The following is a 113,113-nucleotide window of genomic DNA, read 5'->3' on the forward strand; positions in this document are numbered from 1 at the left end:
GGCCTGCTGCAGCCCCTCGATGTTCGCGATGCCCCGGCCCGCGATGTCGAATGCACTGCCGCTGGCCGACGTGGCCACCGGCACCGGCAGGCCGCCATGCAGGGTCACGCCCTGCTCGAAGCCCATGAGCTTCATCGCGATCTGGCCCTGGTCGTGGTACATCGACACCACCGCGTCGACGTCGCCGCGGCGCGCGCCGATGAACACCGTGTCGGGCGAGAACGGGCCGCGTGCGTCGAAGCCCTCGGCGCGCAGCCGCTCGACGGCGGGCGCGATGATCTCGATTTCCTCCATGCCGATGGAGCCGCCGTCGCCCGCGTGCGGGTTGAGCCCCGTCACCGCGATGCGCGGATGCGCCACGCCCGCGCGGCGCAGCGCCGAGGCGATGATCTTCACGGCGTCGCTCACGCCCTGCACGGTGATGTGGCTGGCCACGTCCTTCAGCGGAATGTGCGAGGTCACGCGTGAGGTCCACAGCGAACCGGTGAGGTTGAACTCGCAGACGAAGCCCGTCACCGCGAAGCGCTCCTGCATGTAGCGCAGCTCGTCCTCGTGCACGAGGCCGCCCAGGCGCAGCGAATGCTTGTTGAGCGGCGCAAAGAGAATCCCCTCGGCCTGCCCGCGGCGTACCGCCAGCGTGGCCAGTTCCAGCGCCTCGAACGAAGCCCGGCCGGACTGTTCGTTCGACTCGCCGGGCACCGGCTCCTGTCCCTGCATCCAGTCGCGTGCGAGCAGGCTGGGCCGGCCGTCCTCGAAATGCAGCTCGTCGAGGCTCTCGACCTGCAGCGGGGCCAGCTTCAGGCCTGCCACGCGCTCGCCGGCGGCCAGCACCACCGGATCGGCGATCAGCAGCACGCGCGCGGCGTCCAGGTTGCGCTGGCGCGCCAGCAGCTTCACGGCCATTTCGGGGCCGACGCCGCCGGGGTCGCCGAGCAGCACGGCGATGCGGGGTTTGGCGGAGATCACGCTCGGCGTCTTGGGTGGGGTGGGCATGGTGTCGGTTGGAGGCGGTTAAAGAAAAAGGGGAAACAAGGGGAGCAAGGGCCGGCTCATTCGGCCTTGATGTTGGCGTCGCGCACGAGCTGGCCGTAGTGGTCGAACTCCTGCCTGTTCATCGCCGCGAAGGGCTCGCCGGTCAGTGTGCCGGGTTCGCCGCCCAGCGCCTTGATGCGGGTCTGCACATCGGCCAGCTTCAGCGTGCGCACGAGTTCGGCGCTCAGCCGCTCGACCGCGGGGCGGGGCGTTCCGGCCGTCACGTAGAGGCCGTACCAGGTGGACACGTCGGCGCCCTTGATGCCCTGTTCGGCCAGCGTGGGCACGTCGGGCAGCTCGGGCGAGCGCTGCGGCGCGCTCACGGCCAGCGCGCGGAACTTGCCGGCCCTGATCTGGCCCATGGCCGAGGAGGTGCTGTCGAACATCATGTCGACCTCGCCCGAGATGATGTCGACGTGCGCCTGCGAGCTGCCCTTGTAGGGCACGTGGATCGACTTCATGCCGGTGGCCAGGTTGAAGGCCTCGCCGCCCACGTGCTGGGTGCTGCCGATGCCGGACGACGCGTACTTGAAACCGCCGGGTTTCGCCGCCATCGCCATCACCAGGTCTCTCACCGACCTGTACGGCGAGTTCACGGACACCACCAGCACGTTGGGCATCACGGCCACCAGGCCCACGGGCTGCAGGTCTTTCAGCGGGTCGTACTTGAGCTTGAGGATGTGCGGCGCCACCGCCTGCGCCGTGTTGGTGGCCAGCAGCAGCGTGGCGCCATCGGCCGGCGCGCGGGCCGTGAGTTCGCCGGCAATGGTGTTGGACGCGCCCGGCCGGTTCTCGACCACCACGGGCTGCTTGAGCGCTGGCGACAGCTTGTCGGCCAGCACGCGCGCGAGGATGTCGGTACCGCCGCCGGGCGAGGCGCCCACCATGATGCGCAGGGGCTTGTCGGGGTAGGCGGACTGGGCGCCGGCCGACGCCGCGACCAGCAGCGCGGCGGCCAGGCCTGCCGCGCGGGCCAGGGAGTAAAGCTTCATCGGGTCGTCTCCTGCTTGTTGTGGGGACAGAGCGTACGGAGCTTCGCCATCCCGATCCAATCGAAAAAGCCCGAAGCTCCATATACTTTTGTGCATGAACTCCGGCTCGACCGACGCCTCGCTGATGCTCCACGTGCGGCCGCGCCAGTTGCTGCTGCTGGCCCGGCTCGATGCCCACCGCCATCTCGGCCGCGCGGCCGAGGCCATGAACATCAGCCAGCCCGCGGCCACCAAGCTGCTGCAGCAGCTCGAAGACTCGCTCGGCGAAAAGCTCTTCGAGCGGCTGGCGCGCGGCATGGAGCCCACGCCCTACGGCGAGATCCTGATCCGCTATGCCCGCCGCGTGCTCAGCGACTTCGGCACCGCGCGCGAGGAGATGCTGGCCCTGCGCTCGGGCCTGAGCGGCGCCTTGCGCGTGGGCAGCGTGCCGGGCGCCGTGCCCGAACTGCTGGCGCCGGCGCTGGTGGAGTACCACCGCCGCCATCCGCAGGTGGCGGTGTCGGTGGTGGTCGAGACCAGCGACGTGATCCAGGCGCAGCTGGAGCAGGGCGATGTCGACCTCGTGCTGGGACGGCTCACCGACGGCCATGACGAGGCGAAGTACGCGAGCGTGCCGTTGCTGGGCGAGTCGCAGGTGGTGGTGGTGCGCATCGCGCACCCGGTGTTCGAGCGCCCCACAGTCACGCTGGCCGAGATGGCGAACTGGTCCTGGGTGCTGCAGCCGCCGGGCTCGCCGCAGCGCGGGCGCTTCGAGGCGGCGATGCGCGAGGCGGGCATCCAGACGCGGCTCGACATCATCGAAACGGCATCGCCCATTGCCATCACCGCCTTGCTGGAAAGCTCCGACATGGCGGCCGTGATGCCCGCCTCGCAGGCCAGCCATTACGCCCGGCTGGGCGTGCTTCGCACCGTGCCGGTGGAACTGCCGGTGCGCGTGCCGCCGATTTGCCTCATCACCCGCGAGGACCGCGCGCTGTCGCCGGCCGCCGCCCAGTTCCGGCGTCAGTTGCTGGGCGGCGGCTGAAGCCTTTGGGTTGCCGATTTACATGCTGTCTTGCGTTAACTAGGGAATTCACTAGCCGACTGGTGCATGAAAGTACTGGCATCAACTGCCCAAGTACCAAAACCGCAAGCGCGTTTCTCCAGAATCCGACCACGGCGACCCGACAAACAAGAGGGCGTCGCTCACCTCTAGGAGACAACATGAAGCGTTTTCTGAAAGCGGGCCTCGTCCTCGCACTCATCGGCACGGGCGCGCTGTCCCAGGCCGCCACTGAACTCGTGATCGCGACCGTCAACAACGGCCACATGATCGAGATGCAGAAGCTCACTCCCTTCTTCGAGAAAGCCAACCCCGACATCAAGCTCAAGTGGGTCACGCTGGAAGAAGGCACGCTGCGCCAGCGCGTGACCACCGACATCGCCACCAAGGGCGGCCAGTTCGACGTGATGACCATCGGCCTGTACGAAACCCCGATCTGGTCGAAGAAGGGCTGGCTCAAGCCCATCGCCACCGACGCGGCCTATGACGTGGACGATCTGCTGCCCGCCATCCGCAACGGCCTGTCGACCGACGGCAAGCTGTACGCCGCGCCGTTCTACGGCGAGAGCTCGATGCTCATGTACCGCAAGGACCTGGCCGACAAGGCGGGCATCAAGTTCCCCGAGCAGCCGACCTGGGCGCAGGTGAAGGAGTTCGCCGACAAAGTCAACGACCCGAAGGCCGGCGTGTACGGCATGTGCCTGCGCGGCAAGCCGGGCTGGGGCGACAACATGGCCTTCCTGACCACGCTGGTGAACACCAACGGCGGCCAGTGGTTCGACATGCAGTGGAAGCCGCAGATCGACACCAAGGCCTGGAAGGACGCCATCACCTTCTACGTCGACATGATGAAGAAGGACGGCCCCCCGGGCGCCTCGGCCAACAGCTTCAACGAGAACCTCGCGCTGTTCAACGAAGGCAAGTGCGCCGCGTGGGTCGACGCGACCATCGCGGCCTCGTTCATCAGCGACCCGAAGCAGTCGAAGGTGGCCGACAAGGTGGCCTTCGCGCAGGCGCCGACCGCCAGCACGCCGAAGGGCGCCAACTGGCTGTGGTCGTGGAACCTCGCCATTCCGGCCAGCTCGTCGAAGGACGAGGCGGCGCAGAAGTTCATCAAGTGGGCGACCTCCAAGGACTACGTCAACCTCGTGGCCAAGGAAACCGGCTGGGCCTCGGTGCCGACCGGCACGCGCAAGTCGACCTACGCGAACCCCGAGTTCCAGAAGGTGGCCAAGTTCGCCGAAGCGGAGAAGAAGGCCATCGACAGCGCGAACCTCACTGACAGCACGCTGCCCAAGTCGCCGTACGTCGGCGTGCAGTACGCGGCCATTCCCGAGTTCCAGGCCATCGGCGTGGCGGTGGGCCAGCAGATGAGCGCGGCGCTGTCGGGCAAGGTCACGGTGGACCAGGCGCTGAAGACCTCGCAGACGGCGGCGGAGCGGGAGATGAAGAAGGCTGGGTACTACAAGTAAGCCGCCTCCTTTCCCTCTCCCCCCGGGGAGAGGGTCAGGGTGAGGGGGCAGCAGCGCGTCCATGGCCGACGCCGCTTGCCCTCACCCCAACCCTCTCCCGCAAGCGGGAGAGGGGGCCACAGCCAGAGAGGAACCCACAATGAAACGACTCCTGCCCCGCGCCCTCATGGCGCCCGCCGTGCTCACGCTCTTCGCCTGGATGATCGTGCCGCTCGTGATGACGCTGTACTTCTCGCTGGTGAACTACAACCTCATGCAGCCCGGCGAACGCACCTTCGCGGGCATCGAAAACTTTCACTACTTCGTCACCGACCCCGACTTCTGGCCGGCCACGTGGAACACGCTGCTGCTGATCGGCAGCGTGATCGTCATCACGGTGGTGCTGGGCGTGCTGCTCGCGCTGCTGGTGAACGAGCCCTTCCCCGGGCGCGGCATCGTGCGGGTGCTGCTCATTTCCCCGTTCTTCGTCATGCCCACAGTCAATGCGCTGCTGTGGAAGCACATGATGATGAACCCGATCTACGGCGTGCTGGCCGACGTGTGGCGCGCCTTCGGCGCCCAGCCGGTCGACTGGCTCACCGACATGCCGCTGTTCTCGGTGATCGTCATGGTGGCGTGGCAGTGGCTGCCGTTCGCCTGCCTGATCTTCATCACCTCGCTGCAGTCGCTCGACCGCGAGCAGATGGAAGCCGCGCGCATGGACGGCGCGAGTTCGGTCCAGCGCTTCTTCTACCTGACCATCCCGCACCTCGGGCGCCCGATGGCGGTGGTGATCATGATCGAGATGATCTTCCTGCTCAGCGTGTTCGCCGAGATCGCCATCACCACCAACGGCGGCCCGGGCAACGAGAGCACGAACATGACCTACCTGATCTTCAAGCAGTCGCTGATGAACTTCGACGTGGGCGTGGCCTCGGCCGGTGCGTTGTTCGCGGTGGTGCTGGCGAACATCGTGGCCGTGTTCCTCATTCGCATCATCGGCAAGAACCTGGACTGAGGAGCGGCAAGCCATGCAACAACAACAACCCAGCAATTTCCTGCCGCTGGCCATCCGCACCGTGGGTGCCTGGGCCGTCACGCTCGTGCTGTTCTTCCCGCTCGGCTGGCTGTTCCTCACGGCCTTCAAGACCGAGCTGCAGGCGATCCACGTGCCGCCGCTCTTCGTCTTCGAGCCCACGCTCGACAACTTCGGCGAAGTGCAGCGACGCAGCGACTACCTGCTGTATGCGCGCAACTCGCTCATCACCAGCCTGGGCTCGACCATCCTCGGCCTGTTGATCGCGGCGCCGGCTGCGTACTCGATGGCCTTCTTCCGCACGAAGAAGACGCGCGACATCCTGATGTGGATGCTCTCCACCAAGATGATGCCGGCCGTCGGCGCGCTGGTGCCGATCTACGTGCTGGCGCAGACCGCGGGCATGCTGGATTCGCTCACCGCGCTGACCATCGTGTTCACGCTGTCGAACCTGCCGATCATGGTGTGGATGCTCTACAGCGCCTACAAGGACATTCCGAACGAGATCCTGGAGGCCGCGCGCATGGACGGCGCAAACCTGTGGACCGAGTTCCGCCATGTCGTGCTGCCGCTGTCGGTGGGCGGCCTCGCATCGACCGGCCTCCTGTGCCTGGTGCTGAGCTGGAACGAGGCCTTCTGGGCATTGAACCTCACCTCCGCCAAGGCCGGCACGCTGGCCACGCTCATCGCCTCGTACTCCAGCCCCGAGGGCCTGTTCTGGGCCAAGTTGTCGGCCGCCTCGCTGATGGCCATCGCGCCCATTGTCGTGTTCGGCTGGTTCAGCCAGAAGCAACTGGTGCAAGGCCTGACCTTCGGCGCCGTCAAGTAAAGAAAGGGAGACATCTCATGGCCTACCTGCAACTCAAAGACATCAAGAAGAGCTTTGGTGAAATCAACATCATCAAGGGCGTCGACCTCGAAATCCAGAAGGGCGAGTTCATCGTCTTCGTCGGGCCTTCGGGCTGCGGCAAGTCGACGCTGCTGCGGTTGATCGCCGGGCTCGAGCCCATCACCAGCGGCAACCTGCTGCTCGACGGCAAGGACATCACCTGGACACCCTCGGGCAAGCGCGACCTGGCGATGGTGTTCCAGAGCTATGCGCTCTATCCGCACATGAGCGTGTACGACAACATGTCGTTCGCGCTCAAGCTCGCGGGCGTGGGCAAGAGCGAGATCAGGACCAAGGTCGAATATGCGGCCAAGACGCTCAACCTCACGCAGTACCTCGACCGCACGCCGAAGGACCTGTCGGGCGGCCAGCGCCAGCGCGTGGCCATCGGCCGCGCCATCGTGCGCGCGCCCAAGGTGTTCCTGTTCGACGAGCCGCTGTCGAACCTCGATGCGGCGCTGCGCGGCAACACGCGCGTCGAGATCCACAAGCTGCACCGCGCGCTCGGCGCAACCACCATCTACGTGACGCACGACCAGGTCGAGGCGATGACGCTGGCCGACCGCGTGGTGGTGCTCAAGGACGGTCTCATCGAGCAGGTCGGCACGCCGCTGGAGCTGTACGACCACCCGGCCAACCAGTTCGTCGCGCAGTTCATCGGCATGCCGTCGATGAACATGGTGGCCGCGAATGCGATTCCCAGCTTCTCGGCCGCTACCGGCGGGAGGCTGCCCGCCGACGGCTTCCTCGGCGTGCGTCCCGAAGGCCTGCGCGTGCATCCGAAGCAGGGCGCGCCAGTGAGAGACGTGCAGGGCCGCGTCGAACTCATCGAGGCGCTGGGCGCCGACACGCTCATCCACGTCGACGTGGGCGGCGTGCCGCTGATCGCACGCCAGAACGAGCGCACGCCGCTGCAGGCCGGCGACGACGTGGCCGTGGAGCTCGATCCGTCGGTGCTGCACCTGTTCAACCGCGAAGGCCGTTCGGTCTCCGCGTGAACTTCATCCTCCCACCGTCTTTTCAACGGACATTCCCGTGACCATCGCGCACATTCCACCGGCTCCCACGGAGTTCACGGTGCTTCACCTGGGCCTGGGCTCGTTCCACCGCGCCCACCAGGCGGTCTACCTGCAGCGGCTGATCGACGCGGGCGACAACCGCTGGTCGCTCTCGGGCGCCAACATCCGGCCCGACATGGCCGAGGTCGTCGCCGCGCTGCAGGCGCAGGGCGGCCGCTACACGCTCGAAACCGTGTCGCCCGCGGGCGAGTACCGCTACGAAGAGATCGAGGCCATCCGCGAGGTGCTGCCATGGGAGCGTTCGCTGGCCGGCGTGATCGCGCGTGGCGCGGCGCCGTCGACCCGCATCGTGTCGTTCACCGTGACCGAGGCGGGCTACTACCTCGACAACAAGGGCAGGCTCGACCTGTCGTTCGGCGACCTCGCGGCCGATGTCGAGCGCGCACGCCGGGGTGAGGCGAGCGGCGACAGCGTGACCATCTACGGCGCGATCTGCGCCATCCTGCGCGCGCGCAAGGCCGCGAACGCGGGCCCGGTCACGCTGCTCAACTGCGACAACCTGCGCCACAACGGCGAGCGCTTTCGCGCCGGTCTGCTGGAGTTCATCGAACTGGCGGGCGATGCGGATCTGCTGGCCTGGGTGAACGCGAACACGCGCTGCCCGAACGCGATGGTCGACCGCATCACGCCGCGCCCGCCGCCCGAACTGCGCGCGCGCGTGAAGGCTGCAACGGGACGCGACGACGCGGCCGCCATCACCGGCGAGAGCTTCATCCAGTGGGTGATCGAAGACGACTTCGCGGCCGGCCGTCCCGACTGGGGCCGCGTGGGCGTGGAACTGGTCGCGTCGGTGCAGCCTTACGAAGAGGCCAAGATCCGCATCCTCAACGCCACGCACAGCTGCATTGCCTGGGCGGGAACGCTCGCGGGTCTCGACTTCATCCACGAAGGCACGCATGACGCGGCCATCCGCAAGATGGCGTTCGACTACGTCACCGACGACGTCATCCCCTGCCTGAGCCCGAGCCCGATCGACCTCGCGGCCTATCGCGACGTGGTGCTCGACCGTTTCGGCAATCCGTCCATCCGCGACACCAACCAGCGCGTGGCGGCGGACGGCTTCTCGAAGATTCCCGGCTTCATCGCGCCGACGGTGCGCGAGCGGCTCGCGGCGGGCCAGACCATCGAAAGCGTCGCGATGCTGCCCGCGCTGTTCCTTGCTTTTCTGCAGCGCTGGCATCGTGGGGCGTTGCCCTATGCGTACCAGGACCAGGGCATGGACGAGGCCGCGGCGCATGCGATCTGCAATGCCGCCGATCCGGTGCTCGCCCTGTGTTCGGACGCGGGTCTGTGGGGCGCCGCCTCAGGCGATGCACGCCTGGTCGATGCTGTTCGAGGTGCGAGCGGCCGAGTAGAAGATTTCCTGAACGCTGGAGCAACGAAATGAGCGAACGCCTGAAGAACCGCCACGTGCTGCTGACCGGTGCCGGCGGCGGCATCGGCCTGGCCGTTGCCGAGGCCTGCATCGCCGAGGGCGCGCGCTGCAGCGTGGTCGACCGTGCACCGGCTGCGCCCGAGGCGGTGCGGGCGCTGCAGCAGCGCCATCCCGACCACCTGGCCTACATTGCGGCCGACGTCACCGACACGCAGGCCATCGCGCACATGCTGGCCGAGGCGCAGGTCGCCTTCGGGCCGATTCACACGCTGTTCAACAACGCCGCGGTGTTCGACCTGGCGCCGCTGCTCGACAGCGACGAAGCCTCGTTCGACCGCCTCTTCGCGGTCAACGTGAAGGGCATGTTCTTCGTGATGCAGGCCGTGCTGCGCCACATGGTCGAGGCGGGCACGCAGGGCGCGTCGGTCATCAACATGGCCTCGCAGGCCGGGCGCCGCGGCGAGGCGCTGGTGTCGCACTACTGCGCGACCAAGGCGGCCGTCATCAGCTACACGCAGAGCGCCGCACTGGCCATGGCGCCGCACGGCATCCGCGTCAACGGCATTGCTCCCGGTGTGGTCGATACGCCGATGTGGGACCATGTCGACAGCCTGTTCGCCAAGGCCGAAGGGCTGGCGCCCGGAGAGAAGAAGCGGCGCGTCGGCCTTGAGGTGCCGCTTGGCCGCATGGGCATGCCGAGCGATATCGCGGGGGCGGCTGTGTTTCTGGCCAGCGACGAGGCGCGCTACATCACGGCGCAGACCTTGAATGTCGATGGTGGCAATGTCATGAGTTGAGATGAGAGATTTCTTTTCTGTTCGAGGCGGTGGGTTTCGTTCGGGGCGCGCTCACGCCGACGGGGGACATTCGCGGAGGGGAGTACCCGGTGGCCTGTGCACGCCCCCGAATGCAAGTTTCAAGTAGGCAACCCATGAATGAAGATTTCCACCTGTACCTAGACAGCGCCGACCTGGAAGAGCTCAAGGCCTGCCTGCCGCACCCGGTAGTACATGGCGTAACGACCAACCCGACGCTGCTCAAGCGTGCGGGTATCGGACGCGGCGAAGTGCCCGGCCTGCTGAAGCGCTGCATCGAGCTGGGTGCACGACAAGTGCAGGCACAGGTGTATTCCAGCGAAGTCGACGGCATGCTGGAAGACGCGCAGGCCCTGCTCTCGCACTTCGACCGAGGCCAACTCGTCGTGAAGATTCCCGCCACGCGCCAGGGCCTCGATGCCGGCGCGCGCCTCATTGCGCAGGGCGTGCCCGTCACCTGGACGGCGGTGTATGCGCCCGAGCAGGCGCACTTCGCCGCGCAACTGGGCGCGGCCTATGCGGCGCCGTATCTCGGACGGCTCGAAGACAGCGGCGTCGATGGCCTGGCGTTGATCGGGCAGATGCAGGCGCTGGTCGCGCTGCGTCCTTCGTCCGGCACGCGACTGCTGGTGGCCAGCATCCGCTCGCGCGAGGCCTACCTTGCCCTGCTGGGGCTCGGCGTGGGAGCCATCACCATCCCGCCGCGCCTCTTTGCCGAACTGCTCGACCATCCCGCCACCCTGGCCGCCGAACGCGGCTTTTTGGCGGATGCTCGCGCACTGCCCTGATCGAGAATGCAGACACCATGCGCATAGCACTCACGGGCGAAGCCCTCATCGATTTCACCGCCAGCGAGGCGGGCACCCTGGCGTTCCTGGGCCACGAGGGCGGTTCCCCGCTCAACACGGCCGTGGCCTGCGCGCGGCTCGGGCAGCCGACCGGTTTTCTCACGCAGCTGTCGACCGACCTGTTCGGCGAGCGGCTGATGGGTTTCCTGCAGCGCAACGGCGTGGACACCAGCCTCATCCTGCGCAGCAACGCGCCCTCGACGCTGGCCTTCGTCGAACGCACACCGCAGACCAACCGCTATGCCTTCTACACGCGCGGCAGTGCCGACGCCACCTGGGCGCCCGAGCCGCTGCCGCAGTTGCCGGCGAACTGCCGCTTCCTGCACTTCGGCTCGATCTCGCTGCTGCAGGAACCGGCTGCTACGCGCATCGCCGAGCTCGTCGCGGCAAACGCGGGGCACCGCGTGATCGTGTTCGACCCCAACGTGCGGCCCAGCCTGATCCCCGACATGGCGGCTTACCGTACCAGCGTCACGGGTTGGTTCGGCATGGCCGATCTGGTCAAGCTCAGCGACGAAGATGCTGCGCTGCTCTCGCCCGGCCAGCCGGTCGACGCGCTCGCGGCCGAGTGCCTGACGGCCGGCGCGCGCGCGGTGATCGTCACGCGCGGCGGCGACGGCGCGACGCTCTGGCGAACGGGCCACGAGCCACTGACCGTGGCCGCGCCGCGCGTCACGCTGGTCGACACCATCGGCGCGGGCGACACCTTCACGGCCGGGCTTTCGGTGTCGCTGCTTGCGCATGGCGTGGAGCACCCGGCCCAGCTCGGTGAACTGGGCGACGAAGCCTGGACCGAGGTGCTGCGTTTCGCCGCCACCGCCGCCGCCCTGAACTGCACCCGGGAAGGCGCAGATCCGCCCACGCTGCAGGCCGTTCACAACGCGCTTGCCGAGGCAGACAATGGGGCTGCTTCCCGGTCCTGACTCCATGCTCATGCTCATGCTGCAATGACGACGTCCACCCGCAAGCGTTCGATTCCTCGTCAGCGCCAACCCGAGCTGGAGCGCGACTTTGCACGCTCTCCATCGCTGGGCTACGAGGCCCCTGAAACCGGTTTGGTGCGCTGCCTCGCGCATGGCTTTCCGAGTCCGCTGGTGCGATGGCACTTCCATGAAGACTACGAGCTGCACCTGATCACCGAGACCTCGGGCAAAGCCTTCATCGGAGACTGGATCGGGCCGTTCCAGCCCGGACACCTCGTGCTGTGCGGGCCACGCCTGCCGCACAACTGGATCTCGCTCGACGTGCCCGAAGGCGGCGCCGCGGGGCGCGACAGGGTGATCCAGTTCCGCCACGAACCGATCGAGCATGCGGCCGAACAGATTCCCGAACTGCGCGAAGTAATGCAGCTGCTGGAGCGGGCGCGCCACGGCATCGAATTCTTCGGCATGTCGCAGAGCGCGCAGGCGCACTGGGACACCATCAAGGCCGCGCGCGGCGTGCGGCGCCTGGGCCTGTTCCTCGACTTCATGGCCGACCTCGCGCAATGCACCGACTACCGGCTGTTGTCGAGCGTGCAGATGCAGGGCGCGCAGGGCATCGAGGGCGATGCGCAGGTCGACCAGATCAACGACATCGTCAACCGCATCACCAGCAACATGGCGGAGTCGATCTCGATGTCAGACGTGGCGGCCGAACTGGGCATGAGCGAGAGCCGCTTCAGCCGCTTCTTCCGGCGCTCCACCGGCAACAGCTTCACCGACTTCGTCAACCGTGTGCGCATCAACAGCGCCTGCCACCTGCTGATGCAGACCGATCACTACGTGACCGACATCTGCTACCAGGTGGGCTTCAACAACGTGGCGAATTTCAATCGACGTTTTCTTGAAATCAAGGGAATGACGCCGAGCGAATTCCGAAAGCAGGCAGACACCCGCTTCGGCGGCGGCATCTCTTCCTAAACAACAGCCGGGGGTTCATCTTGTACCTGGGACTCGACCTCGGCACGTCCGAGCTCAAGGCGCTCCTGCTCGCCGACGATCACCGCATCGTCGGCGTGGCCCGCGCGCCGCTCACGGTCGAACGGCCGCGGCCGCTGTGGTCGGAGCAGGCGCCGCAGCAGTGGTGGCATGCGCTCGAGGAGGGGATGCGTGCGCTCGGCAAGTCGCATCCCGAGGAACTCGCGGCGGTGCGCGCCATCGGCCTGTCGGGGCAGATGCACGGCGCCACGCTGCTCGATGCGGCGGGCGAGGTGCTGCGCCCCGCGATCCTCTGGAACGACGGCCGCAGCGGCGCGCAGTGCGATGAACTCACGCGCGCCGTGCCGCGGCTTGGCGAGATCGCAGGCAACCTCGCGATGCCGGGGTTCACCGCGCCCAAGCTGCTGTGGGTGCGCGAGCACGAGCCCGAGATATTCAATCGCGTCGCGCGCGTGCTGCTGCCGAAGGATTGGCTGCGCTTCATGCTCAGCGGCGAGGCGGTCAGCGAGATGTCGGACGCGGCGGGCACGCTGTGGCTCGACGTCGGGGCGCGCGACTGGTCCGACGAACTGCTCGCGGCCACGGGCCTCACGCGCGCGCACATGCCGCGGCTGGTCGAAGGCAGCGAGGTGTCGGCGCGGCTCAAGCCCGAACTGGCGGCGCGCTGGGGCGTGGGCAGCGGCGGCGTGGTGATCGCGGGCGGTGCCGGCGACAACGCGGCCAGCGCCGTCGGCATGGGCCTCGTCGAGCCGGGGCAGGGATTCGTGTCACTCGGCACCTCGGGCGTGGTGTTCGTCTCGACCGACCGCTTCCTGCCGAACCCCGCGCAGGCGATGCACGCCTTCTGCCATGCGCTGCCGGGGCGGTGGCACCAGATGTCGGTGATGCTCTCGGCCGCGAGTGCGGTGAGCTGGGCGGCGAAGACTTTCAAGTTCGCGGACGAGGCCGCGCTGCTCGAAGCGGCGGCGTCTGTCCCGCTGGCACAGCGCGAGCGCTGTCCGCTGTTCCTGCCGTATCTCTCGGGCGAACGTTCGCCGCATAACAACCCCAATGCGCAGGGCGTGCTGTTCGGGCTGACGCACGCACACGGGCCAGCCGAAATCGCGTACGCCGTGATCGAGGGCGTGAGCCTCGGCCTGCGCGACGGCTTCGACACCCTGCGGCTGCCGGCCGGGATGCCGCTGCGCGAAGTGGCGCTGGTGGGCGGTGGTGCGCGCAGCGTGTGGTGGGGGCAACTGCTGGCCGACATCTTCGGCGTGACGCTCACGCTCTATGCGGGCAGCGAGACGGGCGGGGCGCTGGGTGCGGCGCGGCTGGCGTGGCTCGCCGATGGGGGCAGCGTCGCCGAGGTGTGCACGCTGCCGCCGGTGAAGCAGAAGCTGACGCCATCGACCGAAGGGGCCGACGGGCACAGGACGCGGCATGCGCGGTTCCAGGTACTGTACATGGCGTTGCGCGACCAGTTTCGATCAACCTAAACGTAGCGCGCAATAAAAAAGGGCCGCTTGCGCGGCCCTTCTTGTTTGGTGAGCAGGTGAGCTCAGCCGGGCAATTACATGCCCATGCCGCCCATACCACCCATGCCGCCCATGTCAGGCATGCCACCGCCGGCGCCGGACTCGTCCTTGGGTGCGTCAGCAACCATGGCTTCGGTCGTCAGCAGCAGCGAGGACACCGAAGCGGCGTTCTGCAGTGCGGTGCGCGTGACCTTCGTCGGGTCCAGGATGCCCAGCTCGAGCATGTCGCCGTACGTGTCGTTCGCAGCGTTGAAGCCGTAGTTGCCCTTGCCGGCCAACACAGCGTTCACCACCACCGAGGCTTCGCCGCCGGCGTTGTTCACGATTTCGCGCAGGGGCGCTTCGATGGCCTTCAGCACCAGCTTGATGCCGGCTTCCTGGTCCGCGTTCTCGCCCTTGACCGACTCGCCCACAGCTTGCTTGGCACGCAGCAGAGCCACGCCGCCGCCAGCCACAACGCCTTCTTCCACTGCAGCGCGGGTAGCGTGCAGGGCGTCTTCGACGCGAGCCTTCTTTTCCTTCATTTCGACTTCGGTGGCGGCGCCAACCTTGATCACTGCCACGCCGCCGGCCAGCTTGGCCACGCGCTCTTGCAGCTTTTCACGGTCGTAGTCGCTCGTGGCTTCTTCGATCTGCACGCGCACTTGCTTCACGCGGGCTTCGATGTCGCCAGCGGCGCCGGCGCCGTCGATGATGATCGTGTTTTCCTTGCCCACTTCGATGCGCTTGGCTTGACCCAGGTCGGCCAGCGTCACCTTTTCGAGCGTCAGGCCCACTTCTTCAGCGATGACCTTGCCGCCCGTCAGGATGGCGATGTCTTCCAGCATGGCCTTGCGGCGGTCGCCGAAGCCAGGCGCCTTGACGGCCACGACCTTCAGGATGCCGCGGATCGTGTTCACGACCAGCGTAGCCAGGGCTTCGCCCTCGACTTCTTCGGCAATGATCAGCAGCGGACGGCCGGCCTTGGCGACTTGTTCCAGCGTGGGGAGCAGGTCGCGGATGTTGCTGATCTTCTTGTCGAACAGCAGCACGAAGGGGTTGTCCAACAGCGCCGATTGCTTCTCGGGGTTGTTGATGAAGTAGGGCGACAGGTAGCCGCGGTCGAACTGCATGCCTTCGACGACGTCGAGTTCGCTGTCCAGCGACTTGCCGTCTTCCACGGTGATCACGCCTTCCTTGCCGACCTTGTCCATCGCGTCAGCGATGAGCTTGCCGATGGTTTCGTCGCTGTTGGCCGAGATCGAGCCGACTTGAGCGATTTCCTTCGACGTGGTGGTGGGCTTCGAAGCCTTCTTCAGCTCGGCGACCAGGGCCGTCACGGCCTTGTCGATGCCGCGCTTCAGGTCCATCGGGTTCATGCCGGCAGCCACCAGCTTGAAACCTTCGCGAACGATGGCTTGTGCCAGCACGGTCGCGGTGGTGGTGCCGTCACCGGCGTTGTCCGAAGTCTTGGAAGCCACTTCCTTCACGAGCTGGGCGCCCATGTTCTGGAGCTTGTCCTTGAGTTCGATTTCCTTGGCGACCGACACACCGTCCTTGGTGACGGTGGGGGCGCCGAACGAGCGCTCGAGCACCACGTTGCGGCCCTTGGGGCCCAGGGTCACCTTGACTGCGTTGGCCAGGATGTTGACACCCTCGACCATGCGTGCGCGGGCTTCACCGCCGAAGACTACGTCTTTTGCTGCCATGTTTGTTTACTCCGAATGGGATGTTTGAATTACTTCTCGACGACTGCGAACAGGTCGTCTTCCTTCATGACCAGCAGTTCGTCGCCATCGACCTTGACGGTCTGGCCGCTGTACTTGCCGAACAGGACGCGGTCGCCGACCTTGACGGTCAGCGCGGTCAGGTCGCCCTTGTCGGTGCGCTTGCCCGGGCCCACGGCCAGGACTTCACCCTGATCGGGCTTTTCAGCGGCTGCGTCGGGGATGACGATGCCGGAGGCGGTCTTGGTTTCGCTGTCAACACGCTTGACGATCACGCGATCGGCCAAAGGACGAAGTTTCATTGCATCTCCTGGATGTATGGATAAGAAACGGATTTGTGGTCGGGCGCCGGACCGGAGGCCGGCAGCCCATCGACTGGAAGCGAGGGCTGTTAGCACTCATCAGCAGCGAGTGCTAATCATAAGGGCAATCGATGGGCTTTCAAGGGGTGGGGGTTGCCGGCGGGTGCTGCTACAGCAGGTCCGTAGGCACAAACCACGAGAACAGCAGCAGCTGCAGCCGCGTCAGCATGCTCGAATCCGGTTCGCTGTCGAGCACCTCGTTGTGGACGTCGCCGGTGCCGATCCACTGCACGTTCTGGCCATCGGGCTTGAGCACCACGCGGTAGACGCCCTCGATGTCGTCGAGCTGGTAGGCGAAAAGCAGCGCCTGCGTCAGGTCGAAGCTGCGCACGCGTATGCCGAATTCGGTGTTCAGCCGGGCGGAACGCGGGTCGAGGTTCATGGAACCGAGCAGCACCCACTGGCGGTCGACCAGTGCCAGCTTGGCATGCAGGCGGCCGCGCGCCTTCTTGAGCAGGTCGCGGAACTGGCCGCTGCGCCGCAGCTGCCGGGTGCTGACTTCGTACAGGTTCACGCCCAGCTTGAGCATGTCGACGCGGTAGCGGTTGTAGTTGATGTTGACCAGCGGCTCGTCGCTGTCGGCCAGCGAGTTGGTGATGACGGTGATGTTCACGCCGTGCTCGCGCCCCATGCGGATGCGTTCCATGCCCTCGTCGCCCGGAATGAAATAGGGCGAAATCACGACCACGTTCGACTTGGCCGTGGCCAGCATCTCGTGGAAGCGCTGCGCCAGCGGCTGCGTGGGTTGCGCCATGACGCCCAGCGCCTTGTTGGGGCTGTCAGCGGAGGCGTGGGCCTCGGCGCGCATCCACTTGACCTCGTCGATGCTGGCGAGCTGCGCGCCCAGCGGCAGGTCGCCGAGCAGGTCGGTGGGAGGCAGCGGGTCGGGCAGCGGTGCGTGGGCCGGGGAGGTCGCTTCCTCGAAATCGGCTTTCAGCGCCTGCGGCGTGCTGCTGGTGCCGGCCACCCGCTGCAGGGGGTAGACCACGTCGCTGTTCCAGTAGGTGTCGAAGATGGCGGCCGACTCGGGGACCACCGGGCCGGCCAGCAGCAGCTCGAAATCGATGAAGTTCGCGCTCTCGCTGCGCAGGAAATACTCGTCGGCCAGGTTGCGGCCGCCCGCGATGGCCATGGCGCCGTCGGCCACGAACAGCTTGTTGTGCATGCGGTGGTTGAGCCGCCGGAAGTCGGAAAAGAACTCCAGCCACCGTCCGGACGAGTGGTCGCGCGCATTCACGAACGGGTTGAACAGCCGGATCTCGGCATTGGGCTCGGCGGCCAGGCCGAGCAGCAGGCGGTCCATGCCGGCCGTGTAGAAGTCGTCGAGCAGCAGCCGCACGCGCACGCCGCGCCGGGCGGCATTGCGCATTTCGCGCAGCAGCAGGCGGCCGGTCTTGTCGTTGCCGAGCTGATAGGTCTGGATGTCGAGCGACGACTTGGCGTGGCGCATCAGCTCCAGCCGGGCGTCGAGCGCAAAAGAGGCCTCGATCAGCGGCCGCATGCTGCTCAGGCCGTCGGGCGGGGAGTCGAGGCTGACGGCGGCGCGGCCGAGTTCGGTGGCAGGCGAGGCCGCAATGGCCAGCGTCGGCGGCTCGGGCGTGCGTGGCGGGAGGCCGGCGCAGCCGGTCAGTGCAACGACAGCCGCAAGCACCATCAGCCGCAGAGCCGGACCGCGCAGCGCGGGAAACAGAAAGCCAATGAGCTTGAGCATGGGGGCTGCCAACGCACGGGAAGCGTGCGGGCGGCATCGTAGCTGGTCCGCCCTAGACCCGCAGACGCAATTTCGCAACGCAACGCCCTTCATCGCAGCCGGTGATTGGGGGAGGCGCAAATAAGTCGCGCATTAAAATGCGAATCATTCTTGATAACATTTTGAACAAGACCGGAATGAAGAGGTTGGTGGCGCGGCGCCAAGCTGCATTGCGCTCAACATCAACAACGTGACCGACAAGGTCTGCTTCAACACCTGCCTGTCGCGCGCGATTGCCAACACAACATGAACAGCCGAAAAATCAAGACCTGGGCCTGGGTGCACAAGTGGAGCAGCCTCGTGTGCACGGTGTTCATGCTGCTGCTGTGCATCACGGGCCTGCCGCTGATCTTCCATCACGAGATCGGCCACCTGCTGGGCACCGAGGTCGAGGCGCCGAAGATGCCGGCCGGCACGCCGCGCGTGAGCCTCGACCGCGTGCTCGACATCGCGAAGTCGAAGCACCCCGGCCGCGTGGTGCAGTTCGTCTCGCAGCCCGAGGATGACGACGGCCTGTGGTTCGTCACGCTCACGCCCACGCCGCAAGCCACGGAGGACTTCAAATCGGTCGCGATCGACGCGCGCACCGGCAACGTGCTGGCGCAGCCGAAGTTCGACGAGGGATTCATCTACGTGATGTTCAAACTGCACGTCGACCTGTTCGCGGGATTGGCGGGCAAGCTCTTCCTCGGCTTCATGGGCCTGCTGCTGCTGGTGGCCATCGTCTCGGGCGTGGTGCTGTATTCGCCGTTCATGCGCAAGCTCGACTTCGGCACGGTGCGGCGCGAGAAGCGCCCGCGCCTGAAGTGGCTCGACCTGCACAACCTGCTTGGCATCGTCACGCTGGTGTGGCTGTTCGTCGTGGGCTCCACCGGCATGATCAACACCTGGGCCGACCTGCTCATCAAGTACTGGCAGTACGACCAGCTCAGCTCGCTGCTCGCGCCCTACAAGAACGAACCCATCGTGGCGGTGAACGAGCGTGCCTCGGTGCAGCGCTCCATGGACGCGGCGATGCAGCACACGCCCGGCATGAAGCTGTCGTTCATCGCCTTTCCCGGCACGTCGTTCTCGAGCCCGCACCACACGACCTTCTTCGTGCGCGGCAACGAGCCCTTCACGTCGAAGCTGTTCCAGCCGGTGCTGGTCGATGCCAAGACCGCCGGGGTGACCGCGGCGCCGAAGCTGCCCTGGTACCTCACGGCGCTGCTGGTGTCGCAGCCGCTGCACTTCGGAGACTACGGCGGCATGCCGATGCAGATCATCTGGGCGCTGCTCGACATCGCGACCATCATCGTGCTGGGCAGCGGGTTGTACCTGTGGCTCAAGCGGGGCAACCCCGTGCCCGTGTCCCCGAGGGCCGCGGCACATGAAGCGCGCGTCTCCGGCGGCACTGCGCAACCAGAGCCGGCACCGGCCATGAAGGTGCAGGCATGAAGCAGCATCAGAGCTTCTGGCGCATGTGGGGCTGGCCGACGGTGCTGGGCCTGCTGACGATTTTCGGTCTGATCTCGGCGCTCTTCAGCGACGGCGGGCTGGGCGACGTGCTGGCCTGGATCACGCTGGGCATCCCGGTCGTGGTGGGCGCCTGGCATGCCTGGCGCAAGGCGCCGGCCCGCTAGTTTTCCCTGAGAGTCGCGCCGCCGCGACATGCGCGGCCGGCGTGCCGAAGCAGAATCGGCGCGATGAAACTCGCGCCCGTCGCCGCCGCCTGCCTTCTCTTGCTGGGTGTTCCGCTGGCCGCGCAGGCCCAGCAGGAGCCGCCGGCCGATCCGGGCGCGCGCGGCGCGCGCCTGCGCGAGATCACCGTCTCCACGCCGCGCGGCGAGGTCGCGCCCTTCAACGTGCCCGGCTCGGTCGACCGCGTCGACGGCGACGAGATGCGCGAGGGCCGCCTTCAGGTCAACCTCTCCGAAAGCCTGGGCGCGGTGCCGGGGCTGCAGGTGCAGAACCGACTGAACTACGCGCAGGACCTGCAGCTGTCCATCCGCGGCTTCGGTGCGCGCTCGACCTTCGGCGTGCGCGGCGTGCGGCTGTACGTCGATGGCATTCCGGCGACCTTGCCCGACGGGCAGGGGCAGACCTCGAACATCGACATCGGCTCGCTGGACCGCGTCGAGCTCCTGCGCGGGCCGTTCTCCGCGCTGTACGGCAACTCCTCGGGTGGTGTGCTGCAGGCCTTCACCGCCTCGGGCGAAGGGCCGCCGCGGCTGTCGTACTCGCTCGCGGGCGGCAGCTTCGGCACCTGGCGGCAGTCGCTGCAGCTCAGTGGATCGCAGGGCGCGGTCGACTACCTGCTCGACGCCAGCCGCTTCCATACCGACGGGTGGCGCGAACACAGCGCCGCGCGGCGCGACATCGCCAACGGCAAGCTGGGCATCGCGCTGGACAACGGCGACAGGCTCACGCTGATCTTCAACAGCGTGCGCATCGACGCGCAGGACCCGCTGGGCCTCACGGCCGACCAGTACGCGCTGGCGCCGCGCAACGCACCGCTGGCCACGCAGTACGACACGCGCAAGACGGTCGAACAGACGCAGGCCGGCCTGCTGTACGAGCGGCGCATCAACGCAGAACAGGGGCTGCGCCTCATGGTCTACGGCGGCGAGCGCAAGACCACGCAGTACCAATCCATTCCGGTGTCGGCGCAGCAGAACCCGCTGCACGCGGGCGGCGTGATCAACCTGTCTCGGCAGTACGGTGGTGTCGACATCCGCTGGAATGCCGCGTTGACCTTGGCCGATCGGCCGTTCGACGTGGTGGCCGGCCTGGGCTACGACAGCCTGCGCGAAAAGCGCCGCGGCTACGAGAACTACCTGGGCCGCGTCGCGGCACCCGTGCTGGGCGTGCAGGGCCGTCTGCGGCGCAACGAGCTCAACGAGGTCTGGAACCTCGACCCCTACGCGCAGGCCACCTGGCGCTTCACCGAGCGCTGGACGCTCGAAGCCGGCGTGCGCCGCAGCAGCGTGCACTTCGACTCGCAGGACCGCTACATCGTCGGCACGAACCGCGACGACAGCGGCAGTGCGCGCTACAGCAAGACGCTACCGGTGGCCTCGCTGCGCTACCAGGCGACGCCGGACCTGGCCCTGTACGGCTCCATCGGCCGCGGCTTCGAGACGCCGACGCTGAACGAACTTTCCTATCGGGCAAACGGCGCGAGCGGGCTCAACTTCGCGCTGCGGCCCGCGGTGAACGACAGCATCGAGCTCGGCGCCAAGGCGCGGCTCGCAGGCGGCCTGCTGACGGCAGCGCTGTTCCAGACCCGAACGCGCGACGAGATCGTGACGGACACCAACGTCGGCGGCCGCGCCACCTTCCAGAACGCGGGGCGCACGAAGCGCAACGGCTTCGAGCTGGGCTGGCAGCACGAGACCGCGAACCACTGGCGCACGCAACTGGCCTACACGTGGCTGGACGCGACCTACCGCGACGCCTTCTGCTCGCCGTCACCGTGCGCGGCGGCCAACACCGTGGCCGCGGGCAACCGCATTCCCGGTATCGCGCGGCAGTCGCTGTTCGCATCGCTGGGCTGGGTGCCGCCCGAAGGCTGGCGCGCCGGCGTCGAGATGCGCGCGCTGGGGCGCATCCAGGCCAACGACGCCAACACCGCAGTGGCCTCGGGCTACGCGGTGGCCGCCGTCTATGCAGGCTATTTGCGGAAGTGGGAGCGCTGGGAGTTCAACGCCTTCGCGCGCGTCGACAACCTGTTCGACCGGCGGTACGTGGGCTCGGTGATCGTCAATGAAGGCAATGGGCGTTACTACGAGCCCGCGCCGGGGCGCAACTGGACGGTGGGGTTGAGTGGCGCTTATCGGTTTTGATCGATGTGCTTTCGGGTCAATTCGGGGCGCGATCACGCCGACGGGGGACATTCGCGCAGGGGAGTACCCGGTGGCCTGTGCACGCACCCCGAACAAAAAAACGGCGGGCAAATTGCCCGCCGTTTCGCTTCTCGTCCCAGCCGAATCGAACGATCAGAACGCAGCCGGCCGCCACTTCAACAGCCGCTTCTCCAGCGAGCTGAGCAGGAAGTCGGCCGCAAGTGCAACAACAGCCAGAACGATCATCGCCGCGAACACGCCGCTTGCATTGAACGCGCCTTGGGCGGTAGAGATCAGCAGGCCGATGCCTTCCTTGGCGCCGAGAAACTCGCCCACCACTGCGCCCACGAGCGCGAAGCCGAAGCTCACGTGCAGGCTCGCAAGAATCCACGACATGGCCGATGGAATGACCACCGACATCGTCACCTGCCGCGGCGAGGCGCCGAGGATCTGCGCGTTTGCGATCATGTACTTGTCGGCTTCGCGCACGCCCTGGAAGGCGTTGCCGAACACCACGAAGAACACCATCACCACGGCCAGCGCCACCTTCGATGCCATGCCCAGGCCCAGCGCGATCACGAAGATCGAACCCAGCACCACGCGGGGGATCGAGTTGGCGATCTGGATGTACAGGCTGAACACGTCCGACAGCAGCTTGTTGCGGCCCAGGATGATGCCGCACAGCACGCCGGCGATCGAGCCGATGAGGAAGCCGATCACCGTTTCCTCGAGCGTCACCGCGACCTGCATCCACAGCGAGCCTTGCGAGGTGCCGTCGCGCATCCACTCCACGAGCTGGTCGTAGATCATCGAAGGCATCGAGTAGAAGAACGGGTCGATCCACTTCAGGCGCGCCGCAATCTCCCAGCCGCCGAGCGCGACCACCAGCACGATCAGCCGCAGCGCGATGATCATGCGGCGCCGGCCGCGGATGGCCGCCTGCGCGACTTCGGATTCGCGCGCCAGCGCGGCGTCGCTGAGCGACGAAGGCAGCACGGCTGCCGTGGGGGTGGTGGTGGAAGGCGTCATGGTTCTTGTCGTCGTGTTCGTTGTGTTCACTGGATGACCACTTCTTCGCGCAGGTCGTCCCAGATGTGCTTCGAGAGCTCGATGAACTGCGGGTCGTACCGCACTTCGGACATGACGCGTGGGCGCGGCAGGTCGATCTCGTACACGCGCTTGAGCGTGGCGGGCCGCGCCGACAGCACGAACACGCGGTCGGCCAGCGCGATCGCTTCTTCCAGGTCGTGCGTGACGAACACCACGCTGCCGCCGTTGCCCGACCACAACTGCAGCAGCTCGTCCTGCATCAGCGTGCGGGTCTGCATGTCGAGCGCCGAGAAGGGCTCGTCCATCAGCAGGATCTCGGGGTTGTTGATGAAGGTCTGCGCCAGCGCCACGCGCTTGCGCATGCCGCCGGAGAGCTGGTGCGGGTAGTGCTTGCCGAATTTCGACAGGCCCACGCGGTGGATCCACTCCTGGGCCAGTTCCATCGCTTCCTTCTTCGGCTTGCCGCGGAACACCGGGCCGGCCGCCACGTTGTCTTCCACGCTGCGCCACGGGAACACCGCGTCCGCCTGGAACACGAAGCCGATGCGCGGGTCTACGCCGGTCACGGGCTGGCCCATCACCTTGACGTCGCCCACGGTGGGCTTGAGCAGGCCGGTGATCATGTTGAGCGTGGTCGACTTGCCGCAGCCCGTGGGCCCGACGATGGCGACAAACTCGCCGCGCGCCACCGACATGCTGAAGTTGCGCAGCGCCACGGTGGCGTTGCCGTCCTGCGAGATGAAGCGCAGCGACACGTCGTTGAAGTCGATGGCCGAGGTCACGGCGCTGTTGCCGCTGGGGGGCGTTCCGTTGCGCATGGTCACTTCGCCGCCGCTGCCAGGTAGGCGTTGCTGTAGGTCTTCGACAGGTCGATGTTCTTGCTCTTCACGAGCGGCTTGTAGGTGGAGAGAACCTTCAGCACGGTCTCGGGGCCGCCGGCGGGCATCTTCGCGTCGGTGGTGAACATCGGCAGCGACGCCTTCAACGCCGTCACGTACAACTCCTTGTCGTTGCCGTAGTAGTCGCGCGGCACCTTCTCGGCGATCTCTTCGGCGCTGTGGGTGTGGATGTATTCCATGGTGCGGGCGAAGGCGTGTGCCAGCTTGGTGGCCTCGGCCTTGTGCGACTCGGCCCAGGTGTTCTGCACGTAGAGGCTGGCCGCGGGGTACAGGCCGCCGAGCGCCTTGGTGGTGTCTGCCTCGGTGCGCAGATCGACCAGCACCTTGGCGTCGCCGGTCTTGAGCATCTGCGACACGGTGGGCTCGGTGGTCATGCCGGCCTGGATGCGGTCCTGCTTCATGGCGGCGATGAAGGTGTTGCCGGCGCCCACTGGCAGCAGCGAGTAGTCCTTCGAGGCCACGCCGGCGCGGTCGGCCAGGTAGCGCGTGAGGAAGTCGGTGGACGAGCCCAGGCCCGTCACGCCCAGCGTCTTGCCGCCCTTGGCGTCGGCCATGGTCTTGAAGCCCGCGACGGCGGCCTTGGCCGAGACCATTTCGACTTCGCCCGGCACCTTGCAGAACACGGCGATGGCCTGGATCTCCTTGCCCTTGCTCTGCAGGTCGATCGTGTGGTCGTAGAAGCCCACCACGCCCTGCACGGCGCCGGCGATCAGCTGGTTCTCGGCATCGACGCCGGCCGGCTGCGATTGCAGCTCGACGTTCAGGCCTTCTTCCTTGAAGTAGCCCAGCGCCTCGGTGAGCTTGGCCGGCAGGTAGATGATCTTGTTGATGCCGCCCACCATGATGGTGATCGGCGCATCGGCGGCCTGCGCGAGCGGGGGTGCGGCGGCGAATGCGGTGCACAGGGCGGCGGCCAGCAGGGTGCGGCGGGTAGCGGACATGGTGTCTCTCCGTGTTGGAAGTGAATACTGGAAGGTCCGCGCACATCTGATCTGCCGCATGACGAGGTCAGTCTAGGAAGCGGCATCCTTCGGGCAGCTTTCGGCGGCCCGCATGATTCGTCATGGTTATCCCTAGGGCTTGCCGATGCTTCCTAGAATCCACGGCACCACCTCGACCCCCATGAAGCTGCTGCTCATCGAAGACAACCCGCAACTCGCGCACTGGCTCTCCAGCCTGTTGCGCGAGCAGGACTTCGTGGTCGACCATGTCGAGAACGGCGATGCGGCGGACCGGTTGCTGATGCAGACAAGCTACGACGTGGTGCTGCTGGACCTCAACATCCCGCAGCTCTCCGGCAAGGCCGTGCTGCGTCGGCTGCGCGAGCGCGGCGACACGGTGCCGGTGATCATCCTCACGGCCACCGCGTCGCTCGACCAGAAGGTGCTGTGCCTGGAGATCGGCGCGGACGACTACCTCGTGAAGCCCTTCGAGATCCGCGAACTGGTGGCGCGCATCAAGGTGCTGGTGCGCCGCCAGATGCCCGGCAAGGCCAACGATATTGCCTGTGGCGACCTGCGCTACGACCTGCGCACGCGGCAGTTCACGCTGGCCGACGAAGAGCTGGCGCTGCCGCCGCGCGAACGCACGCTGCTCGAGACGCTGATGCTGAAGGTGGGCAGCACCGTGTCGAAGCAGGCGTTGATCGATGCGATCTTCGGGCTCGACGACGAGCCGAGCGCGGATGCCGTCGACATCTATATTCATCGGCTGCGCAAGAAGCTCGAGGCGAGCCAGGCGACGATCATCACGCTGCGCGGTGTGGGCTATCTCCTGCGTACGCGTCAGGAAGATTAGGGTGCGGGTTCTTTGCGCTGTGCTTTGTTGTTCAGGGCCCGCTCACGCCGACGGGGTGCCTTGCTCCGCGAATGTCCCCCGCTTCGCTCCTCCTTTATTTCGCTGCGCAAGGCACCCCGCCGTCGTGATCGTTCAGACAGCGAAATAAAGGAGGAGCGAAGCGGGGGACATTCGCGGAGGGGAGCACCCGGTGGCCTGTGCACACACCCCGGACAGAAGGCTCAGAAATGAAGCGCGCCAGCCTCCGTCTGCGCCTGGCCTTGTGGCTGCTGCTGCCGATGTCGGTGTTCGTCGCCATCTGCGGATACCTCAACTGGCGCAACGCCGCGGAAGTGGCCGACTACGTGCAGGACCACGACCTGCTGTCGTCCGCCAAGGTGCTGTCGGACCGCTTGATCTGGGAAGGCAATGACGTGCAGGCCAGCGTGCCGCCTTCGGCGCTGAGCCTGTTCGTCTCGCCCGAGCGCGACCGTGTGTTCCTCAGCGTGACGGGCATGAACGGCGAGGTGCTGGCCGGCTCGCCCGACTTCCCGCTGCCCGCCGTGCGCAAACCCGAAGGCGTCGACCGCGCGCAGTGGTACGACACGCACTTTGCCGGCGTGCCGCTGCGCGCCGTCGTCACCACGCGCGCGATGTACGAAGCCGGCGGCGCGCGCGACATCACCATTGCTGTCGGCAAGACCGAAGGCAGCCGCGACCATATGCTGCGAACGCTGTGGTGGCCGTCGATGGAGTACCTGCTCATCGCGCTCGCGCTGGCCATAGCGCTCGCCGTGGCGGCGCTGACGCTGGAGCTGCGCCCCATCGTGCGGCTGAGCCAGCAGCTCGCGCAGCGCGACCCGCTGCACCTCGACCTCGTGGTGGACCCGGCCGCGCTGCACAGCGAACTGCGGCCGGTGGCTGACACCATCAACCGCTTCGTGGGCCAGCTCAAGGCGCATTCCGAGGCGCAGCGCCGCTTCATTGCCGACGCGGCGCACCAGCTGCGCACGCCGCTGGCCATGCAGGCCTCGCAGATCGAGTTCGCACGCTACACGCGGCAGCACCGCGGCGAATGGGACACGCGCCGCGCCGACATGGACGCGATGTGGCTGGCCATGCAGACCAGCAACCGGCGGCTGGTCGATGTCACGAACAAGCTGCTGTTGCTGGCCCAGGCCGAACACGGCGACGCGCACACGCAGCTCGAACGGGTCGACTTGGCGGCAGTCGCCTTGCGCTGCGTCGAGCAGCTTGCCGCGCTGGCAGACCGGCGCCGCATCGATCTCGGGCTGGAGGCGCCCGATGCGGCCTTCGTGATGGCGCAGCCTGCCTTGCTCGACGCGTTGGCCGGCAACCTGCTCGACAACGCCCTTCGCTACACGCAGGAAGGCGGCCGCGTGACCGTCGGCGTGCGGCAGGTGCAAGGGGCGGTGGAACTGACGGTGGAAGACAACGGCCCAGGCATTGCGCCCGAGGTGCGCGAACGCGTGTTCGAGCGCTTCTACCGCGTGGCCCAGGACGCCGAGGGCACGGGGCTCGGCCTGGCGATCGTGCGCGAGATTGCACGGGCCTTCGATGCGAACGTGGACCTGGCAGCCAACCCGCGCGAGGCGCAGGGGCTGCTGGTCACGGTGCGCTTTCCGTCGGCCGCCTGAAGCGGCGGCCGGGGGTCAGCCGCGGAGGCCGGCGGCTGCGCGCAGCGCGGCGGCCTGCGTCGTCGCTTCCCAGGTGAACTCGGGCTCTTCGCGGCCGAAGTGGCCGTAGGCGGCGGTCTTCTGGTAGATCGGGCGCAGCAGGTCGAGCATCTGGATGATGCCCTTCGGACGCAGGTCGAAGTGCTCGCGCACGAGCTCGGCGAGCTTCTCGTCGGGGATCACGCCGGTGCCCTCGGTGTAGACCGTGATGTTCATCGGCTCGGCCACGCCGATCGCGTACGCCACCTGGATCTGGCACTGGCGCGCGAGGCCGGCGGCCACGATGTTCTTGGCCACGTAGCGCGCGGCGTAGGCGGCCGAGCGGTCGACCTTCGACGGGTCCTTGCCCGAGAACGCGCCGCCGCCGTGCGGGCAGGCGCCGCCGTAGGTGTCGACGATGATCTTGCGGCCGGTGAGGCCGCAGTCGCCCTGCGGGCCGCCGATGACGAAGCGGCCGGTCGGGTTGATCAGGTAGCGCGTTTCCTTGAGCCACTCCTTGGGCAGCACGGGCTTGATGATCTCCTCGATGATGGCTTCGTTGAACGAGGCCTTCATCTTGGTCGAGGTTTCGCTCTGGTCGGGGCTGTGCTGCGTGGAGAGCACCACGGTGTCGATGCTGTGCGGCTTGCCGTCCACGTAGCGCATCGTCACCTGGCTCTTGGCGTCGGGGCGCAGGAAGGGCAGGCGGCCGTCCTTGCGCAACTGGGCCTGGCGCTCGACGAGGCGGTGCGCGTAGTAGATGGGCGCGGGCATCAGTTCGGGCGTTTCGTCGCAGGCGTAGCCGAACATCAGGCCCTGGTCGCCGGCGCCGGTGTTCAGGTGGTCGTCGCTCGCGTGGTCCACGCCCTGGGCGATGTCGTTGGACTGCTTGTCGTAGCAGACCATCACCGCGCAACCCTTGTAGTCGATGCCGTACTCGGTGTTGTCGTAGCCGATGCGCTTGATGGTGTCGCGCGCGACCTGGATGTAGTCGACGTGCGCGTTGGTCGTGATCTCGCCGGCGAGCACCACGAGGCCGGTGTTGGTCAGCGTCTCGGCGGCCACGCGGCTGCGCGGGTCCTGCTCGAAGATGGCGTCCAGGATGGCGTCCGAGATCTGGTCGGCGACCTTGTCGGGGTGGCCTTCTGAAACCGATTCGGAAGTGAAGAGGAAGTCGTTCGCCATTTTTAAAACTCCTTGAAGTGAGATTGGCGCGTTGCCAACTCTGCGGAGCCCTGGCGAACGCTTTAGCAGATGTCGGTGAATCGACGGGGCACAATCGCTTTGCGCTTGTGTTTGTCGCCCTGCAAGTTGTTCCGTAACTCGGCGACAATTTGGATTCTATTCGAGCCGTGCATACCATGCGCGCGCGTCCGTTTTTTGACCCTCCCGCTTTCAATGATCACCCTGTTTCGCCTGCTCGCCCGCGTGCCGATGCCGTTGATGCATCGGCTCGGTGCCATGCTGGGCTGGCTGGTCTGGTGGAGCGCGCCGGACTACCGCCGCCGCTTCAAGGCCAACGCCGAGAGCGCGGGCTTCGCGCCCGGCCAGTACCGTCCCGCCATCGCCGCCGCCGGCAAGATGGCTTCCGAGCTGCCCTGGCTCTGGCTGCGCCCGCACGGCGAGACCGTGCTGCACCGCGTGGTGCGCTGGGAGGGCGTCGAGGCTTTCGAGGCCGCCATGCAGGCGAAGAAGGGCGTGATCCTGGTGGCGCCGCACCTCGGCAGCTGGGAGATGTGCGGCCAGGCCATCGGCGAGCGCTTCCTGGCGGCCTACGGGCCGATCACGGCGCTGTTCCGGCCGGCGCGCAAGAAGTGGATGGCCGACCTGATCGCCGCCGGCTCGCGCGACCGGCCCGGCCTGCAGACGCTGCCGACCAACAACAGCGGCGTGCGCGGCCTGATCCGCACGCTGCGCAGCGGCGGCTACACCGGCATCCTGCCCGACCAGGTGCCGCCGATGGGGCAGGGCGTCTGGGCGCCGTTCCTGGGCCGTCCCGCCTACACCATGACCCTGCTTCCCCGCCTTGCGCAACAGACCGGCGCGGCCTGCTTCCTGAGCGTCTGTGAGCGGCTGCCGAACGGCGCCGGCTACGTGGTCCGCTTCGAACCCATCGTCGGCACGGCGTTGACCGATCCGGCCGCCTCCATCGAGGACGCGGCCGCGGCCATGAACGACGCCATCGGCCGGCTGATTCACAGCCTGCCGGGGCAATACGTGTGGGACTACGCCCGCTACAAGGAGCCGCGCGCCGAGCGCGTGGCCGCCGCCACCGGGGAGGCCGCATGAGCCTCGGTTCCCGACTCGGCATCGGCTTCATGCGCGTGATCGCGCCGCTGCCACTGCCGCTCGTGCGCGGCTTCGGCGCGTTCCTCGGCCGCATCCTGCACACCGTCGCCGTGCCGCGGCGGCGCGTTGTCGACACCAACCTGGCGGTCTGCTTTCCAGAGAAATCGGAGGCCGAGCGCCGTGCCATCGCGCGCCAGACCTTCGTCTACGTGGCGCAGTCCTGGCTGGACCGCAGCTGGCTCTGGCATGCGCCCGAGAAGGTGGTGGCGAGGCGGCTCAAGGTGGTCGGGGCGGCGTCGGAGATCCGCGAGATCGCCGACGGCGAGGCGCCGATGATCTTGTTCGCGCCGCATTTCTACGGCTTGGACGCTGCGGCCACCGCGCTGACCATGCACACGGCGCGCCCCTCGGCCACCATCTACACGACCCAGCGCGATCCGATGGTCGATGCCTGGATCCGCGAGGGCCGCACGCGCTTCGGCGATGTGGCGGCGCTCAACCGGGTTGACGGCATCAAGCCCGTGCTGCAGGGCCTGCGCAAGGGCGGCCTGCTGTACCTGCTGCCCGACATGGACTTCGGCCGCGACCAGACCATCTTCGTGCCGTTCTACGGCGTGCAGGCGGCCACCGTGCCCTCGCTCTCGCGCTTTGCGCGGCTGGGCAAGGCCAAGGTGGTGCCGGTGGTATCGAAGCTCACGGCCGACGGCTACGAGATCGAGGTGCTGCCGCAATGGCAGAATTTCCCGACCGATGACGTGGAGGCCGACACCGCGCTCATGAACACGCGGCTGCAGGGCTACATCGACACGATGCCGGCGCAGTACTACTGGGTGCACCGCCGTTTCAAGACCCGCCCGGAAGGCGAGCCCCGAATCTATTGATTGCGCTGCAGGAAGCCCTCGATCTCGCGGGCCACCAGCTGCGGCTGCTCGTGCACGATCCAGTGGGTCGCGTTCGGCACCTTCTTGACCTCGAGCTTCGGCACGTACTCGTCGAGTCCTTCGAGCAGGCCGGGCAGCAGCGCCGCGTCGTCGAGTGCCCAGAACACGAAGGTCGGCACGTCCACCGTGAGCCGCTCGCGCGGCAGCACCGGGATGCCGTCGATGGTCTGGCCCGGCAGCGGCGGCTTCATCGGCGTCACGCGGTAGAGGTTGCAGGCGCCCGTGAGGCCTGCGCCCCAGACTTCGCGGTACTTCTGCTTCACTTCCTCGGTGAGCCAGCCGAAGCCATCCGCACCGGCCTTCATCAGCAGGAAGAAGGGCCACATGCGCTTGAAGTCGTCGGCTGCAAGCAGCGTCTCGGCGTCGGGGCGCGCGAGGAAGTTCATGTAGGCGCTGGCCTGCTGCTGCGCCGCGCTGTTGCGCAGTTCGCGCGTGAAGGTGCCAGGGTGCGGCGAGTTGATGATGACCAGCTTGCCGATCTGCTGCGGGAACGCGTTGGCATAGCCCCAGGCAAAGGCGCCGCCCCAGTCGTGGGCCACCAGCGCGGCCATGGTGCCGTCGGTGCTTTCGGTCGCCACGAGCTGCTGGATGTCCTGGATCAGCAGGTGCGCCTTGTAGGCCGCCACGTCGGTCGGCGCGCTCGACTTCTCGAAGCCGCGCAGGTTGGGTGCCACACAGCGGTAGCCGCCGTGGGCGGGATCCGAGAAGTACGCCAGCAGTTCGTCCCAAATGAACGCGGCTTCGGGGAAGCCGTGGAGGAACACCATCAGCGGCCGCCCCGGCTGGCCGGCAGCGCGGCAACTCAGGGTGGTGCCGTTGGGCAGGCTGCGTTGGAAGGTCTCGATCATGCTTCTTGTCTCCTTGGGTTGACTGTCGCTATTCTTTTGATAGTGAACTACGCACGCTGGACGGCCCATGCAGCCTGTTCTGGGGCTCAGGCTTCTGCTGGCGGCTCCGGTGGTTCGGCAGATGCCGCCGCGGTCTCTTCCGGATGCACCCAGCGCCACAGCAGCTCGGCCGCTTCACCGACGCCCTGCTTCTTCAGCGCGGAGAACAGTTTCACCTCGCCGCCGCCAGCATTCAGTCGCGTAATCGACAGCACCTTGGCGGCTTCGCTGCGTGTGAGCTTGTCGGACTTGGTCAGCAGCACGAGGAACTTGAGGCCCTGCTCCACGCGCGGGCGGATCACGTCGAGCAGGATCTCGTCGAGTTCGGTCAGGCCGTGGCGCGGATCGCACATCAGGACCACGCCGCGCAGGCTCTCACGCGTCATCAGGTAGTTGCCCATCACGCGCTGCCAGCGCAGCTTGGCTTCCTTCGGCACGGCCGCGTAGCCGTAGCCGGGCAGGTCGGCCAGCACCGCATCGTCGACCTTCTGCTTGCCGATGCCGAACAGGTTGATGTGCTGCGTGCGGCCCGGCGTCTTGGAGGCGAAGGCCAGCCGCGTCTGCTGCGTGAGGGTATTGATGGCGGTCGATTTGCCCGCATTGGAGCGGCCGACGAAGGCGATCTCGGGCAGGTCGACGGGCGGCAGGTGTTCCAGCTGGGGGGCGCTGGTCAGGAAGTGGGCGGTATGCAACCAGCCCAGTGCCACGCGTTCGCGTTCGGCGACCTGGGGGTCCGCGGCGGGAGCCGCGCGGGGAGGATAGGCAGCGGGCTTGGCGCGCGGGGAGGGCATCTACGGACTTTCGAAACAAGGCCCACATTGTAGAATCGTGAGGTTTTGCGCCATAAATTCGAAGCCCCCGATATGAAGTTGTTTGCCAATATTCTGCTTGCAGCCCTCGTGGGCATCGCATCCAGCGCGAGTTTTGCAGCCGATGAACACGCGGCTGCTCCGAGTGCAGCGGCGCCTGCCCAGCCCGCCAAGCCCGACCCCGCCAAGGGGGACACGCTGTTCAGCGCGAGCACCCCGACGATCCAGAGCTGCGCCTCATGCCACAACGCCGACGGCAATTCGACCATCGCGGCCAATCCCAAGCTGGCGCAACAACACCCCGAATACATCGTCAAGCAGTTGCAGGACTTCAAGTCCGGCAAGCGCAAGAACAGCGTCATGACCTCGATGGCCTCGCACCTCAGCGACCAGGACATGCGCGATATCGCCTGGTTCGTCGGCTCGAAGAAGGTCAAGCCGGGCTTCTCGAAGGACAAGGACACGATTGCCCTGGGCGAGAAGATCTATCGCGGCGGCATCGGCGAGCGCCAAGTCCCGGCCTGCGCCGGCTGCCACAGCCCGAACGGCGCCGGCATCCCCGCCCAGTACCCGCGCCTGGGCGGCCAGAACGCCGACTACACCGTGGCCCAGCTCACGGCCTTCCGCGACAACGTGCGCCTGAACAGCATTCCCATGACCGGCGTCGCCGCCAAGCTCAACGACAGGGAAATCAAGGCCGTCGCCGACTACATTGCCGGTTTGCGTTGATGATGGCGCTCCCTGGAGCGTGAACCAGCCGCCGAAAACAACCCCAAACAAAAGGCGGGCCGATCCAGCAGGATGGCCCGCCTTTTTGCTTTTTTCCTCTCTTTCCCTACTGTCGTCCGATGTCCGTCTCCACCCATGGCCTTCGCGTTCATCGCGGCCCGCAGATGCTTCGCGCTGCGGTGGAGCTGTTTTCGTCGATGCGCTTCGCGATCGCGCTGCTCACCATCATCTGCATCGCGTCGATCATCGGCACCGTGCTCAAGCAGCATGAGCCGATCAACAACTACATCAACCAGTTCGGGCCGTTCTGGGCCGAACTGTTCCGCGCGGCCAGGCTCGACTCGATCTACAGCGCCTGGTGGTTCCTGCTGATCCTGCTGTTCCTCGTGATCAGCACCACGCTGTGCATCGCGCGCAACACGCCGCGCATCATGGTCGACCTCAAGACCTTCAAGGAAGACATCCGCGCGCAGAGCCTGAAGGCTTTCGGCCAGCGCGCCGAGAACCGGCTCGGCGAAATGCCCGAAGCGGCGGCCAACCGCATCGGCCAGCTGCTGGTGAGCGGTGGCTGGAAGGTCAAGCTGCAACGGCGCGACGCCACCAGCGGCAGCCGGCCGACTGCTGCCGGCTGGATGGTCGCGGCGCGCGCCGGTGGCGCCCACAAGCTCGGCTACATCGCGGCCCACAGCGCGATCGTGCTGGTGTGCATCGGCGGCCTGCTCGACGGCGACCTCGTGGTGCGCGCGCAGACCTGGTTCAACGGCAAGAGCGTGTTCACCGGCGGCGGCATGATCGCCGACGTGGCGCCGGAGCACCGCCTGTCGGCCGCCAACCCGACCTTCCGCGGCAACATCCTCGTGCCCGAGGGCGGGCAGGGCAGCGTGGCCATCCTGAACCAGTCCGACGGCGTGCTGCTGCAGGAGCTGCCGTTCTCCATCGAGCTGAAGAAGTTCATCGTCGACTACTACTCGACCGGCATGCCCAAGCTCTTCGCGAGCGAGGTGGTGCTGCACGACCGCGAGACCGGCGCGCAGGTGCCGGCGCGCATCGAGGTCAACCATCCGGCCAGCTACAAGGGCGTGGAGATCTACCAGTCGAGCTTCGACGACGGCGGCTCCAGGGTGAAGCTCAAGGCGGTGCCGATGGCGGCCGCGGCCAAGCCCTTCGAGGTAGAGGGCATCATCGGCGGCCCGAGCACCGAAATCACCAACGGCCGCGACAAGCTCACGCTCGAGTTCGCCGCGCTGCGCGTGATCAACGTCGAGAACTTTGCCGATGGCGGCGCCATGGGCAGCGGCGCCGACGTGCGCAAGGTCGACCTGCGCCACGACATCGAGTCGCGCCTGGGCGCCGCCAACAAAACCAACAAACCGAAGGTGCTGCGCAACATCGGCCCGAGCATCGGCTACAAGCTGCGCGATGCCGCCGGCCAGGCGCGCGAGTACCAGAACTACATGGTGCCGGTCGACACCGGCGACGGCCAGCCGGTGTTCCTGCTGGGCATGCGCGAGAAGCCCGAGGACCCGTTCCGCTACCTGCGCGTGCCGGCCGACGAACAGGGCTCGATGGACGGTTTCGTGCGCATGCGCGCCGCGCTCGGCGATGCCGATACCCGCGCCCGTGCCATCGAGCGCTACATCGCGAAGGCGACCGACCCCAAGCGGCCCGAGATGGCCGAGCAGTTGCGCGTATCGGCCACACGCGCGTTGGCGCTGTTTGCGGGCACCGAGCGCGCCAAGGCCGACGCCACCACGGCGGGTGGCTGGCAGGCGATTGCCGAGTTCATGGAAGTCAACGTGCCCGAGGCCGAACGCGAGCGCGCCGGCAGCGTGCTGGTGCGCATCCTCAACGACGTGCTGTTCGAGGTGCTCAACCTGGGCCGCGAAGGCGCCGGCCTCGCCGCGCTGCCGAACGACCAGAAGTCGCAGGCCTACCTGACGCAGGCAGTGCTGGCCATCAGCGACGCGCATTTCTACCCGGCCCCGGTCGCGATGATGATGACCGACTTCACCCAGGTGCAGGCCAGCGTGTTCCAGGTGGCGCGTGCCCCTGGCAAGAACGTCGTCTATCTGGGTTGCCTGTTGCTGATCGTCGGGATTTTTGCCATGCTGTACGTGCGCGAGCGCCGCCTCTGGGTGTGGCTGACGCCCGACGGCACGGCTGCCGAAGGCGAGACATCCGGGACAGCGGCCACGATGGCGTTCTCGGTCAATCGCAAGACCATCGACAGCGACCGCGAATTCGAGCACCTCAAGCACAAGTTGCTCGCCCTGAGCAAGACAGAAGCACAGACACGATGAACACCACGACCCTCACGCTCAATGAAAGCTGGCTTTCGCGCCGCAACCTGTTCGATTGGGTGTTCGCGGCGCTGGTGCTGGCGGGCGGCCTGTTCGCGTTCACGCGCTACGCGGGATCGATGGACTACTACGAGAAGCCGATCCTTGCCGCCGCCGTGGCCGCGATGATCGCCATCGGCTGGTTCTGGCGGCCGCTGCGCGTGCTGGCCATTGTGGTCGCCGCGGCGTCGCTGCTGGCCATCAGCTCGTACCAGGGTGACCTGGCGCGGGCCGACACGGTGTTCTGGCTCAAGTACTTCCTGTCGAGCCAGTCGGCCATTCTCTGGATGAGCGTGCTGTTCTTCATGAGCACGCTGTTTTACTGGCTCGGCTTCTTCGGCGGCAAGCAGTCGGACACCTTCGACATGATCGGCTCGCGGCTGGCCTGGGCGGCCGTAACGATGGCGCTGATCGGCACCATGGTGCGCTGGTACGAAAGCCACCAGCTCGGCCCGGACATCGGCCACATCCCGGTCAGCAACCTGTACGAAGTGTTCGTGCTGTTCTGCTGGCTCACGGCCGCGTTCTATCTCTACTTCGAAGAGCGCTACAACACGCGCGCGCTCGGCGCCTTCGTGATGCTGGTGGTCAGCGCGGCGGTCGGCTTCCTGCTCTGGTACACGATCGTGCGCGAGGCGCACGAGATCCAGCCGCTGGTGCCGGCCCTGCAGAGCTGGTGGATGAAGCTGCACGTGCCCGCCAACTTCATCGGCTACGGCACCTTCTCGCTCGCGGCCATGGTGGCCTTCGCCTACCTCATCAAGGAGCAGGCCGACGAGAAGCGCTGGTACAAGCTCACGCCGATCTGGCTGCTGGGCGTGGCGCTGTGCTTCGTGCCGGTGGCGTTCCGCCAGCGCGTGCAGGAAGCCGGCGGCAGCTACTGGGTAATCTATGCGGGCATCTCCGCGCTGATCGCGGCGGGCATCTTGCTGGGGCGCAAGCGCATCGCGGCGCGGCTGCCGGCCAACGAGGTGCTCGACGACGTCATGTACAAGTCGATCACGGTCGGCTTTGCCTTCTTCACCATCGCCACCGTGCTCGGCGCCCTGTGGGCCGCCGACGCCTGGGGCGGCTACTGGAGCTGGGACCCGAAGGAAACCTGGGCGCTGATCGTCTGGCTCAACTACGCGGCCTGGCTGCACATGCGGCTCGTGAAGGGCCTGCGCGGCACCGTGGCGGCTTGGTGGGCGCTGGGCGGGCTGGCGGTCACGACATTCGCCTTCCTCGGCGTGAACATGTTCCTGAGCGGGCTGCACAGCTACGGCACCCTGTAGGCACGGGCCTGCGGTCTTTCGCGAAGAATTGAAACCGCGCGCCGCTGCGGCGCGTAACCAAATCGGGACTGCTCACGAACTACCCTGAGCACAACGATTCACGCGAAAGGCCTGCCATGTCGTTCCAATCCCGCCCGATCCACCGCAGCAACAGCGGCAACGGTTTCATCCACCCGCTGTCGAGCGAGATCACGCCGCGCGCTGCCTACGAAGGCCGGCGCGACCTGCTGAAGCTCATGGCCGGCGGCGCGGCGGGTGCGGCGCTGGCCGGCTTCGCCTCGCGCGAAGCCTGGGCCCAGGCCGAGCGGCCCAACAAGCTTGCGCCGCTGCCCGGCGCCAAGTCGGCCGTGCCGGGCGCCATGTCGATGGACAAGCTCACCGAATACAAGGACGTCACGAGCTACAACAATTTCTACGAGTTCGGCACCGACAAGGCCGACCCGGCCAAGAACGCCGGCACGCTGAAGACGCGGCCCTGGACCGTGGAGGTCGAAGGGCTGGTCAAGAAGCCGGGCAAGTACGGCATCGAGGACCTGCTGAAGCTCAGCGCGCAGGAAGAGCGCATCTACCGCCTGCGCTGCGTCGAGGGCTGGTCGATGGTGATTCCGTGGGTCGGCTACTCGTTGGCAGAGCTCATCAAGAAGGTCGAGCCGCAGGGCAACGCCAAATACGTCGAGTTCGTGACGCTGGCCGACCCGAAGACCATGCCCTTCGTCGGCTCGCGCGTGCTCGACTGGCCCTACACCGAAGGCCTGCGCATGGACGAGGCGATGCACCCGCTCGCGCTGCTGGCCTTCGGCATGTACGGCGAGGTGCTGCCCAACCAGAACGGCGCGCCGGTACGGCTCGTGGTGCCGTGGAAGTACGGCTTCAAGTCGGCCAAGTCGATCGTCAAGATCCGCTTCGTCGAGAAGGAGCCGAGCACCGCGTGGAACAAGGCGGCGGCCAACGAGTACGGTTTCTATTCGAACGTGAACCCGAACGTCGACCATCCGCGCTGGAGCCAGGCCACGGAGCGCCGCATCGGCGACGGCGGCGGCCTGTTCGCCAAGCGGCGCAAGACCGAGATGTTCAATGGCTACGAAGCCCAGGTCGGCCAGCTCTATGCAGGCATGGACCTGAAGAAGAACTACTAAGCTCGCTTCGGTAACCGGTCTTCGCCCCATGAACAAGCTGCTCATGCATCCGGCGACCAAGCCGGTCATCTTCCTGCTGTGCCTGCTGCCGTTCGCGCGGCTGGCCTACGGCGCCTTCACGGACGGGCTCGGCGCCAACCCGGCCGAGTTCCTGATCCGCGCCGCGGGCGACTGGACGCTGCGCTTCATCTGCATCGTGCTGGCGGTGACGCCGCTGCGCGTGATGACCAAGTGGAATGCACTCGCACGCCTGCGCCGCATGCTGGGCCTGTTCGCGTACTTCTACGTGGTGCTGCACCTGCTGTGCTACAGCTGGTTCGACATGGGCTTCGAGTGGGGCGACATCGCCAAGGACATCGCGAAACGACCGTTCATCCTGGTGGGCTTCTCTGCCTTCGTGCTGCTGACGCCGCTGGCGGCTACATCGTTCAACCGCGCGATCAAGGCCATGGGCGCGAAGCGCTGGCAGACGCTGCACAAGCTGGTCTATGTGATCGCGGGGCTCGGCCTGCTGCACTTCTTCTGGATGCGCGCGGGCAAGAACAACTTCGCCGAAGTGTTCGTCTACGCCGCGATCATCGGATTGCTGCTCGGGTGGCGCGTGTGGAATTTCGCGAGCAAGCAGCGCAAGGCGAAGCCGCCTGCGGTGGCGGCGCGCGGCAGCGAGAAGCCGCTGCGCACCGGCTGACCGCCGGCAATCAGCAATCAGCCGTCGATCTCGGCGCGCAGCTGGTCTTCCATCGTCTCGCGGCGGCGGATCAGCTTGGCGGTGGTGCCGCTCACCAGCACTTCGGCGGCACGGCCGCGCGTGTTGTAGTTGCTGGACATGCTCATGCAGTACGCGCCGGCCGACAGCACGGCCAACAGGTCGCCGGCCACCACGTTGAGCGCGCGGTCGCGGCCGATCCAGTCGCCGCTCTCGCAGACCGGGCCGACCACGTCGTAGATCGGCGCATCGCCGGCGCGCTCGCGCAGCGGCACGATGCGCTGGAAGGCTTGGTACATCGCGGGGCGCGGCAGGTCGTTCATGGCCGCGTCGACGATGCAGAAGTTCTTGTCCTCACCGGGCTTGGTGTAGAGCACTTCGGTCACGCAGACGCCGGCATTGCCGACCAGCGAGCGGCCCGGTTCGATCACCAGCTTGCGCTGGCCGAAGCCGCGCGCGTCGAGCTTGGCGAGCAACTGCTGCCAGAGCGCATCGGCCTTGGGCGGCACTTCGCCGTTGTAGTCGATGCCCAGGCCGCCGCCGAAGTCCAGGTGATGGATCGGCACGCCGGCCGCTTCGATCGCCTCGACCAGGTCCAGCACGCGGTCGCAGGCGTCCAGGTAGGGCGAGGCTTCGGTGATCTGCGAGCCGATGTGGCAGTCGATGCCCACCACCTCCAGTCCCGGCAGCCGCGCGGCGTGCCGGTAGGCCTCGACTGCTCGGTCGTGCGCGATGCCGAACTTGTTGCCCTTGAGGCCGGTGGAGATGTAGGGATGCGTCTTGGGATCGACGTTCGGATTGATGCGGATGCTGATGGGCGCGCGCTTGCCCTCGGCCAGCGCCACCTCGTTGAGCACGTCGAGCTCGGCCTCGCTCTCGACGTTGAAGCAGGCGATGCCGGCGGCAAGGGCCTCGCGCATTTCCGCGCGGGTCTTGCCCACGCCCGAGAAGATGATCTTCTTCGGATCGGCGCCCACGGCCAGCACGCGTGCCAGCTCACCGCCCGAGACGATGTCGAAGCCGCAGCCGGCCTCGGCGAACACGCGCAGCACGCCGAGCGACGAATTGGCCTTCATCGCATAGCAGATGAGTGCGTCGCGGCCCTCGAAGCCGCGCTGGTAGGCCGCGAGGGCGTCCAGCATCCATTGCTTCGAATAGACGAAAAGAGGCGTGCCGTGCTCGCGCGCCAGCGCTTCGAGCGCGACGCCTTCGACGTGCAGCGCGCCGTCGCGTTGCGCAACGTGAGGCTGGCCGGGCAGGGCGGCGGAGTTGATGCTGGCACTCATTTGCGCGGTTCCGTGCTGTTGCTGGCCGGTGCGCTGGCGGCAGCGGCCGGTGCGGGCGCCGCCTCGCTGGAGCTGGAGCTGGATGAAGAGGACCGCAAGCTCTCGGGCGTCATGAGCTGCGGCAGCGTGGCTCGTCCGGCGGCGGCAGGATCGGTCGGCAGGTACAGCGCACCGCGCTGTCCGCAGGCAACCAGGGCGGTGGTGCCTGCAACGAGGCAGACCATGAGCGCAGCGCGGGCGCGGGTGCTCACTAGAATTTGGCGAACGTTCAACATAGCGAAATTGTAATGACCGACACCGAGTACATGGACCGCGCCGAAGCCGCGCTCGCCGCCATCGAGCAGGGATGCGACCGCATCAACGATGCGACCGACGCCGACATCGACAACCAGAGGGTGGGCGGGATGATCACGATGTCATTCCGCAACGGCAGCCAGTTGATCGTAAATCTGCAGAAGCCGCTGCAGGAAATCTGGCTCGCCGCGCGTTCCGGCGGCTACCACTACCGCCACGATGGCCGGGCCTGGGTCGATACCAAGACCGGGGAAGAGTTCTTCGGCAACCTGTCGCGCGAAGCGACCCTGCAGGCAGGCCAGCCGCTGGCGTTCGCGGCCGCCTGATTCTTCTTCGTCGCCGTCAGTTGCGGAAAAGATCGAGGATGCGGTTGCGCTCCTCGGGCGGGGCCGGCGGACTCACCGGGGCGCCGGTCAGGGCTTCCACCGGCGCCGCAGCCGCGGACTCCACGCCCAGGCTTGCCACGCCGCGTCCCGGCGCATAGTCGTCGTAGTACCACTCGCCGCCTACGTTCACGATGCCGGAAGGCGGTGCGGTGGCGATATCGGTCACGGGGATGCCCTTGATCGCGGTCTCCATGTAGGCAATCCAGATCGGCAGGCTCAGGCCGCCGCCGGTTTCGCGGTCGCCCAGGTTGCGCGGCGTGTCGTAGCCGATCCACGAGATGGCCGTCATGGTGGGCTGGAAGCCTGCGAACCATGCGTCGAGCGAGTCGTTGGTGGTGCCGGTCTTGCCGTAGAGGTCGGGGCGCTTGAGCGTCGCCTGCGCCTTGGCGGCGGTGCCGGCGCGGGCCACCGACTGCAGCAGCGTGTCCATGATGAAGGCGTTGCGTTGGGGAATCGCGCGGTTCGCCTCGTTGAGCAGCGAGGGTTGCTTGTCGACCAGCACCTTGTCCTTGTGGTCGGTGATGCGCGTCACGAGGTAGGGATTGACGCGGTAACCGCCATTGGCGAACACCGAATAGCCCACCGCCATCTGCATCGGGGTGACGGAGCCCGCGCCGAGCGCCATCGGCAGGTAGGCGGGGTGCTTTTCCTTGTCGAAGCCGAAGTTGGTGATCCACTCCTGTGCGTAGCGCGTGCCGATGGACTGCAGGATGCGGATCGACACGAGGTTCTTCGACTTCATCAGCGCGGTGCGCATCGACATCGGGCCGTCGTAGCCGCCGCCGTAGTTCTTGGGCTCCCACGGCTGGCCGCCGGTGGTGCCGGCGTCGAAGAAGAGCGGGCCGTCGTTGATCACCGTGGCGGGGGTGAAGCCCTTCTCGAGCGCCGCCGAATAGATGAACGGCTTGAAGCTCGAACCCGGCTGGCGCCAGGCCTGCGTGACGTGGTTGAACTTGTTCTTGCCGAAATCGAAGCCGCCGACCAGGGCCTTGATGGCGCCGTCGCGCGGGTCCATGGCGACGAACGCGCCTTCCACTTCGGGCAACTGCGTGATCTCCCAGGTGTTCTTCGGCGTCTTCACCACGCGGATGACCGCGCCGCGGCGAATCTTGATGTTGGGCGGGGCCTTGTCGGAGAGGCCGGACTGCGCGGGCTTGAGGCCCTCGCCCGTGATCTGCACCGCGTCGCCGTTGCCGCGCACGGCATCGATCTGCTTGGGCGTGGCCTTGAGCACGACCGCGGCCATCACGTCGCCGTTGTCGGGGTGGTCGTTGAGTGCATCGTCCACGGCCTCGTCGAGATCCTTGGCGTCGCTGGGCAGGTCGACGAACTTCTCGGGGCCGCGATAGATCTGGCGGCGCTCGTAGTCCATGATGCCCTTGCGCAGCGCCTTGTAGGCCGCAGCCTGGTCGGCCGCCACCAGCGAGGTGTAGACCTTGAGGCCGCGCGTATAGGTGCTGTCGCCGTACTGCGCGTACATCAGCTGGCGCACCGTCTCGGCTACGTACTCGGCGTGCAGCCGGTTCGGGTCGGCGGCATCGCGCAGGTGCAGTTCTTCCTTCTTGGCTTCGGTCGCCTGTTCGGCGGTGATGAAGCCGGCTTCCTGCATGCGGTCGATCACGTAGAACTGGCGGCCGCGCGCGCGTTGCGGGTTGTTGACCGGGTTGTTCGCGCCCGGCGCCTTCGGCAGTCCGGCCAGCATGGCAGCCTGGGCGATCGAGAGATCCTGCAGCGGCTTGCCGAAATAAGCTTCGGAGGCAGCGGCAAACCCGTAGGCGCGGTTGCCGAGGTAGATCTGGTTCAGGTAGATCTCGAAGATCTGGTCCTTGGTGAGCAGGTGCTCCAGCTTGAAGGTCAGCAGCACCTCGTAGATCTTGCGGGTGAGAGTCTTCTCGGAACTCAGGTAGACATTGCGCGCCACCTGCATCGTGATGGTCGACGCGCCCTGGCTCTTCACGCGGTTCATGTTCGCCAGGCCCGCACGCACCATGCCCTTGTAGTCGACCCCGCCGTGATCGTAGAAGCGGGCATCTTCGGCAGCCAGCACCGCGTCCTTCACGACCTTCGGAATGGCCGAGATCGGGGTGAGATTGCGGCGCTCCTCGCCGAACTCGCCGATCAGGGTGCCTTCGGCCGAGAAAACCCGCAACGGCAGCTTGGGCCGGTAGTCGGAGAGTTCACTGATGTCGGGCAGGTTCGGGTACGCGACTGCCAGGGCCACCGCCACCACGCACAGCACTGCGAGCACACCGGCAGCGGCAATGCCGAACCCCCAGAAGAAAAAGCGCAACAGCCATTTCAGCCAGGTTGGGCGCTGGGGCTTGGGGGAGGGGGTCTTGGCTGGCCCTTTGGGGCTTGAGGTTTCTTGCATGGAGGGCCGGAGAGTCACCCAACATTATAAAAAGCCGGTCCCATTGCACGATCCGATCTTTGTTGCTGTTGCATCGCTCTAATTCAAAAGTTACAAAATGCAGATTTGACGTCAGGTTTTGACAACGCTTCAGGGTTTTGCCCCCCGGCGTTGCTTGGTGGCCGCCACGCCTGCTGCTAGCATGCAACCGAACGCACTTTTTTCTATTGGTTACAAATACAGGGGGAGAGGGACCTAACTTGGCTGCTCTTGGATCATTGTTTCGTCGTCAGAACGCTCCCCTGCTGGGGCTGGATGTCAGTTCGTCCAGCGTCAAGCTGGTCGAGCTCGGCCGTGAGGCCAGCGGCAAGCTGGTTCTGGAGCGCTGCGCCATCGAACCCCTGGAACGTGGCTGGATCACCGACGGCAACGTCGAAAAGTTCGATGAAGTGGCGGAAGCCGTCCGGCGCGTCATCCGCAAGAGCGGCACGCGCACCCGCAACGTGGCGCTTGCGCTGCCGCCTTCGGCCGTGATCACCAAGAAGATCATTCTTCCGGGTGGCATGAGCGAGCAGGAACTCGAGATTCAGGTCGAATCCGAAGCCAATCAGTACATCCCGTTCTCGCTGGACGAAGTCAGCCTCGACTTCTGCGTTACGGGGCCGAGCACCACCTCCGCCGGTGACGTGGAAGTGCTGATTGCCGCGTCCCGCAAGGAAAAGGTGCAGGACCGCGAAGGCTTGGCGGAAGCCGCCGGACTGAAGGCGATGATCCTCGACGTCGAGTCCTACGCCTCGCGCCTGGCGACCGCCCGCCTGATCGAACAGCTGCCCGGCAAGGGCGTGGACTCGATCGTGGCGCTTTTCGAAGTGGGCGCCTTCACCACCAGCATGCAGGTGCTGCGCAACCAGGAAGTGCTGTACGACCGCGATCAGGCGTTCGGCGGCGCCCAGCTCACGCAATTGATCGTGCGCCAGTACGGTTTTTCCGCAGAGGAAGCCGAAGCGAAGAAGCGCAGCGGCGACCTGCCCGACGACTACGGCTCCGGCGTGCTCAAGCCTTTCGTGGAGGGCATCGCGCAGGAAATCGCGCGCGCGCTCCAGTTCTTCTTCACGAGCACGCCGCACAACCGCGTCGACTACGTGCTGCTGGCTGGCGGCTCGGCGTCGCTGCCGGGCTTGACCAACGCAGTCACGCGGCAGACCTCGTTTGCCTGCTCGCTCCTGAATCCCTTCGACGGCATGGACTTCAGTTCGAACATCCGTGAAAAGAAGGTCCGTCGCGAAGCGCCGTCCTACCTGACCTCTTGCGGGTTGGCCATGCGGAGGTTCCTGCAGTGATCCTCATCAATCTGCTTCCGCACCGCGAAGCTGCACGCAAGCGGCGGCGCGAGGCCTTCTTTGGCACCTTGGGCGCTGCAGCGGTGCTCGGCCTGCTGATCGCCGGCCTGGGCTACCTCTGGTTCGAGGCCCAGATCTCGACGCAGCGATCGAAGAACGGCTTTCTCCAGGCCGAGATCAAGAAGCTCGAAGTCGAAATCAAGGAGATCTCGACGCTGCAGGAAGAAATTGCAGCGCTGCGTGCGCGCCAGCAGGCCGTCGAAGACCTGCAAGGCGACCGCAACCTGCCGGTGCACCTGCTCAACGAACTGGTTCGGCAGCTGCCCGACGGCGTCTACCTGACCAGCATGAAACAGGACAACCAGACGGTCACGCTGCAAGGCATGGCGCAGTCGAACGAACGGGTTTCGGAGCTGCTGCGCAACCTGGGCAACAACAGTCCGTGGCTGGTCAAGCCGGAGCTGGTCGAAATCACGTCGGCGAACGTGAACCTGACCCCGCGCGACCAGCGCCGCGTTGCGAACTTCACGATGCGCATTGGCCTGAAACGCCCCACCGATGCTCAAAAGGCCGCTGCCGACAAGGCCGTGGCTGCGGCGGCTCAATCCAAGGGGTAACGGAACATGGCAAGCAATCGCCCCTCCATGAAAATAGATGTCGGTGCTGTTCTGCAGCGTGTCGGCGGGCAGTTCCGCGGGCTCAATCCGAACGATCCGTCGATGTGGCCGGCAGTGCCCCGCTACGCGCTTTGCCTGGCGGTCACCGCCCTGGTACTGGTCGCGCTGTGGTTCGTCTGGCTGACCAACTCGAACGACGAACTCGAGAGCGAGCGTTCCAAGGAAGTCGCGCTGAAGGCCGACTACCAGAAGAAGGTGGCCCAGGCGGCCAACCTCGAACTGCTGAAGAAGCAGCGCGAACAGGTGCAGCAGTACGTGACACTGCTCGAGAAGCAGTTGCCCAGCAAGGCCGAAATGGACGCCCTGCTGTCGGACATCAACCAGGCGGGCCTCGGCCGCAGCCTTCAGTTCGAGCTGTTCCGTCCGGGGCAGGTGTCGGTCAAGGACTACTACGCCGAGCTTCCGATCGCCGTTCGCGTGACCGGGCGGTATCACGACATGGGCGCCTTCGCCGCCGACGTCGCGGGCCTCTCGCGCATCGTGACGTTGAACAACATCACCGTCACCCCGCAAAAGGACAAGGACGTGCTGACGATGGACGCCACCGCGCGCACCTTCCGCTACCTCGACGAAGACGAGCGGGCCGCGCAGAAGCGCGCCGCCGCACCGAAGGCGAAGAAATGAAGATCGCCGCCAAAGTACTGTGGCTGACACTGGCCGCGTCGGGCTTGAGTGCCTGCGATTCCGGCCAGGACGATCTGCAACGCTGGATGGCCGAGCAGCGCGCCCAGGTGAAGCCCTCGGTGCCGCCTATTTCAGAGCCCAAGAAGTTCACGCCGCAGACCTACACCGAGGCCTCGTCGTTCGAGCCCTTCAATATCCTGAAGCTGACGCAGGCGCTGCGCCGCGAGTCGAACCAGCCGAGCACTTCGGAGCTGATCGCGCCCGAGCTGGCACGCCGCAAGGAGGCGCTCGAAGCCTTCCCGCTCGACTCGATGGCAATGGTCGGCAGCATGAACCGCAACGGCCAGCCGGTGGCGCTGGTTCGTGTCGACAAGCTGCTCTACAAGGTTCGCGTCGGCGAATACCTGGGACTCAACTACGGGCGCATCACCCGTATCAACGAAACCGAAGTCGCCTTGCGTGAGATCGTGCAAGACGCCGCCGGTGAATGGATCGAACGCGTCGCGACGCTGCAGCTGCAAGAGAGTGCGAAATGAACCAAAAGAAATCAACGATGGCACAGTGGCTGCGCGCTGCCGGCCTGGGTCTGCTGGCCTTCGGTGCATTGGCCGTGGCCCATGCGCAAAACGCCATCGAGGCCGTGACCAGCTCGACCCAGTCCGGTGCGGAAGTGATCCGCATCGATCTCGCGCAACCGCTCACCGCGGTGCCTGCAGGGTTCGCCGTCCAGACGCCGGCCCGCATTGCGCTCGATTTTCCGGGCGTCACGAATGCCATCGGCCGTTCCGCGATTGAAGTGAACCAGGGCAACCTGCGTTCGGTGAACGTGGTCCAGGCCGGTGAACGCAGCCGCGTGGTGCTGAACCTGAAACAGGCCACTGCGTACAAGGCCGAGATCCAGGGCAAGTCGCTGCTGGTCATCCTCGAGCCGGTGGCAGGTTCGGCGCTTGTCGCGTCTGCCGGCGCGACCTTCGCGGAAAACCGCAACCGGGACATGCTGCCGCTGCGGGACGTCGATTTCCGCCTTGGCGCCGACAGCACCGGCCGGGTCATCGTCGATCTTCCGAACAACCAGGTAGGCGTCGACGTCAAGCAGCAGGGCAAGAACCTCGTCGTGGAGTTCACCAAGTCGACGCTGCCCGAGGGTCTGCGCCGGCGCCTCGACGTGGCCGACTTCGGAACGCCGGTCCAGCTGATAACTTCGCAGCAGTCGGGCGACCGCGTGCGCATGACGATCGAGGCCAAGGGCGACTGGGAACACAGTGCCTACCAGAGCGAGAACCAGTTCGTTGTCGAGGTCCGCGCCCGCAAGGTCGATCCGACCAAGCTGACGCAAGGCGTGGGCTACAACGGCGAAAAGCTGTCGCTCAACTTCCAGAACATCGAAATCCGTTCGCTGCTGCAGGTGATTGCCGACTTCACGAACTTCAACATCGTGACCTCGGATTCGGTGAACGGCGCGCTGACGCTGCGGCTGAAGGACGTGCCCTGGGACCAGGCCCTCGACATCATCATGCAGGCGAAGAACCTGGGCATGCGCAAGAACGGCAGCGTGCTGTGGATTGCGCCCAAGGATGAAATCAACGCCAAGGAAAAGCTCGAATTCGAGGCCAAGGCCGCGATCGAGAACCTGGAGCCGCTGCGCACCCAGTCGTTCCAGCTCAACTACACCAAGGCGATCGCGATTGCGCAGGGGCTGACCGGCACGGGTGCCTCGTCCGGCGGCGGCGGTGGCGGCGGTACCACGACGCGCATCCTGAGCCCTCGCGGCAGCGTCATCGCCGAGGCGCGCACCAACCAGCTCTTCGTGTCGGACGTTCCGTCGCGCCTGGCCCAGATCACCGAGCTGATCCAGAAGCTGGACATCCCGGTTCGCCAGGTGTTGATCGAGGCCCGCATCGTCGAGGCGTCCGATACCTTCGGCAAGTCGCTCGGCGTGCGGCTGGGCGGCGGCATCGCTGGCGAGCGCTTCGCATCGTCCGCCGGCAACCGCGCATTCGCCAACCTCGGCGCGATGCCCGTCGTCACGGCGGGCACCAATGGCGGAGCCAGCACGGCCACCTCCACGTTTACCAATTCCAACTTCATCAACCTCCCGGCGGGCGATGCGGGCGGCACGGGCAACGCGGCAGGCACCTTCGCGATCTCGCTGTTCAACTCCAGCTTCTCGCGCATGCTGAACCTCGAAATCTCGGCGCTCGAAGCCGACGGCAAGGGCAAGCTGGTGTCCAGCCCCCGCGTCATCACGGCCGACCAGACCAAGGCGCTGATCGAGCAGGGCGAAGAAATTCCGTACCAGCAGGCCACGTCCAGCGGCGCCACCTCGATCTCGTTCCGCAAGGCGGTGCTGAAGCTGGAAGTCACGCCGCAGATCACGCCGGAAGGCAACATCATCCTGACGCTGGACGTGAGCAAGGACGCCCGGGGCGTGAACACGTCGGCGGGTCCGGCCATCAACACCAAGCACGTGCAGACCGAAGTGCTGGTCGAGAACGGCGGCACGGTCGTCATCGGTGGTATCTTCGAGCTCACCGAAACCAATGACGAATCGCGCGTGCCGGTGCTGGGTGAAGTGCCCTATCTGGGGGCACTGTTCCGCAAGCGCGAACGCGTTGCCAACAAGACCGAAATGCTCGTCTTTATCACCCCGAAGATGATTACCGACCGCAACGCCGCGCGCTGACGCGCGGGCGTAGCAGCCACCGCGTGGCGGTCGCACTCGTCGGCTTGCCCGGCGCCGGAAAATCCGCAGTGGGCCGGCGCCTGGGGATGCGGCTGGACCTTCCTTTCGTCGACACCGATCACGTGATCGAGCAGCGCATCGGCTGCTCGATCCGCGATTACTTCGAGCGCGAAGGCGAGGTGGCCTTCCGGGATCTCGAACAAACCGTCATCGCCGAGCTGGCGGCCAATGCCCACGGCGTGCTGGCCACCGGCGGTGGTGCGGTGCTGCGGGAGGCCAACCGAACCCAGCTGCGCGATCACTTCCACGTGATCTACCTGCGCTCCTCTCCCGAAGACCTGTTCCGGCGCCTGCGCCACGACGTCAAGCGTCCGCTGCTGCAGGTGGCGGACCCGCTGGGCCGGCTGCGCGAACTGCACGATGCGCGCGACCCGTTCTACCGGGAAACCGCCCACGACGTGGTCGACACCGGCCGTCCGTCGATCGCGATGCTGGTGAACATCATCGTGATGCAGCTCGAGCTGGCGGGCATCGTCGAGCCGGGCGCCCATCCGGAAGAGCCCACTGGCTGAACCTGCGCCGGCTGCAGCGCCTAAACTCGCTGCCCATGTCCCTGCCCGTACTTTCCGCCCCGCCCGAACGCGTCGACATCCAGCTCGGCGACCGCAGCTACCCGATTCTGATCGGTGCCGGCCTGCTGGACGATCCCCGTAGCTTTGCCGCCACGCCCGCTGCGGCCACGGCCCTGATCGTCAGCAACACCACGGTGGCACCGCTTTATGCCAAGGCGCTGCAGACGGCTCTGGCGGGCCGTTTCCGCACGGTCCACCTGCTGGAGCTGCCCGACGGCGAGGTGCACAAGAACCTGCAGACGCTGAACCTGATCTTCGACGACCTGCTGGGCCACGGCAGCGACCGCAAGACCGTGCTGTTCGCCCTGGGCGGCGGCGTGGTGGGCGACATGACCGGCTTTGCCGCCGCGAGCTACATGCGCGGCGTGCCTTTCGTGCAGGTGCCGACCACGCTGCTGGCGCAGGTCGATTCCTCGGTCGGCGGCAAGACGGCCATCAACCATCCGCTCGGCAAGAACATGATCGGCGCGTTCTACCAGCCGCAACTGGTGGTCTGCGACCTGGCCACGCTGCAGACCCTGCCGCCGCGCGAACTCAGCGCCGGACTGGCCGAAGTCATCAAGTACGGCCCGATCCACGACATGGCGTTCCTCGACTGGATCGAAGCCAACATCGACGCCCTCGTCGCGCGGGAGCCGGCCGCGCTGGCCCACGCCGTCAAGCGCAGCTGCGAGATCAAGGCGCTGGTGGTCGGGCAGGACGAGCGCGAAACCGGCCTGCGCGCAATCCTCAATTTCGGCCACACCTTCGGCCACGCGATCGAATCGGGCCTCGGCTATGGCGAATGGCTGCACGGCGAGGCCGTCGGCTGCGGCATGGTCATGGCGGCACGGCTGTCGCAGCGGCTCGGCGGGGTCGATGCGGCCTTCGTCGAGCGGCTCACGCGCTTGATCGAACGCGCCGGCCTGCCGACCGTCGGCCCCGCGCTGGGCGCCGAGCGCTACCTGGAGCTGATGCGCGTCGACAAGAAATCGGAAGCCGGCGAGATCCGCTTCGTGGTGATTGACCGGCCCGGCTCCGCCGTGGTCCGCAGCGCGCCCGACGCGCTGGTGCGCGAAGTGCTCGCGCAGTGCTGCGCGGCGCAATGAGCCTCGCGGCCTATGCCTGCCTGCCCGCGCGGTCGCGCGGCCGCCGGCATGCCGAGCCGCCCGCGCCCACGCGCGACGCCTTCCAGCGCGACCGCGACCGCATCGTGCATTCCACGGCCTTTCGCCGGCTGGTCTACAAGACGCAGGTGTTCCTGAACCACGAGGGCGACCTGTTCCGCACCCGGCTCACGCACTCGCTGGAAGTCGCCCAGCTCGGCCGTTCGATCGCGCGCGCCCTGCGCATCAACGAAGACCTTGTCGAGGCGATTGCCCTGGCGCATGACCTGGGCCACACGCCCTTCGGCCACGCCGGCCAGGACGCGCTCAACGAGTGCATGAGCGCGCACGGCGGCTTCGAGCACAACCTGCAGAGCCTGCGCGTGGTCGATGCGCTGGAGCACCGCTATCCGCAGTACGACGGCCTGAACCTCAGCTTCGAGACCCGCGAGGGCATCCTCAAGCACTGCTCGCGCGCGAACGCCGAACGCCTGGAGGCGGCCGAACCGCACGGCGTGGCCCGGCGTTTCCTCGACCGCACGCAGCCGGGGCTGGAGGCGCAGCTGTGCAACCTTGCCGACGCCATCGCCTACAACGCCCATGACATCGACGATGGCGTGCGCTCGGGGCTCATCGGCGTCGAGCAGTTGTCCGAGGTCGAGTTGTTCGAGCGCTACCGCCGCGAGGCGCTCGCCGAGCACCCGCAGCTGCAGGGCCGCCGCGTGCTCTACGAGACCATCCGGCGCATGCTGAGCGCGCAGGTCTACGACGTGATCGACGCGACCCGCGCGGCGCTCGAAGTCCTCGCGCCGGCCGATGCCGACGCGGTACGCAAGGCGCCGCCGGTCGTCGCGTTCAGCGCAGCCATGCAGGCCCAGTCGGAAGACCTCAAGCGCTTTCTTTTCCGCAACCTCTACCGGCATCCCCAGGTCGCCCAGACCACCGACCAGGCGCGCGACGTGGTGCAGGAGCTGTTCGAGGCCTATCTCGAGCGCAGCGCCGAAATGCCTGCTTCCTATGCCGAGCGCCACGACCGGCACCGTGCCGTTGCCGACTACATCGCCGGCATGACCGATCGTTTCGCCATGCGCGAACACGAGCGGCTCACGGGGCGCCGGGGCATCGCGTGAGTCCCTTCGCAGCACGGCCGCGTGTTCCCGCTGCTGCCCTGGCCGTCCTGCTGGGCGGCGTCAGCGCGGCGTTGCACCTGGGCAAGCTGCCTCCGGCCGTGCCGGCGCTGCAGGCCTCGCTCGGCATCGGCCTGGTCGAGGCGGGCTTCCTGCTGTCGCTGGTGCAGGTCGCGAGCATGACCCTGGGGCTGCTGGCCGGGCTCGCGTCGGACGCCATCGGCCTGCGCCGCAGCATGCTGACGGGGCTGGCGGTGCTGACGGTCGCCAGCCTGCTGGGCGGCATGGTCGGCATCATCGGCGGAACGCACGCCGTGCAATGGCTGCTCCTGCTGCGTGCCGTCGAAGGCATCGGTTTCCTGCTGACGGTCATGCCGGGGCCGGGGCTGATCCGCGCCCTGACCCCGCCGGGTGCGGACAAGGCGGCGCTGGGCCTCTGGGGCGCCTACATGCCGCTCGGTGTGGCTCTTGCGCTGCTGCTGGGCCCTGCATTGATCGCCTGGGGCGGATGGGCGGATTGGTGGTGGGCACTGTCGATCGTGTCGGCCGGAGCCGCGCTCTGGCTGTGGCTGGCGGTGCCTGGCGACCGGCTTCGCCCGGCCGCGGTGGGCCAGGCCTCCGGCGGCTGGTCGTCGCGCCTGCGTGCCACGGTCGGCGCACGCGCGCCCTGGCTTATCGCGCTGACCTTCGCCGTGTACTCGTCGCAGTGGATGGCCGTGATCGGCTTCTTGCCCGCCATCTATGCCGGCGCGGGTGTACCGGCCGCCTGGAACGCGGTGCTCACCGCGCTCGCAGCCGCCATGAACATCGTCGGCAACATTGCAGGCGGCCGCTGGCTGCAGCGCGGCGTGGCGCCGGAGCGACTGCTGCAACTCGGTTTCCTGACGATGGCGCTCGGGGGCGTTGCCGCCTTCGCGCAGGCAGGGCAGGGTGCAGACGCCCTGGGCCTGCCGCCCGCGCTGCGCTACATCGCCGTGTGCGCGTTCTCGCTCGGCGGCGGCATGGTGCCGGCCACGCTGTTCCTGCTGGGCGTGCGGCTGGCGCCCGGGCCCACCACCGTTTCGACGACGGTCGGCCTCATGCAGCAGGCGTCCTCGCTCGGCCAGTTCCTGGCCCCGCCGGCCGTAGCGTGGATGGCTCACCGCGTTGGCGGCTGGCACTGGACCTGGACCGCCACGCTGGCCTGCTCGCTGGTCGGCATGGCGATCGCGCGGCGCCTGGGGCGGATTCGCCCTGCGGCGGAGATGGCATGACCCACCCGGCGACAATCGCATCTGCCCAGGCCGAAGCCGACACGCGGCGCTGGCTCGAACGCGCGGTGATCGGCCTCAACCTGTGCCCGTTCGCAAAGGCCGTGCACGTGAAGGCGCAGGTCCACTACGCCGTGTACGAGCCGGCCGAGGAGGCCGACCTGATGGACGCGCTTCTTGCCGAAGCGAAAGACCTCGCCGCACTCGACGCCGCCGTGCGCGACACCACCCTGCTCATTGCACCGAACACCTTGGCCGACTTTCTGGACTTCAACGACTTCACTGCGCGTGCCGAACGCCGGCTTGCGCGCGCCGGTTTCGACGGTGTGTTCCAGCTGGCGAGCTTTCATCCGCGCTTCCAGTTCGCCGGCACTGATGCCGACGACATCGGCAATGCCACCAACCGCGCGCCGTACCCCACGCTGCACCTGCTGCGCGAAGACAGCGTGAGCCGCGCGGTCAAGGCGTTCCCCGAGGCCGAGGCCATCTTCGAACGCAACATCGACACGCTCGAAGCGCTGGGCCCCGAAGGCTGGGCGGCGCTCGACATCGGCCCCGGAAGCGCCAAGCCATTAACACGAACAACGCGACAAGAACCGTGAAAACGAACAAGGCCGCCAAGGCCGATGCGGAGCTGGCCGACGCGCTGCGCCCCGGCCAATCCATCGAACTGCTCAAGGAACTGCACATCCTGACCCGCGAGGGCCGGCTCAACCAGGACTCGCGGCGCAAGCTCAAGCAGGTCTACCACCTGTTCCAGTTCATCGAGCAACTGCTGCGCGAGTTGCCCGAAGAGGGCGCGGGCGCCACGCTGGCCGACCATGGCGCGGGCAAGTCGTACCTCGGCTTCATCATCTACGACCTGTTCTTCCGGGCTCGGCAGGGCAGCGGCCACGTCTACGGCATCGAGACGCGCGGCGAACTGGTCGAGCGCTCGCGCGCGCTGGCGCAGCGCCTGGGCTTCGAGCGCATGTCCTTCCTGAACCTCACCGTGGCCGAATCGGCGCAGGCGAGCGAATTGCCGGCGCAGATCGACGTGGTCACCGCGCTGCATGCCTGCGACACCGCCACCGACGACGCCATCGCCTTCGGACTGGCCAAGAAAGCGCGCTGCATGGTGCTCGTGCCCTGCTGCCAGGCTGAAGTGGCCGCCTGCCTGCGCGAAACCAAGGCGCTGTCGCTGTCGCGCACGCCGCTGGCCGAGTTGTGGCGCCATCCGCTGCACACGCGCGAAATCGGCAGCCAGCTCACCAACGTGCTGCGCTGCCTGTATCTCGAAGCCAACGGCTACAGCGTCACGGTGACCGAGCTGGTCGGCTGGGAGCACAGCATGAAGAACGAGCTGATCCTGGCGCGCTACACCGGGCAGCGCAAGGCGAGCGCGGCCACGCGGTTGCGCGAGCTGCTAGGCCAGTTCGGGCTCGACGCGCTGGGCGATACGCGCTTTCGCCTCGCCTGAACGCCAGCGCTCACCCCATGGCCCGGCTTCCCCGCCTTACGCTGGCCGGCATGCCGCACCACGTGATCCAGCGCGGCAACAACCGCCAGCCGATCTTTATGGACCGCGCGGACCACGAGAAGCTGCTCGCACTGCTGGCCGAGAACGCCACGCGCTTCGGCATCGCACTGCACGCCTACGTGCTGATGGACAACCACTTCCACCTGTTGGCCACACCCGACAGCCCCACCGGCCTGCCCCAGTTCATGCAATCGGTGGGCCGAAGCTACGTGCGCTACTTCAACGACCGGCATGGCCGCAGCGGCACGCTGTGGGAGGGCCGCTACCGGTCCACTCTCATCCAGACCGACCGCTACCTGCTGACCTGCATGGCCTACATCGACCTCAACCCGGTTCGCGCGGGCATGGTGGCCGATGCGCGCGACTTCCCCTGGTCCAGCCATGGCCACTACGCCGGACTGCGGCACGACCGGCTGCTGACCCCGCATCCGCTGTATTGGGAACTTGGCAACACGCCTTTCGCGCGGGAGGCCGCGTACGTCGAGCTGGTGCGTGGCGGGGTGCGTGCGGCCGACCAGAGCGCACTGACCGAGGCCACATTGCGGGGCTGGGCCGCGGGCGACGACGACTTTCTCGACAGCCTGCAGAAGTCCACCGACCGCCGGGTGGTCAAAGCCAAGGCCGGCCGGCCGCCATCGAACTCTTCATCCTGAACTGAAAAAGCGGCACCGGCCGGCTGCCGAACTGGCTCTTTTGCTCCTTCTTTTAATATGTCCCTAATTTAATTCTGACAAGATAACTCAAGATTTAATAGGAATCTGACCCCCATTAAAGTGTTTGGCATTCTTTGTGCATCGCAATATGCTCCATTTCCCTGCGAAAACTGAAGGAGCGCGCCATGACGACGGCTGCCGAGATCAAACATCTCCAAGAACACGGTCTGTATTCCGGTGCCGACGAGCACGATGCCTGCGGCGTCGGCTTCGTGGCCCACATCAAGGGCGAGAAGAGCCACGCCATCGTGCTGCAGGGCCTGAAGATCCTCGAGAACCTCGACCATCGCGGCGCAGTGGGCGCTGACAAGCTGATGGGCGACGGCGCCGGCATCCTGATCCAGCTGCCCGACCACCTGTACCGCGAAGAAATGGCGAAGCAGGGCGTCACGCTGCCCCCGCCCGGCGAGTACGGCGTCGGCATGATCTTCCTGCCGAAGGAGCACGCCTCGCGCGAAGCCTGCGAGCAGGAAATGGAACGCGCTATCAAGGCCGAAGGCCAGGTGCTGCTGGGCTGGCGCGACGTGCCGGTCAACCGCGACATGCCCATGTCGCCCACCGTGCGCGAAAAGGAACCGCTGCTGCGCCAGGTCTTCATCGGCCGCGGCAACGACGTGATCGTGCAGGACGCGCTGGAACGCAAGCTCTACGTGATCCGCAAGACCGCCAGCGCCAACATCCAGCGCCTGAAGCTCAAGCACAGCAAGGAATACTACGTTCCCAGCATGTCGAGCCGCACCGTGGTCTACAAGGGCCTGCTGCTGGCAGATCAGGTGGGCACCTACTACCTCGACCTGCAGGACAAGCGCTGCATCTCGGCCCTGGGTCTGGTGCACCAGCGCTTTTCCACCAACACCTTCCCCGAGTGGCCGCTGGCCCACCCGTACCGCTACGTTGCCCACAACGGCGAAATCAACACGGTCAAGGGCAACTACAACTGGATGAAGGCGCGCGAAGGCGTGATGTCGTCGCCGGTGCTGGGCGCCGACCTGCAAAAGCTCTATCCGATCAGCTTCGCGAACCAGTCCGACACCGCCACCTTCGACAACTGCCTCGAACTGCTGACGATGGCCGGCTACCCCATCAGCCAGGCCGTGATGATGATGATTCCCGAGCCCTGGGAACAGCACGCCACCATGGACCCGCGCCGCCGCGCGTTCTATGAATACCACGCCGCCATGCTCGAGCCGTGGGACGGCCCTGCATCGATCGTGTTCACCGACGGCCGCCAGATCGGCGCCACGCTCGACCGCAACGGCCTGCGCCCCTCGCGCTACTGCGTGACCGACGACGACCTGGTCATCATGGCGTCCGAATCGGGCGTGCTGCCCGTGCCCGAGCAGAAGATCGTGCGCAAGTGGCGCCTGCAGCCCGGCAAGATGTTCCTGATCGACCTGGAGCAGGGCCGCATGATCGACGACGAGGAGGTCAAGGCCACCCTCGCCAACAGCAAGCCCTACAAGCAGTGGATCGAGAACCTGCGCATCAAGCTCGACAGCGTCAAGGCCGAGCCCGTCTCCGCTCCGCTGTCGCAAGTTGCATTGCTCGACCGCCAGCAGGCCTTCGGCTACACGCAGGAAGACATCAAGTTCCTGATGAGCCCGATGGCGCAGGCCGGCGAGGAAGGCATCGGCTCCATGGGCAACGACAGCCCGCTGGCCGTGCTCTCCAACAAAAACAAGCCGCTCTACAACTACTTCAAGCAGCTGTTCGCGCAGGTGACCAACCCGCCGATCGACCCGATCCGCGAAGCGATCGTGATGTCGCTGGTGTCCTTCATCGGCCCCAAGCCCAACCTGCTGGACATCAACCAGGTCAACCCGCCGATGCGGCTCGAAGTGAGCCAGCCGATCCTCGACTTCGCCGACATGGCGAAGCTGCGCGACATCGGCAAGTACACGCAGGGCAAGTTCAAGAGCTACGCGCTCGACATCACCTACCCGCTCGCCTGGGGCGATGAAGGTGTCGAGGCCAAGCTGGCCTCGCTGTGCGCAGAAGCCGTCGACGCCATCAAGGGCGGCCACAACATCCTGATCATCAGCGACCGCGGCGTGAGCCCGACGCAGGTGGCCATCCCCGCCGTGCTGGCCCTGTCGGCCGTGCACCAGTACCTCGTGCGCGAAGGCCTGCGCACCACGGCCGGCCTCGTGGTCGAGACCGGTTCGGCGCGCGAAGTGCACCACTTCGGCGTGCTGGCGGGCTACGGCGCTGAAGCCGTGCACCCGTACCTCGCCATGGAAACCCTGGCGGCCATGCACGCCGACATGCCGGGCGAGCTGAGCGCCGAGAAGGCGGTCTACAACTACGTCAAGGCCATCGGCAAGGGTCTGTCGAAGATCATGTCGAAGATGGGTGTCAGCACCTACATGAGCTACTGCGGCGCGCAGCTGTTCGAGGCCATCGGCCTGAACAGCGAGACGGTGAACAAGTACTTCACCGGCACCGCCAGCCGCGTGGAAGGCATCGGCGTGTTCGAGATCGCCGAGGAAGCCATTCGCATGCACAAGGCCGCCTTCGGCGACGATCCGGTGTTGGCCCACATGCTCGACGCAGGCGGCGAATACGCCTGGCGCACGCGCGGCGAAGAGCACATGTGGACGCCCGACGCCATCGCCAAGCTGCAGCACAGCACGCGCGCCAACAACTGGAACACGTACAAGGAATACGCGCAGCTCATCAACGACCAGAACCGCCGCCACCTCACGCTGCGCGGCCTGTTCGAGTTCAAGATCGATCCGGCCAAGGCGATTCCGGTGGACGAGGTCGAATCGGCTGCCGAGATCGTCAAGCGGTTCGCCACCGGCGCGATGTCGCTCGGCTCGATCAGCACCGAGGCTCACGCCACGCTCGCGATTGCCATGAACCGCATCGGCGGCAAGAGCAACACGGGCGAGGGCGGTGAAGACCCGGCGCGCTACCGCAACGAACTCAAGGGCATCCCGATCAAGCAGGGCGACACGCTCAAGAGCGTGATCGGCGCGGCCAACGTCGAGGTCGACCTGCCGCTCGCGGACGGCGACTCGCTGCGTTCGCGCATCAAGCAGGTCGCGTCGGGCCGCTTCGGCGTCACCGCCGAGTACCTGCATTCGGCCGACCAGATCCAGATCAAGATGGCCCAGGGCGCCAAGCCGGGCGAGGGCGGCCAACTGCCGGGCGGCAAGGTCACCGAGTACATCGGCAAGCAGCGCTATGCCGTGCCGGGCGTGGGCCTCATCAGCCCGCCGCCGCACCACGACATCTACTCGATCGAAGACCTGGCCCAGCTCATCCACGACCTGAAGAACACCGCGCCGCACGCGAGCATCAGCGTGAAGCTGGTGAGCGAAATCGGCGTCGGCACCATCGCGGCCGGCGTGGCCAAGTGCAAGAGCGACCACGTCGTGATCGCCGGCCATGACGGCGGCACGGGTGCGTCGCCCTGGTCGTCGATCAAGCATGCGGGCAGCCCGTGGGAAATCGGCCTGGCCGAAACGCAGCAGACGCTGGTGCTCAACCGCCTGCGCAGCCGCATCCGCGTGCAGGCCGACGGCCAGATGAAGACTGGCCGCGACGTCGCCATCGGCGCGCTGCTGGGCGCCGACGAGTTCGGCTTTGCGACCGCGCCGCTGGTGGTCGAGGGCTGCATCATGATGCGCAAGTGCCACCTGAACACCTGCCCGGTGGGCGTGGCCACGCAAGACCCGACGCTGCGCAAGAAGTTCTCGGGCAAGCCCGAGCACGTCGTCAACTACTTCTTCTTCGTTGCTGAAGAAGTGCGCCAGATCATGGCCCAGCTGGGCATCCGCAAGTTCGACGACCTGATCGGCCGCGCCGACCTGCTCGACATGCGCAAGGGCATCGAGCACTGGAAGGCCTCGGGCCTCGACTTCAGCCGCCTGTTCGCACTGCCGAACGTGCCGGCCGACGTGGCGCGCTTCCATGTCGAGAACCAGGACCACGGCCTCGAACGTGCGCTCGACGTGAAGCTCATCGAGAAGTCGCGTCCCGCCATCGACAAGGGCGAGAAGGTGCAGTTCATCGAGGTGGCGCGCAACGTCAACCGCTCGGTGGGTGCAATGCTCTCGGGCGCGCTGACCAAGGTGCATCCGCAGGGCCTGCCCGACGACTCGATCCGCATCCAGCTCGAAGGCACGGGCGGCCAGTCGTTCGGCGCCTTCCTGGCGCGCGGCATCACGCTGTACCTCATCGGCGACGCCAACGACTACACGGGCAAGGGCCTCTCCGGCGGCCGTGTGGTGGTGCGCCCCAGCCTCGAGTTCCGCGGTGAAGCCGTGCGCAACACCATCGTCGGCAATACGGCGCTGTACGGCGCGACCACCGGCGAGGCCTACCTGTGCGGCGTGGCCGGCGAACGATTCGCGGTGCGCCTGTCGGGCGCCACGGCGGTCATCGAAGGCACCGGCGACCACGGCTGCGAATACATGACCGGCGGAACGGTGGCCGTGCTCGGCAAGACGGGCCGCAACTTCGCGGCCGGCATGAGCGGCGGCGTGGCCTTCGTCTACGACGAGGACGGCCAGTTCGCCACGCGCTGCAACCTCTCGATGGTCTCGCTCGACAAGGTGCTGACCTCCGCCGAGCAGACCGCCAGCGTGCATCGCAAGATCTGGCATGGCGGCGTGACCGACGAAGCGCAGCTGAAGAAGCTGCTCGAAGAGCACCACCGCTGGACCGGCAGCAAGCGCGCGCGCGAGCTGCTCGACAACTGGTCGGTGTCGCGCACGAAGTTCGTGAAGGTGTTCCCGAACGAATACAAGCGCGCGCTCGCCGAACTGCACGACCGCAAGGTCGAGCTCACGAGCAGCGGCAACAACGCGCACATCGGCCTCGAGCCGCATGCGCTGGCAGCATCCGCACCGCAAACGGCCCCGGCTTCGGTCTGAGCGCCCACGAGTACAGAGAACAAAGGAAAGCACGATGGGAAAGATCACCGGCTTCATGGAGCATGAGCGCGTCGAGGAGGGCTACAAGCCCGTCGACGAGCGCGTCAAGCACTACAAGGAATTCGTCGTCGGCCTGAACACCGAACAGGCCAAGGTGCAGGGCGCGCGCTGCATGGACTGCGGCACGCCGTTCTGCAACAGCGGCTGCCCGGTCAATAACATCATTCCGGACTTCAACGACCTCGTGTACCGCAACGACTGGCAAAACGCCTTCGCGGTGCTCGACTCGACCAACAACTTCCCCGAGTTCACCGGCCGCATCTGCCCCGCGCCCTGCGAGGCGGCCTGCGTGCTCAACGTGAACGACGACGCGGTCGGCATCAAGTCGCTGGAACACGCGATCATCGACCGCGCCTGGGACGAAGGCTGGGTGGCGCCGCGCGCCGCCAAGCACAAGACCGGCAAGAAGGTGGCGGTGGTGGGTTCGGGCCCGGCCGGCATGGCGGCCGCCCAGCAGCTCGCGCGCGTCGGCCACGACGTGACGCTGTTCGAGAAGAACGACCGCATCGGCGGCCTGCTGCGCTACGGCATCCCCGACTTCAAGATGGAGAAGTCGCATATCGACCGCCGTGTCGAGCAGATGAAGGCCGAAGGCGTGACCTTCCGCACCGGCGTGATGGTCGGCGCCGCGAAGGATCCGCTGGGCAAGGGCTCCAAGGTCACGAATCTCGCCAAGGAAATCGTCACGCCCGAGCAGCTGCAGAAAGAGTTCGACGCCGTGGTGCTCACCGGCGGTGCCGAGCAATCGCGCGACCTGCCGGTGCCCGGCCGCGACCTCGACGGCATCCATTTCGCGATGGAGTTCCTGCCGCAGCAGAACCGCGTCAACGCGGGCGACAAGGTCAAGGGCCAGCTGCGCGCCGACGGCAAGCACGTCATCGTCATCGGCGGCGGCGACACCGGCTCCGACTGTGTGGGCACCAGCAACCGCCATGGCGCCGCGAGCGTCACGCAGTTCGAGCTGATGCCGCAGCCGCCCGAGGAAGAAAACCGCCCGCTGACCTGGCCCTACTGGCCGATCAAGCTGCGCACCAGTTCCAGCCATGAAGAAGGCTGCGAACGCGAATTCGCAATCTCCACCAAGGAGTTCATCGGCGAGAAGGGGAAGGTCACCGGCCTGAAGACCGTTCGCGTCGAGTGGAAGGACGGCAGGATGCAGGAAGTGGCCGGCAGCGAGCAGGTGCTGAAGGCCGACCTCGTGCTGCTCGCCATGGGCTTCATCAGCCCCGTGGCCACCGTGCTCGACGCCTTCGGTGTCGAGAAGGACGCACGCGGCAACGCCAAGGCGACGGTCGACTTCATCGGCGGCTATGCCACCAACGTGCCGAAGGTGTTCGCTGCCGGCGACATCCGCCGCGGACAGTCGCTGGTGGTCTGGGCGATCCGCGAGGGCCGCCAGGCTGCCCGCTCGGTCGATGAATTTTTGATGGGATTCAGCGACTTGCCACGCTGATTTTTGTTTCAGTTTCGCGGGGTCGGGTTTGTCCCCGGTATCATCCGCCAGAAACCGCATGCCGGGATGCCTGAAAGGGCGCCCGGCTTTTTTATTGAGATGGACCCCGCCGCACCGCCACAACATCCCTTCGTAGAGTTCCGCGACGTCACGTTCGGCTACGGCGCGCGTGCCATTCTCGACGGCGTTTCCTTCACCGTGCCGCGCGGCAAGGTCACGGCCCTGATGGGCGCATCGGGCGGCGGCAAGACCACCGTGCTGCGCCTGATTGGCGGACAGCAGAAGGCGCAGCGCGGCGAGGTGCTCTTCGATGGTCAGGACGTCGTCAGGTTCGACGCCAAGGCGCTCTATGCAGCACGGCGCCGCATGGGCATGCTGTTCCAGTTCGGCGCGTTGTTCACCGACATGAGCGTGTTCGACAACGTGGCCTTCCCGCTGCGCGAGCACACCCAGTTGTCCGAAGCGCTGGTGCGCGACATCGTGCTCATGAAGCTCGATGCCGTCGGCCTGCGCGGTGCGCGCGACCTGATGCCCAGCGAGGTGTCGGGCGGCATGGCGCGGCGCGTGGCGCTGGCGCGCGCGATCGCGCTCGACCCCGACCTCGTGATGTACGACGAACCCTTCGCCGGCCTCGATCCGATCTCGCTCGGCACGGCAGCGCGGCTGATCCGCCAGCTCAACGACACGCTCGGACTCACCAGCATCATCGTGTCGCACGACCTCGAGGAAACCTTCCGCATCGCCGACCACGTGATCATCCTGGCCAACGGCGGCATTGCCGCGCAGGGCACGCCCGACGAAGTGCGCGAGAGCGACGATCCGCTGGTCCATCAGTTCGTCAATGCGCTGCCCGACGGGCCGGTGCACTTCCACTACCCCGGCGTCAGCATCGAAGACGACTTCGGCAATGTGGAAGGAGGGCGTTCATGACCTGGTGGAAACCAGCCGACCTCGGCTTCGCGGTGCGCCGCCATTTGGCCAACCTGGGCTATGGCGCGAAGCTTTTCATGCGCCTGGTCGGCCCGGGCGCGCAGATCATGCGCCGCTTCGGGCTGGTGCGCGACCAGATCCATTTCCTGGGCAACTACTCGCTCGCGATCATCGGCGTGTCGGGGCTGTTCGTCGGCTTCGTGCTGGGGCTGCAGATGTATTACGCGCTGCAGCGCTACGGCTCTTCCGAAGCGCTCGGCCTGCTGGTCACGCTGAGTCTCGTGCGCGAGCTCGGGCCCGTGGTGGCGGCCCTGCTCTTCACCGGACGCGCCGGTACGTCGCTTACCGCGGAGATCGGCCTCATGAAGGCCGACGAGCAATTGAGCGCCATGGAGATGATGGCGGTCGATCCGGTGCAACGCATCCTCGCGCCGCGCTTCTGGGCCGGCGTCATCACCATGCCGCTGCTGGCGGCCGTGTTCAGCGCGGTCGGCATCATGGGCGGCTACGTGGTGGGCGTGCTGATGCTGGGCGTGGACCCGGGCGCGTTCTGGGGCCAGATGCAGGGCGGCGTCGACGTGTGGCGCGACGTCGGCAATGGCGTCATCAAGAGCATCGTCTTCGGCTTCACCGTGACCTTCATCGCGCTGCTGCAGGGCTACGAAGCCCAGCCCACGCCCGAAGGCGTGTCGCGCGCGACCACGAAGACCGTGGTCACGGCATCGCTGGCGGTGCTGGGGCTCGACTTCCTGCTCACCGCCATGATGTTCAGTATCTAAAGAGGCTCGGCCTCCATCGTTCTAGACAGAGATCAAACCATGCAACGTTCCAACAACGACATCTGGGTCGGCCTGTTCGTGCTGATCGGCGCGGCGGCGCTGCTCTTCCTCGCGCTGCAGTCGGCCAACCTGCTGAGCCTGAATTTCCAGAAGACCTATGCGGTTACCGCGCGCTTCGACAACATCGGCGGGCTCAAGCCGCAAACCGCGGTCAAGAGCGCGGGGGTCGTGGTTGGCCGTGTGGAATCAATCGCCTTCAACGACAAGTCCTTTCAGGCCGACGTGACGCTGGCTTTGCAAAACCGTTACAGTTTTCCCAAGGACAGCTCGCTCAAGATCCTGACCAGTGGCCTGCTCGGCGAGCAGTACATCGGGATCGAGGCGGGCGCCGAGGAGAAGGCACTGCAGGCCGGCGACACCATCACTTCGACCCAATCGGCCGTGGTGCTGGAAAACCTGATCAGCCAGTTCCTGTACAGCAAGGCGGCCGAAGGCAATTCTTCGACGCCCGGAACAGCCAATAAGAAATGAAAACACGAGCCCCTTTTTCTGTTGCTATGAATAACGTAGCAAGCCATGCGCGCTGGATGGGCGCAGCAGCCGTCTTCGCACTGGCGGCCGGTTGCGCCACCGGACCCAACGCCAATCCGGCCGACCCCTTCGAACCGTTCAACCGCGGCGTCTCGCGCTTCAACGACACCGTCGACGACGCGGTGCTCGTCCCCGTGGCCACGGTCTACCAGAAGGCGCTGCCCTCGATGGTGCGCACCGGCGTGAACAACTTCTTCTCCAACATCGGCGATGTCTGGAGCCTGGCCAACAACGTGGCCCAGCTCAAGCTGCAGAACAGCGCCGAGACCTTCATGCGGCTGAACGTCAACACCTTCTTCGGCCTCGGCGGCCTGCTGGACGTTGCGACCGAGGCGGGCATTCCCCGCCACGAGGAAGACTTCGGCCAGACCCTGGGCTACTGGGGCGTCGGCGCCGGCCCGTATGTCGTGCTGCCGCTGCTGGGCCCCTCGACGCTGCGCGACACCGCGGCCAAGCCGCTCGACATGTATGGCGACCCGGTGGGCCATGTGGACGACATCCCATGGCGCAATTCGCTGACGGTGCTGCGCGTCGTCGACAAGCGCTCGCAATACCTGCGCGCCGGCCGCCTGCTCGGCGACGCGGCGCTCGACAAGTATTCGTTCACGCGCGATGCGTTCCTGCAGCGCCGCCGCAGCCAGGTCTACGACGGCAATCCGCCCAACGATGGCGGCGGCAGCGACGGCGGCGACGGCAGCGACAAGTAAGCCGGGGAGCATGAAGGGGAGGCCGCTTGCATCCGGTTGCAAGGCTTCACCTCCCCGACAGGAACCCGGTCGGCCCCATGGGCCTCGAATCCGTTCCTGTCTCAGCAGCCGGCTTTTCCGGATGCCTGTGGATTTTCAAACTTGAATGAGGGACCCTCAATGAACAACAAGACCTTGCAACGTCGCGATCTCGGCCGCCTGGTGCTGGCCGGTGCCCTGCTGTTCGGTGCCGCTTTCGCATTCGTCCAGCCCGCCCGCGCCGCCGACGAAGCGCCCGATGCGCTCGTCAAGCGCCTCTCGACCGACGTGCTCGAGACGATCAAGGCCGACTCGTCCATCAAGTCGGGCGACGTCAACAAGATCATGCTGTTGGTCGACAGCAAGATCATGCCCAACGTCAACTTCCAGCGCATGACGGCCTCGGCCGTCGGCCCGGCCTGGCGCACGGCGACGCCCGAGCAGCAGAAGCGCCTGCAGGACGAATTCAAGACCCTGCTGGTGCGCACCTATGCCGGCGCGCTCGACCAGGTGACCGACCAGAGCGTCACCATCCGTCCGTTCCGCGGCTCGCCCGACGACAAGGACGTGCTGGTGCGCACCGAGGTCAAGGGCCGCGGGGATCCGGTCCAGCTCGACTACCGCCTCGAGAAGACCCCCGGCCAGGGCGCCGGCTGGAAGGTCTACAACCTGAATGTGCTGGGCGTCTGGCTGGTCGACACCTACCGCACCCAGTTCGCGCAGGAAATCAACAAGAGCGGCGTCGACGGCCTGATCGCCGCACTGGCCGCGCGCAACAAGGGCAACGGCAAGAGCTGACCGGAGCGCACGATGCTGGTCCTGCCGACCCGACTCACCCACGACGAGGCCCCCGCCTGCATGCGCATGCTGCAGCAGGGGCTGAAGGGCCAGGTCGATTCGTCGTCCACCGTGGTCGACGCGACGGCGCTGGCCCAGTTCGACTCGTCGGCACTGGCCGTGCTGCTCGAATGCCGTCGCGAGTCGAGCGCGCTGGGCCGGGGCTTCTCGGTCAAGGGCCTGTCGCCCCGGCTGCGCGAACTGGCTGCGCTGTATGGCATTGCGGGCCTTTTGCCGGCCGCGCCCTGAAAAAGTAGCAGCCCCTTAAAATCGCCGGCTCTCATGCCCGCGATCTCATTCCAATCGGTCTCCAAGACCTACCCCCCCTCCAGACAGCAAAAAGCCCAAGGCAAGCAAGGGCTGAAGGCCGTCGACGAGGTCAGCTTCCAGATCGAGCCGGGCGAGTTCTTCGGCCTGCTCGGCCCGAACGGCGCGGGCAAGACCACCCTCATCAGCATGCTCGCGGGGCTTTCGCGCCCCACGGCCGGCGCCATCAGCGTCCACGGCTTCGACGTGCAGCGCGATTACGCCGAGGCGCGCCGCCAGCTCGGCATCGTGCCGCAGGAGCTGGTGTTCGACCCCTTCTTCAACGTGCGCGAATCGTTGCGCATCCAGTCGGGCTACTTCGGCATCAAGAACAACGACGACTGGATCGACGAGCTGCTGCACAGCCTGGGCCTCGCCGACAAGGCCAGCGCCAACATGCGCCAGCTTTCGGGTGGCATGAAGCGCCGCGTGCTGGTGGCGCAGGCGCTGGTGCACAAGCCGCCGGTGATCGTGCTCGACGAGCCCACGGCCGGCGTCGACGTCGAGCTGCGCCAAACGCTCTGGCAGTTCGTCGCCCGGCTCAACAAGCAGGGCAGTACCGTGCTGCTCACCACCCACTACCTCGAAGAGGCCGAGGCGCTGTGCAGCCGCATCGCGATGCTCAAGCTCGGCAAGGTGATTGCGCTCGACCGCACCAGCGAACTGCTGAAATCGGCCGCGAGCAACGTGCTGCGCTTCAAGACCGACGCCATGCTGCCTTGGGCCATCGCCCAGCATGCACGCATCACCGGGCGCATCGTGCAGCTGCCGGCGCAGAACGCCCATGAAGTCGAACAACTGCTGGCCGCGATCCGCGAAGCCGGCGTCGCGGTGGAAGACGTGGAAATGCGCAAGGCCGATCTCGAAGACGTGTTCATCGACCTGATGGCGGGCGAGCAGACGCCGCTGGAGGTTGCAAGATGATGGCTGTGACAGGGTGGCGCGCGCTGCTCTACAAGGAGACGCTGCGCTTCTGGAAGGTCGGCTTCCAGACCGTCGGTGCGCCGGTGCTCACCGCGCTGCTGTACCTCATGGTGTTCGGCCATGTGCTCGAGGGCCGCGTGACGGTGTACGGCATCGTCGGCTACACGGCCTTCCTCGTGCCGGGACTGGTGATGATGAGCGTGCTGCAGAACGCGTTCGCCAACAGCTCGTCATCGATCATCCAGAGCAAGATCATGGGCAACCTGGTGTTCGTGCTGCTCACGCCGCTGTCGCACTGGGGCTGGTTCTTTGCCTACGTGGGCTCGTCAGTGATCCGCGGGCTGGCGGTGGGGCTCGGCGTGTTCGTGGTCACGATCTTCTTCGCGATGCCGAACTTCGTGGCGCCGGTCTGGATCATCGTTTTCGCGCTGCTGGGCGCAGCGATGCTCGGCACGCTCGGGCTGATCGCCGGCCTCTGGGCCGAGAAGTTCGACCAGATGGCGGTGTTCCAGAACTTCCTGATCATGCCCATGACCTTCCTGTCGGGCGTGTTCTATTCGATCGGCTCGCTGCCGCCTTTCTGGCAGAGCGTGAGCCACCTGAACCCGTTTTTCTACATGATCGACGGCTTCCGCTACGGCTTCTTCGGCGTGAGCGACGCTTCGCCCTGGCTCAGCCTGGGCATCGTCGGCACCGCGTGGCTGGCGGTGAGCGCCATCGCTGTTCATCTCCTGCGCATCGGCTACAAAATCCGAGGCTGAACGCTTCTTCTCCAGACCCCATGACCGCCGAACAACTCCAGGCCCTGATCCAGTCCCACCTCCCGTGCGAGCACATCACGCTCGAGGGCGACGGCCGGCATTGGTATGCCACCATCGTCTCGGCCGAATTCGAGGGCAAGCGCGCGATCCAGCGCCATCAGCGGGTCTACGCCACCCTCGGTGCGAAAATGCATACCGACGAGGTGCATGCGCTTTCGATGAAGACCTACACGCCGGCCGAATGGGCGGCGGTGGAAAAATAACTCCCCGGCCCTCGCGGGCCCCTGATTTCGCTGGAATTTCGATGGACAAACTTCTGATTCGCGGCGGGCGAGAGCTCCGCGGCGAAGTACTCATTTCCGGCGCCAAGAACGCCGCGCTGCCCGAACTGTGCGCGGCGCTGCTGACCGACCAGCCCGTGACGCTGCACAACGTGCCGCGCCTGCAGGACGTGTCGACCATGCTCAAGCTGGTGCGCAACATGGGCGTCGTCGCCGAGCGCGGCCACGATGGGAAGGACGGCGGCACGGTGCGCCTGAATGCCGGCGACCTGAACAACCCCGAAGCGCCCTATGAACTGGTGAAGACCATGCGCGCCTCCGTGCTGGCCCTGGGCCCGCTGCTGGCGCGCTTCGGCCACGCCAAGGTGTCGCTGCCCGGCGGCTGCGCCATCGGCTCGCGGCCGGTCGACCAGCACATCAAGGGCCTGCAGGCCATGGGCGCCGAGATCGTGGTCGATCACGGCTACATGGTCGCACGCCTGCCCGAGGGGCGCACCCGCCTGAAGGGCGCGTGCATCCTGACCGACATGGTCACCGTCACAGGCACCGAGAACTTCCTCATGGCCGCCGCGCTGGCCGAGGGCGAAACGCTGCTCGAAAACGCAGCGCAGGAGCCCGAGATCGTCGACCTGGCCGAAATGCTCATCCGCATGGGCGCGAAGATCGAAGGCCATGGCACCAGCCACATCCGCATCCAGGGCGTCGAGAAGCTGCACGGCTGCGAACACGCCGTGGTGGCCGACCGCATCGAGGCCGGCACCTTCCTGTGCGCCGTCGCGGCCACGGGCGGCGAGGCCTTCCTGCGCCACGCGCGCGGCGACCACATGGACGCCGTGATCGACAAGCTGCGCGACGCGGGCTGCACCGTCGCCTGCGAGAAAGACGGCGTGCGTGTCAGCTCCAGGGGGCCGGCCTGCGAACACCTGAAGGCGCAGAGCTTCAGCACCACCGAATACCCCGGCTTCCCGACCGACATGCAGGCCCAGTTCATGGCCCTGAACGTGATCGCGCGCGGCGCCTCGATGGTCACCGAAACCATCTTCGAGAACCGCTTCATGCACGTGAACGAGATGGTTCGCCTGGGCGCCAACATCCACGTCGAGGGCAAGGTCGCGATGGTCGAGGGCGTGCAGCAGCTCTCGGGCGCGACCGTGATGGCCACCGACCTGCGCGCCTCCGCCAGCCTCGTCATCGCCGGCCTCGTGGCCGAGGGCGAAACCCTGGTCGACCGCATCTATCACCTCGACCGGGGCTACGACCGCATGGAAGCCAAGCTGCGCGGCCTGGGCGCCGACATCGAACGAGTGACCGGAGCCGCCGCATGATCACCCTGGCGCTTTCCAAAGGCCGCATCTTCGAAGAGACGATGCCTCTGCTGGCGGCAGCCGGCATCGAGGTCACCGAAGACCCCGAAAAGTCGCGCAAGCTCATTCTTGGCACCACCCGCCCCGACGTTCGCGTGGTGCTGGTGCGCGCCTCCGACGTGCCCACCTACGTGCAGTACGGCGGTGCCGATCTCGGCGTGACCGGGCTCGACGTGCTGCTCGAACACGGCAACCAGGGCCTGTACCAGCCGCTCGACCTGCGCATCGCGGCCTGCCGCCTCAGCGTGGCCGTGCGCGCCGACTACGACTACGCCTCGGCCGTGAAGCAGGGCTCGCGCCTGCGCGTGGCGACCAAGTACGTGGGCCTGTCGCGCGACTTCTTCGCCAGCAAGGGCGTGCACGTCGACCTGATCAAGCTCTACGGCAGCATGGAGCTGGCGCCGCTCACGGGCCTGGCCGACGCCATCGTCGACCTGGTCTCGACCGGCAACACGCTCAAGGCGAATCACCTCGTCGAGGTGGAACGCATCATGGACATCAGCGCCCGGCTGGTGGTCAACCAGGCGGCGCTCAAGCTCAAGCGCGAGCCCATTCGCCGCATCATCGACGCGTTCGCGTCGGCCATTCCTTCCGCCTGAACATCACGCACATGATTCTGAAAGCAGCCCCCGCCCGACTGTCCACGACTTCAGCCAGCTTCGACGCTGAATTCAAGGCGCGGCTGCATTGGTCCGCGGATGCGGATGCGGCCATCGAGAAGGTGGTGGCGGACATCCTGGCCGACGTTCAAACGCGTGGCGACGTTGCGGTGCTGGAGTACACGAATCGCTTCGACAAGCTCGACGCGAAGACGCTGCCCGAGCTGGAGCTGACCCAGGCCGAACTGAAGGCCGCCTTCGAGTCGCTGCCCGCCGCGCAGCGCGACGCGCTCGAAGCCGCTGCACGCCGCGTGCGCAGCTACCACGAGGCCCAGAAGAAGGCCTCGGGCGAGAGCTGGAGCTACCGCGACGCCGACGGCACGCTGCTCGGCCAGAAGGTTACGCCGCTCGACCGTGTCGGCATCTACGTGCCGGGTGGCAAGGCTGCCTATCCGTCGAGCGTGCTGATGAACGCCATTCCCGCGCACGTGGCGGGCGTGGCCGAAATCATCATGGTCGTGCCGACGCCGAAGGGCGAGAAGAACCCGCTCGTGCTCGCTGCCGCCTACGTGGCCGGCGTCACGCGCGCCTTCACCATCGGCGGCGCACAGGCCGTGGCCGCGCTGGCCTACGGTACCGCCACCGTCCCCGCCGTCGACAAGATCACCGGCCCCGGCAACGCCTACGTGGCCGCGGCCAAGCGCCGCGTGTTCGGCACCGTGGGCATCGACATGATCGCGGGCCCGAGCGAAATCCTCGTGCTGGCCGACGGCAGCACGCCGCCCGAGTGGGTGGCGATGGACCTGTTCAGCCAGGCCGAGCACGACGAACTGGCACAGAGCATCCTCCTATGCCCCGACGCCGCCTACATCGATCGCGTGCAGGCCGAAATCGATCGCCTGCTGCCCACCATGCCGCGCGCCGAAATCATCGCCGCCTCGCTCAACGGCCGCGGAGCGCTGATCCACACGAAGAGCATGGAAGAGGCCTGCGAGATCAGCAACCGCATCGCGCCCGAACACCTGGAAGTCAGCAGCAGCGAACCGAACCGCTGGGAGCCGCTGCTGCGCCACGCCGGCGCGATCTTCCTCGGCGCCTTCACCAGCGAGAGCCTGGGCGACTACTGCGCCGGTCCCAACCACGTGCTGCCGACCAGCGGCACGGCGCGCTTCTCGAGCCCGCTGGGCGTCTACGACTTCCAGAAGCGCTCCAGCCTGATCGAGGTCAGCGAGGCCGGTGCCCAGGTGCTCGGCCCGGTCGCCGTGACGCTGGCCGAGGGCGAGGGCCTGCAGGCGCACGCCGAGGCCGCCCGCATGCGGCTGCGTAAGATCTGAGCTCCAACAACAACCCCTCCCCGGGAGGAGCAAGCAAGATGATCGATCGCCTCTTTGGTTCGCGCCTGTTCAGGTTCGCCGCGACGGCCGTCGCGGGCGCCGCGCTGCTGGCCGCCTGCAGCCAGATGCCGCAGGCTCCGCGCGAATCGGCCGCCGCCAGTGCCATGCCCAGCGCCGCCGCGCCGGCCGCACCCGCGCCGCAACTCGGCACGCAATGGGGCGAGGGCATCGAATCGAAGACCCGTGCCGTCGTCACCAAGCGCCTGTCCGACCGGCCGGACGACGTGGCCTCGGTGGGCTACAACGACGCCTCCGCCGTGCGCCGCGCGGTCGGCAGCAATCCCGAGCGGCGCCTGAACCTGCTGCTGGCCGACGGCGATGTCGAATGGTCCGTGCTCGACGAGGCCGGCCGTCCGCTGCCCCTGCAGCGCACGCGCCGGGGCAGCGGCGGGGAGGACATGTTCCGTCTCGCCGGCGTCGAAGGCTCGCGCTACACACTGCGCTTTCGCAACCTGAGCGAGCGCAGCTACGAGGTGATCGCCACTGTCGACGGCCTCGACGTGCTCAACGGCAAGCCCGGCAGCATGCGCAACGGCGGCTACGTGCTGCGGCCGCTGCAGTCGCTGACCATCGAGGGCTTCCGCAAGAGCCAGAACGAGGTGGCGGCCTTCCGTTTCTCCGCGCCCGGCCGCGCCTACGCCGCGAACACCGAAGCCGGCGACGTGCGCAACGTCGGCGTGATCGGTGCCGCGCTGTTCGAGCTCGAAGAGCGCGACAGCCCGCGCCGCCAGCGCCGTGGCGCCGACCCGTCGCAGCCCAGCGCCTTCCCGGCCGACGGCGCCTACGCGCCGCCGCCGCGCTACCGCAAGTGATGCCGATGAAGCGTGCCGCGTTCCTGCTGCTCGCACTCGCCGCCGCCTCCGGCGCGCAGGCCATGAGCATCCGCGAGCTGCGCACGCTCGAAGCGGGCGAGAAGGACGGCAAGGCCTACGCCGGCTACTACCTGGTCGGCGTGCTCGAAGGCCTGCGCGAAGGCGTCGAGTCTTCGCAGCGCAACGGCCAGAAGCCGCTGTTCTGCGTCGAGGGCCGCCGCCTCGAACCCTCGATGGCCCGTTCGCTCTACCAGACCGAGCTGACCCGCAACGCCGACAGTTACGAAGCCGACATGCCCGTGCAACTGGTCATGTCCGGCGCCCTCAAGAACAGCTACCACTGCACCCGATGACCGCCCCTGAATCCGCTCGCCCGCCGTTCGACCGCATCCGCCACGACGTGCGGTCCATGCATGGCTATGCAGTGCAGGACGCGCGCGGCTTCATCAAGCTCGACGCCATGGAAAACCCCTTCGGCCTGCCGCCCGCGCTGCAGGCCGCACTCGGCGCGCGGCTCGGCGCGCTGGCGCTCAACCGCTACCCGGGCGACCGCGGCGCCGACCTGCGCAGCGCGCTGGCGGCACATGCGCAGATGCCTGAAGGCTTCGCGCTGATGCTGGGCAACGGGTCGGACGAACTGATCTCGCTGCTCGCCATTGCCTGCGACCTGCCGGGCGCGACCGTGCTGGCGCCCGTGCCCGGCTTCGTGATGTACGCCATGAGCGCGAAGCTGCAGGGCCTGAAGTTCGTCGGCGTGCCGCTCACGGCCGACTTCGAGCTCGACGAGGCCGCCATGCTGGCCGCCATCGAGCGCGATAAGCCCGCCATCGTCTATCTCGCGTACCCCAACAACCCGACCGCCAACCTCTGGGACGACGCCATCGTCGAGAAGATCGTCGAAGCCCAGGGCGCGCAGGGCGGCCTGGTGGTGATGGACGAGGCCTACCAGCCCTTTGCCGCCCGCAGCTACATCGACCGGCTGGCGAAGCACGGCCACGTGCTGCTGATGCGCACGCTCAGCAAGTTCGGGCTGGCCGGCATCCGCCTGGGCTACATGATGGGTCCGGCCGCGCTGGTCGCCGAGATCGACAAGGTACGCCCGCCCTACAACATCAGCGTGCTCAACTGCGAGGCTGCGCTGTTCGCGCTGGAGCATGCCGACGTGTTCGAGGCCCAGGCCCGGCAGATCCGCGAGGAGCGCGAGCGCCTGATAACGGGGCTCGGCCGCCTGCCGGGCGTGAAGACCTGGCCCAGCGACGCCAACATGATCCTCCTGCGCGTGCCCGATGCCGCCAGGACTTTTGAGGGTATGAAAGCTCGCGGCGTTCTGGTGAAGAACGTTTCTAAAATGCATGAACTGCTCGCGAACTGCCTGCGCCTCACCGTCGGAACGGCCGACGAGAATGCGCGAATGTTCGCGGCACTCGAAGCCTCACTATGACCACCCCCCAGATTGCCGATCGCACAGCGACGGTCACCCGCAACACCGCCGAGACGAAGATCACCGTCAGCGTGAACCTCGACGGTACCGGCCGCGCCAAGCTTTCCACCGGCATCGGCTTTTTCGACCACATGCTCGACCAGATCGCCCGCCACGGGCTGATCGACCTCGACATCGACTGCCAGGGCGACCTGCACATCGACGGCCACCACACGGTGGAAGACGTGGGTATCACGCTGGGCCAGGCCGTGGCCAAGGCCGTCGGCGACAAGAAGGGCATCAGACGTTATGGGCATGCCTACGTGCCGCTCGACGAAGCGCTGAGCCGCGTCGTCATCGATTTTTCGGGCCGCCCGGGGCTCGTGATGCACGTGCCCTTCACCAGCGGCATGATCGGCACCTTCGACAGCCAGCTCACCTACGAGTTCTTCCAGGGCTTCGTGAACCACGCCTTCGTCTCGCTGCACATCGACAACCTCAAGGGTGTCAATGCGCACCACCAGTGCGAGACGGTGTTCAAGGCCTTTGCGCGCGCCATGCGCGGCGCGCTCGAACTCGATCCCCGCTCCGTCGGGGTCATTCCGTCGACCAAGGGTTCGCTCTGAAACTCGCCAGCGAACAGCTATGAAATCTGCAGCAAAAACCGTCGCGGTCGTCGACTACGGCATGGGCAACCTGCGGTCCGTTTCGCAGGCCGTCATCCATGCGGCGCAGAACAGCGGCGTCGAGGTCGTGTGGACGCGCAACGCCGAAGAGGTGATGGCCGCCGAACGCGTGGTGCTGCCGGGGCAGGGCGCCATGCGCGACTGCATGCGCGAACTGCGCGAGTCGGGCATGTACGAAGCCGTCATGCACGCCGCTGCCAACAAACCGCTCATGGGCGTATGCGTCGGCATGCAGATGCTGCTGGACCGCAGCGACGAAGGGCCCACGGAAGGGCTGGGCCTGATTGCAGGCGAAGTGCTCAAGTTCGAGCTGGCCGGCCGGCTGCAGCCGGACGGCAGCCGCTACAAGGTGCCGCAGATCGGCTGGAACCAGGTTCGCCAGTCACAGCCGCATCCGGTGTGGGCGGACGTGCCCGACATGAGCTATTTCTACTTCGTGCACAGCTTCTACGCCCGTCCGGTGGACCCCAAACACAGCGTGGGCGAGGCCGAGTACGGTGCGAGCTTTACCGCAGCCATCGCACGCGATAACATTTTTGCCACCCAGTTCCACCCGGAGAAGAGTGCGGACCACGGGTTGCAGCTCTATCGCAATTTCCTCCACTGGAAACCCTGAACCATTTTTTTCGTCCGGGCCGACCCTTCCACAGCCCGGATCTCGCACACTCGCGTCACTTCCATGCTCCTCATTCCCGCCATTGATCTCAAAGACGGCCACTGCGTTCGCCTCAAACAGGGCGACATGGACCAGTCCACCATCTTCAGCGAAGACCCCGCCGCCATGGCCCGCAAGTGGGTCGATGCCGGCGCGCGCCGGCTGCACCTGGTCGACCTGAATGGCGCCTTCGCCGGCAAGCCGCAGAACCATGCGGCAATCAAGGCGATCCTGAAAGAGGTGGGCGACGACATTCCGGTGCAGCTCGGCGGCGGCATCCGCGACCTCGACACCATCGAGCGCTACATCGACGACGGCCTGCGCTACGTGATCATCGGCACCGCCGCGGTCAAGAACCCCGGCTTCCTGAAGGACGCCTGCAGCGCCTTCGGCGGCCACATCATCGTGGGCCTGGACGCCAAGGACGGCAAGGTTGCCACCGACGGCTGGAGCAAGCTCACGGGCCACGAGGTGGCCGACCTGGGCAAGAAGTTCGAGGACTACGGCGTCGAATCGATCATCTACACCGACATCGGCCGCGACGGCATGCTCTCGGGCATCAACATCGAGGCCACCGTCAAGCTCGCGCAGGCGCTGAGCATCCCGGTGATCGCCTCGGGCGGCCTGTCGAACATGGCCGACATCGAGCAGCTTTGCGCGGTCGAATCCGACGGCGTGGAAGGTGTGATCTGCGGCCGCGCGATCTACTCGGGCGACCTCGACTTCGCCGCCGCGCAGGCCCGCGCGGACGAGCTGGCCGCCTGACGCAAAGCCGGTAGCGCCCCGGGAGGTGCACCGGCTCGATCGTCGCTTTCACCGCCAGGGCTCTCGGGTCGATTCGCGGCTGCAGGCTGTTGAAGCTCGGCCTCGTCGGTGTCGTGGCCGATTGCCAGCACACCCAGGATGAGCCCGGCCACCACGATGGCCAGCCCAAGTATCAACACAGCCTCGATATAGAAATTCATGAAGATCTGCGGATGAAACCCTTTCGAGGGCTCGCAGGCAATTGGACGATATTCCTCCTGACGGGCCACTGAGTAAAAAAACGTCACGCCGCGCCCCTGAAAAAGCGGGCGAGGCGGGGATGCAAAGAACCTATTCGGCCTTCACCGACATCGTCTGGATGATCGTTTCCAGCTGCGCGCTCATCGGCAGGTTGATGCTCTCCCCCGAAGGCAGCTTGCGCAGGAACCAGCGCTTGTACTGCCGATCGATCTCGCCGTCTTCCGCCAGCACCTGGAAGGTGTCGATGACCACCTTGTTCAGCTGCGGGTCGCCCTTGCGGTACATGATCCCGTACGGGTCGTAGGAGAGAAAGTCGCCGACCACCTCGTAGTCGGCCTTGGCGGCGTCCTGCGCGATCAGGCCGTAGAGCAGCACGTCGTCGGTCGCGAAGGCGTCGGCCTGGCCGCTCTTCACCAGCGCGAACGACTCCGCGTGGTCGCGCGCCACCCTCAGGTCGATGTTCAGCTTGAACTTCTCCGACAGGTCGCGCAGCGTCTTCTCGTTGGTGGTGCCGGCCGTCACCGCCACCTTCTTGCCCGCGAGGTCGCGGAACGACTTGATCGGCGAACCCTTCTTCACCAGCACCTTGGTGCCCGAGACGAACATCGTCGGCGAGAAGCTCACGCGCTTCTGGCGCTCGAGGTTGTTGGTGGTCGAGCCGCATTCCAGGTCGACCTTGCCGCTCGCGACCGCGTCGATGCGCGTGTCGGGCGTGACGGGCACCCACTTGATCGCGAGGCTCTTGTTCACCGCGTCCTCAATGGCCGTCACCAGCGCGCGGCAAAGCTCGATCGAGTAGCCGATCGGCTCCTTGCGCGCATTGAGGTACGAAAAAGGCACCGACGACTCGCGGTAGCCGATGGTGATGGCGCCGGTTTCGCGCGCCTTGGCCAGCGTGCCGGTGAGTTCCTGTGCCCGCGCCGGCCCTGCCGGCATGGCCGCAAGAACCACGGCCGCCAGCAGCGCGGCGAAAGCGGATGGCAGGGTGATGCCGATGCGCTTCATGGTGTGGCGGCTCACGCGTGCGCCGGGTGGGCGAGGGTGGCGCTGGCTTCCTCGTCGATCGCCTTGGCGTTGACCTCGGCATCGCGCTCGGACATCAGCTCGCCCTCCCACTTGGCGACCACGGCGGTGGCAATGGAGTTGCCCACCGCGTTGGTGGCCGAGCGGCCCATGTCGAGGAAGGTGTCCACGCCCAAAATCAGCAGCAGGCCGGCCTCGGGAATGTCGAAATGGTTCAGCGTGGCCGCAATCACCACCAGCGAGGCGCGCGGCACGCCCGCCATGCCCTTGGAGGTGAGCATCAGGATCAGCAGCATTGTGACCTGCGTGCTGATCGGCATGTGGATGTTGTAAGCCTGCGCGATGAAGAGCACGGCAAAGGTGCAGTACATCATCGAGCCGTCGAGGTTGAACGAGTAGCCCATCGGCATCACGAAGCTCGAGATCTTGCGCTTCACGCCGAAACGGTCGAGCGCCTGCAGGATCTTCGGGTAGGCCGCTTCGGAGCTCGCGGTGGCGAACGACAGCAGGAAGGCTTCCTTGATGAGCACCAGCAGCTTGAACACGCGTGGGCCCAGGAACGAGAAGCCCGCCAGCACCAGCACGCTCCACAGCACGAACAGGCCCAGGTAGAAGTCGCCCATGAACACCGCGAACTTCAGCAAAATGCCCAGGCCGTTGACGGCCACCGTGGCGGCCATGGCGGCCAGCACCGCCAGCGGCGCGAGCTTCATCACGTAGCCTGTGATCTTGAGCATCGCGTGCGACAGCTCCTCGATGGCGGCGACCAGCGTTTTCGCCTTGTCGCCCAGCGAGGCCAGCGCCACGCCGAAGAACATCGAGAACACCACGATCTGCAGGATCTCGTTGTTGGCCATGGCCTCGACGAACGACTTCGGCACCGTGTGGCTCACGAAGTCCTTCAGCGTGAACTTGGCGGTGGCCAGGTTGGCCGAGGCGCCGATGTCGGGCAGCGGCAGGCCCAGGTTCTCGCCGGGCTTGAGCAGGTTGGCCATGACCAGGCCGATCACCAGCGAGATCAGCGAGGCGGTCAGGAACCAGCCGATGGCCTTGCCGAACACGCGGCCGACCGACTTGGCGTCGCCCATGTGCGCGATGCCCACCACCAGCGTGGAGAACACCAGCGGGCCGATCAGCATCTTGATCAGGCGCAGGAACACGTCCGAGACGATGGAGACGTAGTCTGCAATTTCTTTCGCGGCCTTTTTGTCCGGAAAGCTCGAGAAGATCATGTAGCCCACGAGGATGCCGAGCACCATCGCGATCAGGATCCATGCGGCCATCGGCAGCTTCTTCATGCGTATCCCCTTTTTGTCTGTGAGAGTGATTTTTCGAGTGCACGGGGCCGACTTGCATGCTGTCCCCCGATGCAAGCGGCCACAGGGTATCCAAGAAGGCCCCGTGCACGCAATGGCCCCTTGATGCCAATTCCGTGCCATCCCATGCTCGCTGCCTACAATTCCGGGCATGGAAACCAGCCTGATCGAGTTCCGCGGCCAGCCCGCCATCCGCGCCACGGGCGCCGATGGAAGCACCCTGACCGTTGCATTGCATGGCGCCCAAGTGCTCTCGTGGGCCACGGCCAGCGGGGTGGAGCGGCTCTATCTGAGTCCGCGCGCGGTGTTCGACGGACAGGCCGCAATTCGCGGGGGCGTGCCCATCTGCTGCCCCCAGTTCAACCAGCGCGGCATGCTGCCCAAGCATGGATTCATGCGCAATTTGCCTTGGTCGCAAGCGCCCGCCGATGCGCCGCAGACGCTGCGGTTGACGCTGCGCGACAACGAAGCCACCCGCAGGCTCTGGCCGCACGCTTTTGAGGCACGGCTGGAAGCCACCCTGTCCGCCGGCGGGCTGCGCACCACGCTCACGCTCGTCAACATCGACCATGCGCCCTGGACCTTTGCAGCCGCGCTGCACACCTACCTGCGCGTCGACGACATCGCCCACGTGCGCCTCGAAGGCCTGCAGGGCGCCAACCGCTGGGATTCGCTGCGCGACGACCGCCATGTGGAAACCGCCGCGGCGCTGCATTTCGACGCGGAATTCGACAGTGTCTACGCTGCGCCCGCCAAGCCGCTGCGCCTCGTGCAGCCGGGCAGCACGCTCGAAATCGCACAAAGCGCGAGCTGCAGCGAAACCGTGGTCTGGAACCCCGGCGCCGTGCTCGGTGCGAAACTCGCCGACATGCCCGAAGACGGCTTTCGCCACATGCTCTGCGTCGAGGCGGCCCGCATCGACGAGCCCGTCCTGCTGGCGCCCGGCGCCCAATGGCAGGGCTGGCAACAGCTCCGCGTTCTCTGATCTCCTACCGGTTCATCTTTTCATGCTTGCCAAACGCATCATTCCCTGCCTCGACGTCACCGGCGGCCGCGTCGTCAAGGGCGTCAATTTCCTCGAACTGCGCGATGCCGGCGACCCGGTGGAGATCGCCGCACGCTACAACGCGCAGGGCGCCGACGAACTCACCTTCCTCGACATCACCGCCACCAGCGACGGACGCGACCTGATCCTGCCGATCATCGAGGCCGTGGCTTCGCAGGTCTTCATTCCGCTGACCGTGGGCGGCGGCGTGCGCACCGTGGCCGACGTGCGCCGGCTGCTCAACGCGGGCGCCGACAAGACCAGCTTCAACTCCGCCGCCATCTCGGATCCGCAGGTGATCAACGACGCCTCGCAGAAATACGGCTCGCAGTGCATCGTGGTCGCCATCGACGCCAAGCGCCGCAGCCCCGAAGAAGCCGCCACGCGCGGCGCGGGCTGGGACGTGTACAGCCACGGCGGGCGCAAGAACACCGGCCTCGACGCCGTCGAATGGGCCGCCGAGATGGCGCGCCGCGGCGCCGGCGAGATCCTGCTGACCAGCATGGACCGCGACGGCACCAAGAGCGGCTTCGACCTGGAGCTGACCCGCGCGGTGAGCAACGCCGTCAACGTGCCGGTGATCGCCTCGGGCGGCGTCGGCAGCCTCGACGACCTGGCCGACGGCATCCAGACCGGCGGCGCCGACGCGGTGCTGGCGGCCAGCATCTTCCACTACGGCGAGCACACGGTGGGCGAGGCCAAAGCCCGCATGGCCGCGCGGGGCATTCCCGTGCGGATCGACCGTTGAACGTGCCTCAAGGGTCTTTTCCCATCCCCGACAATACCGCCATGAATTGGCTCGACGAAGTGAAGTGGGACGCGAACGGCCTGGTGCCGGTCATCGCGCAGGAACAAGGCAGCAACGACGTGCTGATGTTCGCCTGGATGAACCGCGAGGCGCTCGAAAAGACCGCCGAGCTCGGCCGCGCGGTGTATTTCAGCCGCTCGCGCAACAAACTCTGGTTCAAGGGCGAGGAATCGGGCCACGTGCAGACCGTGCACGAGATCCGCCTCGACTGCGACAACGACGTGGTGCTGCTCAAGGTCACCCAACTCGGCCACGAGCCCGGCATCGCCTGCCACACCGGTCGCCACAGTTGCTTCTTCAGCAAGTATGAAAAAGGCCAGTGGACCGCGGTCGAACCCGTCTTGAAAGACCCGGAGTCGATCTACAAATGACGGCCACAGTGAACAACAGCAGCTCCGACGCCCTCGCACGCCTGGCTGCGGTCATCGAAAGCCGCCTGCCCGCACGCGGCGGCGACCCCGAGAAAAGCTACGTCGCGCGCCTGCTGCACAAGGGCCCCGACGCCTTCCTCAAGAAAATCGGCGAGGAAGCCACCGAGGTCGTGATGGCCGCCAAGGACGCCGACCACGGCGGCGACCGCTCCAAAATAGTGAACGAAGTGGCCGACCTCTGGTTCCACACCATGGTGGCGCTGGCGCACTACGGTTTTTCCCCGGCCGACGTCACCGCGGAACTCGAGCGCCGCGAAGGCACCAGTGGCATCGAGGAAAAGGCGCTGCGCAAGGTGCAGGCGCGGGAATCCGAAGCCTCCAACGATTGAAAGGACATCGAGCATGGCCAACGACATCGTGAACGTGAAACCCGACGACTCCCTCAAGACCTGGGGCTGGGTCAGCTACATCCTTCACCTGATCGTGGCCATCGGCGCCGTCGTGCCGGGCGCGCAGGCCTCCGTGCTGCTGCTGCTGATTGCGCTGGTGATCGACTTCGTCAAGCGCGACGACGCGGCCGGCACCTGGCAGGCCTCGCACTTCAGCTGGCGCATCCGCTCGGTGCTGTGGGCCGGCCTGCTGTACATCGTTACTTCGTGGCTCTGGCTGCTGTTCTTCGTGCCGGGCTGGATCGCCTGGAGCCTCATCTCGCTGTGGTTCCTGTACCGGATCGTGAAAGGCATGATCCGCATGAACGACGGCCGTCCCATGGAACCCAAAGATGTCATCTGACCCGAACTGCGTCTTCTGCAAAATCATCGAAGGCAAGATCCCCTCGCGCAAGGTCTACGAAGACGACGACCTGTTCGGTTTTCACGACATCTCGCCCTGGGCGCCGGTGCATTTCATGCTGGTGCCCAAGAAGCACATCGCCTCCATGGCGCAGCTCACGCCCGACGACTCGGCCCTCATGGGCAAGATCATGATCCTGGCGCCCAAGCTGGCGCTGGAACAGGGCTGCAGGCCGTATCCGGACGGCGGCTACCGGGTCGTCGTCAACACGGGCAGCGAGGGTGGGCAGGAGGTTCACCATCTCCATGTCCATGTCATGGGCGGCCCTCGCCCGTGGCTTCGCGGTTGAGTGGCATTAGTCCAAACTGTCACATTCCGCCCGACTAAAATCGGACACATTCTTAGGAGTTCTCCATGGGTTCTTTTTCCATCTGGCACTGGCTGATCGTGCTGCTCGTCGTGGTCATGATCTTCGGCACCAAGAAGCTGCGGAACATGGGTTCGGACCTTGGCGGCGCCGTCAAGGGCTTCAAGGACGGCATGAAGGACGGTTCGTCCGACGCCGCCACCCCGCCGGCCCCCACCCAGCAAGTGACTGGCCAGCCGGCCAACAGCGACAAGTCGACGATCGACGTCGAAGCGCGCCAGAAGTCCTGAGCGCGGGCAGCAGCACGTGCTCGACCTCGGCATTGAGAAGCTGGCGCTGATCGGCGTCGTGGCGCTGATCGTCATCGGTCCGGAAAAGCTGCCGCGCGTGGCCCGCACCGTCGGCACCTTGCTCGGCAAGGCGCAGCGCTACGTGAACGACGTCAAGGCCGAAGTCAACCGCTCGATGGAGCTCGACGAGCTCCGCAAGATGAAGACCACCGTCGAGGATGCGGCGCGCGACGTCGAGCACAGCATCCACACCGGCGCGAGCGAATTCGAGAAGCAGTTCAGCGGTTCGGGCGAAACCCTCTCGGCGCTGGCCGAACCCGAACCCTCGCCGCCCGAATACAAGCACCCGCGCAAGAACTGGCGCCTGAAGCAGGGCGCCACGCCGCAGTGGTACAAGGCGCGCAACGGCGTGCGCACCAAGGCGCTGTCGGGTGCCGCGCGCGTCGCGCGCTTTCGCCCGCACACGATCAACAAGATCAACTAGCGTCCCCTCACCACCGCGTTCCCCGAGCGCCGCACGCCGGCCGACGTCACGCTATCTTCTTTTCCAATGGCCGATTCCGACAACAAGAACAAAGACAAAGAAGACGAGCTGGCGGGCACCGAACAGCCGTTCGTGGCGCACCTGGTCGAGCTTCGCGATCGCCTGCTCTACTGCGTCTACGGCCTCGTGGTCGCGGGCATCCTGCTGGCCATCTGGCCCGGCCCGGGCGGGCTGATCGACATCATCGCGATGCCGATCAAGGCGCACATGCCGCACGACGCGAAGCTCATCGCCATCGGCGTGTTCTCGCCGTTCTTCGTGCCGCTCAAGGTGCTGATGATGGCGGCCGTGCTGCTGGCGCTGCCCTGGCTCATGTACCAGGCGTGGATGTTCGTCGCGCCCGGGCTCTACAGCCATGAAAAGAAATTCGCGCTGCCGCTGATCTTCTTCGGCAGCCTGCTGGCCTATGCCGGCATTGCCTTCGTGCAGCTCTTCGTGCTGGACAAGATGTTCAGCTTCATCCAGCGCTTTGCGCCCGCAGCGGTGCAGGCAACGCCCGACATTTCCTCGTACGTCGAGGCCATCCTGTCGCTGTACATCGCCTTCGGCGTGGCCTTCCAGGTGCCGATCGTCGTGATGCTGCTGGTGCGCTTCAACATGGTGACCATCGAGAAGCTGAAGTCCTTCCGCGGCTACTTCATCGTGGTCGCGTTCGTCGTGGCCGCCGTGCTCACGCCGCCCGACGTGGTGTCGCAGCTGGCGCTGGCGGTGCCGATGTGCCTGCTGTACGAGGTGGGCATCATCGGTGCCAAGTACTTCGCCAGCGCCGCCAAGAAGCCCGAAGAAGAGGAAAGCGCTGATTCAGCGCAGTCCTGATCGATTGGCCTGCGATGGCAGTCCGTTATTCGGGCTGTTGCTGCTGATTCGGTAGCTGCCGCACCGGGCTCTTCGGCCGCAGGCCAGGCATCACGTCCAGTTCCATCTTGTCGCTGCCGCGCTGCAGCGCGAACCGCGCGGTGCTGCCGGGCTTCAGGCCGGCCACCGCGGTGAGCAGCGCCTGCACGTTGTCTGTTTTCTTCTCGCCCACCGAGGTGATCACGTCGCCTGGGCGGATGCCGGCCTTGGCGGCCGGGCCGTTCTGCAGCACGCCGGTGATGATCACGCCGGTATCCGCCTTCACGCCGAAGGTCTCGGCCAGTTCGGGCGAGAGTTCGTTCGGCTCCACGCCGATCCAGCCGCGGCGCACCTGGCCTTCCTTCACGATCCCCTCGAGCACGATCTTGGCCATCGACACCGGAATGGCGAATCCGATGCCCATGCTGCCGCCCGAGCGCGAGTAGATCGCGGTGTTGATGCCCTGCAGGTTGCCGTTGACGTCGATCAGCGCGCCGCCGGAGTTGCCGGGGTTGATGGCCGCGTCGGTCTGGATGAAATTCTCGAAGTTGTTGATGCCGAGCTGGTTGCGCCCCAGCGCCGAGACGATGCCGCTGGTCACCGTCTGGCCCACGCCGAAAGGGTTGCCGATGGCCAGCACCTGGTCGCCCACCTGCAGCGCGTCGGAGTCGCCCAGCACGATCGCCGGCAGCTTGTCGAGCTCGATCTTCAGCACGGCCAGGTCGGTGTCGGGGTCGGTGCCGATCACCTTGCCGTGCGCGTGGCGGCTGTCGTTGAGCGTGACCTCGATCTCGTCGGCGCCCTCGACCACGTGGTTGTTGGTGAGGATGTAGCCGTCAGGGCTCACGATCACGCCGCTGCCCAGGCCCACCTGGGGCTGGTCGTCCTGGTCGCCGAAGAAGAAGCGGAACCACGGGTCGTTGCTGCGCGGATTGCGCTGCGCGGCCTTGCTGGTGTTGATGCTCACCACCGCCGGCGAGGCCTTCTTGGCCGCCGCGCTCAGGCTGCCGGCTGTCGGGATGCCCGGGTTGCCCGCGGGCGCCTCGACGATCGACACCACCCCGCCCAGCGAGGTTGCGCGCTTGTTGATCCACTCGGGCTTGAGCGTCGCGACGACGAAATAGGCCGCGAGCAGGACAGTCACGGCTTGTGCAAAGAGCAGCCAGGTGCGTTTCATGAAAGATTGGTTAAAAAGGCGATGGAAGGCTGCCGTGCAGCGCAGCGATGTTGTCAATTGTCCCTCAACCGCACGGAACAGACACCGCGCCACGCTGTCGAGATGGGGCCGCATGCCTGCGTGAATCCGGGTTAACCCGTGGCATCACCCGCGGTCCCACATCCGGCCCATGTTTCCAGGCCATCGCGGGCGGCGCGACAATGGCGCGATGAGCACCACCCGCCACGAACTGCTTCACGCATTCGACCTGCTGCTCGCCCCCGGGCGCTTCAAGGATTACGGACCCAACGGCCTGCAGGTCGAAGGGCGCACCGTGGTGCGCAAGATCGTTTCGGGCGTAACCGCCAGCCGCGCGCTGATCGAGGCTGCGATCCACGCCGAGGCCGATGCCATCTTCGTCCACCACGGCCTGTTCTGGCGTGGCCAGGACGGCTGCGTCACCGGCTGGATGAAGCAACGCCTGAGCCTCCTGCTGGGCGACGACGTCAATCTCTTCGCCTATCACCTGCCGCTCGATGCGCATCCCGAGCTCGGCAACAACGCGCAGCTCGGCCTGCAACTGGGGCTCGTGGCCCATGCCGGATCGGCCGGGCGCTTCGGCGAGCAGGAACTGGGTTTTCTCGGTGCACATGAAAACGGCGAGGGCTTCGCCAACGCCAAGGCGCTCGCCACCCACGTCGAAAAAGTGCTGAAAAGGCCGGTCACGCTCATCGACACGGCGCATCGCGCCATCAAGAACATCGCGTGGTGCACGGGCGGCGCGCAGGGCTACTTCGAAGCCGCCATCGCAGCCGGCGCCGACGCCTTCATCACCGGCGAAATCTCGGAGCCCCAGGCCCACTACGCGCGCGAGATGGGCGTGGCCTTCCTGGCGTGCGGGCACCACGCCACCGAACGCTACGGCGCGCCAGCCGTGGCCGGGCACGTGGCGGCGCAGCTCGGGCTGAAGCACGAGTTCATCGACATCGACAACCCGGCATGAGCGCAGCGCCGGGCCGCCCCAAGCAAGCTTGCATCGCAGTGCGGAGCACGGAGGTGCCTTTCCAATGAGCGCTGCCATCGCCATCACCCTGGGAGATCCCGCGGGTATCGGCCCCGAGATCATCGCCAAGGCCTTTCGCGACGCGCCCGACGCGACGCACGGCGCGTTCGTTGCCGGCGATGTGGGCACGATGCGCCAAGCCTCGCAAGCCCTGGCCGCGCCGGGCCTGCCGGCATGGCCAGTGCTGGAAATCGAATCCGCCGCCGAAGCCGCGGCCGTGCCCCCTAACTGCATCCCCGTGCTGCAGGTAATTGCGCCGCCATCGCCTATTGCACAGGGCCAGATCAGCGCCGAAGCCGGCCGCGTGGCCGGCGAATGCGTGGTCTGGGCCGCGCGGGCCGCGCTGCGCGGCGAAATCGGCGCCATCGTGACCGCGCCGCTGCACAAGGAAGCGCTGTCGGCCGCCGGCTTTCCGTACCCCGGCCATACCGAACTGCTGCAGGCCGAGGCCGCCGCCCACCTGGGCCGCAGCCTGGCCGACGTGCCGGTGCGCATGATGCTGGCCAACGACGAGCTGCGCACCGTGCTCGTCAGCATCCACATGTCGCTGCGCAACGCCATCGAGGCCGTGCAATTCGACGGCGTGCTCGAAACCTTGCGCATCACCCACCGCGCACTGACGCATGCGCTTGGCCGCGTGCCGCGCATCGGCGTGGCGGGCCTCAACCCGCATGCGGGCGAGGGCGGCCTGTTCGGATCGGAAGAGCGCGAGATCATCGCGCCGGCCATCGAGGCTGCGCGCGCCGAAGGCCTCGACGCCAGCGGGCCCTATGCGCCCGACACCGTCTTCATGCGCGCGCGCGCCAGGCAAGGCGTGCCGTCCAGCGGCGAGTTCGACGTGGTGGTTGCGATGTACCACGACCAGGGCCTGATCCCGGTCAAGTACCTGGGCGTGGAGAAGGGCGTGAACGTAACGCTGGGGCTGCCGCTGGTGCGAACCAGCCCCGACCACGGCACCGCGTTCGACATCGCCGGCACGGGCCTGGCCGATGCGTCGAGCCTCGTCGAGGCGCTGCGCATGGCCCGCGTGCTGAAGGGCGCTTGAGGGCGCTTAGAGGCGCTTAGGGGCGCTTGAGGCTGTCGCGGATTTCGCGCAGCAGCGTGATGTCTTCTGGCGTTGCGGCCGGAGCAGGCGGCGCGGCTTCGGTCTTCCGCAGCCTGTTGATCTGCTTGACCATCATGAAGATGATGAAAGCGAGGATCACGAAGTTGACCGCCACGGTAATGAAGCTGCCATAGGCCAGCACCGGAACGCCGGCCTTCTTCAGGTCTGCCAGCGTGTTCGCCACGCCGGCGGGCGCCGTGCCCAGCACCACATAGAGGTTCGAGAAATCGAGCTTGCCGAACACCACGCCCACCAGCGGCATGATGATGTCGCCCACCAGCGAGTCGACGATCTTGCCGAACGCGGCGCCGATGATCACGCCCACTGCGAGGTCGATGACGTTGCCCTTGACGGCAAATTCCTTGAATTCACTGAGGATGCTCATGATTCAAAAGGCTGCTGGAGCTCTGCTGTTGAAGGAGGGTCGAGTATGCCCGCGGAAGCGCGCTGGAATCGGCTGCCCGGCGTGAACCATTCGGCGCATTTGATCTATTTGCCTCATCCGCAATGCGAAAAGGAAAGTGCGTGCTTAGGTGTACCCGGTTTCAGTGGTTTTAGTTACAAAAGGAAACGGGGCCTCCGTGGTGACTCATCGGAGCGGCTCTCCACTGTTAGGATCACGCCGCCGCTAAGACAAGCGGACCGGCATTGACATGCGGTTGCATGTGCCCGGTTCAGCGCCTCCACGAGGCACTCGGCGCCCTGACAGTGCCCAGCAGTGTGCCTGCGGTAACCACGAAGTGTGAAAAAGAATTGCAGCGTAAAAGTGCATGCGTAGTTTTTATCGCCCGCTATTTGGCGCTAAAAAATTGGAATTTCCTTGGGGGATCGGAATTGAGAAGAAATGCAAATGTCCTGAAGTTGGCTTCGACACTGGCATGTGTGGTGGTGCTTCAAGGCTGCGCGGTCGTGCCGGGCATGGGCAACGTGGAGCCCTACGAGGCAGGGGGCGAACTGGCATCCCAGTTCCGTTATCTTCCCGACGAGGCGCCCGAGGGGCAGATCACCCCCATTTCCCTCGCGCTCGTGCGAACGCTGGCGCAGGCGGCTCCGAAGGGCGTTCCACCTGAGGTCAATGGGCTGTTCGGCAAGAGCGAGCGCTACACCATCGGCCCTGGCGACGTGGTGGGCGTGATCGTTTACGACCACCCCGAACTGCTGCCGAATGCCGGCGCCGTCATTTCGCAGGCTGCGGACCCGACGGGCGTGCAGGTGGCTCCCGGCTTCATTGTCGATTCCGACGGAGAGGTTGCCTTTCCGTACATTGGCCGCGTGCGGGTGGCGGGGCTGAGCGAAGGCGACGCCTCGGACCTGATCGGCAAGCTGCTCCTTCCGCACATCCGTGACCCGCAAGTGACCGTGCGCATCCAGTCGTTCCGCAGCCGCCGTGCCTACGTGGAAGGCGAAGTGCGCACCCCCGGCTCGCAGATCTTCACCGACGTGCCGATGACGCTGAACGAAGCCATCAACCGGGCCGGCGGCATCACAGCCGCGGGCAACCGCTCGGCAGTCACGCTCATCCGCAACGGCCAGTCGATCCGGATCGACATGACCAGGCTTCGCGAGGCCGGCTACGACGGCAACAGCATTCCGCTGAAAAACGGCGACACCGTGCGCGTGGCCAACCGGGAAGACGACAAGGTCTTCCTCATGGGCGAAGTCGTGGCCCCTCTGGCATTGCCCATGCGCAGCAACGGCCGCCTCAGCCTGAGCGAAGCGCTGGGCGAGGCCGGCGGCACGTTGAATTCCACCGCCAACGCCGGCCAGATCTACGTCATTCGCCAGGGCGCGACGGGTGCACCCGCCATCTTCAACCTCAATGCGCGGAACCCTGCAGCCCTTGCCATTGCGAGCCAGTTCAGGCTGCAGTCGCAGGACGTGGTCTATATCGACCCCGTGCCGCTGGTCAAGTGGAACCGCGTGGTTAGCTTGATCCTGCCGTCGGCGACGGTGGCCAATGCCGCCAGCGAGATCTACGTCAGGCACACCAACTGAAGCCCGGGCTGTTCCTTCTCTGACGAGATGCGAGAAGTGATCGGGCCCTTGAAGGCAGCGATTCAGATGCGATAGGGCGACGGCTTCCATCGAGAGGGCGCTGTCGAAGTTCTTGTTTCCAGTGTTCCCATCATGCAAGCCATTCATCCAAATCAACCCATCGCAATCATCGGTCTTGGTTATGTGGGCCTTCCCCTTGCCGTGGAGTTCGGCAAGAAGCGTTCTGTGGTCGGCTTCGACATCAATGCCAAGCGCATTGCCGAACTGCAGGGTGGAAGTGACCACACCCTGGAAACCACGCCCGAGGAACTGAGGGCCGCCACCCAACTGGCCTTCACGTCGCACGCAGACGACTTGCGCGACAGCGCCGTCTTCATCGTGACCGTGCCGACACCCATCGACGATGCCAACCGGCCCGACCTGACCCCCTTGGTGAAGGCCAGCGAAACCATCGGCAAGGTGATGCGGCAAGGAGCGATCGTGATCTTCGAGTCGACCGTGTATCCCGGCGCCACCGAGGAAGTCTGCGTGCCCGTGCTGGAAAAGTTCAGCGGCAAGAAGTTCAACGTCGACTTCTTCTGCGGCTATAGCCCGGAGCGGATCAATCCGGGGGACAAGGTCAACACGCTCACCAAGATCAAGAAGATCACCAGTGGAAGCACCCCTGAAGTCGCAGACGTGGTCGATGGCCTTTACAACGAGATCATCACTGCCGGTACACACAAGGCCGCCAGCATCAAGGTGGCCGAGGCTGCCAAGGTGATCGAGAACACGCAGCGCGACCTGAACATCGCACTGGTCAACGAGCTCTCCGTGATCTTCGAGCGCCTGGGCATCGACACCCTCGATGTGCTTGAAGCTGCCGGTAGCAAATGGAACTTCTTGCCCTTTCGTCCGGGCCTGGTGGGCGGGCACTGCATTGGCGTGGACCCCTACTACCTGACGCACAAGGCAGAACAGGTCGGCTATCACCCCCAAGTCATTCTGGCTGGCCGTCGCATCAACGACAACATGGCCCGCTACGTTGCTCGCAACACCATCAAGCTGATGTTGAAGAACGGCATGGACGTGCCTCGCTGCCGCATCGGCGTGCTGGGCATCACCTTCAAGGAAAACTGCCCGGACATCCGCAACAGCAAGATCGTGGACATGGTGCGCGAGTTCGAGGCGTGGGGCGCTTCCGTGGAAGTGGTTGACCCCTGGGCCGATGTTGAGGAGGTCGCCCATGAGTATGGCCTTCAGTTCGGCAAGGTCGATGCGGAGCATCCTGTCGATGCCCTCGTTGTCGCCGTCGGTCACAACGAATACCGCAGCGCGACGATGGCCGAACTGCGTGCCCTGTGCCGTGGCGAGCAGCCCGTGCTGGTCGACGTCAAGAGCCTGTTCAGTTCGCAGGAGGCCCGCGACAGCGGCTTCTCCGTGTTCCGCCTGTAAGTCATTTCCCGCTTCTTCTTTGACATGAAAAACTTTGCACTGATCGGCGCCGCCGGATACATCGCCCCGCGCCACATGCGCGCCATCAAGGACACGGACAACCATCTTGCGGTGGCCTACGACATCAACGATTCGGTCGGCATCATCGACAGCATTTCGCCGCAGAGCGAGTTCTTCACCGAGTTCGAACGCTTCTACGAGCACGCGCAGCAGCTCAAGCGCAACCCCGCGACCGCGCTGGACTATGTGGCGATCTGCAGCCCCAACTACCTGCACCATCCGCACATTGCTGCAGGCCTGCGCCTGGGTTGCGACGTGATCTGCGAGAAGCCCCTGGTGCCCACGCCAGACCTCGTCGACGAACTGCAACGCGTTGAAAAAGAAACCGGCAAGCGCGTCTTCAACATCCTGCAGTTGCGCCACCACGACGCCATCCTGAAGCTGCGCGACAAGGTGGCGGCTGCGCCGGCAGACACCAAGTTTGACGTCGAGCTGACCTACATCACCTCGCGAGGCAAGTGGTACATGGAAAGCTGGAAGGGCGACAACCGCAAGTCATTCGGCGTGGCGACCAACATTGGCGTGCACTTCTACGACATGCTGCACTTCATCTTTGGCAAGCTGCAGCGCAACGTGGTGCATTACAGCGGCACGGCCAAGGCAGCCGGCTACCTCGAATACGAACGCGCGCGCGTGCGCTGGTTCTTGTCCATTGACGCCAACGACCTGCCGGCCGAAGTGAAGGGCAAGAAGACAACCTTCCGCAACATCGACATCAGCGGCGAAAAACTCGAGTTCTCCGAAGGCTTCACGGACCTGCACACCGTGAGCTACCACGAAATTTTGGCCGGTCGTGGCTATGGCCTCGAGGATGCACGCCACTGCATCGAGACCGTCAACGTGATCCGCAGTGCGACGCCCGTCCAGGGCGAGCAGGGCGAAGTGCACCCGTTCGTACGCCATCTGGCCTGACGGACCGCGAGTTCGGCATGGCATACAAAGCCCACCCCACCGCGATCATCGACGAGGGCGCCCGCATCGGCGACGGCACCCGCATCTGGCATTGGGTGCACGTCAGCGCGCAGGCCTCCATCGGCGAGGGCTGCTCGCTCGGCCAGAACGTCTATGTAGGCAACGACGTTTCCATAGGCAATAACGTCAAGATCCAGAACAACGTCAGCGTCTACGACGCAGTGACGCTGGAGGACGACGTGTTCTGCGGGCCGAGCATGGTTTTCACCAACGTCTACAACCCGCGCTCAGCCGTCACGCGCAAGGACGAATATCGCCGCACCCTCGTGAAGCGGGGCGCCACGCTGGGCGCCAACTGCACCATCGTCTGCGGCAACACCGTGGGCGAATTTGCCTTCATCGGCGCGGGTGCCGTAATCAACAGGAACGTGCCGGCCTACGCACTCATGGTCGGAGTGCCTGCCAAGCAGATCGGCTGGATGAGCGAGTTTGGCGAACAGCTCGCACTGCCGCTGCAAGGTGCAGCTGAAGCCGTTTGCGCGCACACCGGCGTGCGTTATGTACTCGACGGCAATGCCGTAACCAAGCTGGAAGCCAAGGCACCATGATCGAATTCATCGACCTCAAGACCCAGCAAGCGCGCATCAAGGACCAGATTGACGCGGCTATTCAGCGCGTGCTGGCGCACGGCCAGTACATCCTCGGCCCTGAAGTTGCCGAGTTGGAAGAGAAGCTTGCGGCCTATACCGGCGCCAGGCATTGCATCACCGTGGCCAACGGCACGGATGCCTTGCAGATCGCCCAAATGGCGCTCGGCATTGGGCCGGGCGATGAAGTCATTACCCCAGGCTTCACCTACATCGCTACTGCCGAAACGGTGGCGTTGCTGGGCGCCAAGCCGGTGTATGTGGACATCGACCCGCGCACTTACAACCTAGACCCGAAGCTGCTCGAGGCCGCGATCACTCCGCGGACCAAGGCCATCGTCCCGGTGAGCCTGTATGGCCAGTGCGCCGACTTCGACGCCATCAATGCCATTGCCGCCCGACACGGGATTCCGGTGATCGAAGATGCAGCGCAGAGTTTTGGCGCTACCTATAAGGGGCGCAAGAGTTGCAACCTCAGTACCATCGCGTGCGCCAGCTTCTTTCCCAGCAAGCCACTGGGTTGTTATGGGGATGGCGGGGCCATCTTCACCAACGATGACGAACTGGCCAAGGTGATGCGGCAGATTGCTCGGCATGGACAGGAGCGGCGGTATCACCACATTCGCGTGGGCGTGAACAGCCGCCTAGACACCTTGCAGGCAGCAGTTCTACTGGCAAAGCTTGAGATCTTCGACGACGAAATTGCTAGCCGTCAGCGTGTGGCTATGGAATACGGACGTCTGTTGGGAGAAGGCGGGATTGCCGCCATTCCCTATATCGAGGCGCATAACCAAAGTGCGTGGGCGCAATACACAGTGCGTGTGGATGCTCGAGAGGCGCTGCAGGCGCGTATGAAGCGGGTTGGAGTGCCGACGGTAGTGCACTACCCGATTCCGCTGAATCAGCAGCTCGCGGTGGCAGACGAAGGGGCCAAGTTGCCCGTGGGTGACGCGGTAGCGAAGGAGGTGCTGAGCTTGCCAATGCATGCCTATCTGACGTCGTCTGATCAAGCCGCAATTCAATTGGTGCTGATGTCACCTTGATCTACTGATGCCTATTCCGAACGTCGTGCGGCTACTGCGCGCCAAATTCCAGTCTCTCAACCGAGCGGGATTTGTGCGCTCGGTTGGCGTGCTGGTCGGCGGCACCGCGTTTGCGCAGGCGATCACTATCTTGGTGCTACCCCTTCTCACCCGACTCTATACGCCCCTTGACTTCAGCTTGCTTGCGGTCTTTGCCTCGATCCTGTCAATTATTTCCGTCGCTGCGTGTCTGCGGTTGGAGATTGCGATCCCGTTGCCCGAGAGCGATGAGGACGCCGCGAACCTACTGGCCGTCGCGCTATGTTTCTGTTCCGCTGCTGCAACAGTGACAGCTTTGGTTGTGTGGTGGGTTCCTACTCAAATTGCGGCTTTGATAGGCCAACCAGCATTGAGTCCGTACGTATGGCTTTTGCCTTTAGGCGTCTGGCTTGCCAGCGGCTACGCGGCGGTTCAGTACTGGTCTACACGAAAGAAGCGCTTTGGCGCAATTGCCAAAACGCGGATGACTCAGGCTATTGGTGGGGCGGGGACTCAGGTCGGTTTGGGTTTGGCCCAACTGACTCCGTTCGGACTTCTTCTCGGACAAATAATCAGCAGCGGTGCAGGATTAGTCGGGTTAGGGTGCAACGCACTGCGCGAGGATCGATTTTCCATCCGAAAGATCAGTTGGGCGGGGATGTGTCAAATGTTACGCCGCTACGATCGTTTTCCCAAGTACTCCACGTTTGAAGCCTTCGCCAATAGCGCCAGTGCTCAATTGCCCGTGATCATTATTGCGGCATCAAGCGTCGGGCCGGAAGCCGGTTACTTGATGCTTGCCATGCGTGCTATGGCTGTACCTATGGGGTTGATTGGTAGCGCTGTGTCGCAGGTCTATTTGTCGCGCGCGCCAGAAGAACTGAGAGCTGGACGTCTTGCCAACTTTACGACGCAAATCATTGGAGGGTTGGGCAGGAGCGGCATCGGGCCCTTGGTATTTGCGGGTATTGTTTCACCGGTCGCATTTCCTTTGATTTTTGGAAGCGAATGGCTACGTGCGGGTGAATTGGTCGCTTGGATGACACCCTGGTTCGTTTTGCAATTTTTAGCCTCGCCTGTATCGATGACGTTGCATGTGACCGGCAACCAGCGTACCGCATTGAATCTGCAGTTATTGGGTCTTGCATTACGGGTCGGGGCCGTGGGTATCGCCGGCTGGTGGGTGCCGGCACACGTTGTTGAAATATACGCCATTTCAGGATTCCTGTTTTATGCCCTCTACCTGAATGTTGTGGCGTTGCTCTCAGGAATAAAGGGCCGCGATTTGTACACCGCCTTGCGAGAAAGCTTTTGGATCATATTAGTGTGGGGAGCCGCAGGGGCAGCAGTGGTAAGTGTGCCGACAGCGGTGAAATTATGGGCGTAAACATAGTCAAAACTGCGACATCCAAGAATTCGAATGTGGCTCCCTGTAACCCCATCTTGATGCCGGAATGCAAACAACCAAGGCTGACAAGGGCTAGACCATCCATGCGCCAGTGCCCCAGGCAAATCAACCGTTGCTTTGATAATTGCTAAAAATCACCTAAAACAATGTTCGAATTTTTGGTTCTTGGTTGGTGCGCCTTATTCGTTCCCTTAAATTTATTTTTACTTAAGGGCACATTCCTGGAGGCGTCTTGGAAAAGAAAAGGGTTTGGCGGGCTGGTTTTTGGGAAGGAAGTGTTTCTTCTGATTGTTCCCGGAATTATTTTGTATAGCTTTGGTGTATATAAGAATTTCGTATATTTTTACGTGACCGATGAATCTGTTCAGGAGGCCACAATTTATGCTCTGTACGCACTGCTTCTGTTTTCAATAACCTTCGCAGCCATATGCAAGTTCTTTTATCGACACAAATCCTTGCTTACTAAAAATGCACCTGTTTTGGTGGATAAAGACCTTCTATTAATCGATGGAATATATCGCGTTACAATTTTTTGCATAATTGTTGTTCTTGTGTTGTTTTTTGCGGCCGGAATGCGGCACGCGCTCCTCTCCAATATCGTGTCCGGTAGTGATTTGATGGAGGTTCGCCTGCAGAACAGATACGCCACGAGTATTCCAACTGTGGTCATGAGTTTTTTTAGATTCCTATTTATATTTAATGGAATTCTCTTTGGCCTCTCATACGATCGGATGGGTAGATATAGAAAAGCATTTGGGCTTTGTTTAATTTTATTTGCAGTTACATTTTTTGGTGATAAAGCCCCAATATTTTCTGTGCTAGTCCTTGCGATTCTTGCCAATCTGTCGGTCGCAAATAAATTTTCACTTGCTAGGGTCGCCAAATACTCTCTGCTGATGGGGGCTGTGTCGCTGGCGGCGCTTTTTGCGATTTCATATATTCAGTTTGGTGGAATTAACTTATCCGATTTCATCCAATTTTTATTATTTAGAGCAGGGCTGGGGCAAATTGGGGGGCTATACGAGGAATTTGCAATCCGCTTGCATGATGCGAATTACATCTGGCACTCCATTCCATTCGCAAATCTGTTGATCGATTATCCGATCTACAACAAAGATCTGATGATGGTGCTTTGGGGGGCAAATACAACGGCAGATGAGACGGGGGTGGTGAACTCATTTTTCGTAGGAGAGGCTTTCGCTATCGGCGGGTATGTTCTCGCGTTGATATCTCCGGCTATCGTTGCCTTGAATTACTGCTTGGCAATTGTGTTGCTAACCGGATTTTTTCGCCATTTTTTTGGCTATTCGCTCGGCGCGGCTCGCATAATTCTTCAGCTATTGATTCCGTCAACTTTTATTATGACGGGGGATATTGCTGGGATTTTATTTGGGAAGCTTTTGATAATGACGCTGCTGTTTCTGGTGGCACTATGGCTGTTGTACAGTTTGCTATATCGTCGACGTATTTTTTAATTCGATGGCAGGCGTAACCCACGTAGATCTATCGTTGCACTGACAAACTGAATTGAGTGCTATCTCGTACTTTTGTTTTTACTTATAAGCTGTACACATGAAAATTCTCACAGTTATCGGTGCGCGCCCTCAATTCATTAAAGCTGCAGTAGTTTCCCGCGCGTTCAGGGAGCATCGTCCCGATGTGCAGGAACTTCTTGTCCATACTGGCCAACACTATGACGCCAATATGTCAGATGTATTTTTTGATGAACTCAAAATTCCTCGGCCAGCTCACAATTTGGGCATAGGTGGTGGTACTCATGGTCAAAACACCGGCCGTATGCTTGAGAAGCTCGAAGAATTGATGTTGCTCGAAAAACCCGATTGGGTTTTGGTATATGGCGATACCGATAGTACTTTGGCCGGTGCGCTGGCCGCCAGCAAACTGCATATCAAGGTAGCGCACGTCGAGGCCGGCTTGCGTTCTTTCAATCGCCGTATGCCAGAAGAGATCAATCGCATCCTAGCTGACCATGTCTCCACTTTACTTTTCGCCCCCACTCGCCTAGCCGTTAAGAATTTGCGCGACGAGGGTGTGCCGAGCGAAAAAATTCATCCTGTGGGCGACGTAATGTGCGACGCCGCGGTGTTTTACAAGCAGCACGCGCGTAAACCAATTTGGTTTGACTCTCTTTGCCTAGATATCGACAAATTTGTGCTGTGTACAGTGCATCGCGCAGAAAACACAGACGATCCTGATCGCATGCGGGGAATTTTTCAGGGGCTAGAAAAGTCGGGAATTCCCGTCGTATTGCCGCTTCATCCCCGTACTCGGGCCAAATTAAAGCAGATGAACTTGGTATTGCCAAGCAATGTGCATGGGGTCGATCCAGTAGGTTATTTGGAGATGATTTGGCTGGAAGCGAATTGCAGGCTTGTTGCAACAGATTCCGGCGGCGTGCAGAAAGAGGCTTACTTCAATAAAAAATATTGTGTAACTCTTCGGGAGGAAACGGAGTGGATCGAATTGGTAGAAGCTGGTCTTAATGACGTCGTAGGCTCTAATCCAGAAAAAATAGCAGAAGCGTTGCAGTCCGGCCGGAAATTTCTCTCGGAGAGTTATTTATACGGCAGCGGTCAAGCCGCGGAGCAAATCATCGCCAGGCTCGTGAAGACTGTTGAAGTTAAAACTGTTGCAGATCGAATCTCGCAGGATTGAAGATGGATGATTACATATTTTTTAGTAAAAGCAATTGGCATGAAGCGCCGCGACTTCGTCATCAAGTAGCTGAATTAATACGTAATTTTGGCGGCCAGATACGTTTTTGTCAAAAACCTTCTTTTATCTGGCAGCGCGGCGTTCGTGAGGAAATCGCAAGGATCGATGGCGATCTGAAAATTGCGCGAACGCGCCAGCTGATCCATCATCAATTGAGGATATGGCCCGTATTGAGATGGCTGAACGCATTGGTGGAAAAAAGAAGCATCCGGGCTTTGTTTGGTAAAAATGTGTCCGCGGATTCGGTTATTGTAAATTTCAATTACGATTACTACTTTCTGCGGGATGTTTTTCCAAATAATAAAATAGTAACTATTATCAATGACGATTTTGTAGCTCAGGCGAAGCTTTTTTCTGGAAGCCATGCTAAGAAGAGCTTAGGAATGACGTGTGCGGGTAGTGATTTGGTATTGACCGTGTCTTATCCGTTGATGAAACAGGTTTCCGAGTGGTGCTCTCCGGAGTTGTTCTTTCCTTGGGCTGATGTCGAGTACAGAGAGCCCGTGCCTAGCGGCGAAAGAAATGCTGTGTTGTTATGGGCCCATATTGATGCCCGCGTGGACTTCGATCTTTTGATTCAATCCACATCCTCGCGTTCTGATGTGATTTTTTATCTTGTAGGGCCGCAAGCGTCGAACATACGAGATCAAATTTCTAAAATTGAATCGGCAGCGAATGTGGTAATTGTTTCTTCGGCAAAGCTGGATGAATTGCCGTTAGAAAGGTTTTTTGCGGCGATTATTCCATACAAGAAAAATGTTGCTGATATCGAGGCAGTCACTATGTCGAATAAATCGCTTCAATTAATGTCGCGTGGCCTACCCATCATTGCGCACGGCATGCCGGCCTTCTATGAGCATCCCGCTATTCTTAAGGCAGATGACGCAAGCGAATTTGCAGCGGGCTTGGACTATTTCCGGGAAAATTTTTCCAATTTGCAAGATTCAATTAAGAATTTGGTATCCGAAAATCAGCCAAAGAATAGATTTGATTTTTTGAAGAATCTTATTTCTAGAATTGAAGCGAGAAATTGAGATGTTCAAAAATGGAATTTTATTGATCACCGGCGGTACTGGTTCCTTCGGCAATGCCGTTTTGAAGGGATTTCTAGATACCGACATCGCCGAGATCCGGATTTTCAGCCGCGATGAGAAAAAGCAGGATGACATGCGCAAGCGCTACAACCATCCCAAGCTCAAGTTCTATATTGGTGATGTACGCGATTCGCGAAGCGTGAGTGCGGCGATGCGTGGCGTGGATTACGTTTTTCATGCGGCGGCACTTAAGCAGGTGCCTTCCTGCGAATTCCACCCAATGCAGGCAGTCCGCACCAATGTGCTCGGGACCGAGAACGTGTTGGAGGCAGCAATTGCCGCAGGCGTGAAACGAGTCGTGTGCCTCAGCACCGACAAAGCCGTCTACCCAATCAACGCCATGGGCATCAGCAAAGCCATGATGGAGAAGGTGATGGTCGCCGCCAGCCGCAATCTGGAAAGCACGAACACCGTCATTTGCGGCACTCGCTACGGCAACGTCATGGGCTCGCGCGGTTCGGTCATCCCGCTGTTCGTGGAGCAGGTGCTGGCAGGCAAGCCCATCACCGTGACCGACCCGTCTATGACTCGCTTCATGATGACGCTGGAGGATGCCGTCGAACTGGTGCTGCACGCCTTCGAGCACGGCAATAACGGCGACATTTTTGTGCAGAAGGCCCCGGCAGCGACCGTGCAGGTGCTGACCCGAGCGATTCTGGAGGTGATGCACAAACCCGACCACGAAGTGCGCGAGATCGGGACGCGCCATGGCGAAAAGCTCTACGAAGCGCTGCTGAGCCGCGAGGAAATGGCCTGTGCCGAAGACCAGGGCGACTACTACCGCGTGCCGCCCGACGGACGCGACCTGAATTACGCCAAGTATGTGGAGCAGGGCGAGCAGCGCATTACCCGAAGCACGCATGGCGAAGACTACAACTCGCACAACACCACCCGGCTCGATGTGGAAGGCATGAAGAAGCTGCTGCTCAAGCTCGACTTCATGCAGCGCATCGCACGCGGCGAGGTCGCCGAGGCGCAGGAATAAGACCATGAAAGTGTTGATTACCGGCGCCCGCGGGTTCGTGGGCAAGAACCTCCAGTTGCACCTGGCTGAGCGCAAGGACGTGCAGGTGGCCTGCTTCACTCGCGACGACGGCGTAGACCAACTGCCCGCGCTGCTGCAGGGGGTGGACTTCGTGTTCCATCTCGCGGGGGTCAATCGCCCGCAAGACCCGCAGGAATTTGCCACCGGCAACGCGGAACTCACGCAGAGCCTGAGCCGTGCTGTCTGCGCAGTGGCCGAAGCCACGGGCAAGAAGGTGCCGGTCGTCTACACCTCGTCCACCCAGGCGGGGTTCGACAATCCCTACGGCCGCAGCAAGCGCGAGGCCGAGGAGACGCTGCAGGCAGCTGCTCGCAGCCACGGCATTCCGATGCATCTCCTCCGACTGCCCAACGTCTTCGGAAAATGGTGCCGGCCCAACTACAACTCGGCCGTGGCCACGTTCTGCCACAACATCTCGCGCGGACTCCCCATCCAGGTCAACGACCCGGCAGCGGCCGTCACGCTGGTGTATGTGGACGACGTCATCGAACGCTTCGTTCAGCTGATGGATGGCGCAGATGCTGCGCCTGACGCCGAGGGGTTTGCCACCGTGGCGCCGCAGTACACCACCACGGTGGGCGAACTGGCCCGGCAGATCCAGTCGTTCAAGGACAGCCGCAGCACCCTCATGACGGACCGCGTGGGCACGGGGCTGGTGCGGGCGCTTTATTCGACTTATGTGAGCTACCTGCCGCCCGAGTCGTTCGCCTACCCGGTGCCTCAGTACGGGGATGCGCGCGGCGTGTTCGTCGAGATGCTGAAGACGCCGGATGCCGGCCAGTTCTCGTTCTTCACCGCGCACGCCGGCATCACGCGAGGCGGCCACTACCACCACAGCAAGACCGAGAAGTTCCTGGTCATCAAGGGGCAGGCGCGTTTCAAGTTCCGGCACATGCAAACCGGCGAAGTCCATGAGTTGGTCACGGCTGGCGACAAGTCTGAAATCGTCGAGACCGTGCCCGGCTGGACGCATGACATCACCAACATCGGCACCGAGGAAATGGTCGTCATGCTCTGGGCCAACGAGGTGTTCGACCGCGCGCGGCCAGACACCTTCGCTTGCCCGCTGTAGACCGCCACGACTTCAGATCTTTTCTCATGAAAAAACTCAAAGTCATGACCGTGGTCGGCACCCGGCCTGAAATCATTCGCCTGTCGCGCGTGCTGGCCCGGCTGGACGAGCATTGCGACCATGTGCTGGTGCATACCGGCCAGAACTACGACTACGAACTCAACCAGGTCTTCTTCGACGACCTGGGCGTGCGCAAGCCCGATCACTTCCTGAACAGCGCGGCCAATGCAACCAGCGCGGCGCACACCATCGGCAATCTCATCATCGCGGTGGACCAGGTGCTGGGCGAGGTGCAGCCCGAGGCCATGCTCGTGCTGGGCGACACCAACAGCTGCCTCTCGGTGATCCCGGCCAAGCGTCGCAAGATCCCGATCTTTCACATGGAAGCGGGCAACCGTTGCTTCGACCAGCGTGTGCCCGAAGAAACCAACCGCCGCATCGTGGACCACACGGCGGATGTCAACCTCACCTACAGCACCATCGCGCGCGACTACCTCCTGCGCGAAGGGCTGCCGCCCGACCTGGTCATCAAGACTGGCAGCCCGATGTTCGAGGTGCTGACGCACTATCGCCCGCGCATCGAGTCGTCCGACGTGCTGCAGCGTTTGGGCTTGCAGGCTGAGCAATATTTCGTGGTCAGCGCCCACCGCGAAGAGAACATCGAGTCTGCGCAGTCCTTCACCAAGCTGGTGGCCGTGTTGAATGCGGTTGCCGAAGACCACGGCTTGCCGGTCATCGTCTCCACGCACCCGCGCACGCAAAAGCGCATCGACGCAACCGGTGCGCGCTTTCATCCGCAGGTGCGCCTGCTGAAGCCGCTGGGCTTTCACGATTACGTGAAGCTGCAACTCTCGGCGCGGGCCACGCTGTCTGACAGCGGCACGATCAACGAAGAGTCATCGATCCTCAACTTCCCGGCGCTCAACTTGCGCGAGGCGCACGAGCGGCCCGAAGGGATGGAAGAGGCCGCCGTGATGATGGTGGGCCTCGAAGTGGAGCGTGTGCGCCAAGGCCTGGCCATTTTGGACACCCAGCCCCGAGGCGAGGCACGCGGCCTGCGCCAGGTGGCCGACTACAGCATGCCCAATGTTTCGGATAAGGTGCTTCGCATCGTCCACAGCTACACAGACTACGTGAATCGCGTGGTCTGGAAAAAGTACTGACGCATGGCAACTCGTGTGTTGTTGCTGACGCAGTGGTTCGACCCGGAGCCGACGTTCAAGGGCATCGTGTTCGCTCGTGAACTCGTGCGCCAGGGCTTCGAGGTCGAAGTGCTGACGGGTTTCCCCAACTACCCGGGTGGCAAGGTGTATCCGGGCTACCGCATCAAGCTGCTGCAGCGCGAAGTGATCGACGGTGTGCAGGTAACGCGCGTGCCGCTCTATCCCAACCACGACCAGTCGGCGATCAAGCGGGTGTTGAACTACGCCAGCTTCGCTGCCTCATCGCTGTTCTATGGCTTGTTCATGGCGCGGCGGCCCGATGTGATCTATGCCTACCATCCTCCGCTCACGGTGGGCATCACGGCCAGCTTGCTGCGGCTGCTGCGCCGTGTTCCGGTGGTCTACGACATACAGGACATGTGGCCCGATACCTTGCGTGCCACCGGCATGGTCAACAATGCCCGGGCTTTGGGCGCGGTGGCTGCCGTGTGCCAATGGGTGTATCGCCGCGTGGATCACATCGCCGTTCTTTCGCCGGGTTTCAAGCGTCTGCTGCTGGAGCGTGGCGTGCCCGATACCAAGGTCGAAGTGATCTACAACTGGGCCGATGAAGTTGCGTTGGCTTCGCCGCAGGGCCATCCGCCGGCCAGCTTCCCGGGCCCGGAAAAATTCCGCATCCTCTTTGCGGGAAACATGGGCAAGGCCCAGGCACTCGATGCGGTGCTCGACGCGGCTGCTCTTCTGCAGGCGCGCAACGCACGGGTGTGCTTCGTGCTGCTGGGCGGCGGTGTCGAGGTGTCCCGGCTCAAGCAGCGGGCGACCGACCTGCAGTTGCACAACGTGACCTTTCTGTCGCCGGTGCCGATGTCGGAGGTGGGTGCGTTGCTCAACGCCGCCGAGGCTCTGTTGGTCCACCTGCGCAAGGATCCGCTGTTCGAGATCACCATTCCCTCCAAGACACAGGCTTACATGGCCGTTGGCAAGCCGCTGTTGATGGCGGTCGATGGTGATGCGGCCGGGTTGGTTGCACAGTCAGGCGGCGGCGTGGTCGTTGAATCCGAAAACGCCAATGCACTGGCCGACGCCGCTGAGGCACTCGCAGCCATGCCGCCTGACGCCTTGGCGGCCATGGGGCATCAGGCGCAGCGCTACTACCGGGAACAACTGGCCCTGAAGGTCGGGGTCGCCAGATTCGGTGCCATCTTCACGCGCTTGGCCAACCACCGTTCCGAAATCGTAATGAAGCGCCTTTTTGACATCGCGCTCGCCAGTCTGGCGTTGCTGCTCCTGGGGCTGCCGCTGTTGTTCCTGACATGGCAAGTGCGCCGCAAGCTGGGCAGTCCCGCGTTCTTTCGCCAGACGCGACCGGGCTTGCACGGGCGACCATTCAACATGGTCAAGTTCCGCACGATGACGGATGCGCGGGGCGTCGATGGTCAGTTGTTGCCCGATGCAGATCGGTTGACGCCATTCGGCCGTTTCCTGCGCGCCAGCAGCCTCGACGAGTTGCCCGAACTCTGGAACGTGCTCAAGGGCGACATGAGCCTGGTGGGTCCACGTCCGCTGCTGATGGACTACCTGCCTCTGTACTCCGCCGAGCAATCGCGGCGCCATGAAGTGCGCCCCGGTATCACGGGCTGGGCTCAGGTCAACGGGCGCAACGCGTTGAGCTGGGACGAGAAGTTCAAGCTCGACGTGTGGTACGTCGACCACTGGTCGCTCTGGCTCGACATCAAGATCTTGTGGCTCACCGTGCGCAAGGTGCTGGTGCGTGATGGCATCAGTGCGGCGGGCGAAGCCACGATGCCGCGATTCGTAGGCTCGCGAACTGGAGACAAACAATGACCCTTCCTCTCTTTGCCGTTTACGGTGCCAGTGGTTATGGCCGCGAAGTGATGCCTCTGGCGCGTGAGCAATTGCGGCGTCAGGGCATACCGGCCGAGCAATTGGTGTTCGTTGACGATGAGCCCGAAGCACAGATCGTGAATGGCCAGCGTGTGCTGCGCTATGCGGAATTCATGCAGGTCGAAGCCAGTGCACGGCATGCGGTGCTTGCCATCGCCAACAGCACAGTACGAGAAAAATTGGCTGCACGCTGCGCTGATGACAAGGTGTTGCCATGGACCGTGGTCGCTGCCAACGTGGTGATGTTGGACGATGCGGTGCTCGGGGAAGGTGCTGTATTGAGTCCCTTCGCCATGCTCACGTCCAATATCCGGATTGGGCGGCACTTTCACGCGAACATCTATAGCTACGTGGCTCACGATTGCGTGGTCGGCGACTTCGTTACCTTTGCGCCCGGCGTCAAATGCAATGGCAATGTGCTTATTGAAGACCATGCATACATCGGCACCGGGGCCGTCATCAAGCAGGGCAAGCCGGGCCAGCCCCTCGTCATCGGTCGTGGCGCCGTCGTCGGCATGGGCGCGGTAGTCACTCGCGACGTGCCGGCCGGCGCCACCGTGGTTGGCAATCCCGCCAAACCATTCATCAAAGGTTGATCTGCCGTGTTGAATACCTCGTTCTCTCCCTGGCCCAGCTTCACAGCCGAAGAAGCCGACGCCGTGCAGCGCGTTCTTTTGTCCAACAAGGTCAACTACTGGACCGGGCAGGAGTGCCGCACATTCGAAAGCGAATTCGCAGCATGGGCTGACACCGCGCACGCGCTTGCACTGGCCAATGGCACGTTGGCACTGGACGTGATCCTCAAGGGCATGAACATCGGCCCCGGTGACGAGGTGATCGTCACGCCACGCACCTTTATCGCCAGCGTGTCGTGCGTTGTGAATGCGGGGGCCACGCCGGTGTTTGCGGATGTCGATGCGCAAAGCGGCAACCTGTCGGCGGAAACCATCGCTCAAGCGATCTCGCCGCGCACCAAGGCCGTCATCTGCGTGCACCTGGCTGGTTGGCCCTGCGACATGGACCCGATCATGGCGCTCGCCGCCACGCACGGCTTCAAGGTAATCGAAGACTGCGCGCAGGCGCACGGTGCACGCTACAAAGGCAGGTCGGTCGGCTCCATCGGCCATGCAAGCGCCTGGTCTTTTTGCCAAGACAAGATCATGACCACGGGCGGCGAAGGCGGCATGGTCACGACAGACGACGAAGCGCTGTGGCGTGCCATGTGGCAGTACAAGGACCACGGCAAGAGTTACGAGGCCGTGTACGAGCGCAAGCACGCGCCGGGCTTTCGATGGCTGCACGAAAGTTTCGGCACCAATTGGCGCATGCTCGAAATGCAGGCCGTCATTGGCCGCGTTCAATTGAAGCGCATGGCCGAATGGACCGCTGCGCGCGCCCAGCACGCGCAAGCGTTGTGGGCGACGGCGCGCCCTCATTCAGCGGTGCGCGTGCCGGAGTTTGCGCATCACGTCGCGGCCGGCAGTGTGCATGCGCACTACAAATGCTATGTGTACGTTCAGCCGGAGCGGTTGACCCAAGGCTGGAGCCGCGACCGCATTGCCGATGCCATTCAGGCGCATGGCGTGCCTTGCTATCAGGGTTCGTGCTCGGAGGTGTATCTGGAGCGCGCATTCGACGGCACCGGCTGGCGGCCGACCGAACCGCTGCCCGTTGCACGTGCACTGGGCGAAACAAGCCTGATGTTTCTCGTTCATCCCACATTGACTCCTGTCGAGGTGGACAAGAGCTGCACGGTCATTGCGCAGGTGCTGGCCGAGGCGTCGGCTTGAAGCTGCAGTTTTGCCTCGCGCAAAGGGTTGCCCTCTGGCGTGGGCTGCTGCTTGTCGCAATGCTTGTGTTGCTGGTGCTCAGCCTGATGCCGCCATCGCCGCAAATGCCCAGCACGGGGTGGGACAAGAGCAACCACGCCCTGGCGTTTGCGGTGTTGGCCTTTCTTGGGAATCGGGCATGGCCAAAGCAGCCCGTCCCGGTACTTCTGGGTCTTCTGGCCTACGGGGGGCTCATCGAGGCGTTGCAGTCCTTCACGCCTGACCGGTTTGCCGAGTGGGAGGACTTGTTGGCAGACGCGGTTGGGCTCTTGCTGGGCGAGGCGCTGGCCCGGTTGGTATGGCGGCATCGCGCATCGGAGCGTGGGGCGGATTTGTGACAGCCAAGAACTAAAATGTTATTGGAAGGGGAGTTTTCTAATTGTGATTAATAGTCTTGTGCGGCCTCCGGGTGTCGCTGACCTGATGGGGCGCTCAGCGTCATGAAGTCCGTCCTGGTCGTATGTATCGGCAACATCTGCCGCAGCCCGATGGGCGAGGCCTTGATCGCCGCCGCCTTGCCGCAGCTCGAGGTCGCTTCGGCCGGCGTTGGTGCGCTGGTGGGGCAGCCGGCTGATCCCCTGGCGCGTCAACTCATGGCCGAGCGCGGGCTCGACATCGAGTCTCACCGCGCGCGCCAACTGACCAATCTGATGTGCCAGCAGGCTGATCTCATCCTTGTCATGGATGAAGAGCAGCGTCTGCTAATCAACCAGCGTCACCCCCTCACGCGCGGCAAATTGTTCCGTCTGGGTGAGGTTGCGCGCGTCGACATCCCCGACCCCTACCGCTTGGGTCGACCAGCCTTCGAGCAAGCCCTACAACTCATCGATGCCGGCGCCAGTGCGTGGGCCGAACGCATAAGAAAACTCTCATGACATCCCTTGCTTCCCCATCTGCCTCGCCGGTTGCCATTGCCGGGCCTCTGCGCGACGACGATGACGATGTAATTCATCTGTCCGAATACCTGGACATCCTGATCGACCGCAAGTGGCTGGTGACCGGCATTACGTTCGTCGCTGTCGCGCTGGGTGTCGCGTACGCGTTGCTGGCAACGCCCATCTATCAGTCCAACCTGCTGGTCCAGGTCGAAGACTCCGCGCCCGATGCAAAGAGTTTTCTCGGCGATACAGGAAGCCTGTTCGATGTGAAGACGCCAGCCATTGGCGAAATCCAGATCATCCGGTCGCGAATGATCATGGGCGGCGCGGTCGAGGCAACGCGCTTGTACATCGATGCGCAGCCCCGCTATACGCCGGTGATCGGCGAGTGGCTCGCCCGCCGTGCCAAGGGGCTGTCAGAGCCTGGTTTTCTGGGGATGAGCGGCTACGTCTCGGGCACGGAGGCGATCGACATCGCCAAGTTCGATGTTCCGCCCGAGTTTGAAGACCAGAAGCCTTTCACCATCACCGCACAGGCCGACGGCCAGTACACGCTTGCTCACCCTGACTTGGCCGAGCCGTTGACCGGCACGGTCGGCAAGCCGCTGAGTCAGCAGGTGCACGGCGGCACGATCGTGCTCATCGTCTCGCAGCTTGATGGGAAGCCCGGCGCGCAGTTCGTCGTCTCTCGCGCGTCTGTGCTTGCCACCACCGAGGACCTGCAAAAGCGAATCCAGCTCAGTGAACAGGGCAAGCAGTCGAACGTGATCAGTGCGACCCTGGAAGACAGCGATCGCGATCGCTTGCGGCGCATCCTCAACGAAATCGGCGCGCAGTACGTACATCAAAACGTCGAACGCAAGGCAGCCGAGGCAGAGAAGACGCTCGAATTCCTCGACGGGCAATTGCCCGAGTTCAAGAAGCAGCTCGAAAGCTCTGAGGATGCATACGCAAACTTCCGGAACAAGAACGGAACCGTTGCCTTCGATGAGGAAGCCAAGGCGGTCTTGAGCCAGGCGGTGCAGTTGGAGACCAAGAAGCTCGAGGCCGAGCAACTGCGACGCGATCTGCTCTCTCGCTTTACTGAAACGAACCCCAAGGTGCGCGTGATCGACGGGCAAATCGCTGCCTTCCGCCACGAACTCGATGGCATCGACCGCCGCGTGAGCGCCATGCCGGTTCAGCAGCGAGACGCGTTGCGGCTGGAGCGAGACGTGCGCGTGAACGGCGAACTCTACAAATCGCTGCTCAACAGCTCGCTGCAGTTGCGCCTCGTCAAGGAAGGCAAGGTTGGTAACGTGCGCTTGCTCGACAAGGCCACCGAGCCCAAGAGGCCTGTGAAGCCACAGAAGCCATTGGTCGTAGCTCTGTCGTTGGTGCTGGGTTTGTTGACTGGCATCTCACTGGCCATCGTGCGCAGCAAAATGGCCAGCGGCATTCGGAATCCTCAAGAGATTGAAGATCGTCTTGGATTGAACGTTTATTCGGTCGTCCCTCTTGCCGTCGAACAGGAGAAACTTCTCCAGCGCATTGCAGGCGGTGCAGGCGGCGTTCAGTTGCTGGCCGTCACCGAGCCGGGAAGTGTGGCCATAGAGAGCTTGCGCAACCTGCGCATCTCCCTGCAGCTGACCTTGATGGAATCCGGGAACAACCGGGTGCTCATCACTGGTGCGACGCCGGGCGTGGGCAAGAGCTTTGTTTCGGGCAACTTCGCCGTGATCATGGCGCAGGCCGGCAAACGCGTGCTGCTGATCGATGCCGACTTGCGCAAGGGGCACATCCAGAAAGCCTTCGGCCTTCCGCGGCAGGGCGGCTTGGCCGACGTGCTGGTGGGGGACATGAGCACCGAGCAGGCGATCCATACCCAGGTTGTACCTAACCTCGATGTTCTTACGACCGGTAACTACCCGGTTAACCCGGCCAACATGATGTTGTCGTCAAGGCTGGGCGACTTGCTGAATGCCATGTCTGCCCAGTACGACCTGGTGGTCATCGACAGTCCGCCGGTGTTGGTTGCGGCGGATGCCGCGGCAGTGGCCGCACATACGGGTGCCATCCTGCTGGTTGCTCGCGATGGTCTGACGCAACTCGGTGAACTCAATGAAAGCGTCAAGCGCCTGGCCCACGCAGGGCAGCGAGTTAACGGCGTGGTCTTCAACGGCATGGACCTCTCGCGCAGGCACTACGGAAGCTACGGCTACAAGTACGGCGGCTACCGCTACACCGAGTACAAATACAAGGAAGCGACCTGAGTTTGTTGCTTGTACTGAGCAAGGCTTCGGTTTGAAGAAAGGGCAATCTTCTTCAGTACCGCGTCACTTGCCTAGACACAAACAATACACAATCTCACAGCTGACCGTGGCGGAATACCCAGAACTGGGGGTGTGCCCTGGTATTTCTTCACAGAAAATGAAGAAATGAAACAGCGCTTCCGAGGGGTGGAACTCAAGTGATCAATCGTTTGGCTGCCCCGCTGCTTGCGCTGCCACGCCCTGCCAAACGCTTGCTGGCGTTGGCCGTGGACGCGGCTTTGTGCCTGCTGTGCGTTTGGATCGCATTCAGTTTTCGGTATGAGCAATGGGTAACCCTGCGCGGCGTGCAATGGGCGGCGCCGGTGATGGCCGTGGTCCTGGCGTTGCCGCTCTTTGTGGTCTTCGGCTTGTACCGGGCCATCTTTCGCTATGCCGGCAGCGCTGCCTTGATGGCAATCGTGCGGGCCTGCACAGCGTTCGGCATCGGCTATGCACTCATGTTCTCCGTGATCGGCGTAAAGGGCGTGCCGCGCACGGTGGGCATTCTGGCGCCGCTGCTGATCTTCCTCGCGATTGCGGGTTGCCGCATGTTCGCGCGCTATTGGCTGGGCGGTCTGTACATGAGCGCACTCCATCGCAAGGCCCTGCCGCAAGTGGTGATCTACGGCGCGGGCGGTGCCGGTCTGCAGCTGGCCGCGGCATTGGCGCAGAGCCGCGAAATGATGCTTTGCGCGTTTGTGGACGATGCAGCCCACCTTCAAGGCAACACGATCAACGGCGTGCGAATTCAATCGGTCGAATGGTTGGAGCAGAACGCCGGCAAGCAGGGCATTACCGATGTGCTGTTGGCCATGCCTTCGGCCAGCCATGTGCGCCGCGTTGAAATCCTGAATCGGCTCTTGCCGCTGCGTCTGCATGTGCGCACCTTGCCGGCCCTGGCCGATCTGGCCAACGGCAGGGTGCAATTCAACGACCTGCTCGAGGTCGATATCGAAGATCTGCTGGGGCGCGATCCGGTGGCACCGGTTGCCGACCTGCTGCACAAGCACATTCGCAGCCAGGTGGTCTTGGTTACTGGGGCGGGTGGCTCCATCGGCAGCGAACTTTGCCGACAGATCGTGCAACTCTCGCCATCAGTGCTGCTGCTGGTCGACTTGAGCGAATACGCGCTCTATGCCATTCACCAGGAACTCGAGGAGCTTGCGCCTGAAGTCCGCGTCATCCCGCTCCTGGCCTCGGTGTGCGACGCCCGCCGGCTGCGCGAGATCATGCATGCGTGGCGCCCCGACACGGTCTATCACGCGGCCGCCTACAAGCACGTGCCCCTCGTCGAACACAACCCGATCGAAGGCGTGCGCAACAACGCGATCGGCACGCTCACTGCGGCGCGAGTGGCAATGGAGTGCAAGGTTCGGCGCTTCGTGCTGGTCAGCACGGACAAGGCCGTTCGGCCGACCAACATCATGGGGGCCAGCAAGCGGTTGGCCGAATTGGCGTTGCAAGGGCTGGCGCAGCAGAGTACCGAAACCTGTTTCTCGATGGTCCGCTTCGGCAATGTGCTCGGTTCCAGTGGTTCGGTGGTGCCGTTGTTTCGGCGCCAGATTGAAGCCGGTGGGCCAATCACGCTCACGCATGCCGACATCACGCGCTATTTCATGACGATTCCCGAGGCCGCCCAGCTGGTGATCCAGGCAGGCGCCATGGCCTGGGGTGGCGACGTGTTCGTGCTCGACATGGGCAACCCGGTGCGCATCATCGATCTGGCGCGTCGGCTGGTGGAACTTTCGGGGCGCACCGTGCGCGACGAGGCAACGCCCGAAGGCGACATCGAGCTGCACATCACCGGCTTGCGCCCTGGCGAGAAGCTGTACGAAGAGCTGCTGATCGGCAACAACGCCATGCCCACGGTGCATCCGCGCGTGATGAAGGCGCACGAAAATTGCCCGCCGTGGGAAGAGCTATGGCGCCAGTTCGATGTGCTGAATGCAACGCTTGAAAGCAGCGATGTTCCAGCCTTGAAGGCTGTGCTGAAGCAGATGCTGCCTGGCTACCAGCCGCACCTGGAAGTGGTCGACTGGGTGCATCTGGAGCGGCATCGGGTGCGGCCTTTGGGCCAGCCAGTTGGCGTCGGGCATCATCATCGCGCCGACGATGGTGGCAAGCCCGCATCGCCGATCGCTATAGCCGCCTGACTTTCTTATCTCTCTGCTCGCCAGGTGCGAGATTCGGTAGCCGGGCTTTTCTCGCAAGCCACGGTTGTTATCGAGCCGGCCCGAAATCCAAAATGTTGTCGCCCGCCTTGGGCTTGTTGTCGTCCGGCGGCGAAAAGCTGAACGCCCTCGGATCCCGCGAGGTCGTCATTTCGTAGAGCGGGTTGATTCGTCCCAGCTTTGCGCCACCATCTCGCACCAGAGGGGCCCAGGTGAAGTTCGCGGAGAACTTGCTGGACCGCGGCAGCAGCGCGTCGAACGGCAGCGAAATGTAGATGCCCTTGTCGAAGCTGCCTTCGCCGAACCGCGCCGCCGACACATTGGTCTTGGTGGCATAGGCCCCGATCGTCACGCCGTTGTCGAAGCGGCGGCTGATGTCGATGGACACGCCGCGATCGCCGGCCAGGTACTGGCCCGCGCTGATTCTGGCTTGCACGCCGTTCCAGCCGGTGTCCCAGTACAGGGTGGCATGGCCGGTGTTGACCTTGTAGTCGCGCAGGCCAAAATCCTGCGCAAAGTCGCGCTGCCGTACATGGTTGATGTCGACGCCCAGGGCAAACTTGCTGCGCCACGGCCGGTACAGCCATTCGGCACCGACGCCCGCAAACATGGGTTCTAGCGCACCGCCATACACGCTGTAGTACTGGTCTTCGTTCAGGCGGCCCACGTGGGTCAGCTGAAGCACCGGCATGGTCAAGCGCTTCGACGTGACGTACTCGCGCTGGAAGGTTCGCACGCGCGGCAGGTTGCTGGGCGCGGTGTAGGTGAACTTGTCGAAGTTGTCCACCACGCGCCAGTTCAGCGCGGCATTCACCCAGGTGCTCTGCGTAAAGCGGTATTCGGCCGTTGCCTGAACACCGAGCTGGTAGAGCACGAAAGCATCGGGCCCACCCAGGATCTGCGAGAAGCTGGGGGTCAGCCCGAAGAAGAATTTCTGGGGGCGATGTTCCCAGGGGGCCATTGCTGCGTCAGCAGGCTGCGGGGTGCCGGTTGTTGTCGTGGCTGCGGCAGTGTTTTTCGACGGAAGCTCGATGAGCAGCCGGTCTTCGCTGTTGTCCTGCGGCGGTGCGTATTCGCGTTGGCTGACGGCCCGTTTCTCGGCGGGCGTTTGTGCCTGGTAGTGCGCCGTTACCCATTCGGCCCTGTCGACGACCTGTGCGTGCATGGCCAGGCCGCGTTCGTTGTAGTGCAGGATGAACGTCTTTGCCGATGCCGGTGCATCGCGATGCAGCACGGCAATGATCTGCTGCACGCGCGCTTCGCGATAGACGGTGTTGCTCTCGGTAATCCACACGTGCAGGCCGCTGCCTTGCGGCGCGATGCGCTGGACCGTCCACTCGGTACGTGCCTCGATTTCGGCAGCCGTGGATGCCCAGCCGGGCGGATTCGCGGGTGCTTCCGGTGTAAAGCGTGGCTGGGGCGGATCGGCGACCTTGGTGGATCGCATCGATGCAACGTTGGTCGACAAGGTGATGCCCACCATCACTTTATTGCCGCGCTCGAAGCCGGCGCTGAAGGCCACGTTCGGCGAGTGGCGGTATTCGAGGCCGATGTTGAAGGGCGAGCGTTGCCGCTGGTTGTTGTTCTGCGGCTCGTGCTGGTAGTCGTTGCCTTCGTACTCGAGCTTGACGGTCAGCGGCTCCCAGGGCGTGCGCCACGACACGCCGCCGAACAGGGCCGCAGGGCCGCGGAAGTAGGAGCCGAGGTTTGCCACGCCACCTGTTGACGATGAACTACCAGGGCGCGTTCTGAATCGGCTGCTCAGCGCGATCAGCGGGTTGCGGATGTTGCCGCTGCTGCCCATGTATCCCCAGCCGATGCCAAGGCTGAAATCGAGGTCGCCGTGGCGCTTGTTGGCAACCAGGTATTCGGAAGAAAACAGGCCCGTACCACCAAGGTCTCGAAAGCCCAGCGCGAGTTCCGGCACATAGGCGGATTCGCTCAGGAGCCGCACCTTGAGGTCGATGCTCTTGTCCTTGTTGCTTTGGCCGGTTGTGCTGGCGCCGTAGGCGCGATTGCTGATGGACGTGTAGCGGAAGCCGGCCTCCAGCCAGTCCAGGGGCTGGAACATCACGTTGAGCCGCGAATACGGGTACACGTTGCTCAGGGAAGTCCGGAAGTCGCCGGCCTGGCCCATTCGGGCCGTGGGCGTCTGCAGCAACCCGGTTTCGCCCCAGTCGTTGCCGCTGGCGCGGTAGGGCTGGTACTGCGGAACGGGCTCCGGGCGCACGGATACCGTGGTTGAGGGTGCTGTCGCAGCTTGCGGATCCGTTCGCGCGGGCGATGCCGCAGCGAGGCTGTTTGTGCCTTGCGGTGCAGGTCCCTGCGTTGCAAGGAACTTGATGATTCCCTCGGAAGCGGCCACCAGGTCGGTCATGTCGCGCGGCGCGGCCCAGATCCACGCGCCCGGCGCCGGCTCATCGGAGGGTTGGCTGTTCCATGGCGCAACGCCCACGCGAGCGGTGCGGCCGTCGGGCTGGGCAACCCATGCCCAGTCGTAGGAGCCCACGGGTTCGCAGGCCGTGACGTAGTCCCATGCGGAACGGCCGGCTTCGTGTGCCACATGGCACAGCTCGCCGTTCGGGCGCACGACGGCAACGCTCTTCAGGTCGGCCGGCGGCGCGACGAGTTGCTGGCCGGCGCTCAGGACCGGGTCTTCTTCCGGATGGGCCTGCAGCCATCGCGGGTCGACCACGCCGAGTGCCACCCGGCCGGTGACTGGCATTTGCTGCAGCCAGGTGATCAGCTTCAGGCGTTCGACCTGATCGGCCCGAGCCGCGAGCCGGTTCGCTGCTTCGATGCGAACCAGCAAGGTGTTCTTGAGGAATTGCTGCGCGAGTCGTTCCTGCGGGACCCGCCATGCAAGGCCGGGCGCAGCGGCACCCTCGGGTTGGCGCAGCAGCCAGGTGCTCAGGCGTTCGCCGGGGCGCACGTCGGCGTCGCTTGCCGGCGCGTTGGTTGCGGTCTTGTCCCAAGGCTGTGCCAGCGCGCTGAAATTTGCCGCCAATGCGCAGGCGACCGCCACGTGACGGGGCCAGTGGTGTTTGCTGCGCGTGCGAATTGGGGCGCTCATGTCCCGGCGCTCGCCGGGGAGCCGGCTGCTGGCGCGGGAGGTGTCCACCGCTCGAAGCTCATGCAGAGGTCATTGGAAATGCATTGCTCCGAGTACACGACTTGAGGCGTACCCGAAAGAAGCGAAACGGCAAAGCGTGCGTTCGGCAGCGAAGAATTTGCGGGCAACGACACGCTGCGCTCTTCATACCATTGCAAGGAGCTGGCGGCAGTGCCCGAAAGGGCGCTGTCGGTGGGCGGTGCGATTGGAGCGCGAACGACTTCATCGCGAATGCCGAAACGATAGCCTGGCATGAGATCCCGCTCGCGCCTGTACCGTTGCTCTTGCGCAGCAGAAGTGCCCGAGTCGGCTTGCCATGAGGGAAGTGAAGAGAAGCGCACGGTGCGCCAGTCGATGCTGAGGCCGGTGGTCCCTGCCAGGTGGCCGTTCAGGAGCTTGATGACCTCGCCGGAGCTGCTGTACCAGACTTCCACGGGCCCTTCGGCGCGCCTGTCGACATAGCCGAGGACCATGAAGATGGTTCGGCCGTCAATGACGGTTTTCAGGTAGCGGTAGCTGGGATTGAAGTTGGGTTGCGCCGACTCGGGTGCACCTCGATAGAGGAGGCGAGCCGTATCCAACATGGCAGAAGATCCGGAGGAGCAACCGCCAACGCCCAAACAAAACGTTGCCCAAAGGCAACGTTTCAAGAATCGCGTGGCGGAACCAACGCGCGGACTTTTCAGCGAATGCCCTCCCAAGGGGAGGGCACGCAGCATTAACGCGTGCCGGTGGTACCAGTGGTGCCGGTGCCAGTGGTGCCGCCAGGGCCAACGCCGAAGCCGCCGCCAGAATTGCCACCGTTGCCGCTGCCAAGAGCGGCAGCGAGCGCCACGCCGGCGGCAACGCCACCGACCACTGTGGGGCTCACTCGTCCGACTGCGGCATTGGTGGCGCCACCAGCGCCAGCGCCGCCGGTCGCGCCCTGGATAATCTGTGCTCTATCGCTCGCACCGGGGATTTGAGCAAAGGCAGAAGAAGTTGCCAGAACAGCCAGAGCCACGGCC

At 64.8% G+C, this 113,113-nt stretch carries 108 protein-coding genes and 1 pseudogene (2 of these 109 cut by a window edge); 88 read left to right on the forward strand and 21 right to left on the reverse strand.

What is annotated here, in order from left to right; genetic code table 11:
• Both ASC92_RS00970 and ASC92_RS00975 read right to left on the reverse strand, forming a co-directional pair.
• Positions 1–993: the 5' portion of a 4-hydroxythreonine-4-phosphate dehydrogenase PdxA gene (locus ASC92_RS00970; RefSeq protein ID WP_056509367.1), read on the reverse strand. Its footprint begins 60 nt before the window's first position; 993 of the gene's 1,053 nt are visible here — the first part of the coding sequence; it begins with the start codon at positions 991–993; its stop codon lies off the left edge, out of view.
• Between the two features lie 56 nt (positions 994–1,049).
• A complete protein-coding gene (locus tag ASC92_RS00975) occupies positions 1,050–2,024 on the reverse strand; it encodes a Bug family tripartite tricarboxylate transporter substrate binding protein (protein WP_056509371.1) in 975 nt (324 codons plus the stop codon).
• A gap of 94 nt (positions 2,025–2,118) precedes the next feature.
• On the opposite strand from ASC92_RS00975, the gene ASC92_RS00980 reads away from it, so the two are divergent.
• The 11 genes from ASC92_RS00980 to xylB all read left to right on the forward strand — a co-directional run bounded on the left by ASC92_RS00980 (position 2,119) and on the right by xylB (position 13,956).
• Positions 2,119–3,048 (forward strand): LysR family transcriptional regulator, encoded by a 930-nt coding sequence (locus ASC92_RS00980; protein ID WP_200935927.1) that lies wholly within the window; start codon positions 2,119–2,121, stop codon positions 3,046–3,048.
• 179 nt (positions 3,049–3,227) lie between these two features.
• Entirely contained in the window at positions 3,228–4,538 is a 1,311-nt protein-coding gene (locus tag ASC92_RS00985; protein WP_056509374.1) for an ABC transporter substrate-binding protein, read from the forward strand.
• 139 nt (positions 4,539–4,677) lie between these two features.
• Entirely contained in the window at positions 4,678–5,535 is an 858-nt protein-coding gene (locus ASC92_RS00990; RefSeq protein ID WP_056509377.1) for a carbohydrate ABC transporter permease, read from the forward strand.
• 13 nt (positions 5,536–5,548) lie between these two features.
• A complete protein-coding gene (locus ASC92_RS00995; RefSeq protein ID WP_056509381.1) occupies positions 5,549–6,382 on the forward strand; it encodes a carbohydrate ABC transporter permease in 834 nt (277 codons plus the stop codon).
• A gap of 17 nt (positions 6,383–6,399) precedes the next feature.
• Complete coding sequence (locus ASC92_RS01000; protein WP_056509385.1) at positions 6,400–7,440, forward strand: ABC transporter ATP-binding protein; 1,041 nt, start codon at positions 6,400–6,402, stop codon at positions 7,438–7,440.
• 79 nt (positions 7,441–7,519) lie between these two features.
• Positions 7,520–8,908 carry a D-arabinitol 4-dehydrogenase gene (gene dalD / locus ASC92_RS01005; RefSeq protein ID WP_056511724.1) on the forward strand — a complete coding sequence of 463 codons (1,389 nt, stop codon included), beginning with the start codon at positions 7,520–7,522 and terminating at the stop codon, positions 8,906–8,908.
• The gene (locus ASC92_RS01010) at positions 8,905–9,693 is read left to right on the forward strand and encodes an L-iditol 2-dehydrogenase (protein WP_056509388.1); all 789 of its coding nucleotides are present in this window, start codon (positions 8,905–8,907) and stop codon (positions 9,691–9,693) included. Before dalD ends, ASC92_RS01010 begins: the two co-directional genes overlap by 4 nt.
• A gap of 134 nt (positions 9,694–9,827) precedes the next feature.
• Complete coding sequence (locus tag ASC92_RS01015; RefSeq protein WP_056509392.1) at positions 9,828–10,499, forward strand: transaldolase family protein; 672 nt, start codon at positions 9,828–9,830, stop codon at positions 10,497–10,499.
• Positions 10,500–10,516: 17 nt separating this feature from the next.
• On the forward strand, positions 10,517–11,482 hold the full coding sequence (locus ASC92_RS01020; protein ID WP_056509395.1) for a carbohydrate kinase family protein: 966 nt from the start codon (positions 10,517–10,519) through the stop codon (positions 11,480–11,482).
• A gap of 24 nt (positions 11,483–11,506) precedes the next feature.
• Complete coding sequence (locus ASC92_RS01025) at positions 11,507–12,460, forward strand: AraC family transcriptional regulator (protein WP_056509398.1); 954 nt, start codon at positions 11,507–11,509, stop codon at positions 12,458–12,460.
• A gap of 20 nt (positions 12,461–12,480) precedes the next feature.
• Entirely contained in the window at positions 12,481–13,956 is a 1,476-nt protein-coding gene (xylB, locus tag ASC92_RS01030) for a xylulokinase (protein WP_056509401.1), read from the forward strand.
• Between the two features lie 74 nt (positions 13,957–14,030).
• Here xylB and groL read toward each other — a convergent pair whose 3' ends face one another.
• The 3 genes from groL to ASC92_RS01045 all read right to left on the reverse strand — a co-directional run bounded on the left by groL (position 14,031) and on the right by ASC92_RS01045 (position 17,774).
• Positions 14,031–15,683: a chaperonin GroEL gene (gene groL / locus ASC92_RS01035; protein ID WP_056509403.1), complete on the reverse strand. Its 1,653-nt coding sequence runs from the start codon at positions 15,681–15,683 to the stop codon at positions 14,031–14,033.
• Between the two features lie 29 nt (positions 15,684–15,712).
• Complete coding sequence (locus ASC92_RS01040; protein ID WP_018907465.1) at positions 15,713–16,003, reverse strand: co-chaperone GroES; 291 nt, start codon at positions 16,001–16,003, stop codon at positions 15,713–15,715.
• A 169-nt stretch (positions 16,004–16,172) separates the two neighbouring features.
• Positions 16,173–17,774, reverse strand: a complete 1,602-nt coding sequence (locus ASC92_RS01045) for a phospholipase D family protein (RefSeq protein ID WP_056509406.1) — start codon at positions 17,772–17,774, stop codon at positions 16,173–16,175.
• Between the two features lie 285 nt (positions 17,775–18,059).
• On the opposite strand from ASC92_RS01045, the gene ASC92_RS01050 reads away from it, so the two are divergent.
• The 3 genes from ASC92_RS01050 to ASC92_RS01060 all read left to right on the forward strand — a co-directional run bounded on the left by ASC92_RS01050 (position 18,060) and on the right by ASC92_RS01060 (position 21,637).
• Positions 18,060–19,250 carry a PepSY-associated TM helix domain-containing protein gene (locus tag ASC92_RS01050; protein WP_056509410.1) on the forward strand — a complete coding sequence of 397 codons (1,191 nt, stop codon included), beginning with the start codon at positions 18,060–18,062 and terminating at the stop codon, positions 19,248–19,250.
• Positions 19,247–19,435 (forward strand): hypothetical protein, encoded by a 189-nt coding sequence (locus ASC92_RS01055; protein WP_056509415.1) that lies wholly within the window; start codon positions 19,247–19,249, stop codon positions 19,433–19,435. Before ASC92_RS01050 ends, ASC92_RS01055 begins: the two co-directional genes overlap by 4 nt.
• Before the next feature lie 63 nt (positions 19,436–19,498).
• Complete coding sequence (locus ASC92_RS01060) at positions 19,499–21,637, forward strand: TonB-dependent receptor (protein WP_056509418.1); 2,139 nt, start codon at positions 19,499–19,501, stop codon at positions 21,635–21,637.
• 153 nt (positions 21,638–21,790) lie between these two features.
• On the opposite strand, the gene ASC92_RS01065 is transcribed toward ASC92_RS01060, so the two are convergent.
• From ASC92_RS01065 to ASC92_RS01075, 3 genes are read right to left on the reverse strand one after another with little or no spacing between them, the layout of a single operon-like run.
• Positions 21,791–22,666 carry an ABC transporter permease gene (locus tag ASC92_RS01065; protein ID WP_056509421.1) on the reverse strand — a complete coding sequence of 292 codons (876 nt, stop codon included), beginning with the start codon at positions 22,664–22,666 and terminating at the stop codon, positions 21,791–21,793.
• A gap of 26 nt (positions 22,667–22,692) precedes the next feature.
• On the reverse strand, positions 22,693–23,505 hold the full coding sequence (locus ASC92_RS01070) for an ABC transporter ATP-binding protein (protein WP_056509424.1): 813 nt from the start codon (positions 23,503–23,505) through the stop codon (positions 22,693–22,695).
• Positions 23,506–23,507: 2 nt separating this feature from the next.
• Positions 23,508–24,527 (reverse strand): ABC transporter substrate-binding protein, encoded by a 1,020-nt coding sequence (locus ASC92_RS01075; RefSeq protein WP_056509425.1) that lies wholly within the window; start codon positions 24,525–24,527, stop codon positions 23,508–23,510.
• Positions 24,528–24,708: 181 nt separating this feature from the next.
• On the opposite strand from ASC92_RS01075, the gene ASC92_RS01080 reads away from it, so the two are divergent.
• Both ASC92_RS01080 and ASC92_RS01085 read left to right on the forward strand, forming a co-directional pair.
• On the forward strand, positions 24,709–25,383 hold the full coding sequence (locus ASC92_RS01080) for a response regulator transcription factor (protein ID WP_056509428.1): 675 nt from the start codon (positions 24,709–24,711) through the stop codon (positions 25,381–25,383).
• 227 nt (positions 25,384–25,610) lie between these two features.
• On the forward strand, positions 25,611–27,020 hold the full coding sequence (locus ASC92_RS01085; RefSeq protein WP_056509431.1) for a sensor histidine kinase: 1,410 nt from the start codon (positions 25,611–25,613) through the stop codon (positions 27,018–27,020).
• 15 nt (positions 27,021–27,035) lie between these two features.
• Here ASC92_RS01085 and metK read toward each other — a convergent pair whose 3' ends face one another.
• On the reverse strand, positions 27,036–28,223 hold the full coding sequence (gene metK, locus ASC92_RS01090) for a methionine adenosyltransferase (RefSeq protein ID WP_056509435.1): 1,188 nt from the start codon (positions 28,221–28,223) through the stop codon (positions 27,036–27,038).
• Positions 28,224–28,436: 213 nt separating this feature from the next.
• Between metK and ASC92_RS01095 the strand changes: the two genes are divergently transcribed.
• Entirely contained in the window at positions 28,437–29,327 is an 891-nt protein-coding gene (locus ASC92_RS01095) for a lysophospholipid acyltransferase family protein (RefSeq protein WP_056509439.1), read from the forward strand.
• Positions 29,324–30,208 carry a lipid A biosynthesis acyltransferase gene (locus ASC92_RS01100; protein WP_056509442.1) on the forward strand — a complete coding sequence of 295 codons (885 nt, stop codon included), beginning with the start codon at positions 29,324–29,326 and terminating at the stop codon, positions 30,206–30,208. The genes ASC92_RS01095 and ASC92_RS01100 overlap by 4 nt, the downstream gene beginning before the upstream one ends.
• Here ASC92_RS01100 and ASC92_RS01105 read toward each other — a convergent pair.
• Positions 30,202–31,116 carry an alpha/beta fold hydrolase gene (locus tag ASC92_RS01105; protein ID WP_056509445.1) on the reverse strand — a complete coding sequence of 305 codons (915 nt, stop codon included), beginning with the start codon at positions 31,114–31,116 and terminating at the stop codon, positions 30,202–30,204. The genes ASC92_RS01100 and ASC92_RS01105 overlap by 7 nt on opposite strands.
• Before the next feature lie 86 nt (positions 31,117–31,202).
• Positions 31,203–31,946 carry a ribosome biogenesis GTP-binding protein YihA/YsxC gene (gene yihA, locus ASC92_RS01110; RefSeq protein WP_056509447.1) on the reverse strand — a complete coding sequence of 248 codons (744 nt, stop codon included), beginning with the start codon at positions 31,944–31,946 and terminating at the stop codon, positions 31,203–31,205.
• 72 nt (positions 31,947–32,018) lie between these two features.
• On the opposite strand from yihA, the gene ASC92_RS01115 reads away from it, so the two are divergent.
• The 5 genes from ASC92_RS01115 (at position 32,019) to ASC92_RS01135 (ending at position 38,130) form a co-directional block, all read left to right on the forward strand.
• Positions 32,019–32,693 (forward strand): c-type cytochrome, encoded by a 675-nt coding sequence (locus ASC92_RS01115; protein WP_056509450.1) that lies wholly within the window; start codon positions 32,019–32,021, stop codon positions 32,691–32,693.
• Between the two features lie 119 nt (positions 32,694–32,812).
• Positions 32,813–34,993, forward strand: a complete 2,181-nt coding sequence (locus ASC92_RS01120; RefSeq protein WP_056509454.1) for a cytochrome c biogenesis protein ResB — start codon at positions 32,813–32,815, stop codon at positions 34,991–34,993.
• Entirely contained in the window at positions 34,990–36,306 is a 1,317-nt protein-coding gene (gene ccsB / locus ASC92_RS01125) for a c-type cytochrome biogenesis protein CcsB (RefSeq protein ID WP_056509457.1), read from the forward strand. Before ASC92_RS01120 ends, ccsB begins: the two co-directional genes overlap by 4 nt.
• Positions 36,307–36,422: 116 nt before the next feature.
• Positions 36,423–37,442, forward strand: coding sequence for a protein-methionine-sulfoxide reductase catalytic subunit MsrP (msrP, locus tag ASC92_RS01130; protein ID WP_056509459.1), 1,020 nt, complete (start codon positions 36,423–36,425; stop codon positions 37,440–37,442).
• 28 nt (positions 37,443–37,470) lie between these two features.
• The gene (locus ASC92_RS01135) at positions 37,471–38,130 is read left to right on the forward strand and encodes a sulfite oxidase heme-binding subunit YedZ (RefSeq protein WP_056509462.1); all 660 of its coding nucleotides are present in this window, start codon (positions 37,471–37,473) and stop codon (positions 38,128–38,130) included.
• Positions 38,131–38,147: 17 nt separating this feature from the next.
• Here the strand turns inward: ASC92_RS01135 and lysA are convergent, their stop codons facing one another.
• Both lysA and lptM read right to left on the reverse strand, forming a co-directional pair.
• A complete protein-coding gene (gene lysA, locus ASC92_RS01140; protein WP_056509465.1) occupies positions 38,148–39,434 on the reverse strand; it encodes a diaminopimelate decarboxylase in 1,287 nt (428 codons plus the stop codon).
• Positions 39,431–39,709, reverse strand: a complete 279-nt coding sequence (lptM, locus tag ASC92_RS27815; protein WP_082519443.1) for an LPS translocon maturation chaperone LptM — start codon at positions 39,707–39,709, stop codon at positions 39,431–39,433. Before lptM ends, lysA begins: the two co-directional genes overlap by 4 nt.
• 12 nt (positions 39,710–39,721) lie before the next feature.
• Between lptM and cyaY the strand changes: the two genes are divergently transcribed.
• On the forward strand, positions 39,722–40,054 hold the full coding sequence (gene cyaY, locus ASC92_RS01150; RefSeq protein WP_056509470.1) for an iron donor protein CyaY: 333 nt from the start codon (positions 39,722–39,724) through the stop codon (positions 40,052–40,054).
• 16 nt (positions 40,055–40,070) lie between these two features.
• On the opposite strand, the gene ASC92_RS01155 is transcribed toward cyaY, so the two are convergent.
• Entirely contained in the window at positions 40,071–42,485 is a 2,415-nt protein-coding gene (locus tag ASC92_RS01155; protein ID WP_056509474.1) for a penicillin-binding protein 1A, read from the reverse strand.
• A 239-nt stretch (positions 42,486–42,724) separates the two neighbouring features.
• On the opposite strand from ASC92_RS01155, the gene ASC92_RS01160 reads away from it, so the two are divergent.
• From ASC92_RS01160 to hisA, 32 genes are all read left to right on the forward strand, one after another.
• A complete protein-coding gene (locus ASC92_RS01160) occupies positions 42,725–43,804 on the forward strand; it encodes a pilus assembly protein PilM (RefSeq protein WP_056509476.1) in 1,080 nt (359 codons plus the stop codon).
• Entirely contained in the window at positions 43,801–44,421 is a 621-nt protein-coding gene (locus ASC92_RS01165) for a PilN domain-containing protein (RefSeq protein WP_056509479.1), read from the forward strand. Before ASC92_RS01160 ends, ASC92_RS01165 begins: the two co-directional genes overlap by 4 nt.
• Positions 44,422–44,427: 6 nt before the next feature.
• Positions 44,428–45,105: a type 4a pilus biogenesis protein PilO gene (locus ASC92_RS01170; protein ID WP_056509483.1), complete on the forward strand. Its 678-nt coding sequence runs from the start codon at positions 44,428–44,430 to the stop codon at positions 45,103–45,105.
• Positions 45,102–45,641, forward strand: a complete 540-nt coding sequence (locus ASC92_RS01175; RefSeq protein WP_056509486.1) for a pilus assembly protein PilP — start codon at positions 45,102–45,104, stop codon at positions 45,639–45,641. The genes ASC92_RS01170 and ASC92_RS01175 overlap by 4 nt, the downstream gene beginning before the upstream one ends.
• The gene (gene pilQ / locus ASC92_RS01180; RefSeq protein ID WP_056509488.1) at positions 45,638–47,788 is read left to right on the forward strand and encodes a type IV pilus secretin PilQ; all 2,151 of its coding nucleotides are present in this window, start codon (positions 45,638–45,640) and stop codon (positions 47,786–47,788) included. Before ASC92_RS01175 ends, pilQ begins: the two co-directional genes overlap by 4 nt.
• A gap of 23 nt (positions 47,789–47,811) precedes the next feature.
• Entirely contained in the window at positions 47,812–48,360 is a 549-nt protein-coding gene (locus ASC92_RS01185) for a shikimate kinase (RefSeq protein ID WP_056509491.1), read from the forward strand.
• A 35-nt stretch (positions 48,361–48,395) separates the two neighbouring features.
• Positions 48,396–49,508 (forward strand): 3-dehydroquinate synthase, encoded by a 1,113-nt coding sequence (gene aroB / locus ASC92_RS01190; RefSeq protein WP_200935928.1) that lies wholly within the window; start codon positions 48,396–48,398, stop codon positions 49,506–49,508.
• Positions 49,505–50,635 carry a deoxyguanosinetriphosphate triphosphohydrolase gene (locus ASC92_RS01195; protein ID WP_056511731.1) on the forward strand — a complete coding sequence of 377 codons (1,131 nt, stop codon included), beginning with the start codon at positions 49,505–49,507 and terminating at the stop codon, positions 50,633–50,635. Before aroB ends, ASC92_RS01195 begins: the two co-directional genes overlap by 4 nt.
• Positions 50,632–51,885 carry a CynX/NimT family MFS transporter gene (locus ASC92_RS01200; RefSeq protein WP_056509493.1) on the forward strand — a complete coding sequence of 418 codons (1,254 nt, stop codon included), beginning with the start codon at positions 50,632–50,634 and terminating at the stop codon, positions 51,883–51,885. The genes ASC92_RS01195 and ASC92_RS01200 overlap by 4 nt, the downstream gene beginning before the upstream one ends.
• Entirely contained in the window at positions 51,882–52,484 is a 603-nt protein-coding gene (locus ASC92_RS01205; protein WP_056509495.1) for a DUF1415 domain-containing protein, read from the forward strand. Before ASC92_RS01200 ends, ASC92_RS01205 begins: the two co-directional genes overlap by 4 nt.
• Positions 52,481–53,341: a class I SAM-dependent methyltransferase gene (locus tag ASC92_RS01210; RefSeq protein WP_414820384.1), complete on the forward strand. Its 861-nt coding sequence runs from the start codon at positions 52,481–52,483 to the stop codon at positions 53,339–53,341. Before ASC92_RS01205 ends, ASC92_RS01210 begins: the two co-directional genes overlap by 4 nt.
• Positions 53,342–53,358: 17 nt before the next feature.
• Complete coding sequence (locus ASC92_RS01215) at positions 53,359–54,054, forward strand: transposase (protein WP_056509502.1); 696 nt, start codon at positions 53,359–53,361, stop codon at positions 54,052–54,054.
• A gap of 185 nt (positions 54,055–54,239) precedes the next feature.
• Complete coding sequence (locus ASC92_RS01220; RefSeq protein ID WP_056509504.1) at positions 54,240–58,997, forward strand: glutamate synthase-related protein; 4,758 nt, start codon at positions 54,240–54,242, stop codon at positions 58,995–58,997.
• Between the two features lie 34 nt (positions 58,998–59,031).
• Positions 59,032–60,510, forward strand: a complete 1,479-nt coding sequence (locus ASC92_RS01225; protein WP_056509506.1) for a glutamate synthase subunit beta — start codon at positions 59,032–59,034, stop codon at positions 60,508–60,510.
• A gap of 66 nt (positions 60,511–60,576) precedes the next feature.
• Complete coding sequence (locus ASC92_RS01230) at positions 60,577–61,440, forward strand: ABC transporter ATP-binding protein (protein ID WP_056509509.1); 864 nt, start codon at positions 60,577–60,579, stop codon at positions 61,438–61,440.
• Positions 61,437–62,219: a lipid asymmetry maintenance ABC transporter permease subunit MlaE gene (mlaE, locus tag ASC92_RS01235; RefSeq protein WP_056509513.1), complete on the forward strand. Its 783-nt coding sequence runs from the start codon at positions 61,437–61,439 to the stop codon at positions 62,217–62,219. The genes ASC92_RS01230 and mlaE overlap by 4 nt, the downstream gene beginning before the upstream one ends.
• Before the next feature lie 39 nt (positions 62,220–62,258).
• The gene (mlaD, locus tag ASC92_RS01240; protein WP_007835243.1) at positions 62,259–62,750 is read left to right on the forward strand and encodes an outer membrane lipid asymmetry maintenance protein MlaD; all 492 of its coding nucleotides are present in this window, start codon (positions 62,259–62,261) and stop codon (positions 62,748–62,750) included.
• Positions 62,751–62,776: 26 nt separating this feature from the next.
• On the forward strand, positions 62,777–63,517 hold the full coding sequence (locus tag ASC92_RS01245) for a VacJ family lipoprotein (protein ID WP_200935929.1): 741 nt from the start codon (positions 62,777–62,779) through the stop codon (positions 63,515–63,517).
• A 159-nt stretch (positions 63,518–63,676) separates the two neighbouring features.
• Positions 63,677–64,333, forward strand: coding sequence for a phospholipid-binding protein MlaC (locus ASC92_RS01250; RefSeq protein WP_056509518.1), 657 nt, complete (start codon positions 63,677–63,679; stop codon positions 64,331–64,333).
• Between the two features lie 12 nt (positions 64,334–64,345).
• Positions 64,346–64,621: a lipid asymmetry maintenance protein MlaB gene (locus ASC92_RS01255; protein ID WP_007835246.1), complete on the forward strand. Its 276-nt coding sequence runs from the start codon at positions 64,346–64,348 to the stop codon at positions 64,619–64,621.
• 33 nt (positions 64,622–64,654) lie between these two features.
• Positions 64,655–65,602, forward strand: coding sequence for an ABC transporter ATP-binding protein (locus tag ASC92_RS01260; RefSeq protein ID WP_056509522.1), 948 nt, complete (start codon positions 64,655–64,657; stop codon positions 65,600–65,602).
• A 5-nt stretch (positions 65,603–65,607) separates the two neighbouring features.
• Positions 65,608–66,363, forward strand: coding sequence for an ABC transporter permease (locus ASC92_RS01265; protein WP_056511735.1), 756 nt, complete (start codon positions 65,608–65,610; stop codon positions 66,361–66,363).
• A 20-nt stretch (positions 66,364–66,383) separates the two neighbouring features.
• Positions 66,384–66,626, forward strand: a complete 243-nt coding sequence (locus ASC92_RS01270; RefSeq protein WP_007835251.1) for a BolA family protein — start codon at positions 66,384–66,386, stop codon at positions 66,624–66,626.
• Between the two features lie 41 nt (positions 66,627–66,667).
• A complete protein-coding gene (gene murA / locus ASC92_RS01275; RefSeq protein ID WP_056509523.1) occupies positions 66,668–67,969 on the forward strand; it encodes a UDP-N-acetylglucosamine 1-carboxyvinyltransferase in 1,302 nt (433 codons plus the stop codon).
• Complete coding sequence (gene hisG, locus ASC92_RS01280) at positions 67,966–68,607, forward strand: ATP phosphoribosyltransferase (RefSeq protein WP_007835253.1); 642 nt, start codon at positions 67,966–67,968, stop codon at positions 68,605–68,607. Before murA ends, hisG begins: the two co-directional genes overlap by 4 nt.
• Before the next feature lie 11 nt (positions 68,608–68,618).
• Complete coding sequence (hisD, locus tag ASC92_RS01285) at positions 68,619–69,941, forward strand: histidinol dehydrogenase (RefSeq protein WP_056509526.1); 1,323 nt, start codon at positions 68,619–68,621, stop codon at positions 69,939–69,941.
• Positions 69,942–69,979: 38 nt separating this feature from the next.
• The gene (locus ASC92_RS01290; RefSeq protein WP_056509529.1) at positions 69,980–70,813 is read left to right on the forward strand and encodes a hypothetical protein; all 834 of its coding nucleotides are present in this window, start codon (positions 69,980–69,982) and stop codon (positions 70,811–70,813) included.
• 5 nt (positions 70,814–70,818) lie between these two features.
• Complete coding sequence (locus ASC92_RS01295) at positions 70,819–71,166, forward strand: hypothetical protein (RefSeq protein WP_235505639.1); 348 nt, start codon at positions 70,819–70,821, stop codon at positions 71,164–71,166.
• On the forward strand, positions 71,163–72,254 hold the full coding sequence (gene hisC, locus ASC92_RS01300) for a histidinol-phosphate transaminase (RefSeq protein ID WP_056509536.1): 1,092 nt from the start codon (positions 71,163–71,165) through the stop codon (positions 72,252–72,254). Before ASC92_RS01295 ends, hisC begins: the two co-directional genes overlap by 4 nt.
• On the forward strand, positions 72,251–72,859 hold the full coding sequence (gene hisB / locus ASC92_RS01305; protein ID WP_056509539.1) for an imidazoleglycerol-phosphate dehydratase HisB: 609 nt from the start codon (positions 72,251–72,253) through the stop codon (positions 72,857–72,859). Before hisC ends, hisB begins: the two co-directional genes overlap by 4 nt.
• A 19-nt stretch (positions 72,860–72,878) precedes the next feature.
• Complete coding sequence (hisH, locus tag ASC92_RS01310) at positions 72,879–73,535, forward strand: imidazole glycerol phosphate synthase subunit HisH (RefSeq protein WP_056509541.1); 657 nt, start codon at positions 72,879–72,881, stop codon at positions 73,533–73,535.
• Between the two features lie 63 nt (positions 73,536–73,598).
• A complete protein-coding gene (gene hisA, locus ASC92_RS01315; RefSeq protein WP_056509544.1) occupies positions 73,599–74,339 on the forward strand; it encodes a 1-(5-phosphoribosyl)-5-[(5-phosphoribosylamino)methylideneamino]imidazole-4-carboxamide isomerase in 741 nt (246 codons plus the stop codon).
• Here the strand turns inward: hisA and ASC92_RS28455 are convergent.
• From ASC92_RS28455 to ASC92_RS01325, 3 genes are read right to left on the reverse strand one after another with little or no spacing between them, the layout of a single operon-like run.
• A complete protein-coding gene (locus tag ASC92_RS28455) occupies positions 74,279–74,626 on the reverse strand; it encodes a hypothetical protein (RefSeq protein ID WP_157608955.1) in 348 nt (115 codons plus the stop codon). The genes hisA and ASC92_RS28455 overlap by 61 nt on opposite strands.
• A 43-nt stretch (positions 74,627–74,669) precedes the next feature.
• On the reverse strand, positions 74,670–75,584 hold the full coding sequence (locus tag ASC92_RS01320) for an amino acid ABC transporter substrate-binding protein (RefSeq protein WP_056511739.1): 915 nt from the start codon (positions 75,582–75,584) through the stop codon (positions 74,670–74,672).
• Positions 75,585–75,595: 11 nt separating this feature from the next.
• Positions 75,596–76,900 carry a dicarboxylate/amino acid:cation symporter gene (locus ASC92_RS01325; RefSeq protein ID WP_056509548.1) on the reverse strand — a complete coding sequence of 435 codons (1,305 nt, stop codon included), beginning with the start codon at positions 76,898–76,900 and terminating at the stop codon, positions 75,596–75,598.
• Between the two features lie 169 nt (positions 76,901–77,069).
• Between ASC92_RS01325 and ASC92_RS01330 the strand changes: the two genes are divergently transcribed.
• The 9 genes from ASC92_RS01330 (at position 77,070) to tatC (ending at position 81,951) form a co-directional block, all read left to right on the forward strand.
• Entirely contained in the window at positions 77,070–77,903 is an 834-nt protein-coding gene (locus ASC92_RS01330) for a D-hexose-6-phosphate mutarotase (protein WP_056509550.1), read from the forward strand.
• 22 nt (positions 77,904–77,925) lie between these two features.
• Entirely contained in the window at positions 77,926–78,711 is a 786-nt protein-coding gene (gene hisF / locus ASC92_RS01335) for an imidazole glycerol phosphate synthase subunit HisF (RefSeq protein ID WP_007835271.1), read from the forward strand.
• Between the two features lie 41 nt (positions 78,712–78,752).
• A complete protein-coding gene (gene hisI, locus ASC92_RS01340) occupies positions 78,753–79,142 on the forward strand; it encodes a phosphoribosyl-AMP cyclohydrolase (RefSeq protein WP_056509552.1) in 390 nt (129 codons plus the stop codon).
• On the forward strand, positions 79,139–79,531 hold the full coding sequence (locus ASC92_RS01345) for a phosphoribosyl-ATP diphosphatase (protein ID WP_056509554.1): 393 nt from the start codon (positions 79,139–79,141) through the stop codon (positions 79,529–79,531). The genes hisI and ASC92_RS01345 overlap by 4 nt, the downstream gene beginning before the upstream one ends.
• Before the next feature lie 13 nt (positions 79,532–79,544).
• Complete coding sequence (locus ASC92_RS01350; RefSeq protein WP_056509557.1) at positions 79,545–79,934, forward strand: DUF4870 family protein; 390 nt, start codon at positions 79,545–79,547, stop codon at positions 79,932–79,934.
• On the forward strand, positions 79,924–80,283 hold the full coding sequence (locus ASC92_RS01355) for a histidine triad nucleotide-binding protein (protein WP_007835279.1): 360 nt from the start codon (positions 79,924–79,926) through the stop codon (positions 80,281–80,283). The genes ASC92_RS01350 and ASC92_RS01355 overlap by 11 nt, the downstream gene beginning before the upstream one ends.
• A 65-nt stretch (positions 80,284–80,348) precedes the next feature.
• The gene (tatA, locus tag ASC92_RS01360) at positions 80,349–80,591 is read left to right on the forward strand and encodes a Sec-independent protein translocase subunit TatA (protein ID WP_007835282.1); all 243 of its coding nucleotides are present in this window, start codon (positions 80,349–80,351) and stop codon (positions 80,589–80,591) included.
• A 16-nt stretch (positions 80,592–80,607) separates the two neighbouring features.
• Positions 80,608–81,075 (forward strand): Sec-independent protein translocase protein TatB, encoded by a 468-nt coding sequence (tatB, locus tag ASC92_RS01365; RefSeq protein WP_007835284.1) that lies wholly within the window; start codon positions 80,608–80,610, stop codon positions 81,073–81,075.
• 66 nt (positions 81,076–81,141) lie between these two features.
• Entirely contained in the window at positions 81,142–81,951 is an 810-nt protein-coding gene (gene tatC / locus ASC92_RS01370) for a twin-arginine translocase subunit TatC (RefSeq protein ID WP_056509560.1), read from the forward strand.
• Positions 81,952–81,976: 25 nt separating this feature from the next.
• Here the strand turns inward: tatC and ASC92_RS01375 are convergent, their stop codons facing one another.
• A complete protein-coding gene (locus ASC92_RS01375) occupies positions 81,977–83,146 on the reverse strand; it encodes a S1C family serine protease (RefSeq protein ID WP_056509562.1) in 1,170 nt (389 codons plus the stop codon).
• Between the two features lie 208 nt (positions 83,147–83,354).
• Between ASC92_RS01375 and ASC92_RS01380 the strand changes: the two genes are divergently transcribed.
• Positions 83,355–84,128: a Nif3-like dinuclear metal center hexameric protein gene (locus tag ASC92_RS01380; protein WP_056509567.1), complete on the forward strand. Its 774-nt coding sequence runs from the start codon at positions 83,355–83,357 to the stop codon at positions 84,126–84,128.
• Positions 84,129–84,192: 64 nt separating this feature from the next.
• A complete protein-coding gene (gene pdxA / locus ASC92_RS01385; protein ID WP_056509569.1) occupies positions 84,193–85,233 on the forward strand; it encodes a 4-hydroxythreonine-4-phosphate dehydrogenase PdxA in 1,041 nt (346 codons plus the stop codon).
• Positions 85,234–85,249: 16 nt separating this feature from the next.
• Here pdxA and mscL read toward each other — a convergent pair whose 3' ends face one another.
• Positions 85,250–85,678, reverse strand: coding sequence for a large conductance mechanosensitive channel protein MscL (gene mscL / locus ASC92_RS01390; protein WP_056509570.1), 429 nt, complete (start codon positions 85,676–85,678; stop codon positions 85,250–85,252).
• A 497-nt stretch (positions 85,679–86,175) separates the two neighbouring features.
• Here mscL and ASC92_RS01395 point away from each other — a divergent pair, with 497 nt between their 5' ends.
• The 20 genes and pseudogenes from ASC92_RS01395 (at position 86,176) to ASC92_RS01475 (ending at position 108,976) form a co-directional block, all read left to right on the forward strand.
• Complete coding sequence (locus ASC92_RS01395; RefSeq protein WP_235505640.1) at positions 86,176–87,288, forward strand: polysaccharide biosynthesis/export family protein; 1,113 nt, start codon at positions 86,176–86,178, stop codon at positions 87,286–87,288.
• A gap of 132 nt (positions 87,289–87,420) precedes the next feature.
• A complete protein-coding gene (locus tag ASC92_RS01400; RefSeq protein WP_056509572.1) occupies positions 87,421–88,722 on the forward strand; it encodes a nucleotide sugar dehydrogenase in 1,302 nt (433 codons plus the stop codon).
• 24 nt (positions 88,723–88,746) lie between these two features.
• Positions 88,747–89,694 (forward strand): Gfo/Idh/MocA family protein, encoded by a 948-nt coding sequence (locus tag ASC92_RS01405; RefSeq protein ID WP_056509575.1) that lies wholly within the window; start codon positions 88,747–88,749, stop codon positions 89,692–89,694.
• A gap of 17 nt (positions 89,695–89,711) precedes the next feature.
• On the forward strand, positions 89,712–90,302 hold the full coding sequence (locus ASC92_RS01410; RefSeq protein WP_056509579.1) for an N-acetyltransferase: 591 nt from the start codon (positions 89,712–89,714) through the stop codon (positions 90,300–90,302).
• On the forward strand, positions 90,299–91,384 hold the full coding sequence (locus tag ASC92_RS01415; RefSeq protein ID WP_056509582.1) for a DegT/DnrJ/EryC1/StrS family aminotransferase: 1,086 nt from the start codon (positions 90,299–90,301) through the stop codon (positions 91,382–91,384). Before ASC92_RS01410 ends, ASC92_RS01415 begins: the two co-directional genes overlap by 4 nt.
• 7 nt (positions 91,385–91,391) lie before the next feature.
• Positions 91,392–92,789, forward strand: a complete 1,398-nt coding sequence (locus ASC92_RS27820) for a lipopolysaccharide biosynthesis protein (protein ID WP_157608956.1) — start codon at positions 91,392–91,394, stop codon at positions 92,787–92,789.
• A gap of 167 nt (positions 92,790–92,956) precedes the next feature.
• On the forward strand, positions 92,957–94,285 hold the full coding sequence (locus ASC92_RS28460) for a hypothetical protein (protein ID WP_157608957.1): 1,329 nt from the start codon (positions 92,957–92,959) through the stop codon (positions 94,283–94,285).
• Positions 94,286–94,382: 97 nt separating this feature from the next.
• Entirely contained in the window at positions 94,383–95,486 is a 1,104-nt protein-coding gene (wecB, locus tag ASC92_RS27825) for a non-hydrolyzing UDP-N-acetylglucosamine 2-epimerase (protein WP_082519444.1), read from the forward strand.
• A 2-nt stretch (positions 95,487–95,488) separates the two neighbouring features.
• Entirely contained in the window at positions 95,489–96,580 is a 1,092-nt protein-coding gene (locus ASC92_RS28465; RefSeq protein WP_157608958.1) for a hypothetical protein, read from the forward strand.
• Between the two features lies 1 nt (position 96,581).
• Positions 96,582–97,625 carry a polysaccharide biosynthesis protein gene (locus ASC92_RS01430; RefSeq protein ID WP_056509591.1) on the forward strand — a complete coding sequence of 348 codons (1,044 nt, stop codon included), beginning with the start codon at positions 96,582–96,584 and terminating at the stop codon, positions 97,623–97,625.
• 4 nt (positions 97,626–97,629) lie between these two features.
• Positions 97,630–98,757 (forward strand): UDP-2-acetamido-2,6-beta-L-arabino-hexul-4-ose reductase, encoded by a 1,128-nt coding sequence (gene wbjC, locus ASC92_RS01435; RefSeq protein WP_056509594.1) that lies wholly within the window; start codon positions 97,630–97,632, stop codon positions 98,755–98,757.
• Positions 98,758–98,783: 26 nt separating this feature from the next.
• Positions 98,784–99,920 carry a non-hydrolyzing UDP-N-acetylglucosamine 2-epimerase gene (gene wecB, locus ASC92_RS01440; RefSeq protein WP_056509597.1) on the forward strand — a complete coding sequence of 379 codons (1,137 nt, stop codon included), beginning with the start codon at positions 98,784–98,786 and terminating at the stop codon, positions 99,918–99,920.
• Between the two features lie 3 nt (positions 99,921–99,923).
• Positions 99,924–101,003 (forward strand): annotated as a pseudogene (locus ASC92_RS29175) (glycosyltransferase family 4 protein); the annotation flags it as partial.
• 156 nt (positions 101,004–101,159) lie between these two features.
• Positions 101,160–101,765 (forward strand): sugar transferase, encoded by a 606-nt coding sequence (locus ASC92_RS29180; protein ID WP_235505686.1) that lies wholly within the window; start codon positions 101,160–101,162, stop codon positions 101,763–101,765.
• Entirely contained in the window at positions 101,762–102,421 is a 660-nt protein-coding gene (locus ASC92_RS01450) for an acetyltransferase (RefSeq protein WP_056509603.1), read from the forward strand. Before ASC92_RS29180 ends, ASC92_RS01450 begins: the two co-directional genes overlap by 4 nt.
• Positions 102,422–102,427: 6 nt before the next feature.
• Entirely contained in the window at positions 102,428–103,615 is a 1,188-nt protein-coding gene (locus ASC92_RS01455; protein ID WP_056509606.1) for a DegT/DnrJ/EryC1/StrS family aminotransferase, read from the forward strand.
• A complete protein-coding gene (locus ASC92_RS01460; RefSeq protein WP_321164573.1) occupies positions 103,612–103,992 on the forward strand; it encodes a VanZ family protein in 381 nt (126 codons plus the stop codon). The genes ASC92_RS01455 and ASC92_RS01460 overlap by 4 nt, the downstream gene beginning before the upstream one ends.
• A 102-nt stretch (positions 103,993–104,094) precedes the next feature.
• Positions 104,095–104,529: a low molecular weight protein-tyrosine-phosphatase gene (locus ASC92_RS01465; protein ID WP_056509610.1), complete on the forward strand. Its 435-nt coding sequence runs from the start codon at positions 104,095–104,097 to the stop codon at positions 104,527–104,529.
• Entirely contained in the window at positions 104,526–106,784 is a 2,259-nt protein-coding gene (locus ASC92_RS01470; RefSeq protein WP_056509612.1) for a polysaccharide biosynthesis tyrosine autokinase, read from the forward strand. Before ASC92_RS01465 ends, ASC92_RS01470 begins: the two co-directional genes overlap by 4 nt.
• 197 nt (positions 106,785–106,981) lie before the next feature.
• A complete protein-coding gene (locus ASC92_RS01475; RefSeq protein ID WP_056509614.1) occupies positions 106,982–108,976 on the forward strand; it encodes a polysaccharide biosynthesis protein in 1,995 nt (664 codons plus the stop codon).
• Between the two features lie 67 nt (positions 108,977–109,043).
• Here the strand turns inward: ASC92_RS01475 and ASC92_RS01480 are convergent, their stop codons facing one another.
• Positions 109,044–112,067 carry a YjbH domain-containing protein gene (locus ASC92_RS01480; protein ID WP_056511749.1) on the reverse strand — a complete coding sequence of 1,008 codons (3,024 nt, stop codon included), beginning with the start codon at positions 112,065–112,067 and terminating at the stop codon, positions 109,044–109,046.
• Positions 112,064–112,690, reverse strand: a complete 627-nt coding sequence (locus tag ASC92_RS01485; RefSeq protein ID WP_056509617.1) for a YjbF family lipoprotein — start codon at positions 112,688–112,690, stop codon at positions 112,064–112,066. Before ASC92_RS01485 ends, ASC92_RS01480 begins: the two co-directional genes overlap by 4 nt.
• Positions 112,691–112,734: 44 nt before the next feature.
• Here ASC92_RS01485 and ASC92_RS28865 point away from each other — a divergent pair, with 44 nt between their 5' ends.
• Positions 112,735–113,113: the 5' portion of a hypothetical protein gene (locus ASC92_RS28865; protein WP_162245693.1), read on the forward strand. 338 nt of this gene lie beyond the right edge of the window; the window shows 379 of its 717 coding nt (coding positions 1–379); the start codon lies at positions 112,735–112,737; its stop codon lies beyond the right edge, outside the window.

Origin of the sequence: Variovorax sp. Root411, assembly GCF_001425205.1 — a bacterium.
GTDB lineage: Bacteria > Pseudomonadota > Gammaproteobacteria > Burkholderiales > Burkholderiaceae_C > Variovorax.

Bases quoted from the DNA above. Each gene is read 5' to 3' on its own strand.
- ASC92_RS01000 (WP_056509385.1), top strand. From the start codon at position 6,400: ATGGCCTACCTGCAACTCAAAGACATCAAGAAGAGCTTTGGTGAAATC.
- ASC92_RS00995 (WP_056509381.1), top strand. From the start codon at position 5,549: ATGCAACAACAACAACCCAGCAATTTCCTGCCGCTGGCCATCCGCACC.
- ASC92_RS01045 (WP_056509406.1), bottom strand. From the start codon at position 17,774: ATGCTCAAGCTCATTGGCTTTCTGTTTCCCGCGCTGCGCGGTCCGGCT.
- ccsB (WP_056509457.1), top strand. From the start codon at position 34,990: ATGAACACCACGACCCTCACGCTCAATGAAAGCTGGCTTTCGCGCCGC.
- ASC92_RS01415 (WP_056509582.1), top strand. From the start codon at position 90,299: ATGATCGAATTCATCGACCTCAAGACCCAGCAAGCGCGCATCAAGGAC.
- ASC92_RS01400 (WP_056509572.1), top strand. From the start codon at position 87,421: ATGCAAGCCATTCATCCAAATCAACCCATCGCAATCATCGGTCTTGGT.
- ASC92_RS01470 (WP_056509612.1), top strand. From the start codon at position 104,526: ATGACATCCCTTGCTTCCCCATCTGCCTCGCCGGTTGCCATTGCCGGG.
- wecB (WP_056509597.1), top strand. From the start codon at position 98,784: ATGAAAAAACTCAAAGTCATGACCGTGGTCGGCACCCGGCCTGAAATC.
- ASC92_RS28465 (WP_157608958.1), top strand. From the start codon at position 95,489: ATGGATGATTACATATTTTTTAGTAAAAGCAATTGGCATGAAGCGCCG.
- lptM (WP_082519443.1), bottom strand. From the start codon at position 39,709: ATGTTGAACGTTCGCCAAATTCTAGTGAGCACCCGCGCCCGCGCTGCG.
- yihA (WP_056509447.1), bottom strand. From the start codon at position 31,946: ATGCCCTCCCCGCGCGCCAAGCCCGCTGCCTATCCTCCCCGCGCGGCT.
- mlaD (WP_007835243.1), top strand. From the start codon at position 62,259: ATGCAACGTTCCAACAACGACATCTGGGTCGGCCTGTTCGTGCTGATC.
- ASC92_RS01430 (WP_056509591.1), top strand. From the start codon at position 96,582: ATGTTCAAAAATGGAATTTTATTGATCACCGGCGGTACTGGTTCCTTC.
- tatC (WP_056509560.1), top strand. From the start codon at position 81,142: ATGGCCGATTCCGACAACAAGAACAAAGACAAAGAAGACGAGCTGGCG.
- wbjC (WP_056509594.1), top strand. From the start codon at position 97,630: ATGAAAGTGTTGATTACCGGCGCCCGCGGGTTCGTGGGCAAGAACCTC.
- hisB (WP_056509539.1), top strand. From the start codon at position 72,251: ATGACCACCCCCCAGATTGCCGATCGCACAGCGACGGTCACCCGCAAC.
- ASC92_RS01080 (WP_056509428.1), top strand. From the start codon at position 24,709: ATGAAGCTGCTGCTCATCGAAGACAACCCGCAACTCGCGCACTGGCTC.
- ASC92_RS01055 (WP_056509415.1), top strand. From the start codon at position 19,247: ATGAAGCAGCATCAGAGCTTCTGGCGCATGTGGGGCTGGCCGACGGTG.
- ASC92_RS01260 (WP_056509522.1), top strand. From the start codon at position 64,655: ATGCCCGCGATCTCATTCCAATCGGTCTCCAAGACCTACCCCCCCTCC.
- ASC92_RS00980 (WP_200935927.1), top strand. From the start codon at position 2,119: ATGAACTCCGGCTCGACCGACGCCTCGCTGATGCTCCACGTGCGGCCG.
- ASC92_RS01405 (WP_056509575.1), top strand. From the start codon at position 88,747: ATGAAAAACTTTGCACTGATCGGCGCCGCCGGATACATCGCCCCGCGC.
- ASC92_RS01410 (WP_056509579.1), top strand. From the start codon at position 89,712: ATGGCATACAAAGCCCACCCCACCGCGATCATCGACGAGGGCGCCCGC.
- ASC92_RS01355 (WP_007835279.1), top strand. From the start codon at position 79,924: ATGTCATCTGACCCGAACTGCGTCTTCTGCAAAATCATCGAAGGCAAG.
- ASC92_RS01120 (WP_056509454.1), top strand. From the start codon at position 32,813: ATGTCCGTCTCCACCCATGGCCTTCGCGTTCATCGCGGCCCGCAGATG.
- hisI (WP_056509552.1), top strand. From the start codon at position 78,753: ATGAATTGGCTCGACGAAGTGAAGTGGGACGCGAACGGCCTGGTGCCG.
- ASC92_RS01255 (WP_007835246.1), top strand. From the start codon at position 64,346: ATGCTGGTCCTGCCGACCCGACTCACCCACGACGAGGCCCCCGCCTGC.
- ASC92_RS00985 (WP_056509374.1), top strand. From the start codon at position 3,228: ATGAAGCGTTTTCTGAAAGCGGGCCTCGTCCTCGCACTCATCGGCACG.
- pilQ (WP_056509488.1), top strand. From the start codon at position 45,638: ATGAACCAAAAGAAATCAACGATGGCACAGTGGCTGCGCGCTGCCGGC.
- ASC92_RS01290 (WP_056509529.1), top strand. From the start codon at position 69,980: ATGATCGATCGCCTCTTTGGTTCGCGCCTGTTCAGGTTCGCCGCGACG.
- ASC92_RS01295 (WP_235505639.1), top strand. From the start codon at position 70,819: ATGAAGCGTGCCGCGTTCCTGCTGCTCGCACTCGCCGCCGCCTCCGGC.
- murA (WP_056509523.1), top strand. From the start codon at position 66,668: ATGGACAAACTTCTGATTCGCGGCGGGCGAGAGCTCCGCGGCGAAGTA.
- ASC92_RS01155 (WP_056509474.1), bottom strand. From the start codon at position 42,485: ATGCAAGAAACCTCAAGCCCCAAAGGGCCAGCCAAGACCCCCTCCCCC.
- groL (WP_056509403.1), bottom strand. From the start codon at position 15,683: ATGGCAGCAAAAGACGTAGTCTTCGGCGGTGAAGCCCGCGCACGCATG.
- ASC92_RS01230 (WP_056509509.1), top strand. From the start codon at position 60,577: ATGCCTGAAAGGGCGCCCGGCTTTTTTATTGAGATGGACCCCGCCGCA.
- ASC92_RS01065 (WP_056509421.1), bottom strand. From the start codon at position 22,666: ATGACGCCTTCCACCACCACCCCCACGGCAGCCGTGCTGCCTTCGTCG.
- ASC92_RS01270 (WP_007835251.1), top strand. From the start codon at position 66,384: ATGACCGCCGAACAACTCCAGGCCCTGATCCAGTCCCACCTCCCGTGC.
- ASC92_RS01330 (WP_056509550.1), top strand. From the start codon at position 77,070: ATGGAAACCAGCCTGATCGAGTTCCGCGGCCAGCCCGCCATCCGCGCC.
- ASC92_RS29180 (WP_235505686.1), top strand. From the start codon at position 101,160: ATGAAGCGCCTTTTTGACATCGCGCTCGCCAGTCTGGCGTTGCTGCTC.
- ASC92_RS01070 (WP_056509424.1), bottom strand. From the start codon at position 23,505: ATGCGCAACGGAACGCCCCCCAGCGGCAACAGCGCCGTGACCTCGGCC.
- ASC92_RS01020 (WP_056509395.1), top strand. From the start codon at position 10,517: ATGCGCATAGCACTCACGGGCGAAGCCCTCATCGATTTCACCGCCAGC.
- ASC92_RS01060 (WP_056509418.1), top strand. From the start codon at position 19,499: ATGAAACTCGCGCCCGTCGCCGCCGCCTGCCTTCTCTTGCTGGGTGTT.
- ASC92_RS01170 (WP_056509483.1), top strand. From the start codon at position 44,428: ATGGCAAGCAATCGCCCCTCCATGAAAATAGATGTCGGTGCTGTTCTG.
- aroB (WP_200935928.1), top strand. From the start codon at position 48,396: ATGTCCCTGCCCGTACTTTCCGCCCCGCCCGAACGCGTCGACATCCAG.
- hisH (WP_056509541.1), top strand. From the start codon at position 72,879: ATGAAATCTGCAGCAAAAACCGTCGCGGTCGTCGACTACGGCATGGGC.
- ASC92_RS00975 (WP_056509371.1), bottom strand. From the start codon at position 2,024: ATGAAGCTTTACTCCCTGGCCCGCGCGGCAGGCCTGGCCGCCGCGCTG.
- ASC92_RS01010 (WP_056509388.1), top strand. From the start codon at position 8,905: ATGAGCGAACGCCTGAAGAACCGCCACGTGCTGCTGACCGGTGCCGGC.
- mlaE (WP_056509513.1), top strand. From the start codon at position 61,437: ATGACCTGGTGGAAACCAGCCGACCTCGGCTTCGCGGTGCGCCGCCAT.
- ASC92_RS01075 (WP_056509425.1), bottom strand. From the start codon at position 24,527: ATGTCCGCTACCCGCCGCACCCTGCTGGCCGCCGCCCTGTGCACCGCA.
- ASC92_RS01325 (WP_056509548.1), bottom strand. From the start codon at position 76,900: ATGAAGAAGCTGCCGATGGCCGCATGGATCCTGATCGCGATGGTGCTC.
- hisA (WP_056509544.1), top strand. From the start codon at position 73,599: ATGCTCCTCATTCCCGCCATTGATCTCAAAGACGGCCACTGCGTTCGC.
- ASC92_RS01105 (WP_056509445.1), bottom strand. From the start codon at position 31,116: ATGATCGAGACCTTCCAACGCAGCCTGCCCAACGGCACCACCCTGAGT.
- hisF (WP_007835271.1), top strand. From the start codon at position 77,926: ATGCTTGCCAAACGCATCATTCCCTGCCTCGACGTCACCGGCGGCCGC.
- tatA (WP_007835282.1), top strand. From the start codon at position 80,349: ATGGGTTCTTTTTCCATCTGGCACTGGCTGATCGTGCTGCTCGTCGTG.
- ASC92_RS27820 (WP_157608956.1), top strand. From the start codon at position 91,392: ATGCCTATTCCGAACGTCGTGCGGCTACTGCGCGCCAAATTCCAGTCT.
- ASC92_RS01350 (WP_056509557.1), top strand. From the start codon at position 79,545: ATGGCCAACGACATCGTGAACGTGAAACCCGACGACTCCCTCAAGACC.
- ASC92_RS01095 (WP_056509439.1), top strand. From the start codon at position 28,437: ATGATCACCCTGTTTCGCCTGCTCGCCCGCGTGCCGATGCCGTTGATG.
- ASC92_RS01015 (WP_056509392.1), top strand. From the start codon at position 9,828: ATGAATGAAGATTTCCACCTGTACCTAGACAGCGCCGACCTGGAAGAG.
- ASC92_RS01195 (WP_056511731.1), top strand. From the start codon at position 49,505: ATGAGCCTCGCGGCCTATGCCTGCCTGCCCGCGCGGTCGCGCGGCCGC.
- hisD (WP_056509526.1), top strand. From the start codon at position 68,619: ATGATTCTGAAAGCAGCCCCCGCCCGACTGTCCACGACTTCAGCCAGC.
- wecB (WP_082519444.1), top strand. From the start codon at position 94,383: ATGAAAATTCTCACAGTTATCGGTGCGCGCCCTCAATTCATTAAAGCT.
- ASC92_RS01085 (WP_056509431.1), top strand. From the start codon at position 25,611: ATGAAGCGCGCCAGCCTCCGTCTGCGCCTGGCCTTGTGGCTGCTGCTG.
- metK (WP_056509435.1), bottom strand. From the start codon at position 28,223: ATGGCGAACGACTTCCTCTTCACTTCCGAATCGGTTTCAGAAGGCCAC.
- ASC92_RS01485 (WP_056509617.1), bottom strand. From the start codon at position 112,690: ATGTTGGATACGGCTCGCCTCCTCTATCGAGGTGCACCCGAGTCGGCG.
- ASC92_RS01465 (WP_056509610.1), top strand. From the start codon at position 104,095: ATGAAGTCCGTCCTGGTCGTATGTATCGGCAACATCTGCCGCAGCCCG.
- ASC92_RS01250 (WP_056509518.1), top strand. From the start codon at position 63,677: ATGAACAACAAGACCTTGCAACGTCGCGATCTCGGCCGCCTGGTGCTG.
- ASC92_RS00990 (WP_056509377.1), top strand. From the start codon at position 4,678: ATGAAACGACTCCTGCCCCGCGCCCTCATGGCGCCCGCCGTGCTCACG.
- hisC (WP_056509536.1), top strand. From the start codon at position 71,163: ATGACCGCCCCTGAATCCGCTCGCCCGCCGTTCGACCGCATCCGCCAC.
- ASC92_RS01215 (WP_056509502.1), top strand. From the start codon at position 53,359: ATGGCCCGGCTTCCCCGCCTTACGCTGGCCGGCATGCCGCACCACGTG.
- ASC92_RS01480 (WP_056511749.1), bottom strand. From the start codon at position 112,067: ATGAGCGCCCCAATTCGCACGCGCAGCAAACACCACTGGCCCCGTCAC.
- ASC92_RS01115 (WP_056509450.1), top strand. From the start codon at position 32,019: ATGAAGTTGTTTGCCAATATTCTGCTTGCAGCCCTCGTGGGCATCGCA.
- cyaY (WP_056509470.1), top strand. From the start codon at position 39,722: ATGACCGACACCGAGTACATGGACCGCGCCGAAGCCGCGCTCGCCGCC.
- ASC92_RS01450 (WP_056509603.1), top strand. From the start codon at position 101,762: ATGACCCTTCCTCTCTTTGCCGTTTACGGTGCCAGTGGTTATGGCCGC.
- mscL (WP_056509570.1), bottom strand. From the start codon at position 85,678: ATGAGCATCCTCAGTGAATTCAAGGAATTTGCCGTCAAGGGCAACGTC.
- ASC92_RS28460 (WP_157608957.1), top strand. From the start codon at position 92,957: ATGTTCGAATTTTTGGTTCTTGGTTGGTGCGCCTTATTCGTTCCCTTA.
- ASC92_RS01225 (WP_056509506.1), top strand. From the start codon at position 59,032: ATGGGAAAGATCACCGGCTTCATGGAGCATGAGCGCGTCGAGGAGGGC.
- ASC92_RS01320 (WP_056511739.1), bottom strand. From the start codon at position 75,584: ATGAAGCGCATCGGCATCACCCTGCCATCCGCTTTCGCCGCGCTGCTG.
- ASC92_RS01100 (WP_056509442.1), top strand. From the start codon at position 29,324: ATGAGCCTCGGTTCCCGACTCGGCATCGGCTTCATGCGCGTGATCGCG.
- ASC92_RS01025 (WP_056509398.1), top strand. From the start codon at position 11,507: ATGACGACGTCCACCCGCAAGCGTTCGATTCCTCGTCAGCGCCAACCC.
- pdxA (WP_056509569.1), top strand. From the start codon at position 84,193: ATGAGCGCTGCCATCGCCATCACCCTGGGAGATCCCGCGGGTATCGGC.
- ASC92_RS01345 (WP_056509554.1), top strand. From the start codon at position 79,139: ATGACGGCCACAGTGAACAACAGCAGCTCCGACGCCCTCGCACGCCTG.
- ASC92_RS01175 (WP_056509486.1), top strand. From the start codon at position 45,102: ATGAAGATCGCCGCCAAAGTACTGTGGCTGACACTGGCCGCGTCGGGC.
- ASC92_RS01245 (WP_200935929.1), top strand. From the start codon at position 62,777: ATGAATAACGTAGCAAGCCATGCGCGCTGGATGGGCGCAGCAGCCGTC.
- ASC92_RS01135 (WP_056509462.1), top strand. From the start codon at position 37,471: ATGAACAAGCTGCTCATGCATCCGGCGACCAAGCCGGTCATCTTCCTG.
- ASC92_RS01040 (WP_018907465.1), bottom strand. From the start codon at position 16,003: ATGAAACTTCGTCCTTTGGCCGATCGCGTGATCGTCAAGCGTGTTGAC.
- ASC92_RS01205 (WP_056509495.1), top strand. From the start codon at position 51,882: ATGACCCACCCGGCGACAATCGCATCTGCCCAGGCCGAAGCCGACACG.
- ASC92_RS01050 (WP_056509410.1), top strand. From the start codon at position 18,060: ATGAACAGCCGAAAAATCAAGACCTGGGCCTGGGTGCACAAGTGGAGC.
- ASC92_RS01220 (WP_056509504.1), top strand. From the start codon at position 54,240: ATGACGACGGCTGCCGAGATCAAACATCTCCAAGAACACGGTCTGTAT.
- ASC92_RS01375 (WP_056509562.1), bottom strand. From the start codon at position 83,146: ATGAAACGCACCTGGCTGCTCTTTGCACAAGCCGTGACTGTCCTGCTC.
- msrP (WP_056509459.1), top strand. From the start codon at position 36,423: ATGTCGTTCCAATCCCGCCCGATCCACCGCAGCAACAGCGGCAACGGT.
- ASC92_RS01380 (WP_056509567.1), top strand. From the start codon at position 83,355: ATGAGCACCACCCGCCACGAACTGCTTCACGCATTCGACCTGCTGCTC.
- hisG (WP_007835253.1), top strand. From the start codon at position 67,966: ATGATCACCCTGGCGCTTTCCAAAGGCCGCATCTTCGAAGAGACGATG.
- lysA (WP_056509465.1), bottom strand. From the start codon at position 39,434: ATGAGTGCCAGCATCAACTCCGCCGCCCTGCCCGGCCAGCCTCACGTT.